The sequence below is a fragment of the Nostoc sp. UHCC 0870 genome, from assembly GCF_022063185.1.
In the GTDB taxonomy this organism is placed as follows: domain Bacteria; phylum Cyanobacteriota; class Cyanobacteriia; order Cyanobacteriales; family Nostocaceae; genus Trichormus.
On the sequence record NZ_CP091913.1, the window covers coordinates 1,700,915 to 1,816,257 of the forward strand.

Consider the following 115,343-nt stretch of genomic DNA (forward strand, 5'->3'; position numbering starts at 1 on the left):
GCAGGTAGCGATTGTAGGAACTTCTGGTGGTGGTAAATCAACGTTAGTCAGTCTTTTATTACGGCTTTATGATCCTACATCCGGGCGGGTGATGATTGATGGGCGAGATATTCGAGAATATACATTGGCATCATTCCGTTCCCAAATTAGTGTAGTTTTGCAAGATAGTCTCTTGTTTGCTGCCAGTATTAAAGAAAACATTGCCTACGGGATTGCTGGGGTGTCTGATGCGGAAATTGAAGCGGCGGCGCGTTTAGCTCACGCTCATGATTTTATCCAAGCTTTACCGCAAGGATATGACACCTTGGTGGGGGAAAGAGGCTCGACTCTTTCGGGGGGACAAAGACAACGGATTGCGATCGCTCGTGCTGCTATTCGTCAAGCTCCTATCTTGATTTTAGATGAACCTACTACGGGGTTAGATAAGGAGAGTGAGAAGGCTGTAATTGATGCGTTGCAAAGGTTGTCAGCAAATCGCACGACTTTTTTGATTACTCATGATCTGAATTTCGCTACTCGCGCAGATATGATTGTTTATCTGGAAAATGGGCGGATAGCTGAACAAGGTTCTCATCTGGAGTTGATGCGGAAACATGGGCGTTATGCGGCTTTGTATGAGGTGCAGGCTTCTTTGAGGGTTTAGAGAGAGTTTTTAACGCAGAGGGGCGCGGAGGTATGCGCGGAGGTACGCTGAGTATGGGTTTTAGTGATGAGAAGATGCCTTTTTTGGCGGATGCGGTTGATCGGGTGCGGGTGGAGGAGTGTTTTGAGGGGTGTTTGGTAATAGCTAAAAATTGTCGTGTGCAGAATGTCAGGGTGATTCGTCATAAGTTGGGGCGGCGTTGTTTGATTGAATATGAGTTGATTGATGATGCTGGGGAAATCATTACCTTAATTGGGAAGGTGAGGGCTAAGGGAACTGATTTTCATAGTTATGAGTTACAAAAATCTCTCTGGGAATCGGGATTTGGTGATGATAGTCCTGATGGGATTTCTGTCCCTGAACCTGTGGGTGTGATTCCTGAATGGCAAATGTGGTTACAGCGTAAGGTTGAGGGGGTAATGGCTACTCAACTGCTATCACAAACTAACAGTATTTTACCTGCAAAACTCATTGCTGAAGCGGCTCATAAATTGCACCAAGCTAATATTCTTCCTCGTCGTTCTCATAGGATGTCAGATGAATTAAGAATTTTGCATGAACGGATTCCATTAGTGATGGAACAATACCCACAATGGCAATCACGTTTAGAACGCATATTAGCAGCAAGTGATGATTTAGGAGCAAACACGCCAGAACTAAAACCCTGTGGTATCCATCGTGATTTTTATCCTGATCAAGTCATTATTAATAATTCCCGTTTGTATCTGATTGATCTGGATTTATATTGTGCAGGTAATCCGGCAGTTGATATCGGTAATTTCATCGCTCATCTACAAGAATATAGCTTACGTAATTTTGGTAATAGCCAAGCATTACAAGAGTATGAAAATATTCTCACGAAAAGATTTCTTCAGCTTACAGGTAATGAATTTTTCCCCGCAATTCAAGCCTATACTACTCTAACTTTAGTCCGACATATTTACATCAGCACCCTATTTACCGAACGTCGTCCTTTTACCGAAGCACTGTTAAATCTCTGCGAAGAACGACTCAAGATAATCAGTAATTCGTAATTATATAGCGTTTTCTAATCTGCTGAGGTAGTGACTACACCACTAATAAAATTGGGCAACCTCCGCGCCCCTCTGCGTTTTCCTCCGCGCCCCTCTGCGTTTAATTTTCAGGAGATATAATTAATGGGTTCAATTTTTGGTCAGGAAATACGCCTGATTAGTCTAATCATTTTATTTGCTTTGAGTAGTATAGCTAAAGTTAATGCAATAAATATTCCAGTAGAAAAAAATAGTAAACTAAATAAAATTATATCAGTTTCTCAATTAGCGGATATTACCCATGATAGTTGGGCATTTCAGGCACTACAAGCATTAACTGAGTAATATGATTGTGTTAGTCAGGAGAATACTGACAATCAAACCATGACTAGATATGAATTTGCCACTAAATTAAATGTTTGTATTCTCAAAATAAATAATAGTAACTTTGACAAATTTAATCAAGAAACGTTAACTACAATCCAAAAACTACAAACAGAATTTTCTGCGGAATTAGCAACTTTTCGCAACCACGTAGATTTATTAGAAAACAAAGTAGCTGCATTAGAAACAAAACAGTTTTCGCCCCAAGTTGAGTTAGCGGGAGAAGTTATCTTTGCTGTAACTGGAGTCACTGGCGGGAAAAAAGCCAACAGTAGAACTAAGCCAATCAATGAGAACTTAGTATTTAGCGATCGCCTCCGTCTCAGCTTAGAGGCAAGTTTTACTGGTAAAGACAAATTACAAATCCGTCTACAAGGACGCAATACACCAGAATTAGCAGATGTTACCGGCACTAAAATGGCTAATTTGGGATTTGACGGTGACGATGACAATGAGGTGGAAGTAGATGAGTTAGATTATAGATTCCGTCTGGGTAAACAAACTCGCGTCACTTTATACGCTTTAGGAGGAGGATTAGGGGATTTTGTTCCTAGTGTCAATCCTCTTTTTAGTGGTAGTGGAGACGGTTCAATTTCCACATTTGGACGAGAAAATCCAATTCGCCGACAAGGTGGCGGTGCAGGTATCGGTATTTCTCATAATTTCAATGACTCTCTCAATTTATCATTAGGATACGTCAGTAACAACGCAGCTAATCCAGAGAAGGGAATTTTTGCTAGTCCTTATGGTGCGATCGCTCAACTCACCCTTAAACCATCCAAAACCACAGCACTTAGCGTTACCTATATCCACTCTTACAATAATGTAAATACCGGAACTGGCAGCGAATTAACCAACAACCCCTTTAATAATCAAGCAGATGCAATTACAGCTAATTCCTTTGGTGCAGAAGGTGCTTGGCAAATTAACCCAACTATCACCCTGGGAAGCCGAGTTGGTTTTATTCATGCAACAGCAGAAGACGTACCAGCAACCCCAAATGCTGTTATTTCCACATGGGCGTTACTACTAACGCTCAGAGATATTGGTAAAGAAGGTAGTTTTGCCGGATTCGTTGTAGGTCAACCGCCTAAAGTAACTCATAATAGTTTCGGTGATGCCTTTGAAGAGAAGGACACATCTTTACATCTAGAAGCCTTTTATCACTTTAAAATTACAGATAATCTAGCAATAACTCCGGGTTTATTTCTCATCACAAATCCAGAACATAATAATAATAACGACAAAATTTATATTGGCACAGTTCGGACAACTTTTACCTTCTAAGTATCAGTCGGTAGTGGCGTGGCAAGCCTAAAACAGTGCATTAAATGTAGGTTGGGTTAAGCGCAGCGCAACCCAACATTGATCTCGAAAACTCAACATAGATATTGGTTTTGGGTTTCCTAACGTCAACCCAACCTACGCCTAATCCATCATTTTAGGCTTGCCACGCCAGTAGTGCCATTCTTGAAACTCTGTCGCTTTTAAGCTAAGATTTATAGTCTATGGCTGATATCGTTCGTCAAAAAACACTGCTAGTCTATGCAAAAGAAGACGGCAAAGAGCCGTACACTGAATGGCTCTTATGCTTGAAGGACTATGTGATCCGTTCAAGGATAATTCGACGGATAGAGCGACTAAAGCAAGGTAATTACGGGGATTGCAAGCCGGTTGGAGATGGCGTGCTTGAACTGAGGTTTTTCTTTGGCAGTGGCTACCGCGTTTACTTTGGTGAATCCGCGAACGATCTAGTAATTCTCCTGTGTGGTGGCGACAAGGACAGCCAGGAGAGGGACATAGAAAAAGCTAAAGAATATTGGCAGGCTTATCAGGAGGAACAGGATGAGCAAGAAACTGAGAAACCATGACGAGATTGTATTTGAGCAGATGCTGAACCCGGAAATGGCAAAGGCTTACCTGGACGTTGCCCTTGAAGAGTACGAGCAGGATGGCGATATGGCGTTTTTTCTGGAAGCGTTGCGGAACGTGGTGGAAGCACGTTCGGGGATGACGCACCTTGCGGAAAAAACGGGTTTGAACCGCCAGAATCTTTACCGGGCTTTGTCGCCAGAAGGCAACCCAGAACTGCGAACCATCAGCATTATTCTGCATCATCTCGGCTATCGCCTGAGTGTGCAACCAATTCTGTGATTTGAACGATAATTTAGCAGCAATTCTCATTACTCACCACTTCTATTAATCCTCATATAAATCGACTTGAAGATTACCATTACCATCAAGATATAATTCTTCTTCGAGTTCTCCGTCAGTAATATCTACCTCATAAAATATGCCTTTAGGCGTAATTTCAATTTCATATTTTGTAACAATAAATCCAGGGCGTTCTTGCTTTATACGTTCTAATACAATAGGAGGAAATTCTTTCTCGGTCACATAGTATTCAGTTTCTAGCCATTCCCCGGTTGCGGAAAATTCTGCTTCGTATTGGATATTATCTTCAGTAAAAACTGCCTCATAACCGTAATCATGTCTTTGCCAGGTATGAGGAATATCAGGATATTTAGCTTGGAAAGCTGCTTTTACAGCTTCAGGAACTACTATGCCTTTTGGCTGATTATGGACATAAGTAAAAGCTAATAAACACGTTAATAAAGATAAACTACTAACAGTGCAAATAATTGATTTGATTGCTATAATTACCACTTACTTATTGAATAAATGTTCTTACTTGAGGTGATTCTAAGGGTAAGGTAATTGTGAATACAGATCCTGCGCCTAGTTCACTTTCAAGGGTAATTTGTCCGCCATGTGCTTCAGCAATAACTTGGACAATAGATAAACCTAACCCAGCACCTTCAGAACGACGGCGACTGTTTGCAGCACGAGCAAAACGCTGAAAAATTCTCTGTTGATCAGCTGGTGCAACACCTACCCCTGTGTCACGTACCCAAAAGCTAATTTTACCCCGGTGAATCATTGAACCCAGAGCAATTGTATCAGTGTTGTTTGTATGTTGAGTAGCATTTTGTGCCAAATTCATCACAGCTTGAGTCAGACGTTGACGGTCTCCAACAATTTTACCTCTGGCAACAGCTTCGAGTTGCCAGTTGCGATCGCCTAAACCTTTAACTTTAGTAAATAATTCTTCGGTGAAAGTCCGAATATCAACTGTTTCTAACTGCAAAAAATCCGGCTGCTCCGCCTTTGCTAGTAACATCAAATCATTAACAAAGCGGTTCATCCGTTCTAACTCATCCATGACTATAGTTAGAGTTTCTTGTATTTCTTGCGGGTCATTACCCATCAATTCTAAATGACCACGAATAATAGTAATAGGCGTTCGCAGTTCGTGTCCAGCATCGTTAATAAAATGGCGTTGACTAGTAAAGGCTGCTTGCAACCTATCCATCATGTCATTAAAAGTAGCTCCTAATTCTGCTAGTTCTCCGCTACCATCTATAGTGATGCGTTGATTTAAATCTGTTTCAGTAATTTTGCGAGCCGTCTGAGTTAGTAAGCGCAAAGGTGCAAGGATTTTTCCCGCAGCAAACCAAGCCAAAACTAAAGCAAATAGCACAACAACTACACTCACCTGAACAATCACGGCTAAAGCTTCTAACACTTCTCCACGTTCCCCAGCCGTGGTGTGAGCAACGACTAACACTCCCATGACTTCGCCGTCAATTTTCACAGGTTGAGCTAGATAAAGGATACTATCAACTTCACTACCAAGGATGACCTTTTCTCCTTGTGCAGGTTTTGTTAACCTTGCCCAATCTAGAATGATTTTTGCATCTCTATCCATTTCTTTTGGTCTAGCTCTGGGACTCGATTTATAAAATCTTTCGTCCATTAACGCAATCAAAAATGTATCATCTTCTGGCAGTTGATTACCTAAAAAAGCATCAAAAAACTGTTGTAGTTCCTTTTTTGTGGTTGGTGGCTTTTTTAGCCGGGTATCACCACTTCTCAGGTTATCAATAGCTTCAATACTTTCTTCATCTAGAGGCTCAGAACTGTTACTTTTACCCGTCAGTAATTGCTCAAATATTTGAATTTTCTCTCTTGATTCATCATTGACACGTTGATTAACTTGTGCATATAAAGCCTGACGAATTGCAGGAATAAAAACCAGAAAAATCACAAATAAGATGATCGCATACCAGGACAAAATCCTTGTACGCGTAGCCCAAAAGAAGCCTCGACGATGTTTTATATATGTTTTGGCTATTGTAGTTTGATTGTTCAGCACTAATCTCAGACTGTCGGGATTAAATAGAGAAACTTGAGATTTGTCTCTTTTTCGTTGTTTCCCCATATAAACTATAATTTTGTGGGTTTTATACGCGTTAAAAATTGGAATTTGGAATATTAAATCCAAAAACCCAATCTTTACATCCAAAATTCCGGTCATATAGGGAACACACACATCTTACGACAGAATTTATATTCTGTAGATTAAGCGGAAAGGTTGTAATAGAACCTATGTTTATGAATTTATGATGGTGAAATGAGAAAATCATGAAATTTTGATGAGAAAATTCTCATGTTCGCAGACGATAACCCATACCTCGGACAGTTTCAATTAAGTCACTACCTAATTTTTTGCGTAAATAACCCACATAAACATCAACAATATTTGAGCCTGGGTCATAGTCATAACCCCAGACTCTATCTAATAATTGTTCCCGACTGAAAACTTGACCAGGATGGCGCAGGAAGGTTTCTGCAAGGGTAAATTCCCGCGCTGGTAACTCTACTATATTTTGACCTACTTTAGCTTTGCGCGATCGCAAGTTTAAAACCACATCCCCAAACTTGAGTACCATCTCTTCAGTAGCTTGACTGTTACCATTGTTACGTAACCTAGCTTTTATCCGTACTAACAATTCCTCAAACCGAAAAGGCTTAGTTACATAGTCATCTGCACCAGTTTCAAAGCCTGCAACTTTATCTTGAATGTCATCACGGGCAGTTAAAATAATTACCGGAACATTTTCCCCTTGTCCACGTATTTCTGCCAATACATCTAAGCCATCTTTACCAGGAAGCCCCAAATCCAAAATCATTAAGTCAAAACCGCTACTTAACGCCATGTTAGTAGCAGAATCAGCATCAACGGCTATAGACGTTGTAAAACCATGAGAACGTAACCCTTTCTCAATAAAAGCCGCTATGCGGGGTTCATCTTCCACGATGAGAATTCGATTCATCCGATGCAACCTCTGTTTGTGGTTCTAAAGCTAAGACACCTATAAAACTAGAACCTGTTCCCAATCCCCTGTCACCTGTCACCTGTCACCTGTCACCTTCAAACCAAACTATCCCCCCCTGGTTGACTAATTACTAATCGCAAAACTGATAATCCTAAAATTATTAAAAATAGCACCAACCCAATTGTACAAGCATAGGTAATTTCTAAATTACTAAAGGCTTGCTCGTAGAGATAATAAACAATTGTTTTAGAACTATTAAGTGGGCCACCTTGAGTCATAATAAAAACTTCTTCAAATACCTTCGTCGCTGAAATTGCTGAAATTACTGCGACTAATGCTAAGTAAGGCTTCATTAAAGGTACAGTAATATCCCAATGTTTACGAATACCATCTGAACCATCAATAGCGGCAGCTTCATATACATCTGCTGGAATTGATTGCAATCCAGCTAAATAAATCACCATGTAATAACCTAGTCCTTTCCAGATGGTGACAGCCATAACGCTAGCTAGAGTAATTGGCACAATGCCGAAAATTTTAGCGGAACTAGTCAACCAGGGAATACCATCTGGGAACAGACCTAACATTTTCAGGAATTGATTCAGTAAACCGTTTTCTGCATATAGCCACTTCCAAGCTATCCCGGCAACGACCATAGAAATAACGACTGGCGTATAGTAGGCGGCACGAAACCAATTAATTCCTCGTAATTTTTGATTAACTAAAATTGCCAATCCTAAAGGAAAAATAACTAGAATTGGGACTACACCTACAAGATAGAGAAAGGTGTTTTCTAAAGTTTTCCAAAAAACGGCATCTTGCCACAAACGGAGGAAGTTTTTAATACCTATCCATTGCGGTGCTAGGCTGAGGTCTTCGTAGCTAGTAAAACTGAGGTAAAAAGCTTGCAGTGCAGGCCAGAATACAGTTAAGCCCAGCAGAATTAAAGCCGGTAGTAAAAATAAATAAGGAGTTAGTCGCCGTTTAATGACTATCAAATCTTTAGGCGTTAATTGTTTCATAAATAGCTGTGCTTATTTAAGCTAGCCTGCGGAGACAAACTAGTGGGGCATATCTTCAACAATAAATAGTATCAGCTATTCTAGTTTTTCTGCGGCTGGCTGGATAGGGAGCAAATTCTTCTCCCCCTGTACCCTCAGAGATGGATTACCTTCTGCCTTCTCAAATTCTTTGAGCAGTAGGATCTCAATTTCATGAGCAGGCAAAGGTTTAGAAAATAAGTAACCTTGACCAAATTCACATCCAAGTTGCTTTAAGCGTTGAAGTTGCTCCTGCATTTCAATACCTTCTGCCACAACTGCCAATCCCAGTTGATTACTGAGTGCAATGATGGTTTTGATAACTTGATAATTCCGTGTTCCTTCCTGAATGTGGTTAATAAAGGAGCGATCAATTTTCAAGGTATCAGCAGGTAATCGATGCAGATAATTGAGAGATGAATATCCAGTACCAAAATCATCAATGCTGATTTTAATGCCTAGTGTTTTTAATTCCTCTAATACAATGATTGTCTCAGTTATATTCTCAATCAGAATACTCTCAGTAATTTCTAGGCTAAGGGAATGACCATCTAAACCAGCTTGAGTGAGAATTTCTTCCACATCCTTCACTAAAGTAGCTTTGCAGATATCTTGAACTGAGAGATTTACACTTACCTTGAGAGCTAATTTACTATCAAACTGCTGTTTCCAATTTGCCATTTGTTGGCAGGCTGTTTGCAGTACCCAATTATCTAGAGGGACAATCAGACCTGTTTCTTCCGCGATGGGAATAAAATCTCCGGGAGAAATGAAGCCGCGAGTGGGGTGTTGCCAGCGCACTAATGCTTCAACACCAACTAAATGATTGCTATTGATATCAAGAATTGGTTGGTAGTAAACAATAAATTCTTCTCGTTCCAGTGCTTTTCGGAGGTCACTTTCTAAATTTAGTCGTGTCACTGCCTGGATGTGCATCTGGGCATCAAAAATTTTATAGCAGCTTTTGCCTTGAGCCTTGGCTCGATACATGGCAAGATCAGAATCTCGGATTAAATCTGAGGCTTGATGATAACTTGCCGTTCCTAATACAATGCCAATGCTCGTAGTGATAAATACTTCATGTCCATTGAGTATTAATGGAGCTTGAAATTCTGCTAAAATTCGCGTGGCAACAGCAACTGCTTCTTCAATCCCTTCTACACTTTCCACTAAAATCACAAACTCATCGCCACCTAAGCGAGCTGCCAAATCCATTGCCCGAATTTTTGATTTTAGCTTCTGAGCAATCATATTTAGGAGTTCATCTCCAGCTAAATGCCCCAAGCTGTCATTAATAATTTTGAATCGATCCATATCGAGAAACAACACAGCGAAATGATAATTTTCAATTCGCTTGGCTCGGTTGATAGCTAATTCCAATCGTTCCATGAGCAGGTTACGATTAGGTAAGTTAGTTAAAGAATCATGTAGGGCGTTGTAAAGTAGTTGTGCTTCTGCTTCTTTTCGTTCGGTAATATCAGTGATTGTACCAACATATCCCGTAATTTTTCCAGTAATATCAAACTCAGTAACAGCTTGTCCAAATACCCAAGTAACAGTGCCATCAGGCTGTTGAAATCGGTACTCTAGCTGGAAAGGACGATTTTCTCGTGCAGCAGCATACAACTCCATTAAAACTTTGTTTTGGTCGTCGGGATGAATACTTTTTACCCATCCAGTCTTGAGGGCTGTTTGAGAAGTTAAGCCAGCCAGCTTGCACCAGCGTTCATTGACGTAAAGACAATTCCCTTCAGCATCGGTACGAAAAATCCCCACAGGAGCTGCGGCTGCTAAAGAAGCATACCTTTGTTCGCTTTGCCGCAGTTCTGCTTCTGTTCGTTGTCGTTCGGCTAGTTCAGTTTGTAGCTGCTGGTAAGCCGTGGCTTGTTGAATAGCGATCGCCATTTGGGTAGAAAGCTGTTCTAATAAAGCTGTTTCTTCAGCTTCCCACTGTCGCGGTGCTTGGCTCTCAACGACATTCAACAATCCCCACAGTTTATGACTGTTGATAATTGGGACTAAAATTTTCGCCCTAATCTGTAAGCTTTTTAGTAGTTGACGGTGACAATCGCTCATCTGTGTCGTGTATATATCAGACACGACTCGAATCCGTTCCTGGCGATATATCTCAACCCAATCAGCCGCGAAACAAGAATCATAAATTTCTTGTCCCAGATAACAAATATGACCATTGGCTACGGATTCTGCAACCACAACCATGCTCCAGTCGGGTTGAAATTGCCAGATGTTAACGCGATCGCACTTTAAAAGCGATCGCACTTCTTGGACTGTGGTATCAAGAATATCTTGCAGGTGCAGGGAAGACCGAATTTGGGTAGAAATATTTGCAATTAACTTTTCTCGTTCTGCTTTTGCTTTGAGTTTCGCTGTCCGTTCTTGGACTTCCTGCTCTAATTCAGCGTTGCGATTTTGCAGCAGTTCTAATTTCTCTGTTTCTAAGCAAGATACCCGACGTTCCAATACACCAACTAATTGATTTAACTCTAGAGGATTGAGGACTTTGAGAATACTTGTCTGGGTAACGATGCCTAACAACTCGCCTTGCTTACCAATCACCACTAACCTTTTAACCAAGTACTGCTGCATAATCTGTTGCACAATCCACAGCGAGTCTTGAGGACTAACTGAGAACACGGGTGTACTCATGACAACCTGTGCTTGTAAGTCCTCAAAATCCAGTTTTAAGGCTTGAAACTGGACGATATCTCGCTCTGTGACAATGCCAATGGGTATTTGTATGAGTTTACCTTGTACCTCCTGAAATCTTTCTTCTACAAGTACCACCGAGCTTACCTGATGTTCTGCCATCAAGCGAGTGATAGCTAGCATAGAAACACTGGGAGCAGCACAAATCACTTCAGAAGTCATGACATCGGCAACGACACGGAGGTGTAGTAAGTCTATAGGGCGAGACAATTGCCGCAAGCTTTCATGGGTGAGTATGCCGACGATGTGGTTTTGCTCGTCAACTAGTGGTAAATGGCGAATGTGATATTGCTGGAGTAAATTGATGGCAACAAACAGATCAGTAAATGCAGATTGCTGTAAGGTAATGACTGGATGTGCCATCACCTCAGCAATTGTCAGATTTTCTAGCGATCGCTTTTGGGAACTGAGACGAACTACGTCACGTTCTGTAAAAATGCCTAATAACTGATTGCCTTCTACAATCAACACGTAACTCGAACGCGCTTCTAGGTATAGGGCTGCAAGTTCAGTATCTGCCTTTTTGGAAGATGAACATACAGCACGAATCCCACTCATTTGGGCGATCGCCACTACCACCGATGTATCTGGCGAAACTATCAGTGGGTTACGAACGATGGCAGATTCCAGATCAGCTTCTGTCAAAGCAGTGGATGATATGAACATTCGTGCAATAGTATGTAAAAGTTCTTAACCTGTCATTGTTATCATGCCCATCCCATCATCGTACTTAACATATTAAGATCACGGAGAGAGTTCTGTTTGCTCAAAGACATTTTTGAGGAGAGTCAAACCGTGTTCAATTTGTGATATTTGTTCTGGTGTGAGATCCTGTAAAATTTCAGCGATATGAGCGCGAGTTTTTGCTTGGGATTGCTCCAACAGATGCTTTCCTTCTGGTGTTAAATTCAGAACTATTCGCCGCCGTTCTTGAGGATTATCAGTTCGTTGCACCAGTAAGCGTTGTACTAGCCGTTCGATTGTAGTGGATGCAGTAGCACAGGTGACACCAAGATGATCAGCCACCTCAGACAAGGAAGCACCAGGACGACGCTTGAGAAATGCTAGCGATCGCAATTGTGGTATAGAAATAGAATCAGGACTATGAGTTCGCATATCAGCCCGGATAAACCGCATCAACAATGGAATTGTATCCATAACCCTGGCGGCACATTCGTGGGAAGGTTTTCCGAGCTTCATGAAACTGTGATTCTCCTGATGACATCACCACCCGTGGATCAAATTCTTCCACAGATGATACTCAAGCTTAATTCATCCTCATAAGAGAATTGTACAGTCTAAGCCAAACCCCGTAGAAATCCGGGGGAGGACTTTACCCGGATTTCTCAATGCTTCCCCAGTCTCCAATCCCCAGTCCCCACTCCCCAGTCCCCAATCCCCAATCCCCAATCCCCAATCCCCAATAATAGTTTGCTTTCTAACTTGCCCTTAATCTATTCTGATCAGAATATGAAAAAAGATTAAGACAACTGGTGAGCAACAAAAATGCTAGAGAGCTTAACTGAAATTGGGACAAAATTACAAATTAATTGGTTACTGGTAAATGCTGGCTTGCAATTTACGAGTTGGGGGTTATTTTCCTTATTGTTGGCTGAAATACTGAGAGACAGTTACCATGCGTTGTGTCATAAAGTCATTTGGCTAGGTAAATGGCACAACAAGCACCATATGGTATATCGACGGGATTTATCGATAGTTTCCTTAAAAGCTTATCAAGAATCCCAGCTTTACCATGACATTTTAGAATCAAGCCTGCTAGTAGTGGTATTAACCGCAATTTCCCTCATTACGCAGCAAATGGGGTTATGGCTGGGAGTTGCTTACGCCTGCGCGTTCTTGTTTGGTGCATCCCTACGATATTTCCAAGGAACAATAGACACAGACTATAATCACCTACCAGGGCCTTTACAAACCAGCCCTTCTGTTTGGTGGGTGAATCGATCTTACCATTGGCGACATCATTTTGATGATGTCAATGCTTACTATAGTGGTGTATTTTCCTTAGTAGATAAGATATTGGGAACAGGACTATCGTTAAAAGGTAAAACCATCGCTATCACCGGTGCATCTGGTGCATTAGGACAAGCTTTGACAACAGAGTTGCTCAAGCATAATGCGAAAGTTGTGGCACTAACCACTAACCCAGATAAATTACCAACTGATAATAGATTTAAAATAATTACCTGGGAATTAGGTAATGAAGCAGCACTCAAAGCAAGTTTAGAGAAAGTAGATATTTTAATTATTAACCACGGTGTTAATGTCTACAACAGCCGCACACCACAAGCAATTAACTCTTCATATGAAGTCAATACTTTTTCCGTATTACGGTTGATGGATACATTTTTAACAACAGTAACAGGGCCACAAGCAAAAGCTACTAAAGAAATCTGGGTGAATACCTCTGAGGCTGAAGTATCACCAGCACTGAGTCCACTTTATGAACTCAGCAAACGCACCTTGGGGAATCTAGTAACTCTTAAACGCTTGGATGATGAGTGTATAATTCGTAAATTAATTTTAGGGCCTTTTAAAAGCCAACTTAATCCTTATGGAGTCATGTCAGCACAACAAGTAGCTCGTGGTATTTTGTTTTTAGCCCGCCGGGATTTCCGCAATATTATAGTGACTATCAATCCTCTGACTTATTTACTTTTTCCGGTAAAAGAAGTGAGCAGTTGGCTATATTACCGCATTTTTAGCAAGACAATTAAAAGTTAAAAAATAGCTATCTTCCTGTGATTGCTGATAATTACGAAAATCGAAAACCCCGGTTCTTCTTTTGACTTACACTTTACGGTACTAGTACGGTTATTCCCAAAAATTTAGTCAAGATGTCCCTTGATTAAATTTGCTAGAGTTAACACACCGGGATTTTTTCAGTCAAATCTCTGATAACGCCAGTAGACGAGGCTATTCATGCTTACAAGTACCCTACTTCTCTCTAATCAACTCCCCAACCTCCATTACTCTTCCACAGCAGAGCGATTCGATGAAACTTGGGAAGCACCCTTAGCTACCCTACTGGGTTTAGGACGCGCTGCTGGTGCTGATTTTATAGAATTATTTTTAGAACGCCGCAACTACATTAGTAGTTTGGCAGAAGACGATACAATTACCAGCATTTCACCCAGTCTATCTACAGGTGCGGGAGTCAGAGTATTTCGTGGCAAAGCCGATTGCTACGTCAGTACCAATGATCTATCATTTTCTGGCTTAAAAGCAGCTTTAGAAAAAGGTCTGTCTATCTTAGGCTTACAACTACCAACCTCTAACGCCTTCATCCCAGAAATTAACCTCGAATTATTCAGAGACTACGCCACCAAGCGCGGTAAGGATGGCTGGCTACCTCTATGTAGTTCTATCCGCGAAATGGGCGAAATTCTTCTTGATGGGACTGCCTACTTAAATCGCAAAGCCAGCCATGTACAGTCCCGCCGTGCTAGCTATTTCCGTGACTGGCAAGAAGTATTAGTTGCAGCCAGCGATGGCACTTTTGCCCGTGATATTCGCCTGACTCAATCAGTCGGTTTTAACCTACTGTGTGCTGATGGTGCAAATCGTACCTCTATAGGTGAACGGGCTGGTAATACCAGTGATGCCAACTTCCTGAGAACCTGGGACTATCAGCAATCCGCCGAGCAAATCGCCGAATCTGCTGGAAAAATGCTCTACGCCGATTACGTAGATTCAGGTAATTACCCCATCATTATGGCGAATCACTTTGGCGGTGTAATTTTCCATGAAGCCTGCGGACACCTATTAGAAACTACCCAAATCGAGCGCAAAACTTCCCCCTTCGCCGATAAAAAAGGCGAAAAAATTGCCCACGAAAGTTTGACAGCTTGGGATGAAGGACGGGCAGATAATGCTTTCGGGACAATCGACATGGATGACGAAGGTATGCCTGCTCAAAGAACCCTATTAATTGAAAAAGGTGTTCTTAAGAACTTCCTAGCCGATAGAACTGGTTCTTGGCGTACTTCACACCCCAGAACAGGTAGTGGTCGCCGTCAAAATTATACCTTCGCTGCGGCTAGCCGGATGCGTAATACTTATATCGCCCCCGGTGACTACAAAGTAGAAGATTTATTCGCCTCTGTAGATAAAGGTATTTACTGCAAAAAGATGGGCGGTGGTAGTGTTGGGGCTACTGGTCAATTTAACTTTAGTGTGGATGAAGCCTATTTAATAGAAAATGGCAAAATTACCAAGCCACTCAAGGGTGCTACCCTCATTGGTGAAGCCAAGGAAATTATGAATAAAATTTCCATGTGTTCCCAAGATTTGGAAATTGCCCCTGGTTTCTGTGGTTCTGTCAGTGGTAGTATCTACACCACAGTAGGACAACCCCACATCAAAGTTGATTCTATTACCGTCGGTGGACGCTAAAGAATTTTAGATTTTCAATTTTTGAGAAAATAGATCCCCTTACAAAAGATCCCCGACTTCTTCAAGAAGTCGGGGATCTGATACGCACATAAACTCAAATCCAAAATCCAAAATTGGTTATGCCCAACATTCATGAAATCGCTACTTACGCCAAGGAAAATGCAGAAAAGCTTGGCATCAAAAAATTTGACATTTATGGCTCAACTGTAGATGAAACAAGCGTGCAAGTTGACCAAGGTGAGCCAAAACAAGTCAAAGCCTCAAATCGCTCTGGTGTGACTGTCCGTGTTTGGAATGAAGATAATACAATTGGTATCACTAGCACCACTGATGTAGATCCCCAAGGATTAGAATTGGCTTTAAAAACTGCTTACGAAGCTAGTTTTTTTGGTGTTAAAGAACACGTTCCCGATTTTAGTCCAGAGGCTACTGTACCACTGGCGAAAACACTTGATGAAAAAGCACCCCAAGCACCTGTCTCAGAACTTATAGAAAAACTGTTAGTGGCTGAAAAAGGATTATTAGCTACTCATGCAGCAATTATAGGAGTACCTTATAACGGTTTGGCACAAAGAGATATTGATAGGTTCTATCTCAATAGTGAAGGTGCTTTGAGAAAAGATTCTCTTTCTGTGTCTTCAGTTTATCTGTATAGTAAAACTGAGGAAGAAGGTAAAAAACCCCGCAGCGCAGGGGCTTATAGAGTCAATCGCAGGTTAGAAAATTTAGACATTGATGGTTGTATCAAGGAAACTGCTGAAAAAACTATCAGTCATTTGAACTACGAAAAAGTTAAGACTGGTAAATATCAAGTAGTTTTCTCCCCGGAGGCTTTTTTAAGTCTTTTAGGTGCGTTTTCTAATTTGTTTAATGCCCAAAGTATTCTGGATAAACAAAGCTTATCTACTCCTGAAGATTTGGGTAAACAAATTGCTACATCTTTAATTTCAGTCTATGATGATTCTTTGCACCCGGCTAATATAGGTGCAGAAACTTTTGATGGCGAAGGTACACCAACTCGTCAAGTGAAGTTAATAGAAAATGGCATTTTAACAAGTTTTCTGCACAGTGCTGGCACTGCCAAAAGGTTAAATTCTCAACCAACAGGTAATGCTAGTATTGGTGCAAAGGTTAGTGTTAGTCCCAATTTCTATCATGTGTTTGCAGCCGAAAATTCTCAGCAGGAATTGAGCTTAGAAACTGCTGAAAATGTGATTTTAGTTGATGAATTACACGCTCTCCATGCTGGTGTAAAATCTTTGCAAGGTTCATTTTCTTTGCCGTTTGATGGTTGGCTAATTAACAAAGGTGAGAAAACGAGTATTGAATCAGCAACTGTTGCTGGTGATTTCTTGGAAGTTTTGAAGTCTATTATTTATGTAGAAAAGGAAGTGGAATTAACCCCTGGTGGTGTTGCTCCTAGAATTTGGGTTGATGGACTTTCAATTACTGGTGAGTAAGATTTAAATATTAGACCTCTTGCATAAATGCTGAAGCTGTCATGTTGAGCGAAGCGAAACATCTCAAAGATTTTACATTTTATTCAAAATGACACATCTAATTTTCGGACTTTTGCAAGAGGTCTATTTTAGATCAGCAGCAATCTAGAACCTCGGTTTTTCACGTAAACCGGGGTTATTTTAATTTGATAAGAAATTTAAGACTTACATAATGGAAGTTTAATTGGATTTTAATGTTTGGTTTTTAATCTGACTCAAGTGTTTTGAATGCAACTTACTCAGTAGCTTAACTTCATGAAGTAACTTAGCTACTTTAAGTCATTTATCTGTAAACAAATACTTGTGAGGAGAAATCATGCGGCATTTCTTGGGAGCATTTTTGCTGGGAATGGCTACAATAACTGTTATGCCAACAGAAAAAGTCCTAGCAGCAACATTAACGGGTCAACCCCCCATTGTGATTGGACATCGAGGTGCTAGCGGTTATCGTCCTGAGCATACTTTAGCTGCATATCAACTAGCTATTGAAATGGGGGCTGACTATATTGAACCTGATTTAGTCGCCACTAAAGATGGTATTTTGGTAGCACGTCATGAAAATGAGATTTCTGGAACAACTAATATTGCTAGCCTTCCTGAATTTGCTGACCGTTTCACAACCAAAGTGATTGATGGGCAAAATATATCAGGTTGGTTTACAGAAGATTTTACTCTAGCTGAATTGAAAACTCTCCGCGCGATCGAAAGAATCCCTACTATCCGTCCAGATAACACGGCTTTTGATGGATTGTTTGAAGTTCCGACTTTGCAAGAAGTTATAGATTTAGCAAAGACACAAAGCGCAGCCTTGGGAAGGACTATTGGTATTTATCCCGAAACTAAACACCCAACTTATTTTGATTCTATTGGCTTGTCAATGGAAGAAATTTTGGTCAGTGTTTTAAATGCTAATGGCTATACTGATGAAACTGCACCAGTTTACATTCAATCTTTTGAAGTTAGCAATTTAAAAGACCTAAATACATTAACCAACGTTTCTTTAGTCCAACTCATTAGTAGTGGTGGTAGACCCTATGACTTTACAGTTAGTGGTGATCCTCGCACTTATGCTGATTTAACTACACCATTAGGTTTAGCAGAAATTGCTACTTATGCTGATGGAATTGGTGCTAACAAAAACTTGATTATTCCTAGGGTTGGGGGTAATTTATCGTCTCCTACAACTTTGGTCAAGGATGCTCATAAAGCTGGTTTGTTGGTTCACGCTTGGACATTTCGTGACGAAGATGTTTTCTTACCTGCGAACTTACAAGGTAATCCTGAAGAAGAGTACAGACTGTTTTACAAGACTGGTGTTGATGGGGTATTTAGCGATAACCCTGATACAGCATTTAAGGTTCGTTCTGCTTTAGTTCCTGAGCCTAGTGCTATGTTGGGTTTGGGTATTATGCCTTTGTTGGGATGGTTTTTGCGTCGTCGGAATAACGATTAAATAGCTTTTTTCTTTGTGTCTCTGTGTTTAAGAAGGAATTTTTTACCACAGAGACACGGAGATACAGAGGTTAGGCTAATTGCTTTGGAATGAAATTATTGTGTAATAGCTGCGCTGATTTTCTGTGAGGGATTTAGTGATAACAGCGATCGCCAAATCCACATCTTCATCCACTAAAAGTGGCGTTAGTAGCCGCACTTACGGGACGATTAGCTAGTACAGCACGGCGTAAATGAACATACCATTTTAAATGAGCAAAAATCTTGATATACGAAACTTTTGATTTTTGACTCTTCTCCTATCGAATACGCTACGCGTTGGCGCAGCCTCTCGTAGAGAACGACTTCGCTCAGGGTGAAAATCTTTCGCGGAAGGTAGCCGAGGTGTTGAATTTTGACTTCACGGCGGTACTATTAGTAAGGCGACTATCAGTCCTACTTTATTGACTATCAGGACTTGATCCAGTTAGAGTTTCACAGCTTATAGAGTTAAACTACTGAGCTTTTCCCACAATTGACGCACATCATCGGAAAGCTGGCAAAATAATTCTTTCGCACCTGGTATATTCACTAACTGCTTTATTTATAATATCATAATATTTGCGCTAGGTAAGTCGAGTTTGCCTGTCTAGCTTTAAACAAACGTTCACAGAGCAAAATCCTTCAGATTGTTACGAAGTTTAAATTATGTAGTATTGACTAAATTCACGATAAAGCTAGTATAAAGTTCAAAAAAAAAATCCCAAAAATTGATTTTCTTATTGTAAAATTGCAATTAGTTGGTGGAATTGATGCTTCTTTGCAGATAAAACCGTAAAAACAACATTAAATCTAAAAAATTGAACTTCTTTTAGGATGAAAATTGGTGTAAAATGATTCCAGTAAAGTACAATACAAGTAAGTGAATAGCATATTCTATAGACTTTTTTGTTTTTGATTTCACTTCGCTAATAGTATACATACCTTAAAAATTAATATTAAGGATGTTACTCATCTTTTATCATAATAAACTGTGTGTTTTCCCTCGTTAATGATCCTAGCGTTGCGGTAATGAAATTCATTAACCGGGTAAATTAAATCAATGAATAAATCATTATGCAATAAGTCTATAAAAATACTTTATTGCTTTCTTTTTCCTATTGTGCCATAGGAATAAATTTGTGAGTTAGTAACTCTAAGATACAATCCTTCATCCCAAGAGTTAATTAAAATTCGTAAGTAAGTTTTAATAATTGCTTACTTAGATATCTGTATGGTTAATGCAGATATATCTTGTAAATACTTGTTTAGGCTTTGTTTCCTCTTTTAAGGTAGTTGAGCTATTTTCGCTTGCTGATTTTAGGCGATTACTAGGATTACTCTTCATTATAAAAAATTAGGTCATATTCCTTTATGCAAAAGCAATTGTTTCTAAACTGGAATGATACTCAAAAAAATTATTCCCGAGATAAATCTATACATCAGTTATTTGAGGAACAGGTAGAATATACCCCTGATGCAATTGCAGTTGTGTTTCAGGAACAACATCTGACCTACCAACAATTAAATCATCGAGCCAATCAAGTAGCACAATATCTGCAAACCTTGGGAGTAGGAGCAGAAACACTAGTAGGTATCTGCATAGATTCATCCTTAGAAATGGTAGTAGGACTATTGGGCATCCTCAAAGCCGGCGGAGCTTATGTACCACTATCTCCAGCCTATCCACAAGAACGGCTAGCTTTCATGCTGACAGATACACAAATCTCCGTAATATTAACCCAAAAAGCATTAGTAGACAAACTGCCTCAACATGAGGCGCGTGTAATATGCCTCGATACTGACTGGGAAATCATCAACCAACAGACATCAGAGAAACCCAATACTAGCGTCAAGCCTGAGAACTTAGCCTATGTTATGTACACCTCTGGTTCTACAGGTCAACCCAAGGGTGTGAGTGTTGTTCATCGTGGTGTAGTCCGGTTAGTCAAAGAAACTAATTATATTAGCTTTACTAACACTGAAGTATTTTTACAACTTGCGCCTATATCCTTTGATGCCTCTACCTTTGAAATTTGGGGTTGCTTACTCAACGGTGGACGATTAGTAATATATCCAAGCAACACCCCATCTTTAAATGAATTAGGACAAGTTATTCAGCAATATCAAGTAACAACACTATGGTTAACAGCTGGTTTATTTCATTTAATGGTAGATGAAAATATTCATGGTTTAAAACCTTTGCGTCAACTGTTAGCCGGTGGTGATGTTTTATCTGTTCCCCATGTGCAGAAATTTCTCCAGACAGTAGAAAATTGTCAATTAATTAATGGTTATGGACCTACAGAGAATACAACTTTTACCTGCTGCTATCACATCACAGAACCAATCAATCCAAATGTTTCAATCCCTATTGGTCGCCCAATTGCTAATACCCAGGTATATATATTAGATCACAACCTGCAACTAGTAACAATGGGAGCGACAGGTGAGTTATACATTGGTGGCGACGGTTTGGCGCGTGGTTATCTAAATCGTCCAGAATTAACCAAAGAGAAATTTATCCCCAATCACTTCAGTAGAGATTTAGAGGCGCGCCTTTACAAAACAGGAGACTTAGCTCGTTATCTACCCGATGGCAATATTGAATTTCTTGGACGAATTGACAACCAGGTGAAAATTCGTGGTTTCCGTATTGAGTTAGGAGAGATTGAAAGAGAGATTGCTCAACATCCTCATGTGCGGGAAAATATCGTTTTGGCTCGTCAGGATAGAACAGGCGAAAAGAGATTAGTAGCCTATATTGTGCCGCATCAACACAGTACATACAGACAAGAAACAATACGTAGCTTCCTGCAACAGCAATTACCAGAATATATGCTGCCATCGGCATTTGTAGTCTTAGAATCCTTGCCTTTAAATGCTAATGGCAAGGTAGATAGACATAAATTGCCAGATCCTAGTCAAGAACGTCCCCAATTAGAACAGGTGTATGTTGCACCCCAAACTGATTTACAACGCCAGTTAGCAAGTATTTGGTCTGATTTACTCAAAATTGAGCCAGTAGGTATTGATGATAACTTTTTTGATTTGGGTGCAACTTCAACCTTAATCATGCAGGTGGCTCTACAAATACAACAAAAATTAGGAATTGACTTATCAGTAGTGAAACTATTTCAGTATCCCACAATTGCTGGGTTAGCTAAGTATTTGAACGCTGAAAAAGATAGTCAACAGTCTTACAACAAGCTGCAAAATCGCGCCCAACGCCAGCAAGCAGCCGCTTCTGCCCGTCGTCGTTATAGTCCAATTGGTGTTTAAAAAATGGTAAATACGCAAGAAGTGGAAAACCAAGATTCTCTTGATGGTGTTGCGATTGTAGGCATTGTGGGCAGATTCCCCGGTGCAAAGAACGTTGATGAATTTTGGGGAAATCTTTGTACCGGCAAAGAGTCAACTACGTTTTTTCAAGCAGAGGAAATAGATCCTAGTATTGATCCGCATCTGCTTCAAGATCCTAGTTATGTAAAAGCTAGAGGAATTCTCCCTGGTGGAGAAACCTTTGATGCCGCCTTCTTTGGAATTAATCCCAGAGAAGCGGAAGTGATGGACCCCCAAAGCCGAATTTTTTTGGAACTAGCATATGAAGCTCTAGAAAATGCCGGTTACGAGTCAGAATCATACAATAGCTTAATAGGTCTGTATGCTGGTTGCGGTCAAAATACCTATTTTGCTAACCACATCTGTGGTCGTCGGGAAATTATCGATCGCGTCGGTGAATTCCAGACCATGCTCGCCAATGAAAAAGACTTTTTGACCACCCGCGCCGCCTATAAGCTCAACCTCAAAGGACCGGCTGTGAGCATCAGTACGGCTTGTTCTACTTCCCTGGTGGCAGTTATTCAAGCTTGTCAAGGCTTAGTCAACTATCAGTGCGATATGGCCTTGGCTGGTGGTGTGTCCATGACTACACCCCAAAACAGTGGGTATATCGCTCAAGAAGGCACAATGCTATCTAGTGATGGTCATTGTCGTCCCTTCGATGCCAAATCTCAAGGCACAATGTTCAATAATGGCGCGGGCTTAGTGGTGCTGAAACGTCTAGAAGATGCACTGCACGATGGCGATCGCATTTATGCCGTGATTCGGGGCTTTGGTATCAATAATGATGGTGCTGACAAAGTAAGTTTTACTGCTCCTAGTGTCGATGGCCAAGCCGAAGCCATTGCTATGGCTCAAGCCTACGCTAACTTTCACCCCGAAACTATTTCTTATATTGAAACTCACGGTACTGCCACACCCCTAGGTGATCCCATTGAAATTGAGGCTTTGACCCAAGCCTTCCGCATCCATACAGATGCTAAACAATTTTGTGCGATCGGTTCACTCAAAAGTAATGTGGGACATTTAGTAGCGGCGGCTGGGGTAGCCGGGTTGATTAAAACCGCTCTTTCCCTCTATCACCAACAAATTCCCCCCAGCCTAAATTTTAAGACTCCCAACCCCAAAATTGACTTTGCCAACAGTCCTTTTTACGTCAACACAAAACTCACTGCTTGGCCAGAGGGAGAAACTCCCCGCCGTGCTGGTGTGAGTTCCTTTGGTGTGGGTGGAACTAATGCTCATGTAGTCCTAGAAGAAGCACCATCAATACCGCCTTCTAGCCTATCCCGACCCCGACAGCTACTATTACTCTCGGCTAAAACCAGTGCAGCCTTAGAAACAGCTACCCAAAATTTGCAGCAACATCTGCAAAATCAGACCACTATTAACTTACCTGATGTTGCTCACACTCTACAACGAGGGCGTAAAGCCTTTAGTTATCGACGCTTTGTAGTTTGTCAAAACACCACAGAGGCGATTGGCTCACTACAATCTTTAGATTCCAAACGGGTGTTTACCCGCCACACAGAAATCCGTGATCCCGAAATTGCCTTCATGTTTCCCGGACAAGGATCGCAATACCTCAACATGGGATTTAATCTCTACAGCCGCGAAACTGTGTTTCAGGAAGTAGTAGATGAATGTGCAGAAATTCTGAAACCTCTATTGGGTAAAGATTTGCGAGAAATCATTTATCCAGTAGCAGCAGACAAAGAAACGGCAGCAATCACACTGCAACAAACCCGCTTTACTCAACCTGCATTATTCGTAATTGAATATGCCCTAGCGCAACTGTGGCAAAATTGGGGAGTCAAGCCACAAGCCATGATTGGTCATAGTATTGGGGAATTTGTCGCCGCTTGTATTGCTGGTGTATTCAGCTTAGAAGATGCACTGATGTTGGTAGCTACTCGCGGTCGGCTGATGTGGGAGTTACCAGGCGGGGCAATGCTATCAGTGAAATTACCAGCCCCAGAATTAGAGAAAAAATTGCATGGGGAACTAGCGATCGCCGCCATTAATAGCCCTGGGTTGTGTGTAGTTTCTGGAACAAATGAAGCGATCGCCAAGTTGCAAACACAACTGGAGGCAGCAGAAATTGCTTGTCGCCGTTTACACACTTCCCATGCCTTCCATTCTCCCATGATGGAGGCGATCGTCACCCCCTTTGCTGAAGTAGTCAAGCAAGTTAAACTATCACCACCGCAAATTCCCTTTGTCTCTACAGTTACAGGTGACTGGATTACGACTGAGCAAGCTACAGATCCCATGTACTGGTCTAAGCATCTACGCCAAACAGTCAAATTTGCTGATGGAGTAAAAACCCTATGGCAGCAGCCAGCACGGGTCTTATTAGAAGTTGGTCCGAGGACAACCACCACCACCCTAGCAAAGCAACAAGCTAAAGATATTAAACAGCAAATAGTAATCCCTTCCCTTAGTGACAACGCAGATAACGAAGCAGAATGGACTGCCTTACTCCAAGCAGTAGGACAACTGTGGCTTACAGGAGTCACCATTGACTGGAACAACTTCTATCAAGGAGAAAGACGGCGGCGAATTCCGCTACCTACATATCCCTTTGAACGCCAACGCTTTTGGATTGATCCTCTACCCCATCCCAATCGCACAACTAATTCCCAACCAACCCATTCTCAATTACAAAATACCCAAACTATGTCAGCCCAAACCAAGCTTATTTCCCTGCTGCAAGAAATTATCGAAGCAACCTCTGGACTGGAAATCGCTGGTGTAGACCCATCAACCACATTTCTAGAAATGGGATTAGATTCTTTGTCTCTCACACAAGTAGGGCTAGCACTAAAGAAAAAATTCCAAGTTAAAGTCACACTCAGACAATTACTAGAGGTTTACCCCGATTTAGCAACATTGGCTGGCTTTATCGAGCAAAGCTTATCTCCCGCAGCTTTATCTGCATTAGTTCCCCCTAAAACCACATCACCCACCGCAGAAGTACATGAAGTTTCTAGCAACGGCTCAAATGGTAAAAATGGTTCTACCCCACCGCCAATGATGACAGTACCCACAGCATCTACAAACGGATCACAGAATGGTAATGGCTTAACAAACGGGTCAAAAAATGGTTCTACACCCCAGATTTCCCTGCCACCTGCGACAGCCAACGCCTTAGAGGGTGTAATTAATCAGCAGCTACAAATTATGGCTCAACAACTGGCACTGTTGGGTAATACTAATCACAGTCAATCTGTCTCCATGCCAGTTGTCAATCTCCAAAATAACGATTTCCAACCACAAAACTCGACCAGCCAAACTAGTCAACAACCAGAACCAAAAGAGACCCAAGATACTGCTCCTAAAAAGGCATTTGGTGCAGCAGCTCGCATCGAAACCACTCAAACCAAAACTTTAACACCCCAACAACGCACCTATCTAGACAAACTTATTCAAACATATACCCAAAAAACTCAAAAATCTAAAGAATATACTCAAGCTAATCGTTCCCATTTGGCAGACCCCAGAAGTGTTTCTGGTTTTAACCCCCTGATGAAAGAAATGGTTTACCCCATTGTCACATCTCGGTCATCAGGTTCTAAACTCTGGGATGTTGACGGCAATGAATATGTCGATTTAAGTAATGGCTTTGGTTTGAATTTGTTTGGTTGGTCGCCTGCTTTCGTGACCGAAGCCATTGAAGCCCAACTCAAACTCGGCATGGAAATTGGCCCTCAAACTCCGTTGGTGGGAGAAGTTGCCAAGCTGATGTGTGAAATTACCAACTTTGACCGCGCCGCCTTTTGTAACACGGGTTCAGAAGCAGTCTTAGGGGCAATGCGCTTGGCACGTACTATTACAGGACGGAACTTAATCGCCATCTTCTCTGGAGCTTATCATGGCATCTTAGATGAAGTCATTGTACGGGGTACAAAAAAACTTCGCTCAATTCCAGCATCTCCCGGTATTCCCCAAGAAAAAGTAGATAATATCTTGGTGATTGACTATGATGCGCCTGATGCTTTAGAGATTCTCAAAAGTCGGGCTGATGAATTAGCTGGTGTAATGGTGGAATCTGTCCAAAGTCGTCGTCCTGAATACCAACCAAAAGAATTACTCCAACAGTTGCGTCAATTCACAGAACAAGAAGATATTCCCCTGATTTTTGATGAAATTGTCACCGGCTTTAGAATTCATCCTGGTGGCGCACAAGCTCATTTTGGTATTAAAGCCGACATTGCAACCTACGGTAAGATTGTTGGTGGTGGCTTACCAATAGGCGTGATTGCTGGAACATCAAAATACATGGATGCCTTAGATGGTGGTTTTTGGCAATATGGCGATGATTCCGTCCCAGAAGTCGGTGTAACTTACTTTGCAGGCACTTTTGTCCGCCATCCTTTAGCATTAGCGGCGGCGAAAGCGGTACTTCAGCACTTACAACAGAGTGGCCCCAGCTTGCAGCAAAACCTCAATGCTAGAACCGATAAGTTTGTCACCGAACTAATGGGCTATTTCCAGCAAATGCAAGCCCCATACACCGTTCATAATTTCGGTTCGCTGTTCATGGTCAAGTCTGCACCAGAGTTTTCTTACGGCGACTTGCTATTTTACCTCATGCGGGAAAAAGGAGTGCATATTTGGGATCATCGTCCTTGCTTCTTGACCACATCTCATTCTGAGACTGACCTAGCCTTCGCAATGAAAGTCTTTAAAGAAAGTATTGCTCAGATCCAAGCTGCTGGTTTTTTTCCTGCAACTCAAACTACCAACAGCACTCTGCGTAATCAACCACCCCAACCAGGCGCAAAATTAGGGCGAGATCCCGAAGGAAACCCAGCTTGGTATATTCCCGATCCTGAAAGACCAGGTAAATACTTACAAATAGCAGGTGTTGCCTAAATTCTGGTTCTTTGGGCGATAAAGCCCAAAGAAATATCTTGTGAAAATTTAGTAAAAACTATTTAGCAATCCAGACTAACAAATGTCCTTAAATAATCAGAAATTAAACTCCCATAAATCGACATTAACATCTCTACTATCAGACAACATTAAAATCTGATTAATAGGATTTTTGTCAAGCATAAGCCAGCAAATAAGCATGAGTTAATTCGTTTAGGTGTGATGAGAATCAAGACCTTTATAAAAATCTTGAAGCGGGTAAAGCGTTAATTAATTCATACAAGGTTAAAAAGCCCAATGTCTAAATACATCAAATCGCTGACTTCCCTGCGTGGTATTGCTGCCTTAATCATTGTCATACACCATTTTTCTTATTATGGCTTGCCACAATTGGTGCAATACAATTGGAGTGATTCGGTGGGAACGGTTCGTAGTATTCATGACTGGATTTCCTTACCAGCTTTCTCTCTTCTAATCTTGTCTTTATCTAGCAATACAAAAGGGTTAATTGCAAAAATTCTTAATTCCTCTTCTATCTTATATTTAGGAGCAATATCTTACTCAATCTACATGGTGCATTGGTTTATCCAGGAATTATTAAAGCTGCTGTGGTTCTATAAATTTAATGTAAATTTTGGTAGTGATTTTAATGAATATCAGTCTTTAATATCATTATCATTATTTACGTTTGTTATATTACTAAGTGCATCCATGATTTATAGATTCATAGAGATGCCTATACGTAGTTATCTAAAGGATATCAATTTAGTTAAGAAATATATTTATCATCAATAGTTTGGCATTAATCATTTGAGGTGGATGTATGAGTTTGTTTTCGATAAATTCCCAAGATAAAGTAACTGCTGTTGATTTTGATCCATTTGCCGCAGGAGAATTATTATTAACTGCTCCTGCTACCGAATCTCAAAAAGAAATTTGGGCTTCTGTGCAGATGGGGGATGCTGCTAATTGTGCTTATAATGAGTCCCAATCTCTACAGCTAAAAGGGCAACTAAATCTAGCGTGTTTCCAGTCTGCACTCCAACAGCTAATCGAATACCATGAAGCTTTAAGGACTACCTTGAGTACCGATGGTAATACACTCTGCATTGTAAGTAGGTTAACAATTGATATCCCTATAATTGACCTTTCTGCACTAGAGTTGTCAGAGCGAGATATAAAATTAGCTAAACTCTTAAAACAAGAAGTAGAGCAACCCTTTGATTTAGAACATGGCCCCCTATTTCGCGCAAAAATTATCAAACTGCATCCCGACCAACATCTAGTGACTTTAACTGCCCATCATATTATTTGTGATGGTTGGTCTTGGGGAGTGTTAATGCCGGAGCTAGCTCAGATTTATTCTGCTTTGGTGCAAGGTCTTACTCCTGATTTAGAAACACCAGATATATTTAGCCAGTACGCCAACTTACAGGAAGAAGAAGAACAAACTTCAGAAGCGATCGCTACAGAACAATATTGGTTAGACCAATTCTCAGACTCAGTACCTCTAGTAGATTTTCCTACAGATCGTCAACGCCCACCATTGAGAACCTTTAACTCGGCGCGTGAAGATTGGCAATTTTCAGCCGAACTAGTTACCAGCCTCAAACAACTAGGAACGCAATTTGGTTGTAGTTTTATGACCACTATCCTCACAGGATTTGAGGTCTGGCTGCATCGCCTCACCGGACAAAATGACTTAGTTGTGGGTATTCCAGCCGCAGGACAAGCTGCTTCTGGGCAGTATAATCTAGTAGGACATTGTGTTAATTTATTACCACTGCGTACACAGATTAATAGTGAAATATCTTTTAGCGACTACTTGCAAACACGGCGATCAGTAGTTTTAGATGCCTACGATCATCAACAATTTACCTTTGGTAGTCTAGTTAAGAAATTAGTGTTGACGAGAGATTCTAGTCGCATTCCTTTAGTACCAATTATATTTAATATTGATCAGGGCTTAGATACTAAAAAGCTACCCTTTGCTGGCTTAGAGGTAGACTTTTACACTAACCCCCGTTCCTTCGAGAACTTTGAGATATATCTCAATGCGACAGAATTAGGTGGCAAACTGTTCTTGGAATGTCAGTACAATACTAATTTATTTGATGCTGCAACTGTCCGCCGCCGCTTGGCAGAATTGGAAACTTTATTACAAGGTATAGTTGCCAATCCCCATCAAACTATTGCCAAATTGCCTCTGCTGCCTCAAGATGAACAAAACCTGTTAGCAGCATGGAACAATACTACAGCTAACTATCCTGAGCATCTCTGTATTCACCAGCTATTTGAAGCCCAGGTAGAAAAAACTCCAGAGGCGATCGCAGTAATATTTGAAGATCAGCAATTAACCTACCAAGAACTCAATCAGCGCACCAATCAGTTAGCTCATCATCTGCAAAGTTTGGGTGTCGGGCCAGAGGTACTAGTGGGTTTGTGCGTCGAACGCTGCTTAGAAATGGTCGTGGGAGTGTTAGCCATCCTCAAAGCTGGGGGAGCATACCTACCCTTAGATTACACTTATCCCCAAGACCGTTTAACTTTCATGTTGCAAGATGCTCAAATCCCAGTGCTGCTGACACAAGAGCATCTCACAAACAGCCTACCCCAGCATCAAGCCCAAATAATTTACCTAGATGGTGACAAGCAAAGCGCACAAGCACAATTGCCGAATCCCAGCAGTAATGTCACACCTGATAACTTAGCCTACCTCATCTATACATCCGGCTCGACAGGTCAACCCAAAGGTGTACAAATTGAGCATCAGAACGCAGTTAATCTTCTCCACAGCATTCAGCAAACTCCTGGTTTAACCGCTCAAGATACCCTGCTTTCAGTCACTAGCTTATCCTTTGACATTGCTGTATCAGAAATCTTTCTCCCCCTGAGTGTTGGGGCAAAATTGGTGTTAGCCAGCCGTGCTGCTGCTGCTGATGGCAATCAACTATTAAAACTGCTCACTACTCACAATGTCACCTTCATGCAGCCCACTCCTATCACTTGGCGACTGCTACTAGCAGCCGGCTGGCAGGGTAGTCCGCAGTTGAAGATGATTTCCACAGGAGAAGCCTTACCCAGAGAACTCGCCAACCAATTGTTACCCCAAGGTGCAGCACTGTGGAATCTTTACGGGCCTACAGAAACAACCATTTGGGCTACTGGTTGTCAAGTAACTACAGGTGACAAACCAATTAGCATCGGTCGTCCTGTAGCCAACACTCAGACCTACATTTTAGACTCCCATTTACAACCCGTTCCCATCGGTATCCCTGGTGAGTTGTACATTGGTGGTTCAGGACTGGCTAGGGGATATCTCAACCGCCCAGATTTGACGACCGAAAGATTTATCCCTAATCCTTTAAGTGCAGATATTCAATCACGTCTATACAAAACAGGCGATTTAGTCCGCTATTTGCCCAATGGAGAAATTGAATACCTCGGTCGTATCGACTATCAGGTAAAGGTACGAGGTTTTCGGATCGAATTGGGTGAAATTGAAGCTGTGATGGCACAACATCCAGCTGTTAAGGAAGCAGTTGTCGTCGTCCGTGAAGATATCCCAGAGGATAAAACTTTAGTCGGTTACTTAGTTGCCAAACAAGCGTCTGATATTGATTTGTCAGGGAACGCGACTATCAGTAATCAACACGTCCAAGACTGGAATCAACGATGGGACTTACTCTATCAATCAGCTTTAGATAATACTTCGGCGGAAGCTCTACAAAACCAAACTCTCAGCGATGTTGCTATCATCAAGCAGTTCACTAATCAAGATGGTTTTGAGCAACAAGCCCAAGAGTGGCTAGATCAAACTGTAGAGAGAATTCTGGCTCTCAAACCTAGTCGGGTGATGGAAATTGGGTGTGGAACTGGACAGATATTACTGGAAGTTGCACCACAATGCACATATTACATGGGAACAGACTATGCTGCTCCAGCCATCCAAGCATTACGGCAACAAGTAGAAACAACTCAGAAAAACTTACCGGAAGTTGTTCTTGATCATAGACCAGCTGATGATTTTGGCGGTATTGAGGCCAATGCTTTCGATACAGTGATCATTCACTCAGTCGTGCAGTATTTTCCCAACGCTGACTATTTATTACAAGTTATAGAAAAAGCTGTAGCAGCAGTCAAAACAGGTGGTTGGATTTATATTGGTGATGTCCAGAGTTATGGGTTGCTGGAAACTTACCATACGATGGATCAGCTGAAGCGTTCACCGGCATCGATGCCCATTAATACATTAAAAGGTGTTGTGGAAAATCGAGTCCGTAATGAAGATGAACTGGTTGTTGATCCCGGTTTCTTCTATGCCTTGAAACAGAAAATTCCCGCGATCGCACATATTGATTGCCAATTGCGTCAGGGTAGTTTATGGAACGAAACCACTCAGTTCCACTATGATGTGTTCTTGTACATTGGCACGCTAGAAAATCTCAACTCTGCACCAACATGGCACGATTGGCTGGATGAACAATTAACCCTAACTGAAGTCCGCCGCGTTCTGGAAGCTACTCAACCTGAATACTATTGTCTAAGCAGTATTCCCAATGCCCGGATTCAAAAAGAAGTGCAAGCTTTAGCGTTGCTCAAACAAGACCAGACATTGGCGACAGTAGGCGACTTACAAGCCAAACTGGAGACCGTCTCACCAGGTATCGATCCTGAATATCTTTGGAATTTAGGGAAAGACTTGTCCTATAAAGTTGATATCAGATGGTCAGACACAGCTAAAGATGGCTATATGGAAGCAGTTTTCAGTCGACTAGATCAGAAATCTGCACAAGCAATTAATATCGTATCTCCCCTATCCCAACAAAAAGATTTGCTGTCTTGGGCTGCTTATGCCAATAGCCCCATGCTCAAACAAGCTGACAATGAGCAACTGATTCCTGAATTACGCCAATTCCTGAAAGAGCAGTTACCGGAATACATGGTACCGGCGACATTCATGATCCTAGAGTCCATGCCACTTACCCCTAATGGCAAAGTGGATCGGAAAGCCCTCCCCAAACCAGATCGCGTCCGCCTAGCCCTAGAAGGAAACTATGTAGCACCCAGTACCCCCGCCGAACAGCAAATTGCTGATATTTGGTCACAAGTCCTGCGGTTAGAGCGTGTGGGAATTTACAACAACTTCTTTGAGTTGGGAGGACATTCTTTACTGGGAACACAGGTAATGGCTCGTCTTTACCAAACTTTTCAAGTCAAATTGCCTTTGTCCACCTTATTTGAAGTACCAACGATCGCTGATTTAACCAAACGTGTAGAAGTGATTCGCATGACTACCGCCACTTGGCAGCCTCCACAGTCAGATTTGGCAGAAAATTACGAAGAAGGAGAAATATAGTCATCCATGCCTGAGAAAACTGATTTCTTCTATTAACTAGTTATGGGCAGGTTGCAGACAGATGATTTAGCCATCTCTGTCTCTACCTGCCTAAATTTATCTCTCTGTGATACAACGCCAGTTTTTGCGCCTGCCAAACTTTAAACAACTTTTTTTCTCATGATTTTTGAGGATGACTGTATGAAAACAATTGATACTTTTTTATATGAATTGCATCAGCTGGACGTAAAATTATGGGTCGATGGCGATCGCCTCCGCTATCGTGCCGCTAAAGATGTATTGAGTTCAGAAATGCTGATTGAACTCAAAGACCGCAAAACCGAAATCTTGTCATTTTTACAGAAAGTTAGTGCTGCCAAAGTTGCCAATCTACCCCAAATAGTCACAATCTCCAAAGATGGCAGTTTGCCCCTATCTTTCTCCCAAGAACGCCTCTGGTTGCAGCATCAGTTAGAGCCAGACAGCCCCATCAACAATATGCCCTATATCTACCGTCTCCAAGGTAAACTCAACCTGGAAGCTCTAGAATGGAGTCAAAATGAGATAATCCGGCGGCACGAAATTCTACGTACTACTTTTGCGATCGTTGATGGGCAACCGATGCAGCAGATCAAGCCTGAAATGAGCTTGCCTTTAAATGTGACAGACTTACAAAAACTGCCCCCCGAACAAATCGAAACTGAGGCAAAACGCCTCGCCGAAGAAGATATTCGTCGTCCCTTTGATTTAGACAAAGACCCTCTAGTACGTCTGAGCCTGTTTCGCCTCCACGTAGACGAATATATTCTCATCGTCAATCTCGACCGGATTGTCTGTGATGGCACTTCTTGTGATATTTTCTTTCGAGAATTAGTCGCCTTGTATCAAGCGTTTTGTGCCAATCAGTCCTCCCCATTGCCTCCACTACCAATTCAGTATGGAGACTTTGCCCACTGGCAACGCCAATGTTTGCAAGGGGATCTGCTTAAGCCGGAGATAGACTACTGGCAGCAAAAACTCAGTGGTGATTTATTTCCCTTGCCACTAACTACTGATTATCCCCGTCCTCCAGTTTTAAGTTATCGTGGGTCTCGCAGTTATATGATGTTGCCACCATCTTTAAGCGATGCCCTAAATAACTTCAGTCAACAGGAGGGATGTACCTTATTCATGACCCTGATGGCAGCATTTAAAGTGCTGCTTTATCGCTACACAGGACAAGAAGACATCCTGCTTAGTTTTTCCCACGGAGGACGCACTCAGGTAGAAGTAGAACAACTCATAGGCCCTTTTACCAAAACTTTGGCATTGCGTACTAGCCTTAAGGATAGTATCAGCTTTCGCCAATTCCTGAAACAAGTCCGCAATGCTGCCCTAGAAGCTGATACCTATCAAAATGTGCCTTTTGAGAAACTAACTGACGAACTAGGTAAAAAATCTCGTTGGGGACGTTTACCTTTATTGCAGGTACTATTTGCGCTCAACCCCCCTTGGAAGGGTGAAAATAGTTTATCCAAGATAGAATTGCCAGAACTCACCATCACTTCTTTATTTGGTTATGTCTACGTCGGAGAAACCAAGTTTGATTTGAGCCTCGTGATGCGAGAAACAGATCAAGGGTTGCGAGCAGTGTTTGAATACAATCAGGATTTGTTTGAAGGATCTTCCATCGCGCGGATGCTGGAATGTTTTCAAGTGCTGCTGGAAAATATCGCTACTAACCCAGATTGCAGTCTTGCCAAACTGCCACTACTGAAAACTGAAGAAAAGCAGCAATTATTGGTAGATTGCAACAAAACTCAAGTAGATTACCTTACCACTGAATGTCTACATCAATTATTTGAGGTACAGGTCAAAGACAACCCTAATGCGATCGCTCTCATAGTCGGTCAGCAACAGTTGACTTATGCAGAGTTAAACCAGCGAGCTAATCAACTAGCCCATTATCTGATCAGTTTGGAGATTAAACCAGAAATACTAGTAGGCATTTGTATACAGCCATCCTTAGAAATGGCTGTGGCGATTTTAGCTGTCCTCAAAGCAGGTGCAGCTTACACCTTACTCGATCCAGTTGATCTAAAAAATGCTCCAATTTCCCTGTTATTAACTCAAAATGGTTTACCCATCTATGATGGGAGAGTGATTAGCCTAGACACTGACTGGCCAGTCATCGCTGCCCATAATTCAAAAAATCCTATCACTCAGGTAACATCTGCAAACCACGCCTGTGTAATGTATTTACCTAGTCTCACGGGACCAACCAAAAGCATAGTCCTTAACCACAGCAATTTGGTTGGTCATAGTCTAGCAATTGATAAAACTTGGCAATTGACCAACCGCGATGGCGTTTTGGTATTTGCGGCTAAACATCATCATGCAATCATCGAATCCCTCTTCCCCAGTTGGATTAGTGGTGCAACTGCGGTGCTTCAACCGCCAAATATCGAAAACTCCATCCCAGAGTTTTTAGAGTTGATAGCTCAACAAAAAATTACTGTGGTTAATATACCTACTGCTTTTTGGTATGAGTTAGTTAATGATTTAAACCTATCGCCACAACCCTTACCCAATAGTCTACGTCTGGTCATGGTTGGTGGAGAAAAAGTTGCACAAACAGCTTATCAAACTTGGGTAAAACTATTTGGGGAGCAAGTGCAATGGCTCAATGGCTATGGTTCAATGGAAACCACACTTACGGCGACTGTTTATAGCCCAGAAAGTGCTACCATGTCTATTAATCAGAAGACAGAAATTCCTATTGGTAAACCCATTGCCAATACTCAAATTTATATCCTTGATCATTTATTACAGCCCTTACCAATAGGCGTTCCTGGGGAAATTTATATTGGTGGTATTGGTGTTGCTCAAGGTTATGGGAATCATCCTGAATTAACTACTAAGAAATTTATTCCTAACCCCTTTGAGGAATCAAAAGGTAAGAGACTTTACAGAACTGGAGATTTAGGCCGTTATTTACCAGATGGTAATATCGAGTATTTGGGATGCAGTGATAAACAAGCCAAAATCAACGGTTTTCGCGTGGATTTAGGAGAGATAGAAGCTTTAATCAACCAACATCAAGCCATCACTCAAGTGGTAGTAACGGCTGAAACAACTCCTAGACATCAACGTTTAATTGCTTATATTGTCCCCCAACCAGAACAGACAATTAACAGTGAGGACTTGCAAAGTTTTCTGGCTCACACACTGCCAGATCACTTAATACCTTCAGATTTTGTCTTCCTAGAATCTCTACCTTTAACTGCAAATGGTGAAGTTAATCGCCGCGCTTTACCTAACCCAGAAGTATTGACCCCCCAGTCATCATTAACCTATGTAGCACCTCACACACCTGTAGAACAGCAATTGGCAGAAATTTGGGCAGAGGTTCTAAAGTTGGAGCGGGTAGGAATCCACGATAATTTCTTTGAGCTAGGTGGTCATTCGCTTTTGACTGTGCCATTAGTAAGTAAAATTGAGGCGTGTTTTGGCAAAAAGATACCTCTGAGTACAATTTTAAGCTCTCCTACGATTTCACAATTAGGCGAATTTCTTGCTCCATCACCAAAAACTATCTCTAATCGGGATGTAGTTGTCCTACTGAGAGCAGGAGATAAAACACCTCCTGTCTTTCTGATTCATGATGGGGATGGTGAAATATTACTCTATCGTTCTTTGGCTTATTATCTACAAACAGGCACTCCTGTGTATGGCGTTCAACCCTATGATAGTGATGGACTTCCCATCTTCCATACCCGGATTGAAGATATAGCAAGTTATTACATTGAGCAAATTCGTCAGGTGCAACCCCAGGGTCCTTATTTCCTAGGTGGTCTTTGTATAGGGGGTGTCTTAGCCTTTGAGATAGCTCTGCAACTGCAAAAGCAAGGGCAGAAAATCGAGATGCTTGCGCTGCTAGATTCGGCAGATGTTGAAGTTCCTAAACGAACCGATTATTTTACTGAGCAGCGTTTAAACAGGGTTACAACCATGCTCAAAAGCAATACCTATCTTAAACTGCATGAACAGTTTATATATGCGTTGAAGCAAATCAGTCAAAAAGCTGTCAACTTGACTATTTATGAGTCACAAAAGCTAGTAGAGCAGATTAGCGATCGCATTCAGCTCATATTATTGAGCTACTCTTTAAAGAAAGATATCCCCTTACCCGAATTTTTGCAGAGCCTTTCTGTGCGAAAAGTGCTGATGTGGGCGCAAAAACGCTATGTACCTCAAGGAATGTGTGTAGGAGATTTACTGCTCTTCAGGGCGATGAAAAAAACTAGCATCTTTGATGGCACATCAATTGATGATACCCCTACAATTGAACTCGTCCTTGATCCTCTGTTGGGTTGGGGTAAACGAGTAACAAAGGAAGTTGAAGTTCATGATGTACCTGCCGGGCATTCTAGTATGCTGCAAGAACCGTATGTTCAGTTAGTAGCTGAGAAAATACAAGCTCATATCAATGCAGTTAGAACAGATTAGACGCTAGTAGATATATCTAATTTGACAATCCCACAGCTTAAAGCCGTGGGATTCTTGGTTTACAAGAGAAGAAAGAAAGCAGTTCGTCCTGGTGTTGCAGAGAGGTCAGGAGGGGAGTAGTATGAAAGAAGTTTAAATCTCCAGTGAATTCTCAATTCACTGGAGATAAATGACTCAGTAAGCACCACTATTTTTATTAAACACAATGGCAACAGTTTTGAAAATTAGCTTCAAATCGTACATCAGACTCCAGTTTTTTTGATAGAGCAAATCTAAGCGAATTACATCTTCAAAACTGCGGACTGTAGAACGTCCATTCACTTGCCATTCTCCAGTCATTCCTGGTTTTACATCCAAACGCTGCCATTCCGGTACTTCATATTGTTCTACTTCATCGGGTGTAGGAGGTCTAGTCCCTACTAGGCTCATATCTCCTGTCAATACGTTCCAAAATTGTGGTAACTCATCAATGCTGGTTCGCCGAATAAATCTACCTACACGCGTAATTCTGGGATCATTTTCATTCTTAAAAAAAGCACCCTGTACTTGATTTTTAACTTGGGATTTTTTCGCTTCTGCATCTATACACATAGAGCGAAACTTCCAAATTTTGAACGGCTTTCCCATCCAACCACAACGAGTTTGACCAAAGAAAATGGGTCCTGGATTGTCAATTTGAATAGCAATTACCAGGGGAATAAATAAAACTCCTGTGATCACCAAACCTATTAAAGCCCCGATAATATCTATAAATCTTTTAATCCAGGATCCTACAGAGGGATGAGTCGTCGGTAGTTGCTCTTTATCGGCGGCTATAGGCAATTTTTCATTACTAGACTCAATAGAAAAAACTGTATCTAGTCCAGTCAAATTGAGAACTGCTAAAACCTGCGGTGTAACATTCCGTAGGAACATGAGAATTCCCTTTTCTTGGGTGGTTTTCCAAGTAGCAATTAAAGCTCCTAAACCACTACTATCCATAAAAGTGGTTTGCTCGAAGTCAATAATAACTTCCCTGGGATGAGTCTCTCCTTGAATTATCTCTTGGCAGACTTGCTTCAAGCTTACTGCTTCAAATACGCTAAACTTCCCAGGTATCTTTATTGTGAATGTTGAGCCTGATCTTGTGATGGGAAAATTGACCTCGCTTAGGTTGCTAGTTACAAATGTCGGCACTATCGCTTCCATATGATTTAATCTGCTAAATATTTATGTGTGGAAAATTACTTAATGCTCTATCCAGGCTTCAAGAGCTACCTGTTGTACTTAACAATACCATATTTTATTTTTGCAAATGTGAGATACACGGATTTTTTCAAGGCAAGATTTCAATTTATCGTTACTACCAATCTAGTACAAACCCATAAACCTTGGGTAAAGTACAGATTTTTACAAACCTATGTTATGAATTTAGGAAAAAATATAAAGATTTTACTGATAACAATATAAAATTTTAGTAAAGTGCAGATATTTTTGAGCAACCTTTCAAAGTAACCTTTAAAACATGGTATCTTAGTACTTGGGTAATTACATAAGTAAAAATGATTGTAAGTTTAAAAGGAAAGACTATTTACAATAGTCGAAGATTTATTTTATCGTGAGTTTTTTGTAATTGTGAAGAAATGGAAAGTCAATTAGCCAAGTCATGTTGTAAAAACACCAAATTACCTTTGTGTACAGGTTATGTGAAAAGTGTTTTTCTGTGATGTTAAGCAACTACTTATCCCTCTAACCCCCATTTTTAAAGGAATTAGGTGGTAGTCTGATTACCATTAAAAATATCGATTAGACTAAGAGGTTGTTTGAAAAGTTTCAGGAGGTATAAAAATGTCATTCTGACTGGAGTCCTGAGCAAAGTGTAGGAACTGGAAGGTTCGCGCAGCGTTCCGCAGGAAAGAATCTAGGCTTTGTGGCACATACCGAGATGTTACCCTGCGGGAAGGCTTTCAGCAAACATTCCGCTACTCTCCATTCAACATGACAAAGAAACAGACTTTTCAAACAACCTCTAAACAGTAAATATTTTCTAACAAATAAATTAGTTCCAATTTCGAGAGTATTTATGAAACAATCCAAGGTGCTGAATGTGGCTATCAACAACATCACAATGATGGAGTTGTTGCAAAAGTTAGAATATGGCGGTGTTGTGTTCACTCCCAACGTGAATCACATTATGCAATTACAGAAAAAACAACAATTTTATTCTGTTTATCAAAAAGCTGATTACATAGTTTGTGATAGCAAAATTGTGTTGTACGCTTCTCATTTTTTGAATAATCCGGTCAAAGAAAAAATAGCAGGTTCAGATTTGTTTCCAGCTTTTTGTAACTATTATCGGCACAATGAGAATATTAAAATCTTTTTACTGGGTTCTCAATCAGAAGTAGTTAAGACTGCTCAAAGAAAAATTAATGCGAGAATTGGGCGTAATATAGTTGTCGCAGCCCATTCACCATCCTTTGGATTTGAGAAAAATGAGCAAGAATGTGAGGAAATTATCAATCTCATCAATGCTTCAGAGGCTACGGTTTTAGCAATTGGTGTAGGTGCTCCCAAGCAGGAAATTTGGATTGCTAAATATAAACAACAATTAAAGAAAATCAAAATATTTTTGGCTATTGGCGCAACCATTGATTTTGAAGCAGGTTATGTCAAGCGATCGCCACGATGGATGAGTGAAGTGGGGCTAGAATGGCTTTATAGACTAATTAGTGAGCCTAAGAGACTGTGGAAACGATATGTTTTTGATGCTATCCCCTTCTTACTTTTGATATTGCAACAAAGACTAAACCTTTACAGTAATCCTTGGTCAGATGCTCCCCAAGGCGATATCGACAACTGGAAGAAGAAAACGTTGTCAAAAATATTTCAGATCAGAGACCAAATTACCTCCAGTAATGAGGACTTACAGATGACTCCAGAAAAAGAAGCCGCTCTGCAAGAACATATACAGGCGATCGCCAAAATATTATATGAAGATGCTCCCGTCGAAGAAACGACTACCCTGGCAGAAATCGAACAAACTGTACAGAAACAGATCCAGAAATATGTAATACCAGAGGTAGAAGTTTTATTAGCCAAATCTTCATAAGCCTTATATAGTTAACATTACATAGTTAATACTGTGCAAGTATTACCAAATCAAGAATCCATAAAGGATACGCAGTAGATAGCAACTTCTGTTTCTTTGTAAAGAGTTCGAGGTAAATGAAACAATTTGCCCTATGGTCAACAAGATTTGTTAGGTTATTAGACATCATGAAAAAGTAGCTAAGTAGATGAGGGTATTATAGATATAATATACAATGTCATTGCGTTCCCTACGCGATGCTGACGTGTATCTTGACTCCCAAGGTGTTACTCCTAGAGTCTTGTAGAGAGAAACGAAGCAATCTCAGTCTTTGTGATTGCTTTATCCCGCGTCGCAAAGATACCTTACATTTAATCATGCCTACCTACTTAGTGAATTATGTATGTGAGTACACAGAGCAGGGAAAAGTCCAAAAGCAACTTAAAGTTATTTGGGGTACTTTTCTCATTAGTTCTAAATTTTGCTCAAAGGTATTAATATAATCTAGAGCTACTCATGTCAAAACTTTCTGAGATATTTATAACCTGTTCATAAATTAAGTAACTTGTATGGAGACTACGAACTTTACCGAAGAAATAGATATTCAAAAATATCTGCTGGTTCTCAAACGTCGCTGGTTAGTCATTGCAGGAGTTTTTGTTGTTTTTGCTACATTGGGTGGAGTTATTTCTGTCAAGCAACCTAGAAGCTATGAAGCAACTGGTAAATTGCTGTTTCAAATGAATAGAACCTCATCCTTGACTGGAATTGGAGGAAAAATAGGAGATTTAGAATCAATAGGATCTAACCCTCTCGCCACACAATCTTTGCTAGTCAAGTCTAAACCCATCCTAGAAGAGGTAATCAGTTCACTAAATCTAAAAGATGAAAAAGGCGAACGGCTGAAGCTTGAGTCAGTTAATATTAAGGTTGAACCAATTACAGGCACAGACGGTCTTACAGTTGGATATGTATCTGAAGACCCCTACTTGGCAGAAGCTTTAGTAAACCAGGTGATGAAGTCTTACATTGCCAATAATATTTTGACTAACCGATCAGAAGTGATGGCAGCAGGTGAATTTATTGCCAAACAATTACCAGGAGCTAAGGCGGAATTAGAGGAAGCTCAAAAAGCATTTCTACAGTTTAAAACTCAAAATAAGATTGTCAATCTCCAAGAGGAAAGCAGTGGGCTAGTAAAAAATACGATTAGCATTGATGCTGACTTAAACAATGCTCAGGCTCAACTAGCAGAGGCAATTACACGAGAGAAACAAATACTTAGTCAAATAAATTTACCAGCAGATAAAGCCATAGAAATTTCCTCCCTCAGTCAAGCTGCTGGTGTACAAGAAGCCTTAGTTGAACTTCAGAAAATTCAAACCCAGTTAAAAGTTCAACAAACACGTTATACAGACGAAAACCCAATTATTATTAACCTCAAAAATCAGGAAAAAGCCTTAAATTCTTTATTGGAAGAAAGGATTACTGAGTATGTAGGATACCCACTTCAGATTCAAACAGCTAAATTACAAGTTGGCGACATAAAAAGACAGTTCTCTTTAGAATTAGGACAATTGCAGTCACAACGCTTAGGATTAGCAAGAAGAATTACATCTTTATCTAATCTAAAATTAGCTTATAATCAGAGACTAGCAGCAATACCAAATCTAGAAAAAAAACACAGAGAGCTAGAACAAAGGTTATTAATCGCCCAAAAGAATTATGAGAATCTTTTGACAAAATTTCAAGAAATTAAAATAATAGAAAGCCAAACTATAGGTAATGCCCGTATTTTAGAATATGCTGAAGTTTATAGTAGTCCAACAGCGAGTAGAAGGAAAACATTAATTTTAGGAGCGGCAGTATTCGGAGGATTATCGTTTGGGGTAGCATTTGCATTTTTAGTCGATATAATTGATAGAAGAATTAAGACTGCCAAGGAAGCAGAAGAGATTTTTAGGTATACTTTGTTAGGGCTAATTCCTGCTTTTGAAAATAGTAATATTACGCATAAAGAAAACTCAGAAAATACTGCTTTTAGTGAAACTACCAGACGAGTGATTGTGGAAACTTCTCCTCGTTCAATGATTCACGAATCATTTGGTATGCTTCAGGCTAATTTAAAGTTTATTAGCTTAGATAAAAAAATTCAGACAATCGCAGTTACAAGTTCCATTGCTGGCGAAGGAAAATCCGAAATTGCTGCCAATTTAGCAGCAGTTATAGCTCAGACAGGACGACGAGTATTGTTAATGGATGCAGATATGCGTCGCCCATCTCAACATCACCTATGGAATCTAATCAATTCCATAGGGTTAAGTAATGTTGTGGTAGATCAAGAGTATCTCTCAGACACAGTTCAAGAAGTTACTCCAAGCTTATCTGTATTGACAAGTGGAGTTATACCACCTAATCCTCTGGCTTTGATTGATTCAGAGGCAATGAAGAACCTCATTGATAGGTTGTCCAGAAAATATGACTACATAGTTTTTGATACGCCACCTTTACTTGGTAATGCTGATGCAGCAGTTTTAAGTAAGTTAGCAGATGGAGTTCTAGTAGTAGCAAGAATTGGTTTTGTAGATTCAGCTAGTGTAACTGCTGCCAAGTCTTTATTGTCACGCTCTGAAGTAAATGTTTTGGGTATTGTTGCTAATGATGTCGATATTTCACAAGAACCTAACTACCTTTACTACCACAGTTCATCCTCGGAACAGAGCGTTGCCAAAGTCAGTTCTAATAATACTATTATGAAAACTTAATTCTCAATGATTAATCATACTTAAGGTGATAATAGCAACAAAATATACTTTATCAAGTAAGCAAGAATAAGAGCTTAAATTATGAGTGCATCAATAGAGTTAGAAGGAGATATCAACCAAAAACAACTTCCCCAGTTAAATGTTTGGCAGCAGATTCAAGAGGATTGGATTGCTCATGGACGAGACTGGACTAAACCAGGATTTAGGGCAGTAGCATCTCATCGTTTGGGAGTATGGATAATGGGTATTAAATCCAAGATATTACGCGCACCCTTTAGTCTTCTCTATAAAATGCTATATCGTAAGATTCGTAATACTTATGGTATTGAATTACCTTATACAGTCAAGCTTGGTCGCCGAGTGATTATTGAACATCAAGGAGCGATCATAATTCATGGCTATTGTTCCATAGGTGATGACAGCATTATTCGTCAAGGTGTGACTTTAGGCAACCGTTATCTTGAGCGTCCTTTTGATGCTCCGCAGTTGAGTAAACGGGTTAATGTTGGTGCTGGGGCCAAAATTTTTGGCAATGTGACAGTAGGAGAAGGCGCAAATATCGGTGCTAATGCCGTAGTGCTTGAAGATGTTCCAGCAGGAGCTACTGCTGTTGGTATACCTGCAAGAATAGTTAAGGCTAACAAGAACTAAATTATATCAAATAAAAAAATGACTATTAACCAATGCTTAAATTTATTGACTTATTCGGTCTTATTAGTAAGTGCAGTATGTTTACTAATTTATGAAACTTGGATTCGATTTGACTATAGCGGGATATAGTACTGTACATTCAGAAGTGAACTTTAGTAATTTGCCAAACTCATTTTTAGTTTTTACATAACAATCTGAATTATGAAACAGGGAATTTTCTTAGTTATGCCCGGGCCATTTCGGATAGTCGAAGGACAAATAAAGTTGGATGATCAAGCTTGCAAAGGTTTAGTTCGCTGGGTAGAAAATTTTGATCGCGTTGTTTTAGCTTGCCCTGTAGTACCAGAACACCTTGTTGCTACCAGCAAAACTTCTATTATATGGCAAGCCATCACTGATTTACCCTGTGCAGATAGAGTGGAATTAGTTCCATTGCCTTATGCTTATAAAATTCAAGATTTCATTCAGACTTACAAAACTACCAGTCAGCTATTAAGTGCCAAGATACAAGAGTGTCAGTATCTTTGTTTTGTACTCAGTGGAGTTATAGGAGATTGGGGAGCTATCGCTTGTTTAAAAGCTATCAAACTCAAACGCCCTTATGCTGTTTGGACAGATCGGGTTGAATACGAAGTCATCAGTAGAACTTTATTGAAACAAGAGTCACTGAAGACAAGACCACTAAAACAGTTACTCAAAAATTTGTTGTTACTACCATTGCTCAAACCTTACCAGAGATATTTATGTCGTCGTAGTCAGTTGGGTCTTTTCCAAGGACAAGATTGCTATTCGGCATATTCATCTTTCTGCAAAAATTCCTATTGTATTTACCAAACTCACACGCAAAAGTCAGATCAAATTGATTCTTCCAACCTTAACTTAAAAATTCAATCATTATCACATGGTGAACCATTGCTGATTTGTTATGTAGGAAGAGCGACAGAAATGAAGGGTCCATTGGATTGGTTGCGAGTAATACACCATCTTTGTAAAGCTGGGATTCATTTGAAAGCTACTTGGGTAGGTGATGGACCACTTCTTTCAGATATGAAGTCTCTTGCTGATAAGTTAGGTATTGCCGATAAAGTTCATTTGACTGGATTTGTTGGTGATTACAAACAAGTTTTGGAATATATGAAAAAGCATCATATATTTTTATTCTGTCACAAAACGCCAGAATCTGCTAGATGCTTAACTGAGTCTTTAGTTTCTGGTTGTCCTATTGTCGGTTATAGTAGCCTCTATCCAGAAGAAATTGTGTCTAAATATGGTGGTGGTGTATTCGTACCGATTAACAACTGGCAGAAGCTAGCTGATGTGATAGTGGAACTCAATTCAGACCGAGCAAAATTAAAAGAAATAATTCTAAACGCTGCACTTTCTGGTCAACAGTTTGATGAGCAGTCTTTATACCAAAATCGCAGTGATTTAATTAAGCACTATCTAAATATAAACTATTGCTAATGATGTCGATATTTCACAAGAGCCTAACTACCTTTACTACCACAGTCCATCCTCGGAACAGAGCGTTGCCAAAGTCAGTTCTAATAATAGTAGTAAGAATAGTGAAGGCTAATAAGAACTAAATTATATCAAATAAAAAAATGACTATTCACCAATGCTTGAATTTATTGACTTATGCGGTCTTATTAGTAAGCGCAGTATGTTTACTAATTTTAAGTTTAGTTCTGTTTGTAGAATGTATTGCGGCTCTCTTTCCCACAAATTTGCAAATTCATGGACACAATTGGCAGGATAAAAAAGCAACAGTTTTGATTCCAGCACACAACGAAGAAACATTAATTTATTCAACACTATCAGATATAAAGTCGCAGTTAACAACTCAACATCAGCTAGTTGTAATTGCAGATAATTGTACTGATAAAACAGCAGAAATTGCTCGTGGAGTTGGTGCTACAGTCATTGAGCGTGACGATCCTATTCATTTGGGCAAGGGGTACGCTTTAGATTATGGCTTGAGATTTATAGAGCCAGATCCACCAGATATAGTTTTGTTTTTTGATGCCGACTGTAAAGTTGAACCAGGTGCGATTGAGAAGTTAATTCAGTATGCGATCGCCACACAACATCCTGTACAAGCTACCTACTTAATAGAAAAATCAAGCAATCCCAGTCCCAAAGAATCAGTATCAGTATTTGCCTTCAAAGTCAAGAATTTAGTTCGTCTTCGCGCTTCAGCCAGCCTGGGACTTCCTTGTTTGTTAACTGGAACTGGTATGGCTTTTCCTTGGTCTGTAATTCGTTCAGCTGATTTAGCCAGTGGTTACATAGTGGAAGACATGAAACTGGGCTTAGATTTGAGTATAGCTGGATATCCTCCCATATTTTGCCCAGAAGCCAATGTTACTTCCCCATTACCACAACAAACACAAGCCGCTAAAAGTCAAAGAACCCGTTGGGAGCATGGTCACTTAAAGACGCTACTCACCTATGTACCCATGCTCATGGAAGCATCAGTAAAGCAAAGAAGGTTAGATTTATTTTTCAGTGCCCTAGACTTGAGCATTCCACCTCTATCTTTGTTAATCATGATGTGGTTATCACTGATGACAGTTTCTTTACTTTTCGCTGCATTAACAGCATTATGGCTGCCAGCAGTTTGTTTAGCTACAGCTGGTTGGTTTTTGCTGAGTGCGATTCTCATCGCTTGGATGAAATTTGGGCGTAATGATTTACCTTTGTTGCAACTTTTAATTATCCCTGTGTATATTTTCTGGAAAATTCCTCTTTATCTCAAGTTTCTCATTCAACCTCAAAGCTTATGGATTAGGACACAAAGAGACTCAGTAAAAATTTCCGACTCATAGTCGATTTCAGTATAAAGTGAAATAATGTTTCACTGTCTCAATGGGTAAGATTTGGACTGGGAGCATAAAATTGACTGGATTTGGAGAGATTTATCAGCATTACGCTTTACCCAGAAAAGGCTATGCCAAGACTCGCTGAATCCTGAGTATTGCAAAACAGAATTAAATTGGGGTATGAAAAGTATCTATGGATAGCAAAATTTTACTAGTCAGACCTGTTCTGTTTAGGAAAATAGAAGAGCGTTTAGCATTTGATGATCAAACTTGTGAAAGTTTAACTCGTTGGGCGGATAACTTTGATCGTGTCGTTATGGCTTGTCCTCTCATGCCAGAATACCTAGTTGACGAGAGCGAATCATCTATAAAATTGCAAGCGATCGCTGATTTACCCTGTGCAGATCGAGTGGAATTAGTTCCATTGCCTTATGCTTATAAAATTCCAGATTTCATTAAGACTTACAAAACTACCAGTCAGCTATTAAGTGCCAAAATTCAAGAGTGTCAATATCTTTGTTTTGCACTAAGTGGATTGATTGGAGATTGGGCCGCGATCGCTTGTTTGGAAGCGATGAAACTCCAGCGTCCTTATGCTGTGTCTGCGGATCGTGTTGAATATGAAGTAATAGCTCGAACTTTATTTACGAAAGCGTCACGGAAGAACATACCAATCAAGCGTCTGATAAAAAATTTTGTGACTCTACCCTTCATCAAACCCTACCAACGTTATCTAATTCGTCGTAGCAAAGTAGGACTTTTCCAAGGTCAGGACTGCTATTCAGCATATTCTGCTTTCTGTGACAATGCTTATTGTGCTTATAATACGCATACAAAAAAGTCAGACCAAATCGATATTTCTCGTCTGGACCTCAAAATTAAATCAGTATTAGATAATGAACCATTGCGGCTTTGCTACGCAGGAAGAGCCTCAGACATGAAAGGTCCTTTGGATTGGGTACGCGTTATACATCATCTTTGTCAAGGTGGGGTGAACCTAAAGGCTACTTGGATGGGTGATGGTCCACTACTCTCAGATATGAAATCCCTGGCTGATAAATTAGGTATTGCTGATAAAATCCATTTTGCTGGATTTGTTAGCGACCGCAGCCAAATTTTAGAGACAATGAGAAATAATCATATTTTTCTATTCTGTCACATAACACCAGAATCACCCCGATGCTTAGTTGAATCTTTAGTTTCTGGTTGCCCTATCATCGGTTACAGCAGTCATTATTCCGAAGGATTAGTATCTGAATTTGGAGGTGGTGCATTTGTGCCAATTTACAATTGGCAAGAGCTAGCTAATTTAATAGTTTATCTCAATTCAGACAGAGAAAAATTAAGTAAATTAATTTTCAATGCCGCTTTATCTGGTCAACAGTTTGATCAAGTATCTTTATTCAAAAATCGCAGTGATTTAATTAAGCACTATCTAGATATAAACTATTAATGAATATTAATTTAATTAATCGTCTGAGATATTGAAATTGCTTGTATATTTTAACTAATTCAACTCCAATTAGTCTATACAAGTCAAATAAAAATATAACCTAATATTTTTTATGAAAAAAATTATAGCTAGATCTGAAATATGTTTTGTAATTATAAGCTTAACCTTTTTCGTGGGTGCTATAGCCAGGATATTTCCATCTCCTGCTATTGTATTTTTGGTTAGATATTTGATATGGGGAATTACTGGAATTGCAATTTATAGTCAGAGAAGAATAGTCCTATATGCAATCCGACGAAATATTTTGCTTTGTATATTGACAATAATAATCTTATTGTCATTTTTCTGGTCACTATATCCAGTATCTACAATTAAGAATTTGCGAGAAGTTTTACAAATGACTATGTTTGCACTATATTTCGCAACACGATTTAGTTTGAAAGAGCAAGTTAAGTTAATTGCCTCAACATTCGCTTTAGGGATTTTATTAAGTCTTTTTTACGGTATTTTTATGCCTGGAATTGCTATACATCAAGGAGGACACGCAGGAGCTTGGAAAGGAATTTATGACTATAAAAATACTTTCGGTAGCATGATGGTATTAAGCTCAGTAGCCTTTTTTTCACTACCTGTAGAAAAGCCAATAGATAAACTATATAAGTGGGTTGGTTATAGTATGTCACTAGTGATGATATTACTTTCTACCTCAAAAACTTCTCTTGTAATTTCTTGTTTGCTGATATTTATTCTCCTGCTATATAAAAATTTTCGGTGGAAAGGAAAAATTAGTGTAGTTTATCTAGATATTGGCGTTCTGATTTTTAGCTGTATCGCTACATTTGTTTTAACTGAATGGGTTAATATTGTGAATGGTCTAGGGAGAGATCCTACTATGACTGGACGGACAGTAATTTGGGATTATGCACTATTGCAAATAGAGGAAAGACCTTTACTAGGTTTTGGACGAGGGGCATTTTGGGATCCGCAGAGTCCTTATGCCTTTGCTGCTGGTAGACAATTGTCCTCTTGGTTTCGCCCTCCCCATGCTCATAATGGTTTTATTGATTTAGGGCTAGATGTTGGTTTGATAGGGCTTGCACTTTTCGTAGCAGTTTTTTTAATCTCTTATGTTCGTTCATTGCGGATGGCTTATAGCTCTAAAAAGCAAGAGGATATTTGGCCTATGGCTTTTTTGACTTTCTTAGCAATGAATAACATTACGGAAAGCTATTTGCTGCGAGGAGCTACCATTTATTGGGTTTTATATTTAACAACAGCCATGTCTTTATCCATAAAGCACAGAAAAGAAACTTAGTGAGTGAAAAAACTATAAGAAAATAAAGTTCAGATTTCATATTTTGATAATGATATTAAAACATAAACCAAAGCTACATAGCATATAGTTAATAGAAATAGAATCTAGGGATGGGGGTTAATAGTGCTTTCAGTTGGAGTAGTGGTCATCGGCAGAAATGAAGGGAATCGTCTACATAAATGTTTACTATCAATATTGAGTGAAGAGGTAAAAGTTGTTTATGTAGATTCTGGTTCAACTGATGATAGTGTGGTATTAGCTCAGTCTTTGGGTATATATGTAGTAGAGCTTGACTTATCTATTCCATTTACTGCTGCTCGTGCCAGAAATGTTGGTTTTGAACATTTACTAAAAGTAGAACCAAATATAGAATTTGTGCAGTTTGTGGATGGTGACTGTCGAGTAGCCGAAGGATGGTTGAAGAATGCAATGAGTGAATTAATTGCTAGACCCCAGTTTGTAGTGGTGTGTGGTCGGCGCAGGGAAGAATTTCCAGCTAAATCTATCTATAATCGCCTATGCGATATTGAATGGGACACTGCCATTGGTGAAGCTAGAGCTTGCGGTGGTGATTCTATGATGAGGGTGAAGGCATTCAAAAATGTTGGAGGATTCAATCCGACTTTGATTGCTGGTGAAGAACCTGAACTGTGTGTTCGATTGCGTCGAGCAGGCGGTAAAGTCATTCGCATAGATGCAGATATGACATTACATGATGCTCAAATTACTCGTCTGAGTCAATGGTGGAAGCGATCGCAACGAGGTGGTTATGCTTACGCTGAGGGATCTTGGTTACACGGTGCTAGTCCTGAAAAGCATTGGGTGAAAGAAAGCCGCAGTATTTGGCTGTGGGGTCTGTTATTGCCATTATTAGCAGTTACGACTGCATGGGTAACTAACGGAATGAGCATAATTTTACTATTAATTGCTTATAGCATTCTAGCTTACCGAATCAATCAGTATATCCGGCAGCGAGGATTTTCATCAGAGGATGCAATCGCTTACGCTCTGTTTTGTGTATTAGGCAAATTTCCTCAAGTACAAGGTCAAATACAATTTCATATAGCCCAGTTATTAAAGCAAAAAACCACCATTATTGAATATAAAAATGCTACTTAAGTTGAGTGAAAATTTGATGTTATGCAAAATATTTTTGATCTTTGGTTGCAGGCAGGAAAAATTTCATGCTAATTAAGGCACTAGAGAAATTTGCTGTTCTAAGCTCCTTAGCAAAGACTAAAACATACGAAAAATCAATCGCTATTGTGGGCTGCGGCTTTGTAGCAGACTATTACCTCAAAACTTTGCCACTCCATCCAGGGCTAAAGTTATTAGGGGTAATGGATCGCAATAGCGATCGCGCCGCCCATTTTGCTGCCTATCATGGCATTACTCGGATTTATAATTCACTAGATGAACTACTGGCAGATACCCAAATTGATATTGTCTTAAATCTGACCAACCCCAGTAGTCATTATTCTGTTTCCAAGGCGTGTTTAGAGGCTGGTAAACATATCTATTCTGAAAAACCTTTGGCAATGGAAATGTGGCAAGCTGAAGAACTAGCAAACTTAGCTGCACAAAAAGGTTTGTATCTTTCCTCAGCTCCATGTAGTCTTTTGAGTGAAACAGCACAAACAATTTGGAAAGCTCTCAGAGAAAATCAAATTGGCACAGTGAGACTAGTTTATGCAGAAATGGATGACGGACTAGTTCATCAAATGCCTTACCAAAAATGGGTAAGTGAATCAGGTACTGCCTGGCCTTATAAAGATGAATTTGAGGTTGGCTGCACTTTAGAACACGCTGGCTATTATGTTACATGGCTAACTGCCTTTTTCGGTCCAGCAGAAACAGTAACGGCTTTCTCATCTTGTCTAGTTCCTGATAAACAGACTGATATCCCATTAGATGTGAATGCTCCTGACTTTTCTGTAGCCTGTATTAAATTTGCTTCTGGCGTAGTTGCTAGGTTGACGTGTAGTATTGTCGCCCCCCATGATCACTCATTAAGGATTATTGGCGATCGCGGGATCTTGGGTATTCATGATTCCTGGTATTATGGAGCGTCAGTTTATATCCGCCGTAGTATCACCATTGGTAGAAAAAGACTAGAAGGGGTTTGGAAACAACGTTACCCACTAGTCAAACCAGCTCCCAGACTAGGATATAGAGGCGCGCAACAAATGGATTTTTGTCGGGGTGTGGACGAAATGGCAGAAGCGATCGCCCAAAATAGGCCTTGCCGAATTTCCACGAAATTTTCTCTGCATAACAATGAACTGGTGTTAGCCATCCATAACTCTTTAGAGACAGGCTGTACCTATAAAATGACTACCTCTTTTGAGCCAATTTTACCAATGTCTTGGGTAAAATAATTAATGTTTTCAGGACAAAAGCTTAATAGTCACAATTGGCATAAAAGCTACATCTTAAATAAGATATTATCTTATCAAAATTTTGGCTTTTTTTCTTACCTAAAAATCAGCAAAATCAGCTAACCACTTAAGCATCAATACCGAAAAACTATACAAATATGGAAGAAAAATTTTTAGCAGAATCATTACAATCACTCACAAGTAATCCTAATCCTATAGATAATAAAAAAACAAAGCCAAAATTCTATATACCATCTCTAGATGGTATGAGAACGGCCGCTTTTTTTATTGTGTTTTTAGCTCATGCAGGACTTGGACATTTTATACCTGGCGGCTTGGGTGTAACTATATTGTTCTTTATGAGCGGCTACTTAATTACAACACTGCTCAGAAAAGAGTATGAAAAGTACCAAACTATAAATTTTAAAAGCTTTTATTTCAGGCGTGTATTGCGAATTTGGCCGGCATATTATTTTGTCTTATTACTAGGTGCTGGATTGACTATTTTTGGCTGGTTGGAGGGAGAAATTCATCTACCAGCCTTTTTGTCTCAAGTTCTACACTATAACAACTACTATTCAATATTTATTGGTAGTGGTATGACTGACGGGAGTAATGTGTTTTGGTCTTTAGCTGTTGAAGAACACTTCTACCTTATTTTTCCTCTACTTTACATATTTCTACGGAAAAAGAATCTCAGTTCCCAACAACAAATGTTTGTTTTTGGGGGATTATGTTTAGCGACATTAGTTTGGCGATGTATTCTTGTTTATGCTTTAGGAGTAACTGACATACGTACATATTACGCTTCAGATACTAGATTAGATAGTATACTTTTCGGCTCTATATTAGCAGTACATGGTAATCCTGTAATGGATAGAGAATCATACTCTCAGACTGTATGGAAATATTTCTTTTTACCTGGCGGTATTGTTTTAATTCTGTTTTCTCTTTTATATCGTTCACCTGAATTTCAAGAAACATTTCGGTATACTATTCAAGGCATTGGAATTTATCCGATATTTGTAACAGCAATTCGCTTTCCCAATTGGGGATTATTCCAATTACTAAATTTAAATTGGATACGCCTTCTGGGAATACTGACATACTCACTTTATCTAGTACATCACACTGTTATTTACGCAGTACAGGATTATCTGCCACAATTTAATAAATTGATACAAGGAGCAGTTTCTCTATTAATTTCCCTAGTCTTAGCATACGCAATTTACCTGTTGGTTGAAAATCCTCTAATACAGGTACGTAAGAAGTTTTCTCGTTCGTAATTTAACTGAATAAACATCAGTAATGCTTGTAGAGACGTTGCAATGCAACGTCTCTATTAAATGTAAATATGGTAGTTATCCTGAAAAGGGTGATTAGTTATTGCTTTGCAGATAAGTCTTCATCACACTATACAAACTCGCAACTTCATTGTAAATATTAAACTCTTTAGCAACTTTTGTGCGCCCTGCTGCACCCAAAACGCTGCGTAGTTGATGATTGCTTAATAATTTTTCTATGCCATCTGCGAGGGAAATAGTATCTCCTGGTGGTACAAGATAGCCATTAATATTATTTTCTACTAACTCGCTGACTCCAGCAATCTGCGTTGCTACCACAGGGACACCAGCCGCCATTGCTTCCATAAGTACGACTGGTACGCCTTCAGCAAAACTGGACATCACAAATATATCAGTTTCCTGCATATATTTACGTACTTCAGTTTGAGATTGGTAGCCCACAAATTTGACATTGCCACTTAATCCTAATTGTTCAGTCATTTGTTCCAATTGAGAGCGATCTGCTCCATCACCGACAACAGTAAGTAAAATATTGGGATGCGATCGCTGCAAGATGGCTAGACTTTCCAAGAGGATGGGCAAACCTTTGACTACTGCCAATCGACCTACATAAAGCAATCGTTGACTTGACTCTTTATGGATCACAGCATCAAATAAAGCAGGGTCAATACCGCAATGGATAATGTGCATTTGCTGCCATTTATCCGCATCTGCAAATATCATGCCTTGACTACGGCAGTAGTGGCTGATACAAGCTACAAATAAGGCTCTGTTGATTTTTTCATCAATGCGCCAGCGATGTGGTTCAAAGAAAATGTAAGGCCCGTGCATTGTAAAGCTATAAGTAAAGCCTCCTAATACAGCCGCCAACATTGAGACTGTACAACTGGAATCAGCAAAGTGGTTATGTAGATGGATAATCTGCCTTTGACGAATTTGTGCAGACAGAATTCCCGCTTCCAGAAAGTAAAACAGTTGATAAAGTGTACCGCGTACACCATGTTGCCGTGTTGCCCACGCTAGCTTTAAGGCCTTGAAATATCTAAGTGGTGAACTGAATAATAGATGGCTATGTGCCAACAAAAGACGTATGGGATTTACAGGCAGTATATAAAAAGTGCGATCGCGTTCTACCTGCTGTTCTACCCCAACGATATGTTCATCACCAGTGCGACGGATAGAAAATGTATCTACGTCTACACCCAATTCACGTAGAACTGCTACTTCACGTTGGATAAACGTGTCTGTTGCCCTGGGATACTCTCCGGTTAGATAGGCAATACGCATAGATTAAATAATTATTAATTTCTAATTGAGGGGGTATGAAGGTTACTTAAGTCAGTTGATGCTGCACATTCAACAACTCAATGTCACTACAACTGCGCTCCAGGGAAGCATCGAGTGAATACTTTGGTTTCCAATTCAACACTTGTTGGGCGTGAATGTTGCTGTAGTGTAGTGGTTTAAAGCGGGCGTGTAATCTAGCTGGGATAAAAATGCCAGGTAGTTTCATTTTACCTGCCAACAGTAACTGATTACACAGCCAGATTGACTCAGCTAACAGACGCATTACTGTCCAACTGATAATAATGGTGTATGGCGATCGCGCCATAAATTTAGCGATTTTATGAGCATAGACACGTTGAGTTGGCAAATCATCATCGACAATATTCAAGGTTTGACCAATTGTCTGATCACACTCTACAGCTTTGACGATTGCCTCAGCACAATTTTCCACATAAGTCAGAGGCATTTGGGCGTGATTACCAATCCTTATCCACAGGCGATCGCTCACCTTCACACCCAAACAAGCATTCCACAGATGGTCTCGCCCATAAATCATTCCTGGACGGATAATTGTTACCTGTCCCCCATTTTCCTGCTCAAACCTCCGAAAAAGACTTTCTTGGACTAATTTGACTTGTGCATACACATCACGCTGCTGTGGCTTCTTTTCAAGAATTGAGTCTTCATCGATAGTTGTATTAGATGGTATGTTGAGATAGTCAAACACTGAGAAGGTACTAATTGCCACTAGTCGTAACACCTGAGTCGCCGCCATTCCTACCAGTAACTTCTCTGTTGCTACAACGGTACTAGCATACTGTGCATCAAAATCTCCAGCTTTTGCTGCCGCTAAGTGAATCACTCCATCAATTTCCTGTAAAGCAGCTGGTAAAAGATGCGGTTGCGTCAAATCTAGACAAACTACTTCTAATGCCGGATGGTGATACCAAGGTAAAGATTTTTCATCCGTGCTTGGCCTGATGGCTACACGCACTTGATGCCCACGTTGTAATGCGGCTAGAACAACATACTGTCCAAGAAAGCCGGATGCTCCTGTCACCAGTAATTTCATGCCTTAATCGCCTCTGTACTATTGACCAGTTTAATACTCCGACTCCACTTAATTGATGGCTTCTCTACAAATTGCCACATTAATACAGCACAAGCAATGCAAACAGAAATTGCTACAACTAAGCTCAGTAATTCACTTACGAGACTGTGTCCAAAAAATTTCTGAAATACAAAAAAAACAGCACCCAATAAAGGTACATGAGTTAAGTAGAGAGTGTAAGAAATATTGCCTAAAAATTGCAGCCATGACCAACTAAACCAAGTGTGTAAACAGTTTGCTCTGGCAACTTCTAGTATCATGACAGCAGTCAGTACACAAGCGATCGCAAAAATTGATGAATTAATTACTCCTACCGCCACCAATATTACTGAATACAAATAAAATAAATTGCGTTTCCATTTATTCTGCCATGACCAATAAGCAAACACTCCCAGTAAAAAACCATACCATAAAGGTAAAAATGTTATTGGTCTACCTTGATCCCCAAGGATGCCCATAGGAAATAAGACTGCAACTATCGCAGACGGGATAAACACAATAGCCAAACCATAATTGAAATTAAACCTGTAATTTAGCCATTGTGATAAGCCCAATAGTACGCCAAAAACTAAATAGAACTGTACTTCCAAACATAATGTCCAGTAGACATCATCAATATGTTGAAATCCGAAAAAACTCTGCACATAAAATAAATGGGCAAACAACCTCTGTAAAGAAACAGGCTCACCCATAGGTGCAAAAGCATTACCTTTGGCATAAGACGATAATAGTGCGAACGCTAGAGCAATAATAATTGCTACATAATATGGTGGACTCAGACGTATAAAGCGACGTAGAGTAAAACCTTGAAAATATTTTAGATCAATCTTGGCGTTACGCATTGAGTAGGCAATTACAAAACCACTGAGGACAAAAAATATACTTACTCCGAGACTACCAGATTTGAAGATTATGGTGACTAACCATTCAGGCAATAATTTCGTTAATTGAGTCAAACGATCATCTGGACCAACATGGTATAAAATTACCCAAAAAGCAGCAATAGCTCGTAACCCGTCCAGGAAATGGAAATGAGCTTTTGGCTTAACATCTGAAGACTGGATTGAAAATGTTGGATTCATTATTTATTGGTGCTTCTCTTGATATTTTGTAACCTAGATTTAAATTGACCTAATCATTACTGATTTTAGTAATATTTTCCCTGCTTGCATTGATAATTCTGTGAAGGTTTAGTTACTACTATTCAAATACTGATAAAAATCACTAATCAATCACCACTTCTGTGATAAATTTTACGTTCAAAACAAGTTTTTTTTCATGTCATTCTAAATTGAAGCATTTAGACGTAATTAATGCTAGTACACCCAAAACCATCTTTCAGTTAGTTAAACTCCTTGAATGAGGCTACTTTGTAAATATTTAGGTCTTTCACATCATCAAATCACTAAATAATCTTTATGATAAATTTAAAAAAACTACTTATTTATTACGTATAATAATATTTACATCTAGCTAAGTATTTTACTTTATGAGAATACTATGATACTGTTATACTGTCAATTATTTATGCAAACTAAGGTCAGCAAATAGTAAACAACAAATAACTTCTAAAAACGGTATTTACTTAGCGCGACGTTATCCATTTTTCGCTGCGGGTCATTACCAATGTAGGAGATCACTAAAAAATGTGGGTTTTGCTGCATACATAACGTTTAAATAAAGTCTTGGTGAATAACTTTGACTCGCGCAATACACTGAGATTGCAAGACAATTGTGTGTATCTTCCAATGAATACAACAATACCAGTTGAAATCGCCAGTATCTTACTACCGTTTGCGGCGCTTTTTACCAAGCCAGTCTGGGGTCATGCTCAAACTTTGCTAAAAAGTATATTTTATAGTTAAGTGTAATATCTCAAAATTCTATATATAAATCATATGACATCCTTAAAAAAACTAGCTATCAGAGGAACAATCTGGACAATTGCAGGCTACGGATCTAGCCAGATCCTGCGCTTAGGAAGTAACTTGGTTCTCACTCGCTTACTAACACCGGAATTTTTTGGTCTAATGGCTGTAGTTAATACTTTGAGAATTGGCATAGAGTTATTCTCTGACCTTGGGATTTCCCAAAGTATTGTCAACAATAAACGTGGTGATGAACCAGTTTTTTTAAACACTGCCTGGACACTAGGAGTAATTCGTGGTTTTGTAATTTGGCTATTGTGTCTACTGCTCACCTGGCCGATGGCGAATTTTTATAATGAAGATAGACTTCTGTGGCTAATTCCTATTGTTGGACTTTCCTCAGTCTTCGACGGATTTTCTTCCAATAGTAGGCATATTCTCAATCGTCGTATGGATTTAGGCAAATTAACCATATTTAATCTTACTACACAAATGCTCTCGCTCTTGACCCTAGTTTTATTGGCTTATTTGAACAAAAGTCTGGTAATTCTAGCTGTTGGAGTGGTATTGAGTTCAATATATTCAATGATAGGTACTTACTGGTTAATGCCAGGATATTCAAATCGTTTTACTTGGGATCAAGATTCAGTAAATGAAATAGTGTCTTTTGGTAAATGGATGTTCTTAGCATCAGGCATGACATTTTTAAATGAGCAATCAGATCGTTTAATTCTTGCTAAGTTACTCTCATTTAAACTTTTAGGTGTTTATGCTGTAGCCTACACTCTAGCAGGCATACCCCGCGAGATGATTAAACAAATTAGCCATCGAGTGATATTTCCAGCTATTTCTACTCAAGCCGATATACCGCGTTTAACTTTGCGAAATAAGATTCTCCGCCAACGTCGTTTGATATTAATAGGGTTTGGTATTTTTCTAGCTAGTTTCGCGACAGTTGGGGATCTAATGATTAAATTACTTTATGACAATAGATATGAAGAAGCAACTTGGATGATGCCAATTTTAGCTTGTGGTATTTGGGTTTCGGTGTTGTTTCACTCCATTAACCCTGCACTATTGGCAATTGGAAAATCCTTGTATTCAGCACAAAGTAATATAGCTGGGTTTTTGATGGTTAGTATTGGATTACCTCTAGCATTTTTCAATTTTGGTTTAGTGGGAGCAATTATTTTAATTGCACTTAGCGATTTGCCATTATATATAGTCAACCTTTATGGTCTAGGACAAGAACAGCTATCTTGTCTAGACCAGGATATTCAAATGACAGCCTTGTTTATAGGAATATTGAGTCTGTTTCTAATCATTAGGTATTATATAGGTTTTGGGCTACCTATTCAGGGGATAATGTAGAGCATTCAACATTCCACAGAACCAAACAAAATTTATAACTATTTTAGATAGTGCTTTCATTTACGCTGCCCTGTACTAGTAACATTTTTCTCACCTACCATAATGCCACGGCCTGTTAATGAAACATAAACAAGATTAGGCGATCGCATATCACCCTCCATATGAAGAATTCCAGGGAATTGCAAGACGTTAGGATTACTGATTTTAATCCAACTCTGTCCCATATTTTCAGACTTGTACATAGTGTCTTTGGTCGCGCCACCCACACGACCAAAAATGTAGATGTAGGGTTTAGCATCAGAAGAACCCTTACCAAAAGTCATGAATTCGCAGCTATCTACTGATGGGATACTAGTAAAAGTCTTACCACCATCAGTTGAACGATACAGTTTGTTCCCATTAGCTTCTTCGGGGTTACGAGCAAAACTCATCCATACATCACCCATTTTTGTAGGATTCGGAACTATGGTTGGACGAAGCTTCCATGTAGGAAGAGTTCCAGATGCACCTTTTCGCCAATTCGCACCACCATCTTTGCTGTAATAAAATGTCCAACCGTCGTAGTAATAGAAAGTCTTCCCTTCTGGGTCTTGGCGGTCTGAGGCCAATATATAAGTACTTACCCAAGGCGAAATACTGTTAGCCCAAGCTTTTGGTAGTGCTTGGTAATGTGTATGATTATTATTTTGAGGATCATAAGGCACAGGTCGCGGTGGGTGATCTACGTTATAGGTAAGTTTCCAAGTTTTTCCCCCATCTGTGGTGTAGTGAGGCCAAGTTCCCCAACTAGGAACCCAAACCATATTTTGCGGATTCGTGGGAGACATAGCTATCTGTCCACCACTAGGCATGACTAATTGTTGACCAGACTTGTCTGATTTCCAAAGCATCTCTGAAGGGACAGAAGCAAACCCTCGCCAAGTTTTACCATTATCTTGAGTTATACCGTGAACTGGCCAATAACCCTGCCATTGATGAAACCCTACAAATGCTGCATAATCAGGATTTTTATAAGAGTAATCTAGCCCCGTAGCACCAGCAACGTGGGGGAACGGCATGGGATAAACCGTCCACTTCGGGTTTGCCCATTGATACGCCGGGTTAATAGGAATATTAACTGGATTAAAATGGGCGGTTGGCACTTGGTTGCGGTCTTCATGGCGAAAGCCAATCATATCTTGTACAGCACTCAACAAATCAGCCCCTCCCAAGGCTTTGGGCTTGGGAGGAACACGCACCATATTGGCATCCAGTTCTTCTAAATTTTCCATTAACCATTTGTAGGTCGGGTTAGCAACAGTTACGTCATCAGTTCTTGCTACACCCCAACCGTTTGTCCACCAAACTCTTTTGGGATTACTGGGGTCAATTACTGCCACGGATGCACCAGTGGCAGAATATGACTGATAGTAAGGGGGTGCAGAGCAATTAACCGGATCTTGGGGATAATTAGCGTCATAAGCACCCATGTATAGAGTCTGTTTAGTCCATCTGCTACCACCATTTGTAGAGCGATATACATATCGATCTGAAATTGCCATGATGGTGTTTGGCTGGTCTGACTGTACTGTCACAGATGAATAGATTCTGTTAGTACCATGAGGTGTGATGTTAGTCCATACACCATTTTTATACTTGCGAACCGAACCTGTCTTGGTGTCCGAATCACCAGAACTGACGTACAAAGTTCCATCAGAAGCAACGACTGCACGTAATGGGTTTGTACTTCCTACAATATTCAGCCAAGATTTACCACCGTCGGTACTAGACCAAACACCACTCCCATGAACACCAACATAGATTTTTTGGCTGGAATTATTGGATGCACCACTATTTTTGTCAAACACAACAAAGGTAAAACCTGGAATGTCTGGATTGTCAGAACCATTAGAGTTTTGATATTTGGGCAAGCTACTAGCCGCAGGTAGTCCTCCAAATACTTGAGACCATGCTGTTTGACTAGTCTTTTTCCAAAGGCCATTCCTCCGAGAGGCAAAATAAAGTACATCAGACTTGTTAGGATCAACTGCTAACCTTTCACCTGTGTTATGTCGGTAAGCTTGGTTAGGACCAACGAAGATATTTCTAGCTCCTAAACCTGTTGGTTGCCAACTTGCTCCTCTATCGTTGGAAACCATGACCTCGCCAGAAAACTTATATTTTGTTAGTTTAGATTCTTGGTATGATGAGTTGTTTCGCTTAACGACTGCATAAACTCTCTGAGGATTTTGATAATCTACAGCAATGCTTTCTACCCCGATTCCTCCGCCAGAAAAGTTGGAATCGAACATATCCATAAGTGGAAGCCATCGATTATTTTGAACATCAAATCGATAGATACCACCGATGTCTGTGCGGACGTAGACATCATAAGGTGATAATGGCGATATTACCAAACCAGTTACATAGCCCATGCCCTGAATATTGACACTCTTCCAATTGAATAAGGAAGATGCAATTGATTGACCACATACTACAGGGGTAAATGTAGAACTTGATAAAATTGATAGTGTTAATCCTGTTAATCCATACAAGAGTAGGGGTTTAAACTTTCTTGTAAAAAGTGTTAAACCTAGCTGGTGATGAATATTCATGTTTTCTAACAAGAGTTGTAAGGAACGGAAAAATCAGAAAAATCTTCCAGATAAAAAGCATTGGAATTAAGCCAAATAATCGTGACTATTCAGCTTGCTTGTACTTGGTTGTCCTATGCTCACATATCTTTACAAGATTTTGACTTGTAAAGTTTTTATTTAACTCCAACTCCCATATAAATAGAATATGAAGCCTGAAAAAATCCTTACATCTTTTTGTTGAAATGGATTGTCGTAATTTTCAACAAATTGAAGCTATTTTACTATAACTAAAATAGCTCATTTATGAGAATGATATAAAGAAAATATGAATAAAAAATAAAATTAGCATTAATAAAGCTTACTTTTTGTAAAAATGAGGCTTTTTAATTCCATGCTTAAAGACTTTACGCACTAGATTACGTAAACTAGCATCTCCTCGCAAAACCATATCTCGTAGTTGTTGTTCTGGACGGCCTCGGAAAGAAGTGACGTGATAATATTTTTCTGTTGCAGCAGGTTTTGGGGAAAAGTAGTAATTTGATACACAACAACGCCGACCATGATGATTAATAGGACTAACCGAGTGCAAGGATGTTCTATTTGTAACCATAATCACTAGGCGATTAAATTTACTGTGAATAGTTCTACAAGGCTGTTTTAAACCTTGATCCCAAAGTTCTAGATTGCCGCCATAGTCTTCTTGCCAATCGGGAGTAACATAATACAGCAGATTTAAAACACGATAATTTTTAATATCTTTATCGTGAGAATTATCTAAATGAGGATTTAAAAAGCATCCGTATTCCATCAGGCTAAAACCGGCAGCATACAGGTATTCATCTGGTGTTAACTTTTCAAATCCAGTGATCTCTGCAATTAAGTTTACTACTCTAGCATCTTGAAAAGCATAAATAATTTCTTCTAAAATCGGGTTGTATTTATTTAATTGTATACCTACGTATTTATGCTCTCGAATATCTTTTAATTGCAATAAATTCTCTTTATCAGGAAAAGCATTATAGATTTCTATGACATCATCTTCATTTAATAAGTTATCTATGTAACAACTGTTTATCCGCTCTTTTATAGCAAAATCATCCGTTAAAGCGGATTTACACTGTTCGAGTCTGGTTAAAATTTGCTCAACGTAATGATTCCGTATACTATTTTTGTGTGACATAAGTATTTCTCCTAGTTCTGTAATTAAATTTACATCATTTTACTGTGTCGATAGAGTTAAAGATATAAGCCACAGAATGTGTAACTTATTCAGAAAAATTTGTAACCTTCAATTATGGGTATTTTTCTTGATAAAATTATGAACCATCTTTGTGTTTATTTGACTTATACATAGTTATTCAAATATGTCAACTAGAATTGTACATAAACTTCTTGTTATTTTTAAATGAAGTATGGCCAATGACAAAAGCAATTTGGTATATTCATCGTATCACCAGATAAATCAGTAAATATACGTTTAAATTCTTAGTCTATGTTAAAACAAGCGATCAAGAAATGCTCTCAGTATTTTTCCCGTCCAGAGGAGATTGAGAGATGGGATGAAGATATTATTGTCTGCAAGATTTTAAATCCCACCCCAGCAATTCAAGCCAATAGCTACTACTTTGGACATCCAGATTGGGGAATCAATTATTTTGACGCTTGTCATAGAGATGAAAAATTTGTGGAACTATGGCGAGAAGTTATTGGTAGTTGGCATGGCAAAGTAGTTGTGGATATTGGTTGTGGCCCGGGAAATGTGTATGCTTCTCTCAAAGAGTGTTGTGGCGAACCTGAGCTATTACTTGGTGTAGACGTTTCTCTCGGTGCGTTGAAAGTAGCCCACCAACTTGGATATACAGCCATTCTAGCCGATGCTCAAAATCTACCTTTAGTTTCTAGTTTTGCTGATATTGTGATCCTCAATGCGTCTTTGCACCATTGTGATGATATGGCCAAGGTTTTGCAGGAGGCTGCTAAGTTAGTGCGTCCTGGTGGTCTGTTAATCACAGATCACGATCCTCAAAAAAGTGCTTATCAGTTCAAAGGTTTAGGTACGCTATTATGGCAATTACGTTTGCCAATTTATAGGTATATGAAACGAGGGGGACATTCCACAGCAGAGGAACAATCCTGGGGTTTGGCAACAGAGGTACATCACAGAGCTTGTGATGGTGTCACATCAGAGATGTTTTATGAAACGTTAGAACCGATGGGGTTTGCAGTTAAGGTTTATCCTCATAACCATACGGTAGGTGCAGGAGCGTTACAGGGTAACTATGGTAAGCCTTTTTGGAAGTATCGTCTCGCCCAAAGATTATCAGGTATAGACCCCAACTCCCCAGAAGCTGCGTTGTCTTTGATGTGTGTTGCAACTCGTATGAATTAATTGATACTCAATTAAACCAGCATGATTTCAGTAAATAATAGGTGTTCTACCTTCCTCACTTATTTTTTAATTTCTCCCTTTCAATCAGACGAATTGCCAAGATTGTTTCTGCTAAAACACGCTGAAATACGTAATACCAACCATGCCAACCATCGAAAATCCAGCCTTCGATAATTAAGCAATAGAGAAAAACCATCCAAGGAGCTAAAACTTTTTGTCTACGGATACGATCAACCCAATCAAGTTCGTTGATGGGAGTTTCTAGTATTTTCTTAGATTCAAGGACTGTATAGCGTTCTTGTGACCATAACCAACGACTAAAGGGTTTGCGATCATCGTGGTAGAGATAAGCCGAAAGTAGAGCTGATTGACCAGTCAGTTGTAAAACTTGTGTATGTCCATCATCGATGTAAATAGCTTTGCTTTTTTGAAATAGGACTTGACGGGGAGGGAGTATTCTGGTATTGCGAACGGGTTTGCCAAATATACAATACTTGAAACTAGCAAAGTAGCCATTAATTTGGCCGTCAACAGGTAAGGTGGCCATTTCAGAGATTAATTCATCTGTAACTATATAATCTGCATCTAGAGAAAGTACCCAGGGAGATTGAACTTGTTCTAAGCCATAGTTCCATTGTTGACCGTGGGTATCGAATTTACGTTGAAATAACTGGACTTGTGAATAGGAATTAAGAATTTCTAGGGTTGTATCGGTACTATAGCTATCAATAACTATGATTTGTTTTGCCCAAGTGAGACACTGAAGTGTGCGTCCAATATTGGGTTCTTCATTATAAGTAAGAATTAGGGGAGTGATTTGCTCTAACATGGATACACTTATTCCATCAGAATTAGACCAATTCTCTGTAGTAGGTGTTTGCATAGGAAATTAGATATAGAAATTCGATTTGATTTTTGAAATACGGTTAGGGTGGGCTTTACCGACTAAAACCTAGATATAGTGGGATACATTACTTAAAATTTTTCACATATCATTTTATTTAGGATTCCTATAGTGAATGTAAGTAGAACGACTTGAAAAAACCAAACTATGTAAAGTAATGTAAAAAAAACGCATTTAGTTCGTAGTAAGGACTTTAGTCCTCTCTGCGTTCGAGTAGCGTGTCTTAGACAGACGCTGCGCGTAGCTTGCTTCCCCGCAGGGGTACACTACAAACCTTTAATTATTTACAACGTTCTACTTAGTTAGGAGTGGAGTCTTTTTATTGGATAGCATACATAAGCTGGGATTTGTAGATTTTTAATCAATCAGATGATTAAGTGTAATCCATAAAAGATGATAAAGATTAAGTGTTTGGACATTTTTATAGTAAAGTTTAGTAAAATTTTATACGAACTTTTTAATAAAATTGATGAATTTAGTGAATTTTTTCGACTAAAATGGTTTTTTCTGGTGTTCTTTTCTACAAAAATAAGGTATCAAATATGCACTCTTTCGCGATTTGAGAAAGACTGGAGTTGTGGCGATCGCTATAGCTATAATTTAGTCTTTCTCAACTTGCCTTAATTTTTTTGTTTTAAAAATCTGTTAGTGCTGGCTAACACCACAATCAGTAGGAACAGCTGGATTTGCCAAGGTGCTAAAATCAAACTCAAAATCAGACTGAGGATGGTAAACAGACTGATAATATAACCGGTTTCATCATGACACTTTTGTGATATGTAACCAGTTGCTAAACCTGTAACCAGAGGAATCAGAAAAAACAAGGGCATTTTTATTCACCTCCACAAGTGAAAATGTAAAGCTTTGATAAAACCGGCTAGAAATTTTTTTTTCTAATTGTGGTTAATATTACATCCTAGTCGATGGCATCACAATAAATTTCTTAAAACAAATACATATTTTGTTAAGATTACCAAATTATTATAGTAATTTAGCTTAACACTCAGTGCTGTCACTGGCACAACCATTTAGCATATTAACTTTAGAACTCATACTGTTCCTTTGATACCCGATGCAAAACATTCCTCACTTACTAGCAACTGAACTAGAACTCAAACCTCATCAGGTAGAAAACGCGCTAGAACTTTTGGCAGAGGGTGCGACAATTCCCTTCATTGCGCGTTATCGGAAAGAACGCACTGAAGAAATGAATGAAATTCAATTGCGTGATTTGGCTGATAGGTATAGTTACTTAACGGAATTAGAGGAAAGGAAGTCAGCTATTTTAAAAGCGATCGCAGAACAAGGTAAACTGACGGACGAATTAAAAAACAAAATCTCATCTTGTTTACAAAAAACAGAACTTGAGGATTTATACCTACCATATCGCCCCAAACGACGCACCCGCGCGACTATCGCTAGAGAGAAAGGTTTGCAACCTCTAGCAGAATTCATCAAATCTTTAAATGTTAAAAACCCTATTTCTGACTCATTACAGGAAGAAGCAGCGAAATATATTTCGGAAACTACAGGGGTAAAAACCACAGATGAAGCGTTAAAGGGTGCGGCGGATATTCTAGCGGAAGAAGTAGCCGAAAAAGCCAATTTACGCGCCTATATTCGGGATTATTTCTTGGAAGATGGCGTATTTATTTCCCGTATTAAAGATAATCACCCTGAAGGTACAACTAAGTTTGAAATGTACCGGAATTATCAGATTAAAGTCAAAAATATTGCACCTCATAACTTGCTGGCTTTATGTCGGGGTGAAGCAGAGGAAGTTTTAAACTTTGACCTGGCTTTTGAGGAAGATTTTGTCCTCTCCTATCTAGAATCCCAAGAAATTAAAACGAAAGTGCGAGAAATTCGAGATTTCTATCAAGCGATGCTGAAAGATGCTTTTAATCGTCTGATGAAAACTTCTCTGACTACAGAAGTAATTGCTGAAAAGAAAAATTATGCAGATATAGAATCAATTAAAACCTTTGAAGCAAATTTGCGAGAATTATTGCTATCTGCACCGGCGGGAATGAAACCAACCTTAGCCATAGATCCGGGATTTAGAACTGGTTGTAAAACGGCAATTCTCGAACAAACTGGCAAATTTTTAGAATATCAAGCGATATTTCCCCATCAAGCGGCTGAACAGCGTGCTAAAGCTGCTCAAACTCTCAAAAAGTTGATTGAAAAATACAAAATTGAGTTAATTGCTATTGGGAATGGTACAGCTTCCCGTGAGACAGATGAGTTTGTCGCGCAAGTATTACAAACACTAGACCAGAAACCCGTAAAGGTAATAGTTAATGAGTCTGGTGCATCTATATATTCTGCTAGTAAAGTAGCAATTGAAGAATTTCCCGATTTAGATATTACAGTACGTGGTGCTATTAGTATTGGTCGGCGGTTACAAGACCCTTTAGCTGAATTGGTAAAAATTGATCCCAAATCAATTGGTGTAGGACAATATCAGCATGATGTTGATCAAAAGTTGTTGAAGAAGAAATTAGATGAGACTGTAGAAAGCTGCGTTAACTACGTTGGCGTGGACTTAAATATGGCTTCTAAGGAACTATTAACTTTTGTTTCAGGGATTACACCCGCAGTTGCTAATAATATTGTGGCTTATCGCAATCAGTATGGAGCGTTTAAAAATCGGAAACAGCTATTGAAAGTGCCGAAACTAGGGCCAAAAGCCTTTGAACAAGCGGCTGGGTTTCTTCGCATTCGTGGCGGAGATAACCCTTTGGATAATACAGCAGTGCATCCAGAAAGTTACCCAGTAGTGGAAGCGATCGCCTCTGATTTAAACGTACCACTAAATCAGGTAACGCAAATTGCCGAAAAACTGCAAAAGACCAACTTAAAGAAATACGTCACTGATACCGTTGGTGAACCCACACTGCGGGACATTCTCAAAGAACTAGAAAAACCAGGTAGAGACCCCCGTGCAGAATTTAAGTACGCCACCTTTAAAGAAGGGATTAAAGAAATCAGGGACTTGCAAGAAGGAATGGAACTAGAGGGAATTGTCACCAATGTCGCCAACTTTGGCGCGTTCGTTGATATCGGTGTCCATCAAGATGGTTTGGTACATATCTCTCAACTCGCTGACAGATTTATAGATGACCCCAAAAAAGTTGTCAAAGTTGGACAAGTGGTAAAAGTGCGGGTTTTAGAAGTCAATGAGAAATTAAAGCGTATTAGTTTGTCGATGAAAGCAGTGAAGTAGGGGATTGGGGATTGGGGATAAAAACTTATTGACTTAAATCATCCCTTTGGAAGAAACATAATCTATCTAGCAAGAGATGCCCATCTTTAGTTAATTATTTGAAGATAGTAGAGGAAATTGCAAATAATTTTCTCTGAATTTTTAGGTAAAAAAATGTTGGGAACTTTTCTAATAGCTCTAGCTACAGCACTTAGCTTACTAATTGTGGATTTAGTTGTGCCTGGTGTGAACATTGCTAATTTTCCAGCCGCTTTAATTGCTGCTGCGGTAATTGGTTTAATTAATGGGTCAGTCAAACCAATTCTCTCAACCCTATCTTTACCCCTAAATTTCTTAACTCTAGGAGCATTTTCTCTAGTAGTTAACGGTATTTGTTTCTCCTTAGCAGCCTTACTAGTTCCTGGATTTAGTGTTCATGGTGTTATTGCCTTTATTTTGGGGCCTGTTGTTTTATCTTTTGCTAACACATTCATTAGCAAGTATTTCGCTGAAAAAAATCTAGCGTTGAGTCCAGATGTAGAAACTCACGGTGAATTACCATCTAGATAACAATACGTATCAGTAATAAAGTTAACCAAATTAGTTCTCTATCTCAATAGATAGTTCCTGAGATAGAGTTATTAATTTGGTTGATTCAAGACAATGTGAACAAACTTAAATAATTAATAGTAATCTCATGAAAATACTCCGCTTTCTTCTAGGTTTGTTAATACCACCTTTAGGTGTTTTCTTGACTGTTGGAGTCGGTCCAACTCTAGTGATTAATATTTTGCTCACCCTTTTAGGTTGGCTTCCAGGTAGTATTCATGCAATTTGGGTAATTGCTAAACATGAAGAACAAATGAATACAGGTAGAGGTATTTACTAAAAGGTCATTCAGATAATGAAAAGCGATAACCCCGATTTCTTTCAAGAAACCGGGGTTATGATGTAGGATCAAAAGCCTATTTATGAATAATTTCTTTATCTTCTTTGCTAGGCTCTTTATCTTTGAATAAATCAGCAGCTGCTAGCAATAACTCCCGCAAGGTTTGTTTGATTTGACGTTCTTTTCTAGCTATAGCTGTACCAGCTTCGCCTAGTTTATCATCTAGCTGCGATCGCTTCTCCTCTACCTGTGTCACCATAGCCTCTGCTTGGGGACGAGCCTGATTATACCAGTTGGTGGCTTCGTCTAGATAATGTTTAACCTCTTCAGAACGTCCGCCGTAGCGTGCAGCTACGTTAGCACGAACAATAGCTAGTTGTGCTTGCAGTTGAGCATAACGTTTCTTTAATATTCCTACTTCTTCACTATCTTTGATGGCGTTAATAGCAGCATCGATGGCATTTTTAGTGCTAGTAGTTTTTTCATGACTAGTTTCTTCAATATCTGCTAAAATTCCATCAACATCCTGCTGAAGTTTTTCTTCTTCGCCATCTAATTGAGCTTGGAGTCTTTGCAATTCTGACTGAGTTTTAACGATGGCTTCATGTCTTTTAGTATTTACTCCATCTATTGCACCTTCTATTGATGCCGTAACCTCTTCTTTTAATTCTGTACTTTTATCTTGGAGGTTTTCAATTACAGTTGAAACAGCATCTTTGACAATCGCACGAATTTCTTGAGAACCTTCTTTAAACTCAGAAGCTGCTTGAGCAACCGCCGATTTCACAATTTCACGAATGCGTTCAGTTCTTAACTGACCAGTGGCTTTTGCTTGTTGCAAATCTGATTGAATTTGCTCTTTGATATTATTAGCCATTTTCAACTCTTACTACTATTTAGATAATTTGGATAAAATTCTTCAATTAGGGTCTTGTAGAGCTATTATGTCACGAACTTTTGAGTTCAGTAACTTCCTTTAGATAGAAATTTATCCTTCATATAGAGCAATGTAGTAATCGAGTTTAAATCCTGAAGAAAATTAGGTATTTATAGTAGGGTGACAAGGCTAAAATATTTTAATAGATGTAGGTTGGGTTAAGTGCAACACAACCCAACATGGATTTCAGAAACCTAATATGGATATTGGTGTTGGGTTTTCCTTCCGTTGTATGAGAAAATAAGTATCGATTGATATTTAGGATAAATAATAGTGAAGATATATATTAATAAAATACTTACAGTAGTGTTTATCATGTTATTGATGACCAACACTTTTACTTTGCCTGTGAATGCCGCAGATATAGCCAACGGTGCAAATATCTTTAGTGTTCACTGTGCTGGTTGTCATATTAATGGAGGTAACATCATCAGGCGAGGTAAGAACTTACAGAAGAAAACACTAAAAAGATATGGTATGGATTCTCTAGAGTCTATTACAGGCATTGTTACTAATGGTAAAAGTAATATGTCAGCTTATAAAGACCGCCTCACTGAGCAAGAAATTCAGGAGGTTGCTGCTTATGTTTTAGAACAAGCAGAAACAGGTTGGAAATAACGAAGATAACGCCAAAATATTTAGTTTGAATTTAGATGCTGAAGATAGCGATCGCATCAACACCATATCCCAAAAATCGCGTGACTTGTATTAGGTGATAGGTGATAGGTGACAGGTGACAGGTGACAGGTGACAGGTGACAGGTGACAGGTGATAGGTGATAGGTGACAGGTGATAGGGAGACTATGAAAAATTTTCTGGCTGCTGGTAATTTGCGGAAGGTGCATCATATTGCGCTGAATGTTAAGGATATGCAAGCTTCCCGCGATTTTTACGGGACGATTTTGGGATTGCATGAACTTACTGGCGATGAAGTCCCGGCTACCTTGGTGGAACTAGTTGCAGAGGGGAAAGTTGCCAATTTCGTTACTCCTGATGGTACAGTTCTCGATTTATTTTGGACACCGGATTTAACACCACCAAATCCCGACCCAGAGCAAAGTTTTACTAGAGCATATCACCTTGCCTTTGACATTGACCCGCAATTATTTGAGCAAGCAGTGGCAGTTTTGGGAGAAAATCAAATTAAAATTGCTCATGGCCCTGTCAGTCGTCCTACTGGTAGAGGGGTGTATTTTTATGACCCTGATGGTTTTATGATTGAAATTCGTTGCGACCCACAATAGTAAGATGCCAATATCGATATTTCAGGTAATTGAAGACGTAATCACAAAGCCACCCATTCCCCACGAACCACATAAACAATCGTTGAAAGCTTGGGCGATGTATTGTCTGCGAGATAGAGGTTTTATCGTTGTCTATGCCCAAAATGCCGATTTTGCAATTGAACCTAAAGGTAAAAACAAGCTTTATTTTAAAGTCACAACTGATCAAGCTGATGTAGATAATGCTTGTAATTGGATAGTTTGGGATAGTGCAACGAAAAGTGCTAGCCTGATTCCAGCACAGGGTTAAACCAATTCGTAATTCGTAATTCGTAATTCGTAATTTGTAATTCGTAATGGGCTGCGCCCCGCTACGCTCTAAGCGCAGCTATGCCGTAGGCTTTACGTAATTCGTAATTAAAAAATAGTAGAGACTTTGCATTGCAACGTCTCTACTACAGGTTTTATTATATGATTCCCAAAAAATCTAACTATATCCATCCCATGCGACGGGGAAAGTGTAATCTGAAAATACTGAGAAATTAGGTGTGTCGCTGCGGGTTTCTTCATCGAGAACTTTGACAACTTTGTTATAGATGTCTTCTGCTTGTTGGGGTGAATCACCAATGCTAGTTAACCCCAATTTGCCAAACTGAGACAGACAACCCATGAGATGAAAGACTGTGCCGGTTTCTGTGCAGCTATCGAAATGTAATCTGTGGTGGGCGATGATATCCATTAAGTCGTTTGGTAATAATCCCCGATAGCGGTCTTTTTGTAGGTTGTCTGTGGCGATGTAATATTTAGGGCGACCTTGTTGACTATAAAATAACCCGGTAGATAGGTCATAACGACCATTGGTTAATAATTTTAATGTCATGAAAGGATGAGTAGTACCGCCTTTGCGGAGGTTAATTTCAATTGCTTGGATGTCCCATTCACCGTTACCTTGGTCAACGGTAATGAAATCTACACCAAATCTTTCTAAAGCACCTTTTTCTGCTAGTTTTCTGCCCACTTTTAACCCTAACTGCTGCAATTGTAGGCGGTAACTTTCATCGGCTGGGAATCGACAGCCGAGATAAATTTGTCCGTCTGGGCCGCCCAGGATTTGGTCGTGGGTGGAGAGAATTTCGACTTCTCCTGTGGCGGTAATCCGTCCTTGAACACTAGGCGATCGCTTGATTTCTCCTTCCACAAACACCTCTACAATTGCCCCTAATTCGGCAATTCGCCCGGAAAAATTCAGCCAATTCTCTTGTTTGGCTTGAAAGCGCATAGTAGAAAAGCGATCGCTAATTGCTGCTACTCTTTCAGCTTGAGTTCCTTTTCCTGGTGCTAGGTGCATGATGGGACGCAAATCTAGCAGTGCATTTCCTTCTCCTGAAATCCCCTCGTTAACTTTGACTACCATTCGTTGTAATGTCGGTTGACGTTCCCATAAATCTTCTGCTTCTGTAGCTAAGTCTTGGGGATTCCAGACTAATTTACTACCATCTGGATGAAGAACTCCACTTTCAGCAAAGATTTGCCGACTACCACTTTTTGTCCCCCAAATTTGTAACTCTGGCGCAGCCGCATATAATGGTACGTTTAATTTTAGGGATAATGCTGCTTCTAAATTGGTGGAGTTGTAGCAGACCATCAATGATTTTTCTAGTCTAATGGCTTGCCGAATTCTTTCTATTAATCTGGGACGGTCTAAAATTTTTTGACTCAGGGGATTGGGTGAAGAATCGTAAGTTGAAAGTAAGAGCAAACGATTGCGAGCATGAGAAAAGGGGATACCAGGCAATAATTGTAGATAGTAATCAATAATGCTGGGATGTAATGGCATTGATGTGACATAAATTAACCTAGTGCGGGGATTTCTTAACCGCATTAAGGTAAAAAGTAATCTTTCTTCATAATGTTCAAAACCATCAACTTTGGCGATTTCGCGCTGGTCGATACTGATAGAAGGAATGACGATAATATCCGCCTCACCAGTGTCAAATAGCTCAAGAGTTTTCCAGCGATCGCGCAAAGTTAATTGCAGACGATGAAATTGATCAACTTGTTCTAATTCCGAAACATTTAATGTCACCATACTCCCTACCCTGTCATGATCCCCAATGCAGCCTACTACTTAGGTATATCTCAAAGCAATTGCCATAAGGTAAATATGCAACACTTCTTTTATTTGATTTTTAAGAAAACTTGGTAGGGGTGGTTTTAGAAATATCATCAATTATTAATAATGATCTCCGTAAAACCGTCCCTACTCAAATAAGCTTCTTCTCCAATCCCCAAGATGTATAGAGATGTTGCACAAATGTTCATGCTTGATTGACTTCGCCAAAACCCCTTTAGAATAAAAACACATTCTCTGCGAATTTATTCTTAAACTTGCTGTATCGGGGGGGTATGAATGAGCCGTCCAATAATTCTTGGTATTGTTGGTGATAGTGCTGCGGGAAAAACTACACTCACTAGAGGAATTGCTCAGGTACTAGGGCCGGAAAATGTCACGCTGATCTGTACAGATGATTATCATCGTTATGACCGTAAACAACGTGCAGAAACTGGTATTACTGCCCTTCATCCCGACTGTAACCATTTAGATATTATGCAGCAGCACCTATCGCTGCTACGCACAGGACAGCCAATTCTCAAACCAGTTTATAGCCACAAAACAGGGACTTTCGAGCCGCCACAATACATTAAACCAAATAAATTTGTCATTATCGAAGGTTTGCTTGGTTATTCTACCCGTGCAGCCCGCGATTGTTATGATGTGAAAGTTTACCTTGCGCCTCCAGAAGATTTACGCGCCAAGTGGAAAATTAAACGGGATACCCTTAAACGAGGCTACACCCCAGAACAAGTATTGGCAGAATTAGAAAAACGCGAACCCGATTCAGATCAATTTATTCGTCCCCAAAGACAATGGTCGGATATTGTCGTGAGTTTTTATCCACCAGAAGACGCAGACGATGAAACCAACGGACACCTGAACGTGCGTTTGGTAATGCGTCCTACCATTCCCCACCCGGATTTTACCCCCATTATCAAATTGACCAATGGTAATTCTGGGTCAGCCATTCGCTTGGGATTAGACCGGGATATGAGTAAACCCGTAGATGTTTTAGAAGTTGACGGTCACGCCACCTTAGAACAAGTGAACAAATTAGAGCATATTATCTGTTCTGATATGCCTCACTTAAGAAGTGTATGCGATCGCGAGAGTAACCCAGAAATTGGTAAAATCGCCGGTACAACTGGGGAAACACTGCAAAGTTACCCCTTGGCGTTGACACAGCTAATTATTACTTACCATATGCTCAAAGCAACGCAGATGTTTCAATAGCACAAATTATCTGTGATCAATCACATGATTTTAAAGATGATTTGTGGTTGCTCACCAGACACCTCGCGCCGTGGAAGCCCCTACTTCATGTATGGGGGTAAGGCGCACTTCGACAAGCTCAGTGACCACAGGCGATTTTATAGAGCCTCCGGCACGCTAACGCGAACGCTGTCCAAAAATACTTGTCTTCCATGAGATAATAGACTTGTGTCGAAATGAGCAAGGCACTGTGCAACCCGACAGAAACGGCTTAAGCCAGTAGACATAAAGACTGTTGCATAGTCTTGATAGGGTAGAAACATATTGCTTGCCAAGGGTAAAACAATGTGTTTTTGGGGCGTGGGGATGAGTCCATCACGCCAGTTGCTTCAAGTCGGGAAACCCGCCCAACGCACTGGCTTCTCTGTTTAATCGTAACCGCGCCTAGAGGTTCGGGAGGTAGTGTTGCGAAACCTGAATAGGAGTCCAACCGCTATTTCTCAGGGCTGCTAAAAGCCCCCGGATTTATCCGTGGGGAATGCGTTACATTGGTTTGATAAACCCATATAATATGGGTTAATTTAATTCACTTAGTCATTACAAAAGTTATCTACTCTGATATCCCGCCAAATATCAGAAACTTGCCATCCAGAGTTACCCACAGATTGAACTAGAGGATGGTTAATTTGTGGAATATAATATGGCTCTCTTGCTTCAGTATATAAACTTGGGGTTTCGTCAAATATTGGTTCTTGAACATCAAAATTATCAGCTTGAGGATTTTGCTCTTCAGCTTCTTCCATCATCTTAATCTTCTCCAGAAGGAGTTTTTCTGATTTTTTGATGAGTCTTAGATCCATTTGAGTTATATCCATTTCATTCCCTCAGTTTGAAACATTGACAGAAAAAATTGCATCTAAACACCGATTCTTGGAGAGATAATCAAGTTCTTCAAGAATCATGATATAGATCCGTAAGAAAGTTTTATGAACTTAAGTGTTGAAAAAAATACCCAAGGAAATCTAGGATACAGCAAATTTATCAAAAATAGGTAGTGTTATTCTCAGATTTTTTTTAAATTCAAGATAAAGAATTACAACAAATCTGCATCTGCTGGAAGGAGTATTTACCACAATGCCATGTCAAACCATGTGCAATGACTGTGCTTTTCATGTGAAGACACAAGAATCAATAGAGTGTATTCACCCTGACGAAATCGGGGTTAACTGTTCTACTGTCATTTTTTGCAGTTCATTTCAACCTGCACAGGAAATTGATAGTCCGTGTGTTTCCTTCGGTAATGATCAAGAATAAAAACTTAGATATATGAATTTTCTCCAATTGGAGGTAAAAACTATTTTAATATTCAACAAAAGCAGTTAACACAGCAGAAGCCTAATGCAGTAGAAAAAGCTATTTTCATAATCATTCAGATAGGGTGTGGTGCAAAAAACCAGTAAACAGTAAACAGTTATCAGCCCTAATGGTATTCGATAACTATTCACTGTTTTCACTGTGCTTGTTTTTTAATTAAGCTTTTGTATAATTCTCAATTACCTTAGCTAAGTCTGGTACTGCTTCCTCTACGTGTTGTTTGGCTGAACCGCGCAATTTTTCATATGTTCCGCGCACGATGGAACGACTGCTATTTTTAACTCTAGTATCGGTGACACTGAGTAGTGCATCTGCCGTGCGAGAACGACTACCAACTAAATGTGCAACTGGGTCGCCTTGCTGCATACCCTCACTCCAGATGGGATCGATTGCACTGAAGCATGGTTGTAGCAGCTGTTCGACAACATAAGGAATATACCCTGGCTTGACTCCCTTCAGGGCAGCAAAGGCAGTTCTTAGGGCAATACCACTGATACCAGACTTGGCTGCAAGTTGGGAATCTATCATGTTGCAGCAGTCATTTATAACCATAGCTTTTTTGTTAGCGTCTAAGAGTCCATCACTCAGTCCCATTTCACTCCTCCTTGATTTCACTGTGTCTGATGTATATTCAAGCATTTTTCCTGACAAGTAGGAAATTACACAAATATTATCAAAGCAGGAGTCAGCCACTCCGGGAAATTTCAAATTGAAGCCGTGCGACGGTCTCCGACTGACCGTAAATCATCGCCTGAAAACTACAAAAACAGTGTATTAATACTTCTGCAACAAAGCAGACAAGGAATTATGCTTACGCCAATCGACTAAATCAGCTAAAGATTCCTTGCCCCTATCTAACGGATGCTTGTGTTCCGGCGGTAGAATGCTCATGACAGGTTTTTTTCTAGATGCCATTGGCGCGATTGGTTGCAATGGTTGTATCGATGCAAAAACTGGTTGAGTATTTAGAGTCTGTCTGGCCAATTTTTGCTGGCGGGTGGTTATTAATGAAGCCTGAGCCACAGAAACGCGTTTCTTGGAAACTGTGGGATGTTTTTTAGGTTGGTTCACTAACCGGAGAATTACCCAGCAACCACTAGCACAACTGAAAGCGATCGCCACTATCATCCATAGTGGTATGGGATTACTAATATCAGGGTTTGTGGTAATGGGTGCTTCTACTACAGCCGAGACTGATTCTGATTCTGCCTTTTCCACATCACTCACATGGATCAGGTTGTACACGGCAAGGGTAGCAGATCCTAGACACGTTGCTAACAAACCGGTCAATAACAGCAAAGGATGACGTGTCAGCAGAAAAATGAAAATATTTGAGCCACGTTTTCTCGACTCTGCTTTGGTTATTTTTACCTGGGTTAGCTCATGCTGTACGCTTTGACTGTTTTCCATGATCAATTACAGATTTTTTCCCCTCTAGTCAATAAATTGTACTAAAGGGGCGAGCTATCAGCTATCCGTAGGCAATTTCTAGATTCTAGTAGCTTTTTTGTGCCATTTTGGCTACAAAATGGGAGTAGGGGACAGGTGACAGGGGACAGGGGACAGGGGAGAAAAAGACAATACCTAATGCCCAATGCCTAGTCTTTAAGAGTTCTTTAATTTTGAATTTTGAATTGACTCACTATGTCGTTCTAAAGCCAACTGAATCAAGCGATTCACTAATTCTGGGAAGGGAATGCCGCTATGAGACCACAGTTGAGGATACATACTGGTGGCGGTGAAACCTGGTAGAGTGTTAATCTCGTTAATCAACACTTCTCCCGTGGCTTCTACATAGAAAAAATCGATTCTGGCTAACCCAGCCGCATCAACGGCGGCGAAGGCTTGCACAGCCAACTCCTGAATTTTACGGCTGATTTCGTCGGGAATGGGTGCAGATATCAGTAAATCTGCTTGCCCCTGAGTATATTTAGTTTCATAATCATAGAAATCGCTGTTAAAGGTAATCTCTCCTACGATAGAGGCTTGGGGTTGATCATTACCTAAAATGGCACACTCTACTTCTCTAGCTGTCACACCGGCTTCCACAATAATCCGACGGTCATAACTAGCGGCATTATCTAAAGCTGCTTCTAATTCTTGACGCGATCGCACTTTGCTAATGCCTACCGATGAGCCAAGGTTTGCAGGTTTCACAAAACAAGGATAACCCAGTGCCGCCTCAATTTCATCACATAATTTGGGGAAAACACAAGGATTTGACCATACTTGCGCTCTAGTGACAGCTTTGTATTTTACTTGGGGTATACCTGCTTGCTCAAAGGCCATTTTCATAGCTATCTTATCCATCCCCAAAGCCGAACCTAAAACCCCAGAACCGACAAAAGGAACTTGCATTAAAGTCAGTAAACCCTGAATTGTGCCATCTTCCCCATTCGGCCCGTGCAGAATCGGAAACCACACATCAACTTCTGCTACCTGAGAGGGTGATTGCCAACGCTCAAGGGCTGGTATTTTGGTATTAGATACGAGATCATGTGATTCTCCAGATGAAGAATTGGGAGCGTCTAATACAGGCACACCAGATTGCAGAACTTGTTGGGGAGCTTCTCCTGCTAACCAACGGCCATTTTTTTGGATATAAAAAGGCAGTATTTCATACTTATTAGCATTTTCTGCGGCACTCAGAGCCTTAGCGATCGCCCGCGCTGAACTGATAGAAACTTCATGTTCCCCAGAACGTCCACCAAACAGCAGTCCCACCCGCAACTTATTCATTTTCAATACCTCTACACTCCTCAAGCAGATAGCCTATCACCGAACAAGGCAAAAGTGAAAGGGGACTGGGGACTGGGGATAATTGATTTTTGGGATCTCCCTCAAATTTAAAATCTAAAATTCAAAATTGTTTAATTGCCTTTGCTAAAATGCCTAAATGTTACCAAAGCAGCATCCCCAAAACACCAAACCCGGATGGTCTTTAGAGGAAAGAGATCCAAAGTTCATCCAATCCCTAATGCCCTTCTTGGGCTTTTTCTACGATTATTATTTTCGCGTGCAGACTAGTGGTTGGGAACATATCCCAACAAAAGAAAACGTCTTAATTGTTGGTTCTCACAATGGAGGACTAGCAGCTCCTGATATGTTGATGATGATGTATGACTGGTTTCGCCGCTTTGGTGTGGAGAGACCTACCTATGGTCTGATGCACCCCAAGGCTTGGCAAGTAAACGAGCAAGTAGCGGAATTAGCCGGTAAAAGTGGGGCTATCATCGCTCATCCTAAAATGGCTTATGCGGCTTTGCGCTCAGGAGCAAGTTTGCTAGTATATCCTGGTGGGGCTGAAGATGTATTTAGACCCTATAGTTTACGCAATCAAATCTATTTTGCGGGACGGCAAGGATTTATTAAATTAGCGTTGCGGGAAAATGTGCCGATTGTCCCGGCAATTTCTTACGGGGCGCACGATACGCTGATTGTTTTGGCTGATTTATATAAGGTTATGCAACGCTTGCATGAGTGGGGAATGCCTTGGTTATTTGATATTGATCCAGAAGTATTTCCCATTTATCTAGGTTGGCCTTGGGGTTTAGCCATTGGCCCTTTACCTAATATTCCGTTCCCTGTACAAATTCAAACGCGGGTTTGTCCACCCATTGTATTTGAACGCTACGGACGGGAAGCAGCAAGCGATCGCCACTATGTTAATGAATGTTATGAATTAGTTGTCAGTAAGATGCAGCACGAGTTAGATCAGTTGGTATTGCTCCATGAAACATTATGATTAAAAAACAGGGCTGCATCAAATTTCAATAAGCTTGATGCAGCCCTTAAACACAATTAAATTTTAATTCTTGCTAAGACGTTGTGCTAGAAGTTGTTTGGCTCTATCTGCTAGCTTGCAGTTTGTGTCTTTTGCTTCTTGGAAGAAATTAGCTAAATCTCTATCTCCAGAATCATTGGCATCTTGAACGTATTGTTCATAAATTGCCGCCCCTTCCAGGGAGTGGTACATGATACTAATCAAATCAAAATGCTCGTTTTTTGTGCCTGTACTACACTCAGCTTTATTCATGACTGTTGACATCTTGATGCTCCTACCTTTCTTTGCTTTCAAGTCCATGACATTAATACAAGGCTAGGTAATAGATTAATGATTTTCTTCATTCCCAAGATATATTGAGTTTTATATTTAATCTCAGTAATCTAAAACTCGCTCAAAATACTTGAACCTCACATGATATATTTATCAGTAGAGACGTAGCTGTGCTACATCTCTACGTTCTATTGCACCAATAATTGCTCAATTGCCTCTGGAATTAATTGCTCGACATTACTTAAAACCAGTGTTGCACCTGCGGTTACTAGTGACTGTGTATAAGCCTCGCAACGAGTTGCTGTTTCTTGCACATGAGGCGGTAAGATACCTACACCAATCCAAGTACGATGCTGTTGGAGTTCTCTGGCTTTACTAACAGTGTACATATCTGCTACGGTATCACCTACGTAGATGACCGTTGATGTGGCTTCTGAGCTATTTTCTAAGTGATTGAGAGTGGCAAACAGTCCGGTAGGATCTGGTTTACCTGGTGCATCCTCCATTGCAATCAAGACTGGAGACTGTAAGCCAAGACGTTTTTCTAAAACATAGGTAGCGGAAGCACGAGTAGCACCACTAAAGAAGCCCCAAGCAATACTAGCTTCTGTAAGTTGCTCCAAGTAGCTAGGTTGTAATAATAAAGGTTCATCACAAATGTATCCCGTCCAATTGTGAGGATCTGTACCGCGATAACGGGATTGAAAAAAGGCAACTATAGTTTCGTAGTTGAGTCGTAATTCTTCACGAGACTGGCCTTGGCTTGCAAAGTAGCGATAAATAAATTCTTGGGATGCTTCCCAATCGTTATTCCAGATACCTTCAGACTTGAGTTGATCAATTTCTAGGGATGTGGGACGATAGGCGTTGTCAGTAAAATACTCTACCGTGTCTGCCAGTGCGCGACGATAGGAACTGCCAACATCACGTACAACACCGTCAATATCAAATACAACGATCGCTTTTGTTGAGGGTTTTGCAGTCATGGATGGGGGAAGTGAAATTTTTAGCTATTAAATTTTAAATCGAGTCATGATTCACAATAAGTCAATTTCTGATTAAGAATTACTATTTGGTGAATTGGTAAGTATTGCGTTAAAATAAGCGATCGCAAACTTAGTAAGTCATAGCCGGATATTCCCCGGAGGTGTAATTGTCCAAGTTCATTTTGAAAATCCTTTGGCTAGACGAGAACGTTGCCCTGGCAGTTGATCAAGTTGTCGGCAAAGGTACAAGTCCTTTGACTAAGTATTTCTTCTGGCCTAGGAATGATGCCTGGGAAGAGTTAAAGAAAGAACTCGAATCCAAGCACTGGATTACCGATGTAGACCGCGTTGAGTTGCTGAATAAGGCAACAGAAGTGATTAACTACTGGCAAGAGGAAGGTAGAAACCGTCCAATGGCAGAAGCACAGTTAAAATTCCCTGAAGTTGCTTTCACTGGTAGTGCTTGATTTAGATATTGGAGACTGGGGATTGGGGACAAGGGGGAAACTTTAATATGTCCCAATTCTTCACCCACCCAATCACTACTGACTACTAGCCAGAATTTTACCATTTGGGCTAAAGGCGATCGCTAAAACCGCCCGTGTATGACCTGAGATTGTTTCTAACAAGTCATAACATGGGCGGTTTTTCAATTTCCAGAGGCGAATTGTTCTATCGTACCTATGCTGAGAACCTCTGGATTTTATCCGGGGGATGAAACCAATTCGCAATGGACTAACGTCCCGCTCCGCTCTAAGCGCATCTATGCCGCAGGCTTTACGCAATTAATTCAGCCAACCACAAGGGGTGGGGTTTTTACCTACTTTGCGAAACTCTGAACATCCCAAAGTCTAATTTGTTTGTCCCAAATACCACTAGCGAGAATATTTAGTTTAAAAATCAAACCAGACATTTTGGCTACTCCCTTTTATTTGAAATTCCTTCCCACCGCGCTACTTGCTGTTTAACTTCCTCCATATCTAAATAATCGTAAACAAAAGCTTTCCGTAAAAGTGGATGAGGAATAAATTCATCATACTTTTGCATTTCCGGTGCTTCCGCCGAACTAACTAAAGCCTCTGGAATAATTCTTTGCTCACACAAAGAAATAATTTCTTGGCTAACATATTTAAACTTATTTTTACCTAATTTTAGCGTCACATAATAGGGATTAACCCCACCAATACTACTAATTTCCAAAGATTCCCGACAAAAAGTATTAATTAATCTGACTAAAGTACGATAAGCAACAGTTCCCATCCAAGGAAAAATACAGCATTTACCTTTTTCTAACTGCAAGACATTCTGCTTATCTAATCCAGCTTTCTGCACTAGCTTGCGGACTGTCTGTAAACGTTGACGTGCATTATTTTGCAAATAGCTATATTCTAAATCCTCTAGTAAAACCTGCCGCATTCTTTGCAAAACTTTAGTATGAATCGTACCACCACCACCACGCCAATAACTTGTAGCCTTACCATCTACTTGCTTAACCAAAATATTTTTTTTTCTGAAATCAACTTCTAATACTTCCCAAGTTCTCCCAGCCAACGCAAATTGATTACCAACTGGAGGCGGCATAATAATACTACCAATGGCTGTAGTCCCTTGCTTAACAGTATATTCCTGGTTATCAGCAAAGACAGCATAAAACTGAAACTTACCTACTATTTTTTCGGACGATACACCCAAAATTAATTTACCTTGTTCAGTCCGTTGAATGTGACCGATATCAATTAAATAGCGCAACAATAATTTATAATCTTCCTGAGAAATAGCAGCAAATGGGGGCAGATTTAAAACCTGTTTAGCCAGCGCAGCCGGAGAAATTGCCTCTGCGGCTACCAAAATACTCATTGTTTGGTGATACAGCAAACTTAAAGGATATTGAATTGGCTTAATTGGTTCAATCCAACGTTCTTCTAAATAAAGTTGAATAATAGCGATACACTGTAAAAGTTGCCAAGGAATTTGCTCTGGTAAAGATGCTTCTGGTAATACTTCATCTTCACCACAGACAAAACGCATATCAGCAGCTTCACCTCTTCTTCCTGCGCGTCCCAAACGTTGTAAAAAACTCGCTACTGAAAGGGGTGATTCTAACTGAATAACGCGCTCTAAATTACCAATATCTATACCTAATTCTAAGGTGAGAGTAGCAGCAGTTACAGCCGGTTTATGAGGCTCGCGCATGGCATTTTCTGCCACTTGGCGTAAACTAGCGGATATACTGCCATGATGTACATGATAGATATCTGGTAGTGATTGAATAGTAGCAATTTGGCGCAAAGATGCAATAATCGATTCCGTTTGGGTACGATTATTTGCGAAGATTAAACATTTACGAGATTGACTCAAATTAAAAATATATTGCTCATAGTCTGTTGCTTCTTTTTCATCATGTTTAGCAACATAAAAATGTTCTACTGCTAGTTTAATTTGGCGTTTTCCTGCTTCAACCTTGGGGGTAATGACTTGTTTATCAGTTCCAGAACGCAACCAATCTTCAGCCATTGAGTAATCACCGAGAGTTGCTGATAAACCAATGCGTCGAGGTTGTGCTTGCGTTAAATTTACCAAACGCTGCAATTGACAGATAATCTGACAACCGCGTTCAGTACCCATAAAAGCGTGAATTTCATCAATAACGACAAATCTTAAATCACCAAATAAGCATACTAGTTCTTTGTGTTTATTGACTAATAAACTTTCTAAAGATTCTGGCGTAATTTGCAATATACCTTGAGGATTTTGTAGTAGCTTATTTTTGCGACTTTGAGCCACATCACCATGCCAATGGTAAACAGGAATATCGACTGATTTTAGTAAATCATTGAGACGTTCAAACTGGTCATTAATTAAAGCTTTGATAGGGCCAATATATAATACACCTATAGTTTTGCTAGGTTTATTATGTAAAACAGTCAAGACAGGTAAAAATGCTGCTTCTGTTTTCCCCGCAGCTGTAGCAGCAGTAATTAATAAATGAGCATCAGTGTCAAATATCACTTCACAAGCGGCTGTTTGAACTGGTCTTAATTCCGTCCAGTTATGATGATAAATATATTCTTGAATAAAGGGTGCAAGTCGGTTAAAAGCATCACTCATATTTGTTCTTTCACAGTTAGTAAGATTCTACACCTCTGCATACTTACCCTGCGGTAACATATGAAATCTCAGGACTAAAGTCCTTACTACAAACTAAATTCGGCTGCATTATCTTCATCCAAGGCTGTATTTTTACCCACAGCAGTAGGCTTGAATTTAGCACCATGAATTAATTCACTAAACTGAATGTTTGGGTTGTGATGTAAGATATTCAACACACTAATAAAATCTCGGATGATTTCTCCTGGTGTGAGTAATGCTTCCGCACCCAAGCGGTTGACTATTTCTCCGACAAATTCCTTTAATTCCCGACTATTCAAAGTCTTGTCATAACTAAAATGAGTAGCATGAATCTCTGTTAAACGTTGCAGAAGGGTGAGAATTTCTGCTTCACTCAAAGGGTTTAATCTGATAACTGGCCCTAAAAATTCTTGCACATCAGCTTGGATAGCAAATCGGCTTTCTTTGGTGCGTCTGCGCCAAGCTTGGTCTGCAAATAGTCCTCGGTTGGGGTCTTCTAAAAATTTGGTTGTCCCACCAATGAAAATCCCTAAATGTTCTGCTTTGCATTGCATCGTGTCATTAAACATTGCTAGCAGTCTGTTATAGTTTTTCTCACGAGTGACTGTAGTTGAGATTTGGTAGATATTGACGGCTTCATCAATTAAAATTAATAGCCCTTTATAGCCAATTTCCGCTATAAATTTAGCTAAGAGTTTGATGTAGTCGTACCAACTATCATCATCAATAATAACGCGCACCCCTAATGCGGCTTTGGCTTCAGTTTTGGTATTAAATTCGCCTCTTAACCAACGTAAGGCAGCATTTTTTAAGTCATCATTATCTAAACGATAACCACGCCAATAAGCAATAATTACAGTACCAAAATCAAAACCATGAACTAGGTCTTCTATATACTGGACAACTTCCCTAATTTTCGCTTCAATTTTGTCATCAAAACCTTCATCATGGGGACGTAAATCACTTTCTTTAACTACTTCTTGTTGAATTTTATTAATCCAACCTTCTAAAATCGAAACTAATGCACCACCATCAGGACGAGTTTTAGTAGAAAGGTGACTCATTAATTCTCGATAGGTAGCCAAGCCTTCATTGTTACTTCCTGCTAGGCGACGTTCTGAAGATAAATCAGCATCAGCTACCACAAAACCCTGCTCAATAGCACGGTTACGAATCATTTGCAGCATGAAGCTTTTACCAGAACCATAGTTGCCAATTATAAAACGAAATGCGGCGACACCTTCGGCAATATCATCGAGGTTTTGTAATAGGCTTTTAAGTTCTTTTTCTCGACCAACGGCTATTTGTTCAACTCCTATTCTGGGAACTACCCCTGCACCTAGGGAATTGATTAAAGCAGTTGAAGTTTTTTTCGAGAGTTTGAGCTTTGCCATGTATTTTACTTTACTTGATGTCAATGCAGAGGTCAACAGATATGCCTATAATAATGATTATCTTACAACGTGTCAGAATATTTTAATTTGATGAGGCGTGTCTAGTCATAAGGTTTTCATATAAGGCAATCATTTTTTTGACATGACTGATATGTTCTTGATGAATTTCGGGTTTTTCCAAAGTTGTTTCAATGATTAATTCACCTATAACATCACTAGCACGTTCATTGATAGAGTCAATTAATATATTGGGCATAGTAATGTTAGCTTCGGAAATTTTTTTAATAGTTGGATGAGGATTATCTTGCTCTACTATTGCTTTTAATACCTGAAATTCATGTCCTGGTAATTGATTTAAAAATCTATCCCATGTTTCAGGTAGAATATCAGATTCTACTGTTTCTATTAAGTCGGCAAAAGGAAATACTTCAATATCTTCAACTTGTGGGTTTTCAGATAAAGGTTCTTGGTTAAATGTTCCTACTTGCTGGAGTAATTCCCAAACTTGGTTTTGTAATAGGTCACGTTCTTGTTGTAATACAGAAATTTCATTTTTCAATTGCTGTAAATGTTCTTGTTGTTGTGATTTTTGAGTTTGTAAGGAATTTATTGTGGCTGTTACATCATCTTTTTCATGCGCTGTCTCTAGTAGTATTTGATTTTGTTGATTTTTTTCAGCTTCTAAGTTTTGAACTTCTAGCCGCAATTCGTAAAGCTTTTCTTCTAGTTGCGGTTTAATTCTACCTAGCAGGGTTAAATTACTCTCTATTTCTTTTTGTTCTTGTTTTAATTCATATATACGGGTTTGTAATTGGTTGATTTCCGCATGGGAGGTATTGTAATGCAATTCGAGGCGACGTTTTTCTGATGTCAGGGCAGATAAAAAGTTATGCAATTCTGCTTGATTTTGTTCTAAGTCGTAAAGTTCGGTTTTTAGATTGCTAACTTCGGATTCTAATTGTTTTTTTTGTGAGGCAAAGTTTCCGAGTTCTCTATGTAGACTATCTCTTTGATTACGACATTCGAGGATGTGATTTTGTAGTTGTTTTGTTTCGTTATAAAGTAAATTACGATGAGCTTCTATTTGCTCAATTTCTTTAACTACGCGAGATTTTAGTCCTTCCCTTTCTTTAATACGTTTGCGGAGGGAGGATAAAATTAGGAGTTCATGAGTTCTTCGCCGCCTATCTACGAACAAGGCGGCTGAATAGGTAGCAACTACGGTGATTACTCCGGTGAGGAAAGCTTGGTTAAAATCCCATTTGGGGACTAGACTAAGACCAAAACTGACACTAAAGGCAACTATGCCTAGGATAAATCGATTGCTGAACATGACTGGCTGCATATTGCTGATTTTTGAGGCATAAGGCAGGGGACAGGAGGTTTTTAGCTTAGTACAGCTTTGCCAATTGAGGGGGGAAATTTAAACGCAGAGGGTCGCGGAGGTAAGCGCAGAGGTGCGCGGAGACTTCGCTACGCTGTACTTTATTCCTATAGTTAGTTTGGGGTTATTGTGATAGTTTACTAAGTTGTGCAATTTTTCATGGGTTATGCCACGCTATGCTAACGTAATTTCTTTGTTTTTATGATTTGATGTCTAATTTATGGTTATTTTCTCCAAATAGTGATATTTCTGCTTTTAAATAATTAATGAATTGCTGTGCCGTTCTCCCAGACCGTCCATTATGACGTGTAGCCCATTGTAAGGCTTGAAATTCTAAGTCTTGCTGGTCGATGTTAATTTCGGCTTGTGATGCGAGATGTTGCACAATTTGTAAATATGTTTTTTGATCTGCCGACTCAAAGGTTAAAGTTAAACCAAAGCGATCGCTAAACGAAAGTTTCTCCTGCATCGTATCCCAAGCATGGATTTCGTTGTTATCTTTGGGGGTCGGTCTATCGCCAAAGAATTCCCGAATCAAATGGCGACGATTAGAAGTAGCATATACAACTACATTTTGTGGTCTAGCGGTTAAGTTTCCTTCTAAAACTACTTTTAAGGCTTTAAAAGCATCATCATCTTCTTCAAAGGATAAATCATCGACAAAGATAATAAATTTCTGTGGCAAGCCTCGCAACTGTTCTACAATAGTGGGTAGATCCTGCAAATCCGATTTTGCCACTTCTAATAAACGAAGATGGCGATCGCTATATTCATTTAATAAAGCCTTGACTAAGGAAGATTTCCCTGCGCCGCGACTACCATACAGTAATACGTGCAGTGCTATTTCCCCTGATAATAAGAACTCTGTATTTTTAATTAGGGCTGCTTGCTGAGACTCATAACCTACAAGATGACTTAGCTTCACTGGGTCAGGGTAAGGTATGCCGATAAGTTGCCCCGTTTGCCAGCGTAATGCCCGATATTGGGCAAACAACCCTGTACCAAATTGCCGATAGTAATTTGCTAAATCTTCTATTACATTTGCCCAGTGTTCTGAATGGTGCAGAGAAAATGTTAATCCTGCTTGTATAGACGTGTCATCTGGTTCGACGTACCACACCACAGGAGACACGGCTAAATGCGCTACACTTTGCACCCATTCACTCAAAATAGCACTGCTACATTCATAAAGGCTCTGTAATAGTTGTAAATCATGCTGGGCTGCGGTTACTAAAGCTGGGGGTAAATCTTTAAAGTCTCGCTGTTGTGCAAGTCTTGTGAAGGGATTTTCCGCCATGAGAATTTGGGTAATGAGGTAGTCTTCCCAAGTTTGCTGTTTATCGGCTAAGGCGTGAAAGTAACTGCCGTAAGCTTGCAAACAACGCCGTCCATCAGCATCAGTGTAGCGGATGGCTTGCAGCAATTCTAAAAAGGCAATGCCTACTTCGTCTTGGAGGACAGATTGATAAAGTAAAAGTGACGCTGCTTGGCGTTGGAGAAGTTGAACTTGGGCATAGGAAGAACTGCTGGCCGTTTGCATGGCTGGATTATCCGTCAATCAACAGGGGTAATGTAGCTTATGGTTAATTGTCTGCTGGACTGGGTAGCAAAATCAAAATCTACATAGGGTTTAACCATGAATTTAAGTATAATTGCTGCGATCGCCTATGGTATGTTAGCGATTATTGGTGGCATTATTGGCTACTTTCAGGCAAATAGTCAAGTTTCCCTCCTCAGTGGTATAATTAGCGGTTCACTATTAGTTTTTGCCGCTTACTTGCAACTTCAAGGACAAGCCTGGGCTTTGATTTTAGCAACTTGCATCACTGCTGCTTTAGTCATTTTCTTTGCTTTAAGATTGGCTAAAACACGCAAATTTATGCCGGCTGGATTAATGACTATTTTCGGTATGCTGGCACTGACAGTCATGGTAAGGCAGCTTTTTACTGTTGGGTAGCAATTTTTCCCCTCCTAATAGTACATTTATATTACTCTACACCAGAACAAAAGCTAGAAAAGATTTTTTTTGTGAAATTTGGCGGAAAACTCCATCCCGTCATTACTCGCCGCTTCGCTAAGAATTAGTGAACCGTTACCAGTCACTTGATAACTGTTCACTGATTTAACTCCCCATGTCTAAAAACTACATAAATATCCGGTTTTTTAAACTTCATGATGATAAATAAAAATAATACCCTGTGTCATATTCATGGCATTGAGTATCTAAAAGATACTAAGTACCCTTGTCTATGAGTAATCACCTTGATTTTACATATATAGCAAAGTCACGTTAAATATAATACGTATATTAACTAAGTACGAAAAAAATCATGCTTGATATGTCTACTGCACAATCAAAATGGCATATGAAAATACAAAATAATCTCTAGTGCAGAAACTCATAGCATTTGCTTACATCTATCTTGAGATAGTTATTGTAGTAGATACTGACTAAATCAGACAAAAGATATAAATTTTAAAAACTATCATTAACTACTATTTATAAATTGTTTTTTGCGTAAAATATAATACAAAGCTAGAATAAAGATAAAACTATAATTCAAGTATTATAAAATAATTAATCCCGTCCAGTAAAGCATTATGAGTATTCAATAGGTTTAATAGGTGAACAACACATACTTAATTATCGTTGTATTTTTTTGATAAAATTAAAATATTTGCATGATTGAAAATTATAGTAAATCAATAATATTCGATTAAAAAATATCAAGTAAATACTCTCTATCTATTTTGAACAACCAAAAATATTAACTGTAAAGATTTAGTAGGGAAAAGAGAAAATATTAAAGTAAAAATAAAGGGAACTATTGCCATATTGGCAGGTTTGAATCAAAGAGATGAGATATTAATAGAGTAGCTTAAGAAAGAATTGTTATAGAAATACTTGTTGTTATCTACCTCTATTGCTAAAGCCAAAACAAGCCTGAAATTCAGAGATTTATCGGCAATCTTACGAATTAGGAAATAATATATGTTATCACCACTATCTTCTCACAATGTTATCCAGTATCTGCACACAGCAGGTCTGTGTAGCTTATTAGATGGCACTTTTGAGAGTATTAAGTTGCCAGAAACTAATAAGAAGAATCGTAATTTAGTGGTGAAATTAGGAGATAATCGCCAACTTCTAGTGAAGCAAGAACATAAGCATGAAACTGATGGAATTTCTCATGAATTGTTTAACGAATGGCTTTTTCAGGAATTACTTCAGCAATTTCCAGTTTTAGGTAATATTTCTGCTATTGCACCATTAGTGCTACATTTTGATGAGGAAAACTCCATCCTGGTGCGTAGCTATCTCAGTGAATATCTAGATTTAAGTAACTTTTATCAAAACAACAATATTTTCCCTGTAGAGATTGCTACAGCCATTGGTACAACATTAGCGTCCCTACACCGCGCTACTTTCCAAGGTAAGGAATACCGTGATTTTATGGCGACTGCACCCCAAGGACAGTTTCGCTATAGCTTTTACAACCCAGCACAAGGGATAGACTCGATTACTCCAGAGATTTTTAGTCACGTTCCCAGCGAGTCAAGGCGATTCTATGAACTCTATCAACGTTACGAGAGTTTAGAAGCTGCAATTGCTGATTTAGCCTATGAATGGAATCCTTGTTGCTTGACACACAATGATTTAAATTTGCATAACGTCTTAATTCATTCTCGATGGAATCAGTTAGATAACTGCTTAGTAAAATTAATTGATTGGGAAGCTTGTGGATGGGGAGATCCAGCTTTTGATTTGGGAACTATGTTGGCTAGTTATTTAGAAATTTGGCTTTCAAGTTTGGTGATAGATGCAACATTGGAGTTAGAAGAATCTCTACAATTAGCTATGACTCCATTAGAAGATATTCAACCCTCATTAGTAGCTTTATTAACGGCTTATTTAAATGCCTTTCCCATGATTTTGGACTATAGTTGTGATTTCTTGGTACGAGTTATCAAGTTTACAGGATTGGCATTAATTCATCAAATTCAAGACAGTATAAAAAATTGCAAGTGCTTTGATAATTCTGATATCTATAAGTTACAATTAGCCAAAAATATTCTAACTAAGCCTGAGCAATCTATAGTCAGTATTTTGGGAGTTGATGAGTCAGTAATTGTAAGTTCTATAGGTACAATGAATACAATACCACAACCAGAAAAAGAGAAGCAACTAGTTCGCCTGTATTATGAAAAAACTCGCTTGCGTGGCTGCTAAATAGAAGGCAGAAGTTAGAATTAATTAATGTAGAGTGGGTTTCAACAATCAAATCTGATTACTCTACTTTGTAGGTGTTAAGTCTGAATTTTCAATTGATTAATGCTAAATTACTCTGCTAAAACAATGCTAAATTCCTTAATAGATATTGCTACCAATATCCAAATTGAGCCGAATTTTTGTATCTACCATCCTAATTACCAGCCTTTTGCTTTACCAACTAAAGTAGCAGATAGATTTCAGCAAAATTCGGCTACCCTACAACATAAATATCTCAATTTATTATTACGTAATTTTATTTACGGTATCTATTATAACGGGGTTTTGCAAAGCAGCTTGGCAGTTGATAGTAGTAATAGTAATTACCAACTCCCACAAAATTTAGCAACTAATTCTGTTGTGGGTATTGATTGGGAATTTTATGAACAACTGCAAGCTAGCAATCATGGTAGAGGTTATTTTGACCCTAGTTGGGAAGTGCTGCGAAAAGAACCTGATGGTACTATGGCAGTGACTAAAGATGGTTTAACTTTATATATTGAACCAGATTGTCACCTCAAACCTGGAAAAAAATCCGCCCAAGTTGGTGAATCAGTAGCGATTTGGATGCCGAATAATCGCTTGCAAAATGGCTATTATCTAGCTGTGAGTGATGTGGGACAGGAACAACAAGGCAAACCAGATGTAAATTTAGGCACAGGTAGAATCTATTTTAACTTTACCGTAGATGGTGCGATCGCGCTGATGGATAGTTTAACCCAGCAACTTAATGCCAATACTATCCCTTTTACCTTTCAAGTTCTCTACAACCCCAGTGCCTATGAACGCTACGATTCTGGGTTACTCTACTTTGAGCGTCACGACTATCCAGCGATTCACAAAATTTTACAACTTGTCTATAAAGAAAATCAAGCTTATTTTCAGCCAGAAATCCCTTTATTCACCAAGTTTTTAGCCCCAGGTTTAGGACTCGCGGAAGAACCTACTCAAAAATTTACCGCACAAGAAAGTTTTGGGATGAATCGTTGTCAAATCTTAGCTAATGCTTTGTTAGAAGCTTGGCAAAAAGGTAAGAATGCTGTAGAAGAAAGGATGAAAGCCATTCATCAACATTTCCAAGATCATTCCATCGATTTACAGCGTCCCTACCTTAACCCTACCTCTGAAGATATATATTCCCCATTAAAGTAATTTGTATTGACATTGCAGTAAAATTAACCAATAGAGCAGGCTTGTTGCCTGCTATTTTTTTATTTTTGAATTTTGAATTTTATTTATGTCTTTTAGTTATCATCGCACTGTTCGCTTTCAAGATACAGATGCTGCGGGTGTAGTCTACTTCGCCAATATTCTGAGTATTTGTCATGAAGCCTATGAAGAATCTCTGAGAACATCAGGTATCAATCTCAAAGATTTTTTTACTAATCCCCAGGTGGCTTTCCCTATTGTTCACGCTAGCGTAGATTTTCTTCGCCCCGTATTTTGTGGAGATAAGTTATTAATTAGCTTAATGCCACAAAAAGTGGGGGCAGAAAAGTTTGAAATTACCTATGAAATATCCTTGAATGAGGTAGTAGTTGCTAAGGCAATTACTCGACACGTTTGTATTGATGCGAATAGTAGAAATAAGCAAGTATTACCAACTAATATTGTCCATTGGTTGGAACGCAATCGCAGAGAAATAGAAGAAGCGGAGAGAAGAAAAGCTAGAGAAGTTATTGCATGAAATAATTAAATCCCCAACTCCAATTGTCTTTAATTTTGAAGTAATGAGTGATAAGTAATAATTACTGAGTATTACTCATTACTCATTACTCATTACTCATTACTCATTACTCATTACTCATTTAATGGCACTATCAATAATTATTCTGCGCCGTAACACACCCTACTGTATTTTTTATTTTTTGAGAAATTCTGTAGCTATTTTTTGTAGTGTTTGGCGATTGACTTTTCCTTGGGCATTACGAGGTAAGGTATCTAGAGAAATCCAGTATTTTGGTATTTTAAATTTGCTAAGTTGACTTTTGAGTGCAGTTTTAATTTCTTCTGGATTAATATTTGTATTTTTAGGAATATAGACGGCTGTTAATGCTTGTCCCCAATCTAAATCGGGTATACCAATTACACACACATCAGTAACTTTTTGCGTTTGCAGTATAGCTGATTCTACTTCTGTGGGGTAAATATTTTCTCCGCCTGAGATGATTTTATCGCTGTTACGTCCAACAAGTGTTAAATAACCTTGCTCATCTAAAAAACCTAAATCATCTACTACAAAATCATGTTGATTGTTCCAGAAATTGGGGTAATAACCAAGGGCTAAAGATGTAGCTTGAATGCTTATATTGCCTATTATATTAGCTGGTGATACTTCTTTCTGAGAATTATAAATCTTTACTTGAGCATGAGGAAGAATTTGACCACTGCTATTTTTACCACTTAAGAAATCATCTGGTTTGAGGGTGACAATTTGGGAAGCTGTTTCTGTCATGCCATAGGTTGGTGCTAATCGAATACCATGAAATTTGGCTTTTTCTAATAATTCATCCCAAGCAGGCGCACCACCTAAGAGAACAGTTTTAAATTTAGCTAGCCATGCAGTTAATTCTGGGTTTTGTAGCAGTCTTTGTAATTGGGTAGGTACTAAAGATATGAAAAACTCTTGAGGGTTAATCTGGTATTTTTGATCTAGTTCTATTGATTTAAAAGGCAAAATTACTAGTTTACCGCCAGTGATTACAGCACGCATAAATTGCATTAAGCCGCTAACATGATACAACGGTAAAATACAAAATGAATTTACTTGTTGTAGCTGAAAATATTCTGTAAATCCCTGCACTGATGCGGTGAGAGTTTCCCAGGTGTGCATGGCAAATTTAATCTTTCCCGATGAACCACCGGTGGGAATCATTATGAGAGGGGACAGGGGACAGGGGACAGGGGACAGGGGGAATTGAGTTTCATTCCCCATACCCCAAATAATATCAGGTTGTACTAAGTTAAATACTTGATGCCATTCTTGTTCAACCCAGTCGGGGTTACATAAAAATACTTGGCAATTGGCTGCACACGCGGCGATGAATCCCGCTAAAAATTTGACTGGTTCTCGCTCGGCTAGGATGATTTTTAGGGGTTGAATATCTGTTAATAATTGGCTAAGTTCGGCATATAGTTTGGTGGCGATTTGTTGAAGTTCTTGGTTGTCATCACCAATTAGCAAATCATGGTGAATCAAGTTATGAAAATAAACTTTCTGGCCAGGTGTCATCTTCTGCTTGGGTAAAAAAGTGATTGATGCCGAAACCAACAGCCCTATTGTGACGGGATAGTTCTGCTGCTATTCTGAGTGCAGCAAGTCTGGCGATCGCAGTTTCAAATACTGATGAAAATACTGCGTCAATTCCATGCTGTCGGCAAAATCTTCTTAAACGCGAGGGAGAACCCGCAATGGCTGGTTTAATCACGAAAATTCCTCGCCAACCTTTTTCATAACAATCAGCAAGTTGCTGGAGTGTGGCGACGGATTCATCTAATGCGATCGCAGTATCATAACACTGACTCAATGTCAAAATCTCGAAAAAATCTGTCACAGGTAGCGGTTGTTCGATAAATTCAATTTTCACAGTCAATTCTGGATTTTTTCGCAGATTATCACAAGTTTTTAACCATAATTCTGCTTTTTCATAGTTCAATCCACCGTTAGCATCAAGTCGCAGTTTGGCGGAATTTGGTAAGGCTTGCGTTAGTAAATCAAATACTTGCAGTTCTTGACTAATATCATCTACCCCTATTTTCCATTTAAACGTGCGGTATCCCTGCTGCCAAAGAGTTTGCCATTGATGTAAAGCTGCTTCCCCAGATGGAAGTAAGGCACTGTATTGGGCATTGGTGGGAGACAAGGGAGAAAATTCTGGAATTAAGTCCCTAGTCCCCATTTCCTCTAATGCTGACTCAAAGGCGAATTGACAAGCTGGTAAATCGTCGGGAATAGAGAAAATATTTGCTGGTGTGATTTCTTGGGGGAGTTGGTGACAAAAATCTAAAGCTTGTTCTAGAGTTTCCGAACCGAACCAGCTAATGGGGGCGATTTCTCCCCAGGCGACTTTACCAGTGGAATCACGCAACCTGAGAATAATAGCTTCACGAATTTCCCATACACTATGACTAGTAATTAGCGACCGCGTAAATTGCCGTGATATTAGGCGAAAATCAAATTGGTACATAATACGGGTGTAGGGGTGTAGGGGTGTAGGGGGAAGAAAGAGCAGCCAACCTAACCCTTGGGTTAAAAGCCCTGCTCCTTGGAGCAAAGGTGTTTGGCTCTTTTTCAATCCCCCCGTCCAACACCTTCAACCCCTACACCCTTACACCCTTACACCCTTACACCCTTACACCCTTACACCCCTAATGAAACGCCGGCGATCGCAAATCCTACACCAAATAACAAGCAACTCCAAAAATGCACAGCTACAGCAATGAATTTACAATTACTGACTTTTTCGGGCTGGTTGTGATTTTGTTGGACGTGGCGACACAATTTGAAGGCGTAGGGGAGACTTACCCAACTTAACAGTGTCCATACTGGGAAAATGCCCAATACTACACACAGCAAGGTGAGTGGGTAAATGCTAGCTGTTAACCAAGTGAGGACTTTTGCACCTGTGGCTGTACCTAAACGGACAATAGGCGATCGCTTGCCGGCGGCGATGTCATCTTGAACTTGGTGAAAGTGTGAGCAAAATAAAATTAAACTGGTGACAACGCCAACAATTACTGACGCAGCTAAACTGGTGATTGACCAAGTTCTGGTTTGGCTGTAGTATGCGGCGGTAATGCCCAAAGGGCCAAAGGCGAAAAAGCAGAGAATTTCACCTAAACCTTGGTATCCTAGACGGAAGGGAGGCCCTTGGTACATATAGCCCAAGGCGCAGCATAACAGAATAATGCCGATCACCGTCGGGTCTTGTTGCCAGGTAGCGATCGCTAATATCCCCAACAAACCCCCAATCAAACACAAATTCCCTAACCAAAATACTACAGTCTTTTTACCAGTTAGATTCACCAGCGAGTGGTGTTTATTTATATCAATACCTGTTTCTGAATCAAATACATCATTACTGATATTTTCCCACGCCAAAATTAAAATTGCGGCGGCTACAAAAGTAGAAAATACTGCTATATTAAAACTTTTATTTTCCGCAAATGCTACAGATGTGCCAACCCAAATCGGCATAATTGCCACGCTGTACATTGGTGGTTTAATTGCCGCAATCCATAATTTACTCTGGGGACGGGAAATTTGTTTTGTAGTCATCAGTCTAGATTAGTTAAATTACTAAAAATTTACTCATCTTGTGTTCATTCTGCGTGATGCTTAATATACTTTCTATTTAATTAAGCGTATTAGATAAATTATCTACACCCACTCAGCACTTAGCACTATGTTTCATCTACTTAACAAAACTTAGGGGTTAAATCCCCGGCTTCTATCAAGCTGCAAGTGTTGTGGCGGGGTCTAAATCCCCGTTACAACACGTAATTGCGAATTGCGAATTGCGAATTGCGAATTGTTGTAACCTCCCCGTGGCAAATTTTACACTTTTTGTTTGCAGACTAAGACCAAGCATAGCTTGTCATGGTTTATGAACACCATCAACAAAGCACGCCATACTCTGGTGAAATGGTGACTGAATATGCTACCTGTAGAAATACGACCATGTTTAATTACACTTTAGGAAGATAACTTAAAAAAAATTTACTATTTCTAGATTTATGACAGTTTCACCATGTCGTAGTAACTTTGTTGTAGAACAAAAAGACCTCTACCAATTTTTGTTAGCTGTTCAAGAAAACTGCCTCAAAAATAATTGTAGGCAAATTGTGAGCATTTCCCTAGCAATTGACTGGGTTGATCCTCTGATAGTATTGGATAAATTAGCGCAAGCAAATGAAATAAATTTTTACTTTGAGAATAAAAGTAAAGTTGAGGCGATCGCAGCTATCGACGCAGTGACAAAAATCCAAATTAATGGCAAAGACCGCTTTCATCAAGCTGAATATTTCATTAAATCTAATCTAAAAAATATAATTAATTTTGGTGATACTAGTAAAGCTTTTACTGGGGCGCACTTTTTTTGTTATTTCAGCTTTTTTGATCAAACGCACCAAGTTGATTATCCATTCCCTTCAGCTACTGTTTTTTTACCACGTTGGCAAGTAGCTGTCAAAAATGATCAATGTATCTTAGTCATAAATACTATTGTTAATGCTAGTTTTAATATTCCGTTATTTTTACAAACACTTACCAATAAAATAGAAACTCTTAATTCCTTAAAACGTTATTCGCCGAATCCAGATTATTTTCCTGCGATTTTTACGAGAAAATCAATCAAAGATACAGAACATTTTAAGCATTCCGTAATCTCAGTTTTAGAACAAATTCATTCTAATCATCTTAGCAAAATTGTCCTAGCAGATGTTTTAGATGTGAACTCAAATCAGAATTTTAGTTTATTTCACTCATTAAATAACCTGCGTAAAACTCATCCAAATTGTTATATCTTCTCTACAAGTAATAGCAAGGGACAAAGTTTTATTGGTGCGAGTCCAGAAAGGTTAATTAGTATCCATAATCAACAATTAATTACTGATGCTTTAGCCGGCTCTGCACCCAGAGGTAAAACCCCTGCGGAAGATGCAGCCAATGCGAATCGTTTACTCAACAGCGAAAAGGAAAGACATGAACATTTATTAGTCATGAATTTCATTACACAACGCCTCACCCAACTAGGTTTATTACCCCAAATATTAGCCCCGCGTCTGCGACAATTATCTAATATTCAGCACCTATGGACACCAATTAGTGCGATCGTTCCGGCTAACGTCCATCCATTACAAATTGTTGCCCAATTACACCCCACACCAGCCGTAGCCGGTGCAGCCAGAGATATAGCCTGTACTGAAATTCGCCGTTATGAAAACTTTGAGAGGGGTTTATATGCTGCGCCTTTGGGTTGGGTAGACTCTCAAGGGAACTGTGAATTTATTGTGGGGATTCGTTCCGCATTAATTAATGGCGATCGCGCTAGACTTTATGCAGGTGCAGGTATTGTCGCCGGTTCTGATCCTGATCGAGAATTTGCCGAAATTCAACTCAAACTTCAAGCATTGCTAAAAGCATTAGTTTAAATACATTCTACTATGCCTGCTAAAGATAGATATCATGATGCTGTTAGAAAATCTCTAGAAAAAGATAACTGGCAAATCACCAATGATCCATTTATTTTAAGATGGGGTGCAAGAGATTTATATGTTGATTTAGGGGCAGAAAAGCTAATAGCAGCAGAAAAAAGCGGAGAAAAAATTGCAGTAGAAATTAAAAGCTTTATTGGTGCGTCTCCGGTAGCTGACCTAGAAAACGCTTTGGGGCAGTATATTTTATACTACGATATTCTTAGTCGTTTAGAGCCAGAGCGTTGTTTGTATCTTGCTATTCGCCAAGAAACATACTCAGAGTTGTTCCAAGAACCAATAGGTAAAATATTGATCGAGAATCAACGGCTTTGTTTACTCATATTTGATTCCGAACTGGAGGTAATTACTAAATGGATACCTTAGAAAAATATCGCCGAATTATCCGAACAATATTAACCGAATACTCTCAACTTCCCTACGCTTACGGAGAATTAGAAAGACAGCTAATTATTGATGAAAGTGCCAACCATTATTTACTACTCACACTTGGTTGGGAAAATAAACAACGTGTACATGGCTGTCTTGTTCACATTGATATTATCAATGATAAAGTTTGGATTCAAAGAGACGGCACTGAAAGCGGAATTGCGAATGAACTTGTCAGTGCCGGTATTCCTAAAGATAAAATTGTTCTAGCTTTCCAACCAGTTAATGTGAGACAGTATACCGAATTTGCAATTGCTTAGATTCCCTCTAAATCCCGATGAGTAAAAGCTTTAGCATTTGCCCCCGTGTAGGTAGCAACAATATGTCCATCACCGGTCACTTGATATTTATATGTGATTAATCCTTCTAAACCGACAGGGCCACGGGGAGGCATTTGTTGGGTACTAATCCCGACTTCTGCGCCAAAACCGTAGCGGAAACCATCCGCAAAGCGGGTAGAACAGTTGTGAAAAACTCCGGCGGAATTGACTAAGCCAAAAAATGTTTCTACTGTTGCTAAATCTTCTGTGATAATGGCATCTGTATGACGAGAACCATATTCGTTAATGTGAGCGATCGCAGTTTCTAATGAGTCTACAATTTTTACTGCCAAAATCAAATCACTATACTCTGTTTCCCAATCTGCATCAATGGCAGGCGCAATATTAGGTAATATTTTTAAAGTACCTTCATCACCTCGTAATTCTACATCAACTGCTTGTAAAGCTGCGGCGACTTGGGGCAGAAATTCCGGTGCGATCGCTTGATGTACTAACATAGTTTCAATGGCATTACAAGCAGCAGCATATTGGATTTTGGCATCAACAGCAATCTGCACAGCTTTATCAATATCAGCCGCTTTATCTACATACAGATGACAGATTCCATCAGCGTGACCAAGTACAGGAATGCGCGTATTTTCTTGCACAAACCTGACAAAAGAATTAGAACCTCTAGGAATAATTAAATCTACATATTTATCTAACTTTAAAAGTTCTAAAGTTTCTTCTCTAGTTGTGAGTAATTGCACCACATCAGGACTAACATCTGTTTGTGATAAACCTTGTTTAATCGCCTTGACTATCGCCTCACAAGAACGTACAGCTTCTTTACCACATTTGAGAATGACACCATTACCCGACTTAATCGCCAAAGAGACAATTTGAATCGCCGCTTCTGGACGTGCTTCAAAAATAATCCCCAACACACCCAAGGGACAAGTTACCCGTTTGAGAACCAAGCCAGTATCGAGTTCTCGGTTAATCTGCACCTGTCCCACAGGATCAGCTAGCTTACCAACATCCCGCACCCCAGCGATCGCATCTCTTAACTTATGTTCATCCAACTGCAACCTTTTATAAAGCGGTTTAGCGATACCCGCAGCCGTCGCCGCTTCACAATCAGCAATATTTGCAGACACAATCTCATCTTTTGCCGATTCTAACGCTTGGGCAATGGAGGCGATCGCTTGATTTTTCGCCTCAGTTGAGAGAATAGCCAGATGACTCGCAGCTTGGCGGGTTTGTTGGGCGATCGTATTCAGGGAAGAAGCAACTTGCAGAGTAGTCATGATTAATCAGAACTGTTATTGATGGCGAAAAACTTTAGCCTTTCCCCATCCTATAGCGTTTTTTCATCACATGACCTTTTTTGAATTCAAAATGCAAAATTCAAAATGAAGAGAAGAATGGAAATAATTAAAAAAGGGTGAACGAGCTTCAAATTACGAATTACGAATTACGAATTACGAATTACGAATTACTTTTTGTTGTACATGATATTTATGTCCCGCCATCGCCAAAGCTATAAAACCCCAAAGCACCATACCAGGCATTCCCAACATCCCACTATTGCCTAATAAGGTTGATAACATACCCAGGCTAATAGCTCTAGATGCAGCCATGAAAGTATCAAAACGGTATTCAGAATATTGAAACGATTTTGCAAACGCCATAAATATTCCGACTAAATAAAATACACCTCCAAACCAACCTAATGTAAAGAACATATCTAGAATGCCACTGTCAATTACAATCGGTTCTAAGATCCCTTTTTTATTAACAATAAAAGTATTACCTACACCATTACCTAAACCATTAGTTAAAGCACTATTAAGACCGTCTTCATATATTTTTTGTCTTACCTTAGCACTATCATCTTTATCCAACTGAGAAAACGTTTCAAACCGATCAGAGATGGTTTCAGAGAATTGTTCTATTTGCGTTAGTGGAATTACACAAAGTGCCATGAGCAAAATAGTTATAAAAAGGCGCATTTGCAGGTGTGCCTTTAATGAAGTGATAAAAGTAATAAATGCTATAAACCATCCGCCCCATAATGTACGGACTGTTGTGAGCAAGAAAGCCAAGTAAGCGATCGCAGAAGCAGGAATACGGATAAATGTTTTATTACTAAATAATAATAGTGACCCGGCCATCATCATAGCTGCATAGGGTGCAGGGGAAGCCATTGTACTCCAGATGCGTAGTTTCAACGGTTCAGGATCACCCATGCTAGTCAATTTTGTATTTACTAGCCAGAATACATCCCATTCAGGAGCAACTAAAAACTGGTAAATTCCATAGATTCCTGTTACTAACACACCCCAAAGGAAAGTACGCTCAATGGTACGACGGTACAGGGGATAATCTCGCCAGTGGATAAATAGGTAGAAACCAAATGTAATAGGCGTTAACCAGTCTAGAAGTCCCCGTGCCGCAGTGAAGGGTGTTGTTTTAATTATGCCTACGAGAAAGCCATAAAACACACCTAGAAAGGCTAAAACAAATGGTAAACTACCTTGGCGCAATGACTTCGGTAGTTCTTTTAAAAAAGTATGTAATGTTAATAATGTCACCAAGTATTGCGACACCAGCATAAAACGCGTAGGGTCCCAACCACTCTTATAATCAACTAAACGAGTCACAAACGGCGTTACAAACCAAATCCACCAGGTAAAACCCGTGTAGAGTAAGGGGTATCGCACATATAGAAAAATACCAATAGCGAAGGAAATAATCACATAAGCTGTCCGCAGAATGCCAGCCGCACCGCCGAAAATGCACACTGCGGAAAACAGCACGAGGAATAGTATAGCCGCCCAAGCTAACGGCGGTTGCTTTCCGAAACTCAAGTTTTGTTTCGGTGGACTATTGGGAAGCGTATGTATCTGAACCACTGAAAACCTCCAAATAATTCGTAATTCGTAATTCGTAATTCGTAATTGAATATTAGTTACTGTCTCCCTTGCCCTCTACCGTCTGTCTTCTCACCCTTGCCAGGTCTGCCAACCTTGCCAACGACCGCGCCAAGAAGCTAGTAATTTTTGTCCTGCTAACAGGCCTTCACTGGGAAGAAAGCGTAACCATTGAATAAAACCCATAGCATCCCTTGTGCCTACGAATGTTGCCCAGAACAAAAATACTAATTTTTGAGAGGGTGATAAGTGTTCTAGTAATGCTAAAGTTTCGTTGTGTACGGCATTAACTACAGCAATGGGATTGAATTGATGGCGTTGATCCTCATCAAATCGTTGCGCTGGAAAATGATTGACTCCCACCTGGGGATCGTAGATGAGTTTCCAACCAGCCCGCTTGAGGGAGAGACAAAAAGCTACCTCGAAGTGAACCTGTGCGCCTGTACCCAGCATCCGCCGATCAAAATGCAGTTTTTGAATAGCGGCACGGCGAAAGCTCATGTTGACTCCCTTAAGAACATCCACCTCACGGGGCGCACCTACACCTATATGATGATTACCAATGATGCGCCCAAACCAATGCACTTGACCAACGACTGGACAGACTCCATCTTCTAAGCGTTTGCCATGATATACCCAATCGCGTCCACCCACTCCAGCGATGCGATCGTCTGCGAGAAAATGGGATTCAATATGTGCTAGCCAGTTAGTGTGGGGAGCAGCATCATCATCAGTAAAGGCAATAATGTCTCCTTGGGCAACATCCAAACCAGCATTCATCGCTGCTACTACGCCGGGAATGCTGACTGTGGTAGCGCGTAATGGCAAAAGCTCAGGATCGAAGGTAGTGAGAAACTGCCAAGTTTCATAGTCAGAATCACGGACTACTATTACTACCTCGTCAACTGGTCGTGCTTGCTTTTGTAGGGCGGCAAAACAACGTGCTAGGTCTTGAGTACGGCGGTAAGTGGGAACGATTACTGTGATTTTCATCACTTTTTTAACTCCTCGAATAAATCCACATAGCACTGAGCCATTCTTGTCCAACTATGTTGTGTGGCGATCGCTCTAGCCGATTGACCCATTGTTTGTCTTAAATTGCGATCACTCGTCAAAGAAAACATGGCTTTAGCTAAACCTTCCACATCATCTGAGTCTGCCAAAACTATCCCAGCTTCAGGTTTAACTAAATCGGCTGCACCTGTACTACTAGCGGTAATCACAGGTAAACCAGAAGCCATTGCTTCAATTACTACTAAGCCAAAAGGCTCATACCGAGAAGGAAAAACTACAAAATCTACTGCTTTCATCAAGTCGGGAACATCACGGCGCAGTCCTAGAAAATGCACTCGCTCTTTTAATCCCAAAGATTCAGCTAACTGAAGATATGGGCTACCTTCCGTAATTCCAGCTACAGCTAGATGTAAATCAGGAACTTGTACTAAGGCTTTGAGGACTGTATCTAAATTCTTACGAGAGAGTCGAATATCCCCTGCAAACAGTGCTAGGGGGACTCCTTCAGGTAAATACCATTGCAGGCGATCGCTATTTCCTGGTGAAAATTCCTGCAAATCCACACCATTAACAATCACCTGGATACTCTGCGGTGATACGCCAATAGCTTGCAAATCCTTTGCCACTTTATTAGAAACCGCCACCACAACCCGCGCCTGACGAAAAGCCTGTTTTTCCCAGTGTGCGTTTAAAGCTGTGTACAACCACTGGTAAAAGTTATATAAAACTCGGCGTGACTTCGGTGCAGCCTTCCCAGAGGAGAATTTTAACCAAGAACTATGGACAAAATGCGCTGCATTTACATCACCAGGAGCATGGGTAATTGCACCATTAATTTTGACTAAATCAATCTCAGCGCGATGTTTACGCAACCAATTTGTACTAAAAATAGCAAAAATGATATTGCGGAGTAATTCCGTTGGCCATCCTTTCACCGGAATAGCAACCCAATTAACTTGGTCACTCTGCTCTAGTTCTAAAGCTACCTGACTGGCTAATAAAGTAACGTGATGACCGCGACGAATTGCTTCTAAAGCTATCTCATAGTTGACCCGTCCCTGACCATCACCTTTAATTACATTGTGCGTAACAATACATAGTTTCACAATTAAATATCCTGTTATAAAAGGATTGGGGACTGGGGAACTCGGGGCCCCCTCTGGGGATAAGGGGCAATGGGGATTGGGGTAAAATATCCTCTGCCCCCTGCTCCCTGCTCCCTTGCCCCATCTTCATCCCCACTTCAATTGAGACGACTGCCATAACCTTTGAACATGAGAACGACGGATAATTTCTGGCCAGGCTTGTAGTGAGCTACGTCTCCATAGATATACGGTCATATGCAGGAAATATACAAAACAAAAAACCGCTAACTTTAACACATTAGGAAATAAATTTTTATAGCGTTTAATGCCAACGTAGAGCCTAGCGGCTTCTATAGAAATTTCGTAGTAAGTTAAAGTACCAATGTCTGACACCATCAAAGAGCTTTTACCGTTGTCCCCAGTATTCAGCACTCGTAATTCTGGGCAGTGTAAAATCTTGTATTCCCGCTTCAAAGCTCGTAAACATAATTCTGCATCTTCGTAGCCAAAAAAGATATTTTCATCCCACTGTTCTTGGTCAAAAAACTGACGGGGGAAAATAGTGGCATGAATTGCTACAGTTTCGGGAATGTCACTAGCACAGAAATAGCCTCGAAAAGACAACTTGCCAGAAGCCATCACACATCCTTCAGGACTGTGACTAATGCCCGACAGAATGGTAAAATTTCTCTGTTCTGGAGATATTTCTGTGTATTGCGCGATCGCACGCGTAATAAAGTCTGGCTCTACACAAATATCATCATCAATAAAAGCTACAAAGTCAGTTTCAGAGCTAAGGATGGCATTTACAGCATTGTTACGGTTAGCACAAACACCAATTCGAGGGCCGGTCAGATAGGTGATGTGAGGATATTGTTGCACAATCTGATAATTGCGCTCTTGTACTTCTAGATCAGGTGAATCATCTGATACAACTACTGAATGAGGCTTAGTATCAGAATCCCATAGCGATCGCAGGCAATTTTCCAAGTATTGAGGGCGATTTCTCGTTGTGATGCAAACAGATACTCGCATTGTTTAGTGACCTTTGTGACTAAGTTAAATGAGAACTATTACGTAAGTCTTATAAGTGTTTCTCTAAGACGATTTCAGATAGCTGAAAGCTTTAGAAGTAGCTTTGGTTTTATGTTTTTGAGTACCAGTTAATCTTTTTAATAGCGATCGCGTCCCATCCCAGAGGATGATTCTAAACGCCGCTCTCATCACGGGAAAGGAAAAACTATACTTGAGTGCTGTTTGAATTTGCGCGATCGCTTCAGACATTTCATCTTGAGCTAACAACGCTTTCGCTAAATCTAAAGATAAAAATGCACAATTGAGCTTGGCTTTTTTGTGAGTTTTGCCATTGATAGCGTTGGGTAGATAAGATGTAAAAATCGTCTCTACAGTATCAAAAGTTTCTTGAATGAAGCGTTTACTTTTAGCATTAACTCGCGTAGCAGACAAAAAGTGTCTACGCCACATAGCTAAAGGTTGAACTTCAAACCACATCGGGTAGTTATGAAAAATTCTCACCCACATCTCCCAATCACCACTCAAGCCACAGCGTTTGTCAAATCCCCCCAAATGTTCATACACTTCACGGCGGACTACTGCAACTGATGGGACTGAAATACAGCAAAGCTCGGCAATTCGCTCCACCCAGTGACTAGGTAGCACACCACTTTCTGGCAATTCTAAAGTAGAGAATCCTTGCCAATTGCTATGCTCATCAATATAGATACTGCGACAAAAAGCAGCACCAATTTGTGGATTTTCGCTAAAAACTCCTTCCAGCTTTTGATAAAATCCATCACATACACAATCATCACTATGGAGAAGATGAATTAAATGACCGCGTGCTAATTCAAAGCAGGTATGAGAGTTGTTAATCAGACCCACATTTTGTGGTTGTTGATAAAACTCAACACGACCCTTACCCAGTTCTGCAACAACTGCGGCTGGATCATCTTCTGTGGAGCAATTATCAATCACTGTAATTTGCATAACGTCGGGGCCTGGATCTTGAGCCAAAACGCTAGCTAAAGTTTCACGCAGATATTCTGCACAATTGTAAGTAGGAATCATCACAGACCAAAGTGGGCGTGCAACTTCTTCTGCAAGTGGTGCGATCGTTGGACGATAAGGATTTGCTTGGCTCATAATCTTGATCACTAATAATCACATTTACTACTAAATTGTTGTGCTTTCCGTATGAACAGTTGGACGAGCCAAAAACTTTGCACTTTTAAATAAAAACCGAGCTAGGTAATATATTCGCTCTTGTGCAGTGTAAAAAGGCCATCCTAAAATCAACCGTGAGATTGCCCATACCTCGTTAATATCCCATTTGGATTGCTGATAATACTTTGTGCGCCGATACTGGAGGTTGCGAGATAAATCAACTCTTTCGGGATAACCAATACGTACTAAAAAGTCGTTAATATATTGGTTGGTCATCTCAATCCCTACCTGGGATTTAGCTTCTTGTTCATTAGTTACAGCACCTTTGGTGATGTGATTGTTTGCACCATGTATGCGATAACTCCCTAAATTTTCATGTAATGTTTTAATCTTGCCTAAGAAAGCTGTGCAGTAAATAATGCAACCATCTGCCCAAATCCGCCATTTAACAGGGTCGATAGGAAAAACTTTTTGTAATGCTTCACGGCGATAGGCTAGTCCAGATGTAGGAGGAAAACACCAAGCATTTCCTGTACTTAATATGACTGAGGCTAAATCCTCACTCAGTTTTGCCCCTTGGGTAGAAGCATTGTTGATTGTATTGTCATCGCCATCAATGATATCCAAATGGTGCATCACACCAACTACATCTGATGTATTAAACACCTCAACAATACGTTGAATTTTATGAGGTTGCCAAACATCATCGGCATCTAAAAAAGCAATAATCTCTCCACTAGCAGCCTCAAACCCAGCATTAAAAGCACCTCCTTGTCCTTGATTTGCTTGGAAGATAGCTTTGATTTTATCTGGAGCTTGTGCTTGAATTTGGGTGATGACATCACGACTATCGTCTGAAGAACCATCATCTACTATTACTAGCTCAATGTCTGAATAGGTTTGAGATAGAACAGAGTTAATTGCTCTAGAGAGATAGCGAGCGTAGTTATAGTTAGAAATAATAACAGAGACTTTCATAATAATTTCTTACGAGAGATGTAATAGCTGAATAACTTCTGAAAAACAGTGCTGAGTAGTAAGTTTTGTCAGGTGGCAATGCTGAAAATTAGCTAAAGCCCTTACTTCTACTTCGTTGTTATTGCCACCTGACGATTATTAAGAATGGTGCAAAATATCAGCCACCAACTAGCAAAAAATGAAAAAAACACTCTTTCCCTGTCACCTGTCACCTGTCACCTATCACCTGTATTTCTTAACAGATGAACCAAACAAATTAAGTCTGTAGTACATAAGCCCTCAATGATTCCCAGAATCTTCCAAGTCCTAGAGCAAATATCAATTTCCTAATTAAGACTTTCAGTTGCCAAGAGTAATATTGCAGAAACCATTTGCTAAACCAGACAATACTTTCTGTAGTTTGAAACCATCCACTGGCTTGGAGATGGTCAATCCACTGCAACTGTGCTGGATGCTCACACCCTATCTTCCAAGGTTTAGCTACACCAGCAAAATGGACAATATCAGGTTTGTGAATAAGTTCATCTTTGATATGACGAATTTCTTCCTTAAAGGGTGAGTCTTTCCAGCTTTCATAACACAGAATATGTGATATTACATTCCATTTCGGATGAAGCTTTCCCCATTTATTAGCAAGAACGGCGTTTAGTCCCTCTTGATCTCCCATCCTCACATATTCTGAATTTTCGCTGAAGTAGTGCCATACTTTCTGGCTAATCTCTTCCTCTCTCCATTTTGGTAAATTTATTACCAAAACTCCAGCGTTGAAATAAGGTGTATCAGGCGTTAGCCCTAATTCTTTGTAATTAATAATGCCTAAGCTTGAAGATACACATGGAATCACAAGATCAGTACAAGCAAGTAAAGCATATTTAGCGATTTCCTCGTTCCACAAATTTTTTAAGTTTCCCTTGACCAATAAATCACTATCTAAGTAAATAGCCTTGTTAAACTGCTCTGGGAGGATATCAGGGATGAGTAATCTCAGATAGGTAGCTACTGATACCCAATCAGGTGTTTTGATATGACTCAGTGATGTCAAATTACTAGGAGGAATCCATTTGAGGTGTAAATCAATGTGTTCAACGTTAAGCACTCGCTGAATACGTTGCTTGCTCTGATCAGTAATACCGCCGTCAATGATGTAAAGGTAGAGTGTACAACCCTTTTCTAGATTTACCAGTGCGGAGTAGAGTGTTACAGCCAAGGGCATAGCATAATTGTCATCGGCCCCACACACTACAACTAAGGGACTGTGATCTAATTCAGGAGTTATAAAAGTCATTCGGTTATTTATGGTATTTACTTGAGAGGGACATTTCAGAAAAAATCTAGTTGATCATGGTTCATAATTACCCTAAATGACCTGATTCATGTTGCATTTGGTGATATTTCCAGAGTTTGCCTTTGAGTTCCAATAGTTCTTGATAGCCACCTTGTTCGATGATGCGTCCTTGTTCTAGGACTACGACTTTATCGGCTTTGGCAATGGTAGATAATCTGTGAGCGATCGCAATTACTGTTTTACCAACAGATAGCTTTTCTAAAGACTCTTGAATTAAGCGTTCAGAAACAGAATCTAAGGCACTTGTTGCTTCATCTAGAATCAAGATTTCTGGGTTACGTAATAAAGCTCGTGCAATTGCTAATCTTTGTCTTTGTCCTCCAGATAAGCGTACACCTCTATCTCCTAATTGGGTGTCAAATCCTTCGGGCATTTCTAAAATAAATTCCAAGGCATTAGCTAGGTTTGCTGCTTCTTTAATTTGCTCTGGAGTAGCTTCTGGTGAACCATAGCTGATATTATTCCAAACAGAATTGTTGAAAATAAACGTGTCTTGACTGACAACGGCTATTTTGCGCCGGAGGGAATTAATATCAAATTTCTTGATATCAATATCATCTAAATAAATATAGCCTTCAGTCGCATCATGAAAGCGAGGAATTAAATCAGCTAGTGTTGTTTTACCTGCACCAGATGAACCAACCAAAGCTGTAGTTTTACCCTTTTCGATACTTAGAGTAACGTTATGCAAGATGAAATTATCAGCCGTGTAACCAAAATCTACAGATACTAAATCTATTGATCGCTTTAAGGTATTAAACTTGATTTTGCCATTTTTGAAATAAGGCTTATCATCAGTTCTCAACAGATTTTGAATAGTATCAGCAGAACCTTGTAAGCTGCTTAAAAATGCTCTTGTACCATTAATATCTTGAATAAAGGGGACAAGGCGAAACAATACAAAGAAAAAGGTTAACAGAGATGAAACTTGCAGCTTACCTTGAGTAACAAACATAGTAAAAGCGAGGAGAATCATCACAACTAAAACAGTAGTGGCTATAGCTTCTGCTATTGGTCTAACCAGTGTCCAGGTGACGATAACTTTAGTGGCAGAACTGAGGACTTGGTTGCTAGCTTTGTTGTAGCGATCGCGCTCAAAATCTTGTGTACCAAAGGCATGGACTGTACGAATACCATTAATAAACTCTACGGCTGCGGATGTAAAATTACCATTAGCTACCGACAATCCAAAACTACTTTCTCTAACTCTGGCATTCAAATTAGATAAGCCAACTGCTAACAATGAAAATAAGAAAGTCGAAAGTATTGTTAACTGCCAGGACATGACAAACATTGAGATTAAATAAACAATGACTGTCAAACCCCTAGTGAATAAAAATGCTGAACCGCCAAAAGCTTGCTTGACTCTTTCGATTTCTGTGGTAATGGTGTTAACTAGTTCACCAGAGCGAGTTTTAGCAAAGTAACTCAACTGCATAGCTTGCAGTTGCTCAAAAATACTCTTTCGCAGGCGATCGCCAAGATGTAATTGTGCTAATTCTGTATATACTTGGCTAAAATAATTAAACCCTGCTCGTAACCAAGTGCTGAATAAAATTAGAAAGGAAACCCGATATAAGCGGTTAATTTGCGCTTCTTTAGCACCCAAAACTAAAATATCAAACCATTCTATACCAGTCTTGACCGGTGGAGCATCAGGACTAGTTAAACTTTGCAAAAATGAAAGTAAAAATCCGATGCTTACACCTTCAAATGCTGCCGCTAGTACAGAAAATATCACGGCTAAAATTGCTATTTTGGGAAACTTTTTTAATTCCTGCAAAATCAAATAATTATCTTTCCACAAGCTAGTAGCTTTAAATACATTTCGCAGTGCTTTAGGTATTTTCAAAATCATGAGTATTTTCTAAAAATAATTTTGCCATATAGCGTTTCCTAGTCTGCTGAGATCCAAATTTATCTGCTTTCATCGAACTGATATAGGAAACGCTATATATAGAGTTCACTGTATCCTGGCTGTACTAATACAGCACGGCGGAAATAAAGATACCATTCTCAATCGTTCAAAGCCCTAAAATACAGGATTTTTGACTTTTGATTTTTGACTTCCTCATAGCGGTGCTAGTTAACTAATTTCTGCCGTAATTAATTGCAACAGTAAGATTTACCAATTACTAGTCGTATTCTCAAGAAAACTTGTATATTTAAAGATGCGGTAAAGCATCGAACCATAAAACCAATTCGCAATTCGCAATGGGCTAACGCCCCGCTCCGCTAACGCAATTCGTAATGGACTAAACCCGGATTTCTCACTAATTCTTGCAACCTCAGTCCAGAGTCCGTAGGGACTGGTTAAACGAAATCTTCGTGAATAATTCGAGTATATCTGTGAACCCGCCCCTACTGTTCGTGATAAATGCAGGTAAAGTCCTTACTACTAACTGGATGACCCTTTTTGAATTTTTAATTTTGAATTGGAGCGAAGCGACTTGACTTGGTAATTACTGTCAGAGTGATAGCCTCTTCTAAAGTCCAACAACGAGTTCCAATCAAACTCATTTCACCACGCAATACATTCCATAATTTTGGTAGATGTTCTAAACCCGATTTACGCAGCCAACGCCCTAAAGCTTTGTTATTTTGCTGATTCAAAGTAGAGAATTTGATAGCTCGAAACAGTTTACCTTTTTCTCCCACACGCCACTCACGAGTAAATATTGACTTTGGTGAATAAACCTGCATAACCATGATTAATACTGCCATGATTGGAATCAACAACAGCAGCAATACGCCAGCAATCACCCTGTCTATTAATTGCAACCACATTGCACCTTCGTTACCTCGTTTGAATAATTTAGAGCCAGAGGGGATGCGGAGAAATATGGGTTTATCAGCTTGTTCACAAGCCTCAGCCCAGAAACTTAACACAGTTTTACCCAGCTTGGCATCTATACTTACCAAATCGGTTGGTGAATGTTTTAAGCATTCTATTAACAATTGCTGATTATCTATAAAGGGCAAATATGGCTGGGGAAATTTGCTGAAAGACTTCACCAACAGTTGACCTCGCCGCCATTGAAGCGTGTATTGTGAAGAACGAGGCTCTTGTTGTTGTTGGGTTACAGGATAGAAATGATCAAAAGTTGGAACTATTGTACTTGTCATATGTCTTTGGATTTATACAAAGTAAATCACTGAGCTAATATCAAAGGCTGTCAATGCCAAAGACTTCGATGGTAATTTGGTGTTTTGCTCAAAACGGTAGATACTTGCGTGTAAAAATATCTTGGATTAACTTAGATAAGCAGCAAATATCTAACTTTAGTAGTTATGCTGATTTTGAGACTTTAAAAAACCTAGATACAAAGTAGATAGGTAGTAGTAAACATAATTAGCGAATTGCTTGGTAGATTTAGTTATGTCTAATACAGATTAGGGATGTTGAAGAGATGTAGAGGTAATTTACCTCATTAATACCTGAATAACTTAGTAATTATGTTTTCTGACGGTGATCTATCTACTTGCTTTAATAAATCTAAGAAATCTAGTCTAATATTGCCTTTGAGCCACCTAATATCAATTTCAATCTCTAGGATATAAGACTCTGTAGAAATGACTATATCTCTAGACCAATTCTTTATTTACTCTTTAAATAGATAGTATTTTTTGAGATAAATATAAAGCTGTTATAAATATACTTAATTATTTGGCAACAATATTTGGCTAAATTATTACACTAAAATAGTTTAATTATGACAAATAAATTTTTCAATTTATAGAGCAATTTTTAACTTAAAATCAAGTAAATAATACAACTATAATTTTGTAAGTTTTATTATATAGGGCTAATACCCAACAAAAAAAATGTGCGATCGCCTGTTAATTGTTGCGATCGCACAATCAAAACTATAAATGGGCATCATCAGTTACCAGTCACTGATAACTGTTAACTGTTAACTGATTTAACTCCCCTACTTCTCCACCGCTTGTTGCAGCGCAAATCGATATTCCTTAGCGTACTGCACATATGTACTACCAGAGTTAGCTACCCCGTTAGCGACAATCCCAATAAGGTTTAACCTACTCAACATAGCTGTAGCTTCAGCAATTTGGGTGCGCGTAACCTTACCCATACTGGCTACCAACACCACACTCCGACAAGAAGAAGCAGTGAGCATAGCATCAACTAAACCCAGAACAGGTGACCCATCGATAATTACCAAATCATAGTTCTCCTCAAATGCGTTCATCAATTCCATCATCCGGGGCGAACTCAAAAGATTTGCAGGGTCAACAGGTTTAGGGCCAGCAGTCAAAATATCGATATAGGTTGAGCCAAGAGAATGAGTTCCAATCTGATGAGGTAAGGTGATTTCACTAGCCAATAGCGTAGAAAGTCCTTGTTCATTGGGCAGATTTAGCTGTTCATGCAAACTAGGATGGCGTAAGTTAGCATCAATTAGCAGTACCCGTTTGTGTAACCGAGCCGCACTCATCGCTAAACCCAAAGCGAAACCTGATTTACCCTCATCCATCATAGGGGAGGAAATCATCAAAGACTTTAAGGTAGTGACAGAATTCAAAAGTTCGATATTTTTGTAAATTAAATCCAATGATTCCCAACGAGGAGGAGATTGTAAAACCTCAACTGTCCAAGGTGCAGGTATTTCTGGCTTACCAAAAGGTAATTTAATGATAGATTCTCTGGTTCTAGCAGGGGGCAGTTTAGGCGTAGTTCCCAACAAAGGCAAAGCAGCCTGTTTCTCTAACTCAGCTGTGGTGCGAACAGAATCATCAGATGCTTCTCGAATAAAGGCAGCGATACCTCCTAACATTAGTCCAACTACTGCACCTAGCAAGAGATTTTGCTTGAGGTTTGGCCCCAACTTCATACCTATTTGGGGTTCTTCTACAACTTCCCAGTTAAAACCACCCTTGGCTAGTTCTTGGCGTAATTGTTGTTCTGCCCGCAACAACTGTTCTAACCTTTCGCGGCTAAATTGTAACTGTGGTTTAATCCGATTGTAATAAGCCAATAGAGGCGGGAAACGTCTAATTTCCAGACGTATCTGATTTTCTTTCTGTGCCAAAGTTTGGTCACGGGCAGTTAAAGAAACTATAGTTGTCTGGGTATCTACTAGTTGACTAGCAAGATTCAGGTCAATGTCACCAAACTGTCCCTGTTCTAGAAGCGGTTCTCCAGAACTAAAAGCACTAGCAGACCTAACACCTAATGTTCTGCCTACTTCCTGTTGCAATAATTCTTTTTGGCTTTGCAGCTGTTCTTTCAGCTTCTGCACGCTGGGAGTCTCATCTGTGAAACGTAAGCGTTCTTGAGCCAACAACAGTTCAGTTTTTTGAATTTCGTTGAGTAAGCCTTGGTAGCGAGTAGACTGACTCAGACGAGAAGCTACTAAAGCATTTCTAGGAGAACGATTAAGTTGTTCTTCCAGAGATTTTTGCTTGGCTACAGCTTCTTGATACTGAGAACGAGTAGTACGGCGTTCTTGCTCAATATTGTTTAAACTATCTTCTAGAGCTTTTGCCTGTGCTTCTGGGTCAATTAAGTTCTGATTTCTGCGAAATCTTTGTAAGTTAGATTCAGCTGCATTAACTTCTTCGCTAGCTTTACTCAACTGTTCTCTAACAACTTGCAGACCTTTTTTGAGGCGAAAATTCTGCTGATCCTTATTATATTCCACATATACTTGACGAATAGCAGTTAATACTTTTTGAGTCTTTTCTGAGTCTTCATCTGTATAGTCTACTTGGAAAATTTTTGTAGCCACATTATCGTCTTTAGCTCTGATTTGCTCTAAGGCTAAAGCATTTTTAATCTCAGCAACAGTAATATCTGGATATTCAGATTTTAGTTTATCAACTGCCTTTTGAATCAACCCTGAACTTTGCATCAGGTTAAGTTGAGTGGCAGTATCTATCTGCACATCAGGTTCGAGAAATAGATTGTCGGCTCTAGTTCCATCTTTCTTACCTTGATAGTTTGGTTCTACCAATAGCTGCATACTACTTCTGTAAGTTGGTTTGGTTCTAGAAGTGATGACAGCCGCTAGAGCGATGGTAGTGATAAATGCTCCTAAAAACCAAGGAAATCTGCGAATAAATACAGCAAGAATTTGTCCATAACTTGGTTCTGTATCATTAGAGGAATTAACGATATTGGTACTGAGACTAGTTTGAACCACGTTTACTATCCTTATCTGTGAACTTGGAGGTGAATAGGGAATAGGGGAAGAATGTTGAATGTTGAATGTTGACTGTTAACTGCTGACTGTTAAGGCTTGGGTAATAATTCGTTCAACTTTGCTAAAGAAAACTTGTTCAGAAAAATTATTCACGGCATGATTACGAATATTTTCATAATTCCAGGAGATTCCTCCGGACTCTAGTAATGCTGTTTGTAATGATTCGGGAGTTTGTCTTTTAAAGAAGACTCCAGTTTCTCCATGTATTTGTGTGTCTAATACACCACCTGCACCATAAGCAATGACTGGTGTACCACTAGCGTTAGACTCTACTGGTACTAAACCATAATCTTCTAAGGCGGCAACTATGACAGATTTTGCTCTAGAAAATAAGTCTTTACGTTGGCTATCACTCACATGGCCTAAGAATTTAATGTTATCCAATGCTTTAGCTTCTAATCGTTCTCTTTCTGGCCCATCACCTGAGATTAATAGCGGCCATCCTAACCAGTTAAATGCCTCAACTATAACATCGAGTCGCTTATAACTAATCATTCGTGCTGATGCTAAATAGTATTCATCTTTGTTATCAGAAAAAACAAAGTTACTCGTATCAATGGGATAGTTAACCATCATTGCTGGTTTACCATAAATCTTTTCAATCCGGCGAGCAACAGTGCTGGAATTGGCAATGTAAATATCAGGTTCTTGAGCATATTTCAGGTCTACATCTCTCATTAATTGGAATACTTTTGTAATTAATGGAGCAAAATAGCGATAATCACTATACTCTCGTAAATAAGTTTCTGTATCCCATAAAAAGCGGGTGACATTATGGCAAAAGCAAACGTGTTTTGCATCTTGCCTTTTTCTCACTGCTTTAGCGAAGCTGGTACTACTACTAATAATTAAATCGTAGGCTTGTAAATCTAACGACCGAAAGGCAGGAAAATATAAGGGGGCTATTAAGCGAAAATATTTGGTTGCACCAGGAATTTTTTGTAAGAAAGTTGTATTAACTATGCGATCGCCAACGTCAATAGTTTTTTGTGGGTCATATAAAGATGTAAAAATATCTGCTTCTGGATAGCGTTTACAAAGCAATTCAAAGACCCGCTCTGCTCCACCACGCTGGGTTAAATAATCATGCACTAGAGCGATTTTCATAGTTTTTCTGAAGTTATTAATTAATCGCCAACAAAATACAATTATTGGCAGTAAAAATGATATAAGATGCCCTGAACCCCCCTTGTACAAAGGGGGGCTATTTTTTGAACTTAATACTGCTAATTAAATCTAGATGCTAGCTAACTGTCGCCAAAACTTTTTCTGGGGCAAAATATTTGTTTTGTTCTGCTCTGAGTTGGTCACACAGTCTGCTTTCTGGTAGTTCTACGTCATCGTAGGTGAGGACTTGATCTCTGGGAATATCTCGTTTGAGACGACATCCTTCTGCTAAACCCATAGGTAGCAGGTTTTGTTGTTGGACGATAGGGGAATTTTCACATTGTCCATAGGTCATATAGTAGCCGATCCCATCTAGAGTTTCCCCGGCTTTTAGGTCAATTTTTGCAGTGGCTACTACGTCCACTATAGGTTCACCTAAAGGAGACATCACAGCATCTTGAAATAGCACTGCACGGGCTACAGATAGGGGGACTTCAAAATGGCAGAGGTGATAGGGGGTATAGAAGCTATAGAGAGGGCCTTCACCTAATTTGTAGAGGTTAAGGTAGTGCTGTTGTTTGGGGTCGTCATGGGTTGCAAAGACGAATACGCCAGGGCCGGGTTTTGCACCGACTACATAATCTACAATGCCACCTAGTTCTTTGAGTTGTTCGACATCGTACATATTGGTCATTTCATCTACATGAC

87 protein-coding genes (2 of these 87 running past the window's edge) are annotated in these 115,343 nt (G+C 39.6%); 44 read left to right on the forward strand and 43 right to left on the reverse strand.

Going from position 1 to position 115,343, the window contains the following annotated elements:
* The 6 genes from L6494_RS07485 to L6494_RS07510 all read left to right on the forward strand — a co-directional run.
* Window positions 1–643, forward strand: partial view of an ABC transporter ATP-binding protein gene (locus L6494_RS07485; RefSeq protein WP_237993282.1) — the final stretch only. Its footprint begins 1,160 nt before the window's first position; the window shows 643 of its 1,803 coding nt (coding positions 1,161–1,803); its start codon lies off the left edge, out of view; its stop codon occupies window positions 641–643.
* 32 nt (window positions 644–675) lie between these two features.
* A complete protein-coding gene (locus L6494_RS07490; protein ID WP_237993291.1) occupies window positions 676–1,677 on the forward strand; it encodes a phosphotransferase family protein in 1,002 nt (333 codons plus the stop codon).
* A 123-nt stretch (window positions 1,678–1,800) separates the two neighbouring features.
* The gene (locus tag L6494_RS07495) at window positions 1,801–2,001 is read left to right on the forward strand and encodes a hypothetical protein (RefSeq protein ID WP_237993293.1); all 201 of its coding nucleotides are present in this window, start codon (window positions 1,801–1,803) and stop codon (window positions 1,999–2,001) included.
* Between the two features lie 39 nt (window positions 2,002–2,040).
* Entirely contained in the window at window positions 2,041–3,327 is a 1,287-nt protein-coding gene (locus tag L6494_RS07500) for an iron uptake porin (RefSeq protein WP_237993304.1), read from the forward strand.
* Window positions 3,328–3,548: 221 nt separating this feature from the next.
* Window positions 3,549–3,911: a type II toxin-antitoxin system RelE/ParE family toxin gene (locus L6494_RS07505; protein WP_237993306.1), complete on the forward strand. Its 363-nt coding sequence runs from the start codon at window positions 3,549–3,551 to the stop codon at window positions 3,909–3,911.
* Window positions 3,886–4,194 carry an addiction module antidote protein gene (locus L6494_RS07510; protein WP_237993308.1) on the forward strand — a complete coding sequence of 103 codons (309 nt, stop codon included), beginning with the start codon at window positions 3,886–3,888 and terminating at the stop codon, window positions 4,192–4,194. Before L6494_RS07505 ends, L6494_RS07510 begins: the two co-directional genes overlap by 26 nt.
* A gap of 45 nt (window positions 4,195–4,239) precedes the next feature.
* Here the strand turns inward: L6494_RS07510 and L6494_RS07515 are convergent, their stop codons facing one another.
* The 6 genes from L6494_RS07515 to L6494_RS07540 all read right to left on the reverse strand — a co-directional run bounded on the left by L6494_RS07515 (window position 4,240) and on the right by L6494_RS07540 (window position 12,187).
* A complete protein-coding gene (locus tag L6494_RS07515) occupies window positions 4,240–4,707 on the reverse strand; it encodes a PepSY-like domain-containing protein (RefSeq protein ID WP_237993310.1) in 468 nt (155 codons plus the stop codon).
* A gap of 4 nt (window positions 4,708–4,711) precedes the next feature.
* Window positions 4,712–6,322, reverse strand: coding sequence for a sensor histidine kinase (locus L6494_RS07520; RefSeq protein ID WP_237993312.1), 1,611 nt, complete (start codon window positions 6,320–6,322; stop codon window positions 4,712–4,714).
* A 226-nt stretch (window positions 6,323–6,548) separates the two neighbouring features.
* Entirely contained in the window at window positions 6,549–7,217 is a 669-nt protein-coding gene (locus tag L6494_RS07525) for a response regulator transcription factor (RefSeq protein WP_237993314.1), read from the reverse strand.
* A 98-nt stretch (window positions 7,218–7,315) separates the two neighbouring features.
* Window positions 7,316–8,242 carry a carbohydrate ABC transporter permease gene (locus L6494_RS07530; protein ID WP_237993316.1) on the reverse strand — a complete coding sequence of 309 codons (927 nt, stop codon included), beginning with the start codon at window positions 8,240–8,242 and terminating at the stop codon, window positions 7,316–7,318.
* Window positions 8,243–8,317: 75 nt separating this feature from the next.
* Complete coding sequence (locus L6494_RS07535; protein WP_237993318.1) at window positions 8,318–11,653, reverse strand: EAL domain-containing protein; 3,336 nt, start codon at window positions 11,651–11,653, stop codon at window positions 8,318–8,320.
* Window positions 11,654–11,731: 78 nt separating this feature from the next.
* A complete protein-coding gene (locus L6494_RS07540) occupies window positions 11,732–12,187 on the reverse strand; it encodes a MarR family winged helix-turn-helix transcriptional regulator (protein ID WP_237993330.1) in 456 nt (151 codons plus the stop codon).
* A gap of 306 nt (window positions 12,188–12,493) precedes the next feature.
* Between L6494_RS07540 and L6494_RS07545 the strand changes: the two genes are divergently transcribed.
* The 9 genes from L6494_RS07545 (at window position 12,494) to L6494_RS07585 (ending at window position 36,415) form a co-directional block, all read left to right on the forward strand.
* On the forward strand, window positions 12,494–13,729 hold the full coding sequence (locus L6494_RS07545) for a bifunctional sterol desaturase/short chain dehydrogenase (RefSeq protein ID WP_237993332.1): 1,236 nt from the start codon (window positions 12,494–12,496) through the stop codon (window positions 13,727–13,729).
* A 198-nt stretch (window positions 13,730–13,927) separates the two neighbouring features.
* The gene (locus L6494_RS07550) at window positions 13,928–15,400 is read left to right on the forward strand and encodes a TldD/PmbA family protein (RefSeq protein WP_237993334.1); all 1,473 of its coding nucleotides are present in this window, start codon (window positions 13,928–13,930) and stop codon (window positions 15,398–15,400) included.
* A 119-nt stretch (window positions 15,401–15,519) separates the two neighbouring features.
* Window positions 15,520–16,860, forward strand: a complete 1,341-nt coding sequence (locus L6494_RS07555; RefSeq protein WP_237993336.1) for a TldD/PmbA family protein — start codon at window positions 15,520–15,522, stop codon at window positions 16,858–16,860.
* A 355-nt stretch (window positions 16,861–17,215) separates the two neighbouring features.
* Window positions 17,216–18,352, forward strand: a complete 1,137-nt coding sequence (locus L6494_RS07560; RefSeq protein ID WP_237993339.1) for a glycerophosphodiester phosphodiesterase — start codon at window positions 17,216–17,218, stop codon at window positions 18,350–18,352.
* A gap of 1,391 nt (window positions 18,353–19,743) precedes the next feature.
* Window positions 19,744–21,651, forward strand: a complete 1,908-nt coding sequence (locus tag L6494_RS07565; protein WP_330911072.1) for a non-ribosomal peptide synthetase — start codon at window positions 19,744–19,746, stop codon at window positions 21,649–21,651.
* Window positions 21,652–21,654: 3 nt separating this feature from the next.
* The gene (locus tag L6494_RS07570; protein ID WP_237993350.1) at window positions 21,655–26,589 is read left to right on the forward strand and encodes a type I polyketide synthase; all 4,935 of its coding nucleotides are present in this window, start codon (window positions 21,655–21,657) and stop codon (window positions 26,587–26,589) included.
* A gap of 297 nt (window positions 26,590–26,886) precedes the next feature.
* On the forward strand, window positions 26,887–27,384 hold the full coding sequence (locus L6494_RS07575) for a hypothetical protein (RefSeq protein ID WP_237993352.1): 498 nt from the start codon (window positions 26,887–26,889) through the stop codon (window positions 27,382–27,384).
* 28 nt (window positions 27,385–27,412) lie between these two features.
* The gene (locus tag L6494_RS07580) at window positions 27,413–31,948 is read left to right on the forward strand and encodes a class I SAM-dependent methyltransferase (RefSeq protein ID WP_237993363.1); all 4,536 of its coding nucleotides are present in this window, start codon (window positions 27,413–27,415) and stop codon (window positions 31,946–31,948) included.
* Window positions 31,949–32,128: 180 nt separating this feature from the next.
* Window positions 32,129–36,415: a non-ribosomal peptide synthetase gene (locus L6494_RS07585; RefSeq protein WP_237993374.1), complete on the forward strand. Its 4,287-nt coding sequence runs from the start codon at window positions 32,129–32,131 to the stop codon at window positions 36,413–36,415.
* Between the two features lie 174 nt (window positions 36,416–36,589).
* Here the strand turns inward: L6494_RS07585 and L6494_RS07590 are convergent, their stop codons facing one another.
* On the reverse strand, window positions 36,590–37,603 hold the full coding sequence (locus L6494_RS07590; RefSeq protein WP_237993382.1) for an anti-sigma factor antagonist: 1,014 nt from the start codon (window positions 37,601–37,603) through the stop codon (window positions 36,590–36,592).
* A gap of 874 nt (window positions 37,604–38,477) precedes the next feature.
* Between L6494_RS07590 and L6494_RS07595 the strand changes: the two genes are divergently transcribed.
* From L6494_RS07595 to L6494_RS07645, 10 genes are all read left to right on the forward strand, one after another.
* Window positions 38,478–39,506, forward strand: coding sequence for a WecB/TagA/CpsF family glycosyltransferase (locus L6494_RS07595; protein WP_442946985.1), 1,029 nt, complete (start codon window positions 38,478–38,480; stop codon window positions 39,504–39,506).
* A gap of 548 nt (window positions 39,507–40,054) precedes the next feature.
* On the forward strand, window positions 40,055–42,250 hold the full coding sequence (locus L6494_RS07605; RefSeq protein ID WP_237993391.1) for a GumC family protein: 2,196 nt from the start codon (window positions 40,055–40,057) through the stop codon (window positions 42,248–42,250).
* 81 nt (window positions 42,251–42,331) lie between these two features.
* Window positions 42,332–42,901: a serine O-acetyltransferase gene (locus L6494_RS07610; protein ID WP_237993393.1), complete on the forward strand. Its 570-nt coding sequence runs from the start codon at window positions 42,332–42,334 to the stop codon at window positions 42,899–42,901.
* Window positions 42,902–43,126: 225 nt separating this feature from the next.
* A complete protein-coding gene (locus L6494_RS07615) occupies window positions 43,127–44,365 on the forward strand; it encodes a glycosyltransferase (RefSeq protein WP_237993395.1) in 1,239 nt (412 codons plus the stop codon).
* Between the two features lie 140 nt (window positions 44,366–44,505).
* A complete protein-coding gene (locus tag L6494_RS07620) occupies window positions 44,506–45,729 on the forward strand; it encodes a glycosyltransferase family 2 protein (protein WP_237993398.1) in 1,224 nt (407 codons plus the stop codon).
* A gap of 187 nt (window positions 45,730–45,916) precedes the next feature.
* Window positions 45,917–47,176 (forward strand): glycosyltransferase, encoded by a 1,260-nt coding sequence (locus L6494_RS07625; protein ID WP_237993400.1) that lies wholly within the window; start codon window positions 45,917–45,919, stop codon window positions 47,174–47,176.
* Between the two features lie 397 nt (window positions 47,177–47,573).
* Complete coding sequence (locus L6494_RS07630) at window positions 47,574–48,491, forward strand: O-antigen ligase family protein (protein ID WP_237993402.1); 918 nt, start codon at window positions 47,574–47,576, stop codon at window positions 48,489–48,491.
* Between the two features lie 123 nt (window positions 48,492–48,614).
* Window positions 48,615–49,610, forward strand: coding sequence for a glycosyltransferase family 2 protein (locus tag L6494_RS07635; protein ID WP_237993404.1), 996 nt, complete (start codon window positions 48,615–48,617; stop codon window positions 49,608–49,610).
* 65 nt (window positions 49,611–49,675) lie between these two features.
* On the forward strand, window positions 49,676–50,869 hold the full coding sequence (locus L6494_RS07640; protein WP_237993406.1) for a Gfo/Idh/MocA family protein: 1,194 nt from the start codon (window positions 49,676–49,678) through the stop codon (window positions 50,867–50,869).
* A gap of 158 nt (window positions 50,870–51,027) precedes the next feature.
* Complete coding sequence (locus L6494_RS07645; RefSeq protein ID WP_237993408.1) at window positions 51,028–52,155, forward strand: acyltransferase family protein; 1,128 nt, start codon at window positions 51,028–51,030, stop codon at window positions 52,153–52,155.
* 93 nt (window positions 52,156–52,248) lie between these two features.
* Here L6494_RS07645 and L6494_RS07650 read toward each other — a convergent pair whose 3' ends face one another.
* Genes L6494_RS07650 through L6494_RS07660 form a run of 3 tightly spaced genes read right to left on the reverse strand, consistent with a single transcriptional unit; the run spans window position 52,249 to window position 55,653 of the window.
* Entirely contained in the window at window positions 52,249–53,460 is a 1,212-nt protein-coding gene (locus L6494_RS07650) for a glycosyltransferase (RefSeq protein WP_237993410.1), read from the reverse strand.
* A 46-nt stretch (window positions 53,461–53,506) separates the two neighbouring features.
* The gene (locus L6494_RS07655; RefSeq protein ID WP_237993412.1) at window positions 53,507–54,532 is read right to left on the reverse strand and encodes an NAD-dependent epimerase/dehydratase family protein; all 1,026 of its coding nucleotides are present in this window, start codon (window positions 54,530–54,532) and stop codon (window positions 53,507–53,509) included.
* Window positions 54,529–55,653 carry an acyltransferase family protein gene (locus L6494_RS07660; protein WP_237993414.1) on the reverse strand — a complete coding sequence of 375 codons (1,125 nt, stop codon included), beginning with the start codon at window positions 55,651–55,653 and terminating at the stop codon, window positions 54,529–54,531. Before L6494_RS07660 ends, L6494_RS07655 begins: the two co-directional genes overlap by 4 nt.
* A gap of 816 nt (window positions 55,654–56,469) precedes the next feature.
* On the opposite strand from L6494_RS07660, the gene L6494_RS07665 reads away from it, so the two are divergent.
* Window positions 56,470–57,810, forward strand: a complete 1,341-nt coding sequence (locus L6494_RS07665; protein WP_237993416.1) for an oligosaccharide flippase family protein — start codon at window positions 56,470–56,472, stop codon at window positions 57,808–57,810.
* Between the two features lie 56 nt (window positions 57,811–57,866).
* On the opposite strand, the gene L6494_RS07670 is transcribed toward L6494_RS07665, so the two are convergent.
* Both L6494_RS07670 and L6494_RS07675 read right to left on the reverse strand, forming a co-directional pair.
* Entirely contained in the window at window positions 57,867–60,404 is a 2,538-nt protein-coding gene (locus L6494_RS07670) for a sialidase family protein (protein ID WP_237993418.1), read from the reverse strand.
* 340 nt (window positions 60,405–60,744) lie between these two features.
* A complete protein-coding gene (locus L6494_RS07675; RefSeq protein WP_237993421.1) occupies window positions 60,745–61,566 on the reverse strand; it encodes a 2OG-Fe(II) oxygenase in 822 nt (273 codons plus the stop codon).
* 312 nt (window positions 61,567–61,878) lie between these two features.
* Here L6494_RS07675 and L6494_RS07680 point away from each other — a divergent pair, with 312 nt between their 5' ends.
* Window positions 61,879–62,775 (forward strand): class I SAM-dependent methyltransferase, encoded by an 897-nt coding sequence (locus L6494_RS07680; RefSeq protein ID WP_237993423.1) that lies wholly within the window; start codon window positions 61,879–61,881, stop codon window positions 62,773–62,775.
* Between the two features lie 55 nt (window positions 62,776–62,830).
* On the opposite strand, the gene L6494_RS07685 is transcribed toward L6494_RS07680, so the two are convergent.
* Both L6494_RS07685 and L6494_RS07690 read right to left on the reverse strand, forming a co-directional pair.
* A complete protein-coding gene (locus L6494_RS07685; RefSeq protein ID WP_237993425.1) occupies window positions 62,831–63,658 on the reverse strand; it encodes a glycosyltransferase family 2 protein in 828 nt (275 codons plus the stop codon).
* A gap of 641 nt (window positions 63,659–64,299) precedes the next feature.
* Complete coding sequence (locus tag L6494_RS07690) at window positions 64,300–64,509, reverse strand: hypothetical protein (protein WP_237993427.1); 210 nt, start codon at window positions 64,507–64,509, stop codon at window positions 64,300–64,302.
* Between the two features lie 242 nt (window positions 64,510–64,751).
* Here L6494_RS07690 and L6494_RS07695 point away from each other — a divergent pair, with 242 nt between their 5' ends.
* The 3 genes from L6494_RS07695 (at window position 64,752) to L6494_RS07705 (ending at window position 67,776) form a co-directional block, all read left to right on the forward strand.
* Entirely contained in the window at window positions 64,752–66,908 is a 2,157-nt protein-coding gene (locus tag L6494_RS07695; protein WP_237993429.1) for a Tex family protein, read from the forward strand.
* A gap of 153 nt (window positions 66,909–67,061) precedes the next feature.
* The gene (locus tag L6494_RS07700) at window positions 67,062–67,457 is read left to right on the forward strand and encodes a phage holin family protein (protein WP_237993432.1); all 396 of its coding nucleotides are present in this window, start codon (window positions 67,062–67,064) and stop codon (window positions 67,455–67,457) included.
* A gap of 127 nt (window positions 67,458–67,584) precedes the next feature.
* Window positions 67,585–67,776, forward strand: coding sequence for a YqaE/Pmp3 family membrane protein (locus L6494_RS07705; protein ID WP_237993434.1), 192 nt, complete (start codon window positions 67,585–67,587; stop codon window positions 67,774–67,776).
* Window positions 67,777–67,852: 76 nt separating this feature from the next.
* Here L6494_RS07705 and L6494_RS07710 read toward each other — a convergent pair whose 3' ends face one another.
* Window positions 67,853–68,653, reverse strand: coding sequence for a histidine kinase (locus L6494_RS07710; RefSeq protein WP_237993474.1), 801 nt, complete (start codon window positions 68,651–68,653; stop codon window positions 67,853–67,855).
* 384 nt (window positions 68,654–69,037) lie between these two features.
* On the opposite strand from L6494_RS07710, the gene petJ reads away from it, so the two are divergent.
* From petJ to L6494_RS07725, 3 genes are all read left to right on the forward strand, one after another.
* Window positions 69,038–69,331, forward strand: a complete 294-nt coding sequence (gene petJ / locus L6494_RS07715; protein WP_242039487.1) for a cytochrome c6 PetJ — start codon at window positions 69,038–69,040, stop codon at window positions 69,329–69,331.
* A gap of 185 nt (window positions 69,332–69,516) precedes the next feature.
* On the forward strand, window positions 69,517–69,957 hold the full coding sequence (locus tag L6494_RS07720) for a VOC family protein (protein ID WP_237993476.1): 441 nt from the start codon (window positions 69,517–69,519) through the stop codon (window positions 69,955–69,957).
* A gap of 10 nt (window positions 69,958–69,967) precedes the next feature.
* Window positions 69,968–70,246: a hypothetical protein gene (locus L6494_RS07725; protein ID WP_237995888.1), complete on the forward strand. Its 279-nt coding sequence runs from the start codon at window positions 69,968–69,970 to the stop codon at window positions 70,244–70,246.
* Window positions 70,247–70,423: 177 nt separating this feature from the next.
* Here the strand turns inward: L6494_RS07725 and L6494_RS07730 are convergent, their stop codons facing one another.
* Complete coding sequence (locus tag L6494_RS07730; RefSeq protein WP_237993479.1) at window positions 70,424–72,025, reverse strand: peptide ligase PGM1-related protein; 1,602 nt, start codon at window positions 72,023–72,025, stop codon at window positions 70,424–70,426.
* A 321-nt stretch (window positions 72,026–72,346) separates the two neighbouring features.
* On the opposite strand from L6494_RS07730, the gene L6494_RS07735 reads away from it, so the two are divergent.
* A complete protein-coding gene (locus tag L6494_RS07735; protein ID WP_237993482.1) occupies window positions 72,347–73,285 on the forward strand; it encodes a phosphoribulokinase in 939 nt (312 codons plus the stop codon).
* Window positions 73,286–73,854: 569 nt separating this feature from the next.
* On the opposite strand, the gene L6494_RS07740 is transcribed toward L6494_RS07735, so the two are convergent.
* From L6494_RS07740 to L6494_RS07760, 4 genes are all read right to left on the reverse strand, one after another.
* On the reverse strand, window positions 73,855–74,124 hold the full coding sequence (locus L6494_RS07740) for a hypothetical protein (protein ID WP_237995890.1): 270 nt from the start codon (window positions 74,122–74,124) through the stop codon (window positions 73,855–73,857).
* Between the two features lie 670 nt (window positions 74,125–74,794).
* On the reverse strand, window positions 74,795–75,232 hold the full coding sequence (locus tag L6494_RS07750; RefSeq protein ID WP_237993486.1) for a DUF6918 family protein: 438 nt from the start codon (window positions 75,230–75,232) through the stop codon (window positions 74,795–74,797).
* A 180-nt stretch (window positions 75,233–75,412) separates the two neighbouring features.
* The gene (locus L6494_RS07755; RefSeq protein ID WP_237993488.1) at window positions 75,413–76,048 is read right to left on the reverse strand and encodes a hypothetical protein; all 636 of its coding nucleotides are present in this window, start codon (window positions 76,046–76,048) and stop codon (window positions 75,413–75,415) included.
* Between the two features lie 195 nt (window positions 76,049–76,243).
* A complete protein-coding gene (locus tag L6494_RS07760) occupies window positions 76,244–77,377 on the reverse strand; it encodes a D-alanine--D-alanine ligase family protein (protein WP_237993491.1) in 1,134 nt (377 codons plus the stop codon).
* A gap of 157 nt (window positions 77,378–77,534) precedes the next feature.
* Between L6494_RS07760 and L6494_RS07765 the strand changes: the two genes are divergently transcribed.
* Entirely contained in the window at window positions 77,535–78,383 is an 849-nt protein-coding gene (locus L6494_RS07765) for a lysophospholipid acyltransferase family protein (RefSeq protein ID WP_237993493.1), read from the forward strand.
* A 63-nt stretch (window positions 78,384–78,446) separates the two neighbouring features.
* On the opposite strand, the gene L6494_RS07770 is transcribed toward L6494_RS07765, so the two are convergent.
* Both L6494_RS07770 and L6494_RS07775 read right to left on the reverse strand, forming a co-directional pair.
* Window positions 78,447–78,686, reverse strand: coding sequence for a hypothetical protein (locus L6494_RS07770; RefSeq protein ID WP_237993495.1), 240 nt, complete (start codon window positions 78,684–78,686; stop codon window positions 78,447–78,449).
* 197 nt (window positions 78,687–78,883) lie between these two features.
* Window positions 78,884–79,681: a TIGR01548 family HAD-type hydrolase gene (locus L6494_RS07775; protein ID WP_237993497.1), complete on the reverse strand. Its 798-nt coding sequence runs from the start codon at window positions 79,679–79,681 to the stop codon at window positions 78,884–78,886.
* A 167-nt stretch (window positions 79,682–79,848) separates the two neighbouring features.
* Here L6494_RS07775 and L6494_RS07780 point away from each other — a divergent pair, with 167 nt between their 5' ends.
* Complete coding sequence (locus L6494_RS07780) at window positions 79,849–80,148, forward strand: 30S ribosomal protein PSRP-3 (protein ID WP_237993500.1); 300 nt, start codon at window positions 79,849–79,851, stop codon at window positions 80,146–80,148.
* 75 nt (window positions 80,149–80,223) lie between these two features.
* Here the strand turns inward: L6494_RS07780 and L6494_RS07785 are convergent, their stop codons facing one another.
* The 5 genes from L6494_RS07785 to L6494_RS07805 form a co-directional block, all read right to left on the reverse strand.
* A complete protein-coding gene (locus L6494_RS07785; protein WP_237993502.1) occupies window positions 80,224–80,412 on the reverse strand; it encodes a WD40 repeat domain-containing protein in 189 nt (62 codons plus the stop codon).
* 187 nt (window positions 80,413–80,599) lie between these two features.
* A complete protein-coding gene (locus L6494_RS07790) occupies window positions 80,600–82,789 on the reverse strand; it encodes a DEAD/DEAH box helicase (protein WP_237993504.1) in 2,190 nt (729 codons plus the stop codon).
* Window positions 82,790–82,875: 86 nt separating this feature from the next.
* Complete coding sequence (locus tag L6494_RS07795; protein ID WP_237993506.1) at window positions 82,876–84,204, reverse strand: ATP-binding protein; 1,329 nt, start codon at window positions 84,202–84,204, stop codon at window positions 82,876–82,878.
* Between the two features lie 82 nt (window positions 84,205–84,286).
* The gene (locus L6494_RS07800; protein WP_237993508.1) at window positions 84,287–85,549 is read right to left on the reverse strand and encodes a tellurite resistance TerB C-terminal domain-containing protein; all 1,263 of its coding nucleotides are present in this window, start codon (window positions 85,547–85,549) and stop codon (window positions 84,287–84,289) included.
* A gap of 238 nt (window positions 85,550–85,787) precedes the next feature.
* On the reverse strand, window positions 85,788–87,128 hold the full coding sequence (locus L6494_RS07805; protein ID WP_237993510.1) for an ATP-binding protein: 1,341 nt from the start codon (window positions 87,126–87,128) through the stop codon (window positions 85,788–85,790).
* 96 nt (window positions 87,129–87,224) lie between these two features.
* On the opposite strand from L6494_RS07805, the gene L6494_RS07810 reads away from it, so the two are divergent.
* The 4 genes from L6494_RS07810 (at window position 87,225) to L6494_RS07825 (ending at window position 91,545) form a co-directional block, all read left to right on the forward strand.
* The gene (locus tag L6494_RS07810) at window positions 87,225–87,545 is read left to right on the forward strand and encodes a TMEM14 family protein (RefSeq protein ID WP_237993512.1); all 321 of its coding nucleotides are present in this window, start codon (window positions 87,225–87,227) and stop codon (window positions 87,543–87,545) included.
* 1,035 nt (window positions 87,546–88,580) lie between these two features.
* Window positions 88,581–89,819, forward strand: a complete 1,239-nt coding sequence (locus L6494_RS07815) for a phosphotransferase family protein (RefSeq protein ID WP_237993514.1) — start codon at window positions 88,581–88,583, stop codon at window positions 89,817–89,819.
* Between the two features lie 102 nt (window positions 89,820–89,921).
* Window positions 89,922–91,010, forward strand: a complete 1,089-nt coding sequence (locus tag L6494_RS07820) for a T3SS effector HopA1 family protein (RefSeq protein ID WP_237993516.1) — start codon at window positions 89,922–89,924, stop codon at window positions 91,008–91,010.
* Between the two features lie 85 nt (window positions 91,011–91,095).
* A complete protein-coding gene (locus L6494_RS07825; RefSeq protein WP_237993518.1) occupies window positions 91,096–91,545 on the forward strand; it encodes an acyl-CoA thioesterase in 450 nt (149 codons plus the stop codon).
* Between the two features lie 174 nt (window positions 91,546–91,719).
* Here L6494_RS07825 and L6494_RS07830 read toward each other — a convergent pair whose 3' ends face one another.
* The 3 genes from L6494_RS07830 to menA form a co-directional block, all read right to left on the reverse strand.
* Complete coding sequence (locus L6494_RS07830; protein WP_237993520.1) at window positions 91,720–93,090, reverse strand: 2-succinylbenzoate--CoA ligase; 1,371 nt, start codon at window positions 93,088–93,090, stop codon at window positions 91,720–91,722.
* Entirely contained in the window at window positions 93,059–94,045 is a 987-nt protein-coding gene (locus L6494_RS07835; RefSeq protein ID WP_237995892.1) for an o-succinylbenzoate synthase, read from the reverse strand. Before L6494_RS07835 ends, L6494_RS07830 begins: the two co-directional genes overlap by 32 nt.
* 173 nt (window positions 94,046–94,218) lie before the next feature.
* Window positions 94,219–95,136 (reverse strand): 2-carboxy-1,4-naphthoquinone phytyltransferase, encoded by a 918-nt coding sequence (gene menA / locus L6494_RS07840; RefSeq protein WP_237993522.1) that lies wholly within the window; start codon window positions 95,134–95,136, stop codon window positions 94,219–94,221.
* Window positions 95,137–95,594: 458 nt separating this feature from the next.
* Here menA and L6494_RS07845 point away from each other — a divergent pair, with 458 nt between their 5' ends.
* Genes L6494_RS07845 through L6494_RS07855 form a run of 3 tightly spaced genes read left to right on the forward strand, consistent with a single transcriptional unit; the run spans window position 95,595 to window position 97,762 of the window.
* Window positions 95,595–97,010 carry an isochorismate synthase gene (locus tag L6494_RS07845; RefSeq protein ID WP_237993524.1) on the forward strand — a complete coding sequence of 472 codons (1,416 nt, stop codon included), beginning with the start codon at window positions 95,595–95,597 and terminating at the stop codon, window positions 97,008–97,010.
* Window positions 97,011–97,022: 12 nt separating this feature from the next.
* Window positions 97,023–97,439 carry an element excision factor XisH family protein gene (locus L6494_RS07850; RefSeq protein WP_237993527.1) on the forward strand — a complete coding sequence of 139 codons (417 nt, stop codon included), beginning with the start codon at window positions 97,023–97,025 and terminating at the stop codon, window positions 97,437–97,439.
* Window positions 97,427–97,762, forward strand: a complete 336-nt coding sequence (locus tag L6494_RS07855) for a XisI protein (protein WP_237993529.1) — start codon at window positions 97,427–97,429, stop codon at window positions 97,760–97,762. The genes L6494_RS07850 and L6494_RS07855 overlap by 13 nt, the downstream gene beginning before the upstream one ends.
* On the opposite strand, the gene L6494_RS07860 is transcribed toward L6494_RS07855, so the two are convergent.
* The 10 genes from L6494_RS07860 to hepC all read right to left on the reverse strand — a co-directional run bounded on the left by L6494_RS07860 (window position 97,759) and on the right by hepC (window position 110,430).
* On the reverse strand, window positions 97,759–99,072 hold the full coding sequence (locus L6494_RS07860; RefSeq protein ID WP_237993531.1) for a glutamate-5-semialdehyde dehydrogenase: 1,314 nt from the start codon (window positions 99,070–99,072) through the stop codon (window positions 97,759–97,761). The genes L6494_RS07855 and L6494_RS07860 overlap by 4 nt on opposite strands.
* 174 nt (window positions 99,073–99,246) lie before the next feature.
* Window positions 99,247–100,680 (reverse strand): O-antigen ligase domain-containing protein, encoded by a 1,434-nt coding sequence (locus L6494_RS07865; protein ID WP_442946986.1) that lies wholly within the window; start codon window positions 100,678–100,680, stop codon window positions 99,247–99,249.
* A gap of 90 nt (window positions 100,681–100,770) precedes the next feature.
* Window positions 100,771–101,691: a glycosyltransferase family 2 protein gene (locus L6494_RS07870; RefSeq protein ID WP_237993534.1), complete on the reverse strand. Its 921-nt coding sequence runs from the start codon at window positions 101,689–101,691 to the stop codon at window positions 100,771–100,773.
* Window positions 101,691–102,818 (reverse strand): glycosyltransferase family 4 protein, encoded by a 1,128-nt coding sequence (locus tag L6494_RS07875; RefSeq protein WP_237993536.1) that lies wholly within the window; start codon window positions 102,816–102,818, stop codon window positions 101,691–101,693. The genes L6494_RS07870 and L6494_RS07875 overlap by 1 nt, the downstream gene beginning before the upstream one ends.
* Before the next feature lie 126 nt (window positions 102,819–102,944).
* Complete coding sequence (locus L6494_RS07880) at window positions 102,945–103,832, reverse strand: glycosyltransferase family 2 protein (RefSeq protein ID WP_237993538.1); 888 nt, start codon at window positions 103,830–103,832, stop codon at window positions 102,945–102,947.
* Window positions 103,833–103,895: 63 nt separating this feature from the next.
* Complete coding sequence (locus L6494_RS07885) at window positions 103,896–104,960, reverse strand: glycosyltransferase (RefSeq protein WP_237993541.1); 1,065 nt, start codon at window positions 104,958–104,960, stop codon at window positions 103,896–103,898.
* Between the two features lie 30 nt (window positions 104,961–104,990).
* On the reverse strand, window positions 104,991–105,959 hold the full coding sequence (locus L6494_RS07890) for a glycosyltransferase family 2 protein (RefSeq protein ID WP_237993543.1): 969 nt from the start codon (window positions 105,957–105,959) through the stop codon (window positions 104,991–104,993).
* A 256-nt stretch (window positions 105,960–106,215) separates the two neighbouring features.
* Window positions 106,216–107,244: a glycosyltransferase family 8 protein gene (locus L6494_RS07895; RefSeq protein ID WP_237993545.1), complete on the reverse strand. Its 1,029-nt coding sequence runs from the start codon at window positions 107,242–107,244 to the stop codon at window positions 106,216–106,218.
* Window positions 107,245–107,311: 67 nt separating this feature from the next.
* A complete protein-coding gene (gene hepA, locus L6494_RS07900) occupies window positions 107,312–109,162 on the reverse strand; it encodes a heterocyst formation ABC transporter subunit HepA (protein ID WP_237993548.1) in 1,851 nt (616 codons plus the stop codon).
* 566 nt (window positions 109,163–109,728) lie between these two features.
* Window positions 109,729–110,430 carry a heterocyst development glycosyltransferase HepC gene (gene hepC / locus L6494_RS07905; RefSeq protein ID WP_237993549.1) on the reverse strand — a complete coding sequence of 234 codons (702 nt, stop codon included), beginning with the start codon at window positions 110,428–110,430 and terminating at the stop codon, window positions 109,729–109,731.
* Between the two features lie 53 nt (window positions 110,431–110,483).
* Between hepC and L6494_RS07910 the strand changes: the two genes are divergently transcribed.
* Complete coding sequence (locus tag L6494_RS07910; protein WP_237993550.1) at window positions 110,484–110,636, forward strand: hypothetical protein; 153 nt, start codon at window positions 110,484–110,486, stop codon at window positions 110,634–110,636.
* 600 nt (window positions 110,637–111,236) lie between these two features.
* Here L6494_RS07910 and L6494_RS07915 read toward each other — a convergent pair.
* From L6494_RS07915 to L6494_RS07925, 3 genes are all read right to left on the reverse strand, one after another.
* Window positions 111,237–113,468: a GumC family protein gene (locus L6494_RS07915; protein ID WP_237993551.1), complete on the reverse strand. Its 2,232-nt coding sequence runs from the start codon at window positions 113,466–113,468 to the stop codon at window positions 111,237–111,239.
* 75 nt (window positions 113,469–113,543) lie between these two features.
* Window positions 113,544–114,635 carry a glycosyltransferase gene (locus L6494_RS07920; protein ID WP_237993552.1) on the reverse strand — a complete coding sequence of 364 codons (1,092 nt, stop codon included), beginning with the start codon at window positions 114,633–114,635 and terminating at the stop codon, window positions 113,544–113,546.
* A 136-nt stretch (window positions 114,636–114,771) separates the two neighbouring features.
* A protein-coding gene (locus tag L6494_RS07925) for an NAD(P)H-dependent oxidoreductase (RefSeq protein WP_237993553.1) crosses the window boundary here: on the reverse strand, window positions 114,772–115,343 show its 3' end. It continues 742 nt past the right edge of the window; the window shows 572 of its 1,314 coding nt (coding positions 743–1,314); the start codon falls outside the window, past its right edge; it ends in the stop codon at window positions 114,772–114,774.

Bases quoted from the DNA above. Each gene is read 5' to 3' on its own strand.
- L6494_RS07490 (WP_237993291.1), top strand. From the start codon at position 676: ATGCGCGGAGGTACGCTGAGTATGGGTTTTAGTGATGAGAAGATGCCT.
- L6494_RS07495 (WP_237993293.1), top strand. From the start codon at position 1,801: ATGGGTTCAATTTTTGGTCAGGAAATACGCCTGATTAGTCTAATCATT.
- L6494_RS07500 (WP_237993304.1), top strand. From the start codon at position 2,041: ATGACTAGATATGAATTTGCCACTAAATTAAATGTTTGTATTCTCAAA.
- L6494_RS07505 (WP_237993306.1), top strand. From the start codon at position 3,549: ATGGCTGATATCGTTCGTCAAAAAACACTGCTAGTCTATGCAAAAGAA.
- L6494_RS07510 (WP_237993308.1), top strand. From the start codon at position 3,886: ATGAGCAAGAAACTGAGAAACCATGACGAGATTGTATTTGAGCAGATG.
- L6494_RS07520 (WP_237993312.1), bottom strand. From the start codon at position 6,322: ATGGGGAAACAACGAAAAAGAGACAAATCTCAAGTTTCTCTATTTAAT.
- L6494_RS07525 (WP_237993314.1), bottom strand. From the start codon at position 7,217: ATGAATCGAATTCTCATCGTGGAAGATGAACCCCGCATAGCGGCTTTT.
- L6494_RS07530 (WP_237993316.1), bottom strand. From the start codon at position 8,242: ATGAAACAATTAACGCCTAAAGATTTGATAGTCATTAAACGGCGACTA.
- L6494_RS07535 (WP_237993318.1), bottom strand. From the start codon at position 11,653: ATGTTCATATCATCCACTGCTTTGACAGAAGCTGATCTGGAATCTGCC.
- L6494_RS07540 (WP_237993330.1), bottom strand. From the start codon at position 12,187: ATGAAGCTCGGAAAACCTTCCCACGAATGTGCCGCCAGGGTTATGGAT.
- L6494_RS07545 (WP_237993332.1), top strand. From the start codon at position 12,494: ATGCTAGAGAGCTTAACTGAAATTGGGACAAAATTACAAATTAATTGG.
- L6494_RS07550 (WP_237993334.1), top strand. From the start codon at position 13,928: ATGCTTACAAGTACCCTACTTCTCTCTAATCAACTCCCCAACCTCCAT.
- L6494_RS07555 (WP_237993336.1), top strand. From the start codon at position 15,520: ATGCCCAACATTCATGAAATCGCTACTTACGCCAAGGAAAATGCAGAA.
- L6494_RS07560 (WP_237993339.1), top strand. From the start codon at position 17,216: ATGCGGCATTTCTTGGGAGCATTTTTGCTGGGAATGGCTACAATAACT.
- L6494_RS07565 (WP_330911072.1), top strand. From the start codon at position 19,744: ATGCAAAAGCAATTGTTTCTAAACTGGAATGATACTCAAAAAAATTAT.
- L6494_RS07570 (WP_237993350.1), top strand. From the start codon at position 21,655: ATGGTAAATACGCAAGAAGTGGAAAACCAAGATTCTCTTGATGGTGTT.
- L6494_RS07575 (WP_237993352.1), top strand. From the start codon at position 26,887: ATGTCTAAATACATCAAATCGCTGACTTCCCTGCGTGGTATTGCTGCC.
- L6494_RS07580 (WP_237993363.1), top strand. From the start codon at position 27,413: ATGAGTTTGTTTTCGATAAATTCCCAAGATAAAGTAACTGCTGTTGAT.
- L6494_RS07585 (WP_237993374.1), top strand. From the start codon at position 32,129: ATGAAAACAATTGATACTTTTTTATATGAATTGCATCAGCTGGACGTA.
- L6494_RS07590 (WP_237993382.1), bottom strand. From the start codon at position 37,603: ATGGAAGCGATAGTGCCGACATTTGTAACTAGCAACCTAAGCGAGGTC.
- L6494_RS07595 (WP_442946985.1), top strand. From the start codon at position 38,478: ATGAAACAATCCAAGGTGCTGAATGTGGCTATCAACAACATCACAATG.
- L6494_RS07605 (WP_237993391.1), top strand. From the start codon at position 40,055: ATGGAGACTACGAACTTTACCGAAGAAATAGATATTCAAAAATATCTG.
- L6494_RS07610 (WP_237993393.1), top strand. From the start codon at position 42,332: ATGAGTGCATCAATAGAGTTAGAAGGAGATATCAACCAAAAACAACTT.
- L6494_RS07615 (WP_237993395.1), top strand. From the start codon at position 43,127: ATGCCCGGGCCATTTCGGATAGTCGAAGGACAAATAAAGTTGGATGAT.
- L6494_RS07620 (WP_237993398.1), top strand. From the start codon at position 44,506: ATGACTATTCACCAATGCTTGAATTTATTGACTTATGCGGTCTTATTA.
- L6494_RS07625 (WP_237993400.1), top strand. From the start codon at position 45,917: ATGGATAGCAAAATTTTACTAGTCAGACCTGTTCTGTTTAGGAAAATA.
- L6494_RS07630 (WP_237993402.1), top strand. From the start codon at position 47,574: ATGACTATGTTTGCACTATATTTCGCAACACGATTTAGTTTGAAAGAG.
- L6494_RS07640 (WP_237993406.1), top strand. From the start codon at position 49,676: ATGCTAATTAAGGCACTAGAGAAATTTGCTGTTCTAAGCTCCTTAGCA.
- L6494_RS07645 (WP_237993408.1), top strand. From the start codon at position 51,028: ATGGAAGAAAAATTTTTAGCAGAATCATTACAATCACTCACAAGTAAT.
- L6494_RS07650 (WP_237993410.1), bottom strand. From the start codon at position 53,460: ATGCGTATTGCCTATCTAACCGGAGAGTATCCCAGGGCAACAGACACG.
- L6494_RS07655 (WP_237993412.1), bottom strand. From the start codon at position 54,532: ATGAAATTACTGGTGACAGGAGCATCCGGCTTTCTTGGACAGTATGTT.
- L6494_RS07660 (WP_237993414.1), bottom strand. From the start codon at position 55,653: ATGAATCCAACATTTTCAATCCAGTCTTCAGATGTTAAGCCAAAAGCT.
- L6494_RS07665 (WP_237993416.1), top strand. From the start codon at position 56,470: ATGACATCCTTAAAAAAACTAGCTATCAGAGGAACAATCTGGACAATT.
- L6494_RS07670 (WP_237993418.1), bottom strand. From the start codon at position 60,404: ATGAATATTCATCACCAGCTAGGTTTAACACTTTTTACAAGAAAGTTT.
- L6494_RS07675 (WP_237993421.1), bottom strand. From the start codon at position 61,566: ATGTCACACAAAAATAGTATACGGAATCATTACGTTGAGCAAATTTTA.
- L6494_RS07680 (WP_237993423.1), top strand. From the start codon at position 61,879: ATGTTAAAACAAGCGATCAAGAAATGCTCTCAGTATTTTTCCCGTCCA.
- L6494_RS07685 (WP_237993425.1), bottom strand. From the start codon at position 63,658: ATGCAAACACCTACTACAGAGAATTGGTCTAATTCTGATGGAATAAGT.
- L6494_RS07690 (WP_237993427.1), bottom strand. From the start codon at position 64,509: ATGCCCTTGTTTTTTCTGATTCCTCTGGTTACAGGTTTAGCAACTGGT.
- L6494_RS07695 (WP_237993429.1), top strand. From the start codon at position 64,752: ATGCAAAACATTCCTCACTTACTAGCAACTGAACTAGAACTCAAACCT.
- L6494_RS07700 (WP_237993432.1), top strand. From the start codon at position 67,062: ATGTTGGGAACTTTTCTAATAGCTCTAGCTACAGCACTTAGCTTACTA.
- L6494_RS07705 (WP_237993434.1), top strand. From the start codon at position 67,585: ATGAAAATACTCCGCTTTCTTCTAGGTTTGTTAATACCACCTTTAGGT.
- L6494_RS07710 (WP_237993474.1), bottom strand. From the start codon at position 68,653: ATGGCTAATAATATCAAAGAGCAAATTCAATCAGATTTGCAACAAGCA.
- petJ (WP_242039487.1), top strand. From the start codon at position 69,038: ATGACCAACACTTTTACTTTGCCTGTGAATGCCGCAGATATAGCCAAC.
- L6494_RS07720 (WP_237993476.1), top strand. From the start codon at position 69,517: ATGAAAAATTTTCTGGCTGCTGGTAATTTGCGGAAGGTGCATCATATT.
- L6494_RS07730 (WP_237993479.1), bottom strand. From the start codon at position 72,025: ATGGTGACATTAAATGTTTCGGAATTAGAACAAGTTGATCAATTTCAT.
- L6494_RS07735 (WP_237993482.1), top strand. From the start codon at position 72,347: ATGAGCCGTCCAATAATTCTTGGTATTGTTGGTGATAGTGCTGCGGGA.
- L6494_RS07740 (WP_237995890.1), bottom strand. From the start codon at position 74,124: ATGGATCTAAGACTCATCAAAAAATCAGAAAAACTCCTTCTGGAGAAG.
- L6494_RS07750 (WP_237993486.1), bottom strand. From the start codon at position 75,232: ATGGGACTGAGTGATGGACTCTTAGACGCTAACAAAAAAGCTATGGTT.
- L6494_RS07755 (WP_237993488.1), bottom strand. From the start codon at position 76,048: ATGGAAAACAGTCAAAGCGTACAGCATGAGCTAACCCAGGTAAAAATA.
- L6494_RS07760 (WP_237993491.1), bottom strand. From the start codon at position 77,377: ATGAATAAGTTGCGGGTGGGACTGCTGTTTGGTGGACGTTCTGGGGAA.
- L6494_RS07765 (WP_237993493.1), top strand. From the start codon at position 77,535: ATGTTACCAAAGCAGCATCCCCAAAACACCAAACCCGGATGGTCTTTA.
- L6494_RS07770 (WP_237993495.1), bottom strand. From the start codon at position 78,686: ATGTCAACAGTCATGAATAAAGCTGAGTGTAGTACAGGCACAAAAAAC.
- L6494_RS07775 (WP_237993497.1), bottom strand. From the start codon at position 79,681: ATGACTGCAAAACCCTCAACAAAAGCGATCGTTGTATTTGATATTGAC.
- L6494_RS07790 (WP_237993504.1), bottom strand. From the start codon at position 82,789: ATGAGTGATGCTTTTAACCGACTTGCACCCTTTATTCAAGAATATATT.
- L6494_RS07795 (WP_237993506.1), bottom strand. From the start codon at position 84,204: ATGGCAAAGCTCAAACTCTCGAAAAAAACTTCAACTGCTTTAATCAAT.
- L6494_RS07800 (WP_237993508.1), bottom strand. From the start codon at position 85,549: ATGCAGCCAGTCATGTTCAGCAATCGATTTATCCTAGGCATAGTTGCC.
- L6494_RS07805 (WP_237993510.1), bottom strand. From the start codon at position 87,128: ATGCAAACGGCCAGCAGTTCTTCCTATGCCCAAGTTCAACTTCTCCAA.
- L6494_RS07810 (WP_237993512.1), top strand. From the start codon at position 87,225: ATGAATTTAAGTATAATTGCTGCGATCGCCTATGGTATGTTAGCGATT.
- L6494_RS07815 (WP_237993514.1), top strand. From the start codon at position 88,581: ATGTTATCACCACTATCTTCTCACAATGTTATCCAGTATCTGCACACA.
- L6494_RS07820 (WP_237993516.1), top strand. From the start codon at position 89,922: ATGCTAAATTACTCTGCTAAAACAATGCTAAATTCCTTAATAGATATT.
- L6494_RS07825 (WP_237993518.1), top strand. From the start codon at position 91,096: ATGTCTTTTAGTTATCATCGCACTGTTCGCTTTCAAGATACAGATGCT.
- L6494_RS07830 (WP_237993520.1), bottom strand. From the start codon at position 93,090: ATGACACCTGGCCAGAAAGTTTATTTTCATAACTTGATTCACCATGAT.
- L6494_RS07835 (WP_237995892.1), bottom strand. From the start codon at position 94,045: ATGTACCAATTTGATTTTCGCCTAATATCACGGCAATTTACGCGGTCG.
- menA (WP_237993522.1), bottom strand. From the start codon at position 95,136: ATGACTACAAAACAAATTTCCCGTCCCCAGAGTAAATTATGGATTGCG.
- L6494_RS07845 (WP_237993524.1), top strand. From the start codon at position 95,595: ATGACAGTTTCACCATGTCGTAGTAACTTTGTTGTAGAACAAAAAGAC.
- L6494_RS07850 (WP_237993527.1), top strand. From the start codon at position 97,023: ATGCCTGCTAAAGATAGATATCATGATGCTGTTAGAAAATCTCTAGAA.
- L6494_RS07855 (WP_237993529.1), top strand. From the start codon at position 97,427: ATGGATACCTTAGAAAAATATCGCCGAATTATCCGAACAATATTAACC.
- L6494_RS07860 (WP_237993531.1), bottom strand. From the start codon at position 99,072: ATGACTACTCTGCAAGTTGCTTCTTCCCTGAATACGATCGCCCAACAA.
- L6494_RS07870 (WP_237993534.1), bottom strand. From the start codon at position 101,691: ATGAAAATCACAGTAATCGTTCCCACTTACCGCCGTACTCAAGACCTA.
- L6494_RS07880 (WP_237993538.1), bottom strand. From the start codon at position 103,832: ATGCGAGTATCTGTTTGCATCACAACGAGAAATCGCCCTCAATACTTG.
- L6494_RS07885 (WP_237993541.1), bottom strand. From the start codon at position 104,960: ATGAGCCAAGCAAATCCTTATCGTCCAACGATCGCACCACTTGCAGAA.
- L6494_RS07890 (WP_237993543.1), bottom strand. From the start codon at position 105,959: ATGAAAGTCTCTGTTATTATTTCTAACTATAACTACGCTCGCTATCTC.
- L6494_RS07895 (WP_237993545.1), bottom strand. From the start codon at position 107,244: ATGACTTTTATAACTCCTGAATTAGATCACAGTCCCTTAGTTGTAGTG.
- hepA (WP_237993548.1), bottom strand. From the start codon at position 109,162: ATGATTTTGAAAATACCTAAAGCACTGCGAAATGTATTTAAAGCTACT.
- hepC (WP_237993549.1), bottom strand. From the start codon at position 110,430: ATGACAAGTACAATAGTTCCAACTTTTGATCATTTCTATCCTGTAACC.
- L6494_RS07910 (WP_237993550.1), top strand. From the start codon at position 110,484: ATGCCAAAGACTTCGATGGTAATTTGGTGTTTTGCTCAAAACGGTAGA.
- L6494_RS07920 (WP_237993552.1), bottom strand. From the start codon at position 114,635: ATGAAAATCGCTCTAGTGCATGATTATTTAACCCAGCGTGGTGGAGCA.